Source organism: Paenibacillus ihumii, assembly GCF_001403875.1.
Lineage (GTDB): Bacteria > Bacillota > Bacilli > Paenibacillales > Paenibacillaceae > Fontibacillus > Fontibacillus ihumii.
This window is the reverse complement of the sequence record NZ_LN884296.1, coordinates 74,487-189,829: the sequence shown is the minus strand read 5'-3', so window position 1 is coordinate 189,829 and position 115,343 is coordinate 74,487. Positions and strand designations below refer to the sequence as shown.

99 protein-coding genes, 10 tRNA genes, 4 rRNA genes, 1 other RNA gene, 3 pseudogenes and 2 riboswitches (1 of these 119 only partly in view) are annotated in these 115,343 nt (G+C 51.1%); of the genes and pseudogenes, 27 read left to right on the top strand and 90 right to left on the bottom strand.

The window, feature by feature from the left end; all coding sequences use genetic code 11:
- Window positions 1-855: 855 nt before the first annotated feature.
- The 6 genes from eno to BN2762_RS02790 all read right to left on the bottom strand — a co-directional run bounded on the left by eno (window position 856) and on the right by BN2762_RS02790 (window position 8,138).
- Window positions 856-2,142, bottom strand: coding sequence for a phosphopyruvate hydratase (eno, locus tag BN2762_RS02815; RefSeq protein ID WP_055105508.1), 1,287 nt, complete (start codon window positions 2,140-2,142; stop codon window positions 856-858).
- Between the two features lie 75 nt (window positions 2,143-2,217).
- Complete coding sequence (gene gpmI / locus BN2762_RS02810) at window positions 2,218-3,765, bottom strand: 2,3-bisphosphoglycerate-independent phosphoglycerate mutase (protein WP_055105507.1); 1,548 nt, start codon at window positions 3,763-3,765, stop codon at window positions 2,218-2,220.
- The gene (gene tpiA, locus BN2762_RS02805) at window positions 3,766-4,518 is read right to left on the bottom strand and encodes a triose-phosphate isomerase (RefSeq protein ID WP_055105506.1); all 753 of its coding nucleotides are present in this window, start codon (window positions 4,516-4,518) and stop codon (window positions 3,766-3,768) included.
- Window positions 4,519-4,550: 32 nt separating this feature from the next.
- On the bottom strand, window positions 4,551-5,732 hold the full coding sequence (locus BN2762_RS02800) for a phosphoglycerate kinase (protein WP_055105505.1): 1,182 nt from the start codon (window positions 5,730-5,732) through the stop codon (window positions 4,551-4,553).
- A gap of 251 nt (window positions 5,733-5,983) precedes the next feature.
- Window positions 5,984-6,994: a type I glyceraldehyde-3-phosphate dehydrogenase gene (gap, locus tag BN2762_RS02795; RefSeq protein WP_055105504.1), complete on the bottom strand. Its 1,011-nt coding sequence runs from the start codon at window positions 6,992-6,994 to the stop codon at window positions 5,984-5,986.
- A gap of 82 nt (window positions 6,995-7,076) precedes the next feature.
- Window positions 7,077-8,138 (bottom strand): sugar-binding transcriptional regulator, encoded by a 1,062-nt coding sequence (locus tag BN2762_RS02790; protein WP_055105528.1) that lies wholly within the window; start codon window positions 8,136-8,138, stop codon window positions 7,077-7,079.
- Between the two features lie 986 nt (window positions 8,139-9,124).
- Between BN2762_RS02790 and BN2762_RS02785 the strand changes: the two genes are divergently transcribed.
- The 4 genes from BN2762_RS02785 (at window position 9,125) to BN2762_RS02770 (ending at window position 12,858) form a co-directional block, all read left to right on the top strand.
- Window positions 9,125-9,199 (top strand) — tRNA-Arg (locus tag BN2762_RS02785).
- Between the two features lie 369 nt (window positions 9,200-9,568).
- Complete coding sequence (gene clpP / locus BN2762_RS02780; RefSeq protein WP_055105503.1) at window positions 9,569-10,165, top strand: ATP-dependent Clp endopeptidase proteolytic subunit ClpP; 597 nt, start codon at window positions 9,569-9,571, stop codon at window positions 10,163-10,165.
- A gap of 89 nt (window positions 10,166-10,254) precedes the next feature.
- The gene (gene ade / locus BN2762_RS02775; protein ID WP_055105502.1) at window positions 10,255-12,054 is read left to right on the top strand and encodes an adenine deaminase; all 1,800 of its coding nucleotides are present in this window, start codon (window positions 10,255-10,257) and stop codon (window positions 12,052-12,054) included.
- A 69-nt stretch (window positions 12,055-12,123) separates the two neighbouring features.
- Window positions 12,124-12,858 carry a DsbA family oxidoreductase gene (locus BN2762_RS02770; protein WP_055105501.1) on the top strand — a complete coding sequence of 245 codons (735 nt, stop codon included), beginning with the start codon at window positions 12,124-12,126 and terminating at the stop codon, window positions 12,856-12,858.
- 252 nt (window positions 12,859-13,110) lie between these two features.
- Here BN2762_RS02770 and BN2762_RS02765 read toward each other — a convergent pair.
- The 17 genes and pseudogenes from BN2762_RS02765 to BN2762_RS02685 form a co-directional block, all read right to left on the bottom strand.
- Window positions 13,111-13,245 (bottom strand): annotated as a pseudogene (locus tag BN2762_RS02765) (carbohydrate ABC transporter permease); the annotation flags it as partial.
- Window positions 13,246-13,391: 146 nt separating this feature from the next.
- Window positions 13,392-14,744: an IS1182 family transposase gene (locus tag BN2762_RS02760; protein WP_055105499.1), complete on the bottom strand. Its 1,353-nt coding sequence runs from the start codon at window positions 14,742-14,744 to the stop codon at window positions 13,392-13,394.
- A gap of 226 nt (window positions 14,745-14,970) precedes the next feature.
- Entirely contained in the window at window positions 14,971-15,612 is a 642-nt protein-coding gene (locus BN2762_RS26430) for a substrate-binding domain-containing protein (protein ID WP_083484742.1), read from the bottom strand.
- 72 nt (window positions 15,613-15,684) lie between these two features.
- Complete coding sequence (locus BN2762_RS26425; RefSeq protein WP_055105497.1) at window positions 15,685-15,972, bottom strand: LacI family DNA-binding transcriptional regulator; 288 nt, start codon at window positions 15,970-15,972, stop codon at window positions 15,685-15,687.
- A 216-nt stretch (window positions 15,973-16,188) separates the two neighbouring features.
- Window positions 16,189-16,992, bottom strand: a complete 804-nt coding sequence (locus BN2762_RS02745; RefSeq protein WP_148499858.1) for a DUF3298 and DUF4163 domain-containing protein — start codon at window positions 16,990-16,992, stop codon at window positions 16,189-16,191.
- 153 nt (window positions 16,993-17,145) lie between these two features.
- Window positions 17,146-18,195, bottom strand: coding sequence for an ABC transporter substrate-binding protein (locus BN2762_RS02740; RefSeq protein ID WP_055105496.1), 1,050 nt, complete (start codon window positions 18,193-18,195; stop codon window positions 17,146-17,148).
- A 127-nt stretch (window positions 18,196-18,322) separates the two neighbouring features.
- Window positions 18,323-19,129: an ABC transporter permease gene (locus tag BN2762_RS02735; protein WP_055105495.1), complete on the bottom strand. Its 807-nt coding sequence runs from the start codon at window positions 19,127-19,129 to the stop codon at window positions 18,323-18,325.
- A complete protein-coding gene (locus BN2762_RS02730; RefSeq protein WP_055105494.1) occupies window positions 19,129-19,977 on the bottom strand; it encodes an ABC transporter permease in 849 nt (282 codons plus the stop codon). The genes BN2762_RS02735 and BN2762_RS02730 overlap by 1 nt, the downstream gene beginning before the upstream one ends.
- Entirely contained in the window at window positions 19,974-20,942 is a 969-nt protein-coding gene (locus BN2762_RS02725) for an ABC transporter ATP-binding protein (protein ID WP_055105493.1), read from the bottom strand. Before BN2762_RS02725 ends, BN2762_RS02730 begins: the two co-directional genes overlap by 4 nt.
- A 280-nt stretch (window positions 20,943-21,222) precedes the next feature.
- The gene (locus BN2762_RS02720) at window positions 21,223-21,975 is read right to left on the bottom strand and encodes an SIMPL domain-containing protein (RefSeq protein WP_055105492.1); all 753 of its coding nucleotides are present in this window, start codon (window positions 21,973-21,975) and stop codon (window positions 21,223-21,225) included.
- A 181-nt stretch (window positions 21,976-22,156) separates the two neighbouring features.
- Complete coding sequence (locus BN2762_RS02715; RefSeq protein ID WP_019640181.1) at window positions 22,157-22,426, bottom strand: HPr family phosphocarrier protein; 270 nt, start codon at window positions 22,424-22,426, stop codon at window positions 22,157-22,159.
- Between the two features lie 100 nt (window positions 22,427-22,526).
- Window positions 22,527-23,465: a DNA-binding protein WhiA gene (gene whiA / locus BN2762_RS02710; RefSeq protein WP_055105491.1), complete on the bottom strand. Its 939-nt coding sequence runs from the start codon at window positions 23,463-23,465 to the stop codon at window positions 22,527-22,529.
- 5 nt (window positions 23,466-23,470) lie between these two features.
- A complete protein-coding gene (locus tag BN2762_RS02705; RefSeq protein WP_055105490.1) occupies window positions 23,471-24,457 on the bottom strand; it encodes a gluconeogenesis factor YvcK family protein in 987 nt (328 codons plus the stop codon).
- Between the two features lie 17 nt (window positions 24,458-24,474).
- On the bottom strand, window positions 24,475-25,368 hold the full coding sequence (gene rapZ / locus BN2762_RS02700; protein ID WP_055105489.1) for an RNase adapter RapZ: 894 nt from the start codon (window positions 25,366-25,368) through the stop codon (window positions 24,475-24,477).
- Window positions 25,369-25,491: 123 nt separating this feature from the next.
- A complete protein-coding gene (locus BN2762_RS02695) occupies window positions 25,492-26,442 on the bottom strand; it encodes an ROK family glucokinase (RefSeq protein ID WP_055105488.1) in 951 nt (316 codons plus the stop codon).
- A gap of 274 nt (window positions 26,443-26,716) precedes the next feature.
- Entirely contained in the window at window positions 26,717-27,985 is a 1,269-nt protein-coding gene (locus BN2762_RS02690) for a DUF438 domain-containing protein (RefSeq protein WP_055105487.1), read from the bottom strand.
- 76 nt (window positions 27,986-28,061) lie between these two features.
- A complete protein-coding gene (locus BN2762_RS02685) occupies window positions 28,062-28,289 on the bottom strand; it encodes a DUF1858 domain-containing protein (RefSeq protein WP_055105486.1) in 228 nt (75 codons plus the stop codon).
- A 170-nt stretch (window positions 28,290-28,459) separates the two neighbouring features.
- On the opposite strand from BN2762_RS02685, the gene BN2762_RS02680 reads away from it, so the two are divergent.
- The 5 genes from BN2762_RS02680 to BN2762_RS02660 all read left to right on the top strand — a co-directional run bounded on the left by BN2762_RS02680 (window position 28,460) and on the right by BN2762_RS02660 (window position 32,961).
- Window positions 28,460-29,137 carry a response regulator transcription factor gene (locus BN2762_RS02680; protein WP_055105485.1) on the top strand — a complete coding sequence of 226 codons (678 nt, stop codon included), beginning with the start codon at window positions 28,460-28,462 and terminating at the stop codon, window positions 29,135-29,137.
- Window positions 29,134-30,528: a sensor histidine kinase gene (locus BN2762_RS02675; RefSeq protein ID WP_055105484.1), complete on the top strand. Its 1,395-nt coding sequence runs from the start codon at window positions 29,134-29,136 to the stop codon at window positions 30,526-30,528. Before BN2762_RS02680 ends, BN2762_RS02675 begins: the two co-directional genes overlap by 4 nt.
- Window positions 30,529-30,599: 71 nt before the next feature.
- The gene (locus BN2762_RS02670; RefSeq protein WP_055105483.1) at window positions 30,600-31,511 is read left to right on the top strand and encodes an ABC transporter ATP-binding protein; all 912 of its coding nucleotides are present in this window, start codon (window positions 30,600-30,602) and stop codon (window positions 31,509-31,511) included.
- A complete protein-coding gene (locus BN2762_RS02665; RefSeq protein ID WP_055105526.1) occupies window positions 31,511-32,224 on the top strand; it encodes an ABC transporter permease in 714 nt (237 codons plus the stop codon). Before BN2762_RS02670 ends, BN2762_RS02665 begins: the two co-directional genes overlap by 1 nt.
- Before the next feature lie 2 nt (window positions 32,225-32,226).
- Window positions 32,227-32,961, top strand: a complete 735-nt coding sequence (locus BN2762_RS02660) for an ABC transporter permease (RefSeq protein WP_055105482.1) — start codon at window positions 32,227-32,229, stop codon at window positions 32,959-32,961.
- A gap of 114 nt (window positions 32,962-33,075) precedes the next feature.
- On the opposite strand, the gene trxB is transcribed toward BN2762_RS02660, so the two are convergent.
- The 13 genes and pseudogenes from trxB to BN2762_RS02595 all read right to left on the bottom strand — a co-directional run bounded on the left by trxB (window position 33,076) and on the right by BN2762_RS02595 (window position 45,699).
- The gene (gene trxB, locus BN2762_RS02655) at window positions 33,076-34,032 is read right to left on the bottom strand and encodes a thioredoxin-disulfide reductase (protein ID WP_055105481.1); all 957 of its coding nucleotides are present in this window, start codon (window positions 34,030-34,032) and stop codon (window positions 33,076-33,078) included.
- 147 nt (window positions 34,033-34,179) lie between these two features.
- On the bottom strand, window positions 34,180-35,907 hold the full coding sequence (locus tag BN2762_RS02650; protein ID WP_392391554.1) for a tetratricopeptide repeat protein: 1,728 nt from the start codon (window positions 35,905-35,907) through the stop codon (window positions 34,180-34,182).
- Between the two features lie 385 nt (window positions 35,908-36,292).
- Complete coding sequence (locus BN2762_RS02645) at window positions 36,293-37,240, bottom strand: ribose-phosphate diphosphokinase (RefSeq protein WP_055105480.1); 948 nt, start codon at window positions 37,238-37,240, stop codon at window positions 36,293-36,295.
- Between the two features lie 55 nt (window positions 37,241-37,295).
- Window positions 37,296-38,141 carry a histidinol-phosphatase HisJ gene (hisJ, locus tag BN2762_RS02640; RefSeq protein ID WP_083484741.1) on the bottom strand — a complete coding sequence of 282 codons (846 nt, stop codon included), beginning with the start codon at window positions 38,139-38,141 and terminating at the stop codon, window positions 37,296-37,298.
- A gap of 214 nt (window positions 38,142-38,355) precedes the next feature.
- Window positions 38,356-39,060 carry a bifunctional phosphoribosyl-AMP cyclohydrolase/phosphoribosyl-ATP diphosphatase HisIE gene (hisIE, locus tag BN2762_RS02635; RefSeq protein WP_055105479.1) on the bottom strand — a complete coding sequence of 235 codons (705 nt, stop codon included), beginning with the start codon at window positions 39,058-39,060 and terminating at the stop codon, window positions 38,356-38,358.
- Window positions 39,057-39,815 (bottom strand): imidazole glycerol phosphate synthase subunit HisF, encoded by a 759-nt coding sequence (gene hisF / locus BN2762_RS02630; protein WP_055105478.1) that lies wholly within the window; start codon window positions 39,813-39,815, stop codon window positions 39,057-39,059. The genes hisIE and hisF overlap by 4 nt, the downstream gene beginning before the upstream one ends.
- Window positions 39,816-39,920: 105 nt before the next feature.
- On the bottom strand, window positions 39,921-40,655 hold the full coding sequence (hisA, locus tag BN2762_RS02625) for a 1-(5-phosphoribosyl)-5-[(5-phosphoribosylamino)methylideneamino]imidazole-4-carboxamide isomerase (RefSeq protein WP_055105477.1): 735 nt from the start codon (window positions 40,653-40,655) through the stop codon (window positions 39,921-39,923).
- Between the two features lie 123 nt (window positions 40,656-40,778).
- A pseudogene (gene hisH, locus BN2762_RS02620) lies at window positions 40,779-41,174 on the bottom strand (imidazole glycerol phosphate synthase subunit HisH); the annotation flags it as partial.
- 222 nt (window positions 41,175-41,396) lie between these two features.
- A pseudogene (gene hisH / locus BN2762_RS28285) lies at window positions 41,397-41,604 on the bottom strand (imidazole glycerol phosphate synthase subunit HisH); the annotation flags it as partial.
- 2 nt (window positions 41,605-41,606) lie between these two features.
- Complete coding sequence (gene hisB, locus BN2762_RS02610) at window positions 41,607-42,218, bottom strand: imidazoleglycerol-phosphate dehydratase HisB (RefSeq protein ID WP_055105476.1); 612 nt, start codon at window positions 42,216-42,218, stop codon at window positions 41,607-41,609.
- Window positions 42,202-43,515 carry a histidinol dehydrogenase gene (hisD, locus tag BN2762_RS02605; RefSeq protein ID WP_055105475.1) on the bottom strand — a complete coding sequence of 438 codons (1,314 nt, stop codon included), beginning with the start codon at window positions 43,513-43,515 and terminating at the stop codon, window positions 42,202-42,204. Before hisD ends, hisB begins: the two co-directional genes overlap by 17 nt.
- Window positions 43,516-43,821: 306 nt before the next feature.
- Window positions 43,822-44,463, bottom strand: a complete 642-nt coding sequence (hisG, locus tag BN2762_RS02600; RefSeq protein ID WP_055105474.1) for an ATP phosphoribosyltransferase — start codon at window positions 44,461-44,463, stop codon at window positions 43,822-43,824.
- Between the two features lie 33 nt (window positions 44,464-44,496).
- Entirely contained in the window at window positions 44,497-45,699 is a 1,203-nt protein-coding gene (locus tag BN2762_RS02595) for an ATP phosphoribosyltransferase regulatory subunit (RefSeq protein WP_055105473.1), read from the bottom strand.
- Between the two features lie 325 nt (window positions 45,700-46,024).
- On the opposite strand from BN2762_RS02595, the gene BN2762_RS02590 reads away from it, so the two are divergent.
- Both BN2762_RS02590 and BN2762_RS02585 read left to right on the top strand, forming a co-directional pair.
- Window positions 46,025-46,555 (top strand): sigma-70 family RNA polymerase sigma factor, encoded by a 531-nt coding sequence (locus BN2762_RS02590; protein WP_055105472.1) that lies wholly within the window; start codon window positions 46,025-46,027, stop codon window positions 46,553-46,555.
- Window positions 46,539-47,960 carry a DUF4179 domain-containing protein gene (locus tag BN2762_RS02585; protein WP_055105471.1) on the top strand — a complete coding sequence of 474 codons (1,422 nt, stop codon included), beginning with the start codon at window positions 46,539-46,541 and terminating at the stop codon, window positions 47,958-47,960. The genes BN2762_RS02590 and BN2762_RS02585 overlap by 17 nt, the downstream gene beginning before the upstream one ends.
- Window positions 47,961-48,021: 61 nt before the next feature.
- On the opposite strand, the gene BN2762_RS02580 is transcribed toward BN2762_RS02585, so the two are convergent.
- The 22 genes from BN2762_RS02580 to ffs form a co-directional block, all read right to left on the bottom strand.
- A complete protein-coding gene (locus tag BN2762_RS02580) occupies window positions 48,022-48,549 on the bottom strand; it encodes an acyltransferase (RefSeq protein WP_055105470.1) in 528 nt (175 codons plus the stop codon).
- The gene (ppaX, locus tag BN2762_RS02575; RefSeq protein ID WP_055105469.1) at window positions 48,546-49,199 is read right to left on the bottom strand and encodes a pyrophosphatase PpaX; all 654 of its coding nucleotides are present in this window, start codon (window positions 49,197-49,199) and stop codon (window positions 48,546-48,548) included. Before ppaX ends, BN2762_RS02580 begins: the two co-directional genes overlap by 4 nt.
- Before the next feature lie 6 nt (window positions 49,200-49,205).
- Entirely contained in the window at window positions 49,206-50,246 is a 1,041-nt protein-coding gene (lgt, locus tag BN2762_RS02570; protein WP_055105468.1) for a prolipoprotein diacylglyceryl transferase, read from the bottom strand.
- Window positions 50,247-50,257: 11 nt separating this feature from the next.
- Window positions 50,258-51,199, bottom strand: a complete 942-nt coding sequence (gene hprK / locus BN2762_RS02565) for an HPr(Ser) kinase/phosphatase (protein ID WP_055105523.1) — start codon at window positions 51,197-51,199, stop codon at window positions 50,258-50,260.
- Between the two features lie 199 nt (window positions 51,200-51,398).
- Entirely contained in the window at window positions 51,399-52,517 is a 1,119-nt protein-coding gene (locus BN2762_RS02560) for an ABC transporter ATP-binding protein (protein WP_055105467.1), read from the bottom strand.
- 124 nt (window positions 52,518-52,641) lie between these two features.
- Window positions 52,642-53,754, bottom strand: coding sequence for a PucR family transcriptional regulator (locus tag BN2762_RS02555; RefSeq protein WP_055105466.1), 1,113 nt, complete (start codon window positions 53,752-53,754; stop codon window positions 52,642-52,644).
- Window positions 53,755-53,900: 146 nt separating this feature from the next.
- Window positions 53,901-53,973: transfer RNA gene (locus BN2762_RS02550), tRNA-Lys, on the bottom strand.
- Between the two features lie 4 nt (window positions 53,974-53,977).
- Window positions 53,978-54,063 (bottom strand) — tRNA-Tyr (locus BN2762_RS02545).
- A 39-nt stretch (window positions 54,064-54,102) separates the two neighbouring features.
- Window positions 54,103-54,175: transfer RNA gene (locus tag BN2762_RS02540), tRNA-Phe, on the bottom strand.
- A 167-nt stretch (window positions 54,176-54,342) separates the two neighbouring features.
- Window positions 54,343-54,419 (bottom strand) — tRNA-Asp (locus BN2762_RS02535).
- Between the two features lie 24 nt (window positions 54,420-54,443).
- A tRNA-Thr gene (locus BN2762_RS02530) sits at window positions 54,444-54,519 on the bottom strand.
- Window positions 54,520-54,536: 17 nt separating this feature from the next.
- A tRNA-Val gene (locus BN2762_RS02525) sits at window positions 54,537-54,612 on the bottom strand.
- 9 nt (window positions 54,613-54,621) lie between these two features.
- Window positions 54,622-54,698: transfer RNA gene (locus BN2762_RS02520), tRNA-Met, on the bottom strand.
- Between the two features lie 21 nt (window positions 54,699-54,719).
- Window positions 54,720-54,811: transfer RNA gene (locus BN2762_RS02515), tRNA-Ser, on the bottom strand.
- An 83-nt stretch (window positions 54,812-54,894) separates the two neighbouring features.
- A 23S ribosomal RNA gene (locus BN2762_RS02510) occupies window positions 54,895-57,824 on the bottom strand.
- Window positions 57,825-58,552: 728 nt separating this feature from the next.
- Window positions 58,553-60,107, bottom strand: a 16S ribosomal RNA gene (locus tag BN2762_RS02505).
- The 16S and 23S rRNA genes sit together here with 8 tRNA genes alongside, the layout of an rRNA operon.
- A gap of 340 nt (window positions 60,108-60,447) precedes the next feature.
- Window positions 60,448-60,711: a pro-sigmaK processing inhibitor BofA family protein gene (locus BN2762_RS02500; protein ID WP_055105522.1), complete on the bottom strand. Its 264-nt coding sequence runs from the start codon at window positions 60,709-60,711 to the stop codon at window positions 60,448-60,450.
- 41 nt (window positions 60,712-60,752) lie between these two features.
- Window positions 60,753-61,049 (bottom strand): DUF2508 family protein, encoded by a 297-nt coding sequence (locus tag BN2762_RS02495; protein ID WP_083484740.1) that lies wholly within the window; start codon window positions 61,047-61,049, stop codon window positions 60,753-60,755.
- Between the two features lie 140 nt (window positions 61,050-61,189).
- Window positions 61,190-61,789: a recombination mediator RecR gene (recR, locus tag BN2762_RS02490; RefSeq protein ID WP_055105465.1), complete on the bottom strand. Its 600-nt coding sequence runs from the start codon at window positions 61,787-61,789 to the stop codon at window positions 61,190-61,192.
- A gap of 28 nt (window positions 61,790-61,817) precedes the next feature.
- On the bottom strand, window positions 61,818-62,129 hold the full coding sequence (locus tag BN2762_RS02485; RefSeq protein WP_055105464.1) for a YbaB/EbfC family nucleoid-associated protein: 312 nt from the start codon (window positions 62,127-62,129) through the stop codon (window positions 61,818-61,820).
- 67 nt (window positions 62,130-62,196) lie between these two features.
- A complete protein-coding gene (dnaX, locus tag BN2762_RS02480) occupies window positions 62,197-63,951 on the bottom strand; it encodes a DNA polymerase III subunit gamma/tau (RefSeq protein ID WP_055105463.1) in 1,755 nt (584 codons plus the stop codon).
- 252 nt (window positions 63,952-64,203) lie between these two features.
- Window positions 64,204-64,471, bottom strand: an RNA gene (gene ffs, locus BN2762_RS25715) — signal recognition particle sRNA large type.
- A gap of 143 nt (window positions 64,472-64,614) precedes the next feature.
- Between ffs and BN2762_RS02475 the strand changes: the two genes are divergently transcribed.
- Window positions 64,615-65,883 carry a stalk domain-containing protein gene (locus BN2762_RS02475; RefSeq protein ID WP_055105462.1) on the top strand — a complete coding sequence of 423 codons (1,269 nt, stop codon included), beginning with the start codon at window positions 64,615-64,617 and terminating at the stop codon, window positions 65,881-65,883.
- Between the two features lie 86 nt (window positions 65,884-65,969).
- Here BN2762_RS02475 and rpmE read toward each other — a convergent pair whose 3' ends face one another.
- From rpmE to rpoE, 8 genes are all read right to left on the bottom strand, one after another.
- A complete protein-coding gene (rpmE, locus tag BN2762_RS25710; protein ID WP_074048553.1) occupies window positions 65,970-66,167 on the bottom strand; it encodes a 50S ribosomal protein L31 in 198 nt (65 codons plus the stop codon).
- A gap of 109 nt (window positions 66,168-66,276) precedes the next feature.
- Window positions 66,277-67,545 carry a radical SAM family protein gene (locus BN2762_RS02465; RefSeq protein WP_055105460.1) on the bottom strand — a complete coding sequence of 423 codons (1,269 nt, stop codon included), beginning with the start codon at window positions 67,543-67,545 and terminating at the stop codon, window positions 66,277-66,279.
- 69 nt (window positions 67,546-67,614) lie between these two features.
- Window positions 67,615-68,958 (bottom strand): transcription termination factor Rho, encoded by a 1,344-nt coding sequence (gene rho, locus BN2762_RS02460; RefSeq protein WP_055105459.1) that lies wholly within the window; start codon window positions 68,956-68,958, stop codon window positions 67,615-67,617.
- A gap of 160 nt (window positions 68,959-69,118) precedes the next feature.
- On the bottom strand, window positions 69,119-70,372 hold the full coding sequence (locus tag BN2762_RS02455; RefSeq protein ID WP_055105458.1) for a UDP-N-acetylglucosamine 1-carboxyvinyltransferase: 1,254 nt from the start codon (window positions 70,370-70,372) through the stop codon (window positions 69,119-69,121).
- Window positions 70,373-70,570: 198 nt separating this feature from the next.
- Window positions 70,571-71,425: a class II fructose-1,6-bisphosphate aldolase gene (gene fba, locus BN2762_RS02450; RefSeq protein ID WP_055105457.1), complete on the bottom strand. Its 855-nt coding sequence runs from the start codon at window positions 71,423-71,425 to the stop codon at window positions 70,571-70,573.
- A 303-nt stretch (window positions 71,426-71,728) separates the two neighbouring features.
- The gene (locus BN2762_RS02445) at window positions 71,729-72,106 is read right to left on the bottom strand and encodes a response regulator (protein WP_055105456.1); all 378 of its coding nucleotides are present in this window, start codon (window positions 72,104-72,106) and stop codon (window positions 71,729-71,731) included.
- Between the two features lie 132 nt (window positions 72,107-72,238).
- Window positions 72,239-73,840 (bottom strand): CTP synthase, encoded by a 1,602-nt coding sequence (locus tag BN2762_RS02440; protein ID WP_055105455.1) that lies wholly within the window; start codon window positions 73,838-73,840, stop codon window positions 72,239-72,241.
- Between the two features lie 283 nt (window positions 73,841-74,123).
- Entirely contained in the window at window positions 74,124-74,678 is a 555-nt protein-coding gene (gene rpoE / locus BN2762_RS02435) for a DNA-directed RNA polymerase subunit delta (RefSeq protein WP_055105454.1), read from the bottom strand.
- 512 nt (window positions 74,679-75,190) lie between these two features.
- On the opposite strand from rpoE, the gene BN2762_RS02425 reads away from it, so the two are divergent.
- Entirely contained in the window at window positions 75,191-76,402 is a 1,212-nt protein-coding gene (locus tag BN2762_RS02425; protein ID WP_083484739.1) for a S8 family peptidase, read from the top strand.
- Between the two features lie 28 nt (window positions 76,403-76,430).
- Here the strand turns inward: BN2762_RS02425 and argS are convergent, their stop codons facing one another.
- The 6 genes from argS to speE form a co-directional block, all read right to left on the bottom strand.
- Window positions 76,431-78,110 carry an arginine--tRNA ligase gene (gene argS, locus BN2762_RS02420; RefSeq protein WP_055105452.1) on the bottom strand — a complete coding sequence of 560 codons (1,680 nt, stop codon included), beginning with the start codon at window positions 78,108-78,110 and terminating at the stop codon, window positions 76,431-76,433.
- A 1-nt stretch (window position 78,111) separates the two neighbouring features.
- Window positions 78,112-78,531: a YwiB family protein gene (locus tag BN2762_RS02415; protein ID WP_055105451.1), complete on the bottom strand. Its 420-nt coding sequence runs from the start codon at window positions 78,529-78,531 to the stop codon at window positions 78,112-78,114.
- Window positions 78,532-78,607: 76 nt separating this feature from the next.
- Complete coding sequence (locus BN2762_RS02410) at window positions 78,608-79,684, bottom strand: PQQ-dependent sugar dehydrogenase (RefSeq protein WP_055105450.1); 1,077 nt, start codon at window positions 79,682-79,684, stop codon at window positions 78,608-78,610.
- A 151-nt stretch (window positions 79,685-79,835) separates the two neighbouring features.
- The gene (locus BN2762_RS02405; protein WP_055105449.1) at window positions 79,836-80,852 is read right to left on the bottom strand and encodes a hypothetical protein; all 1,017 of its coding nucleotides are present in this window, start codon (window positions 80,850-80,852) and stop codon (window positions 79,836-79,838) included.
- Between the two features lie 282 nt (window positions 80,853-81,134).
- On the bottom strand, window positions 81,135-82,004 hold the full coding sequence (speB, locus tag BN2762_RS02400) for an agmatinase (protein WP_055105448.1): 870 nt from the start codon (window positions 82,002-82,004) through the stop codon (window positions 81,135-81,137).
- 16 nt (window positions 82,005-82,020) lie between these two features.
- Window positions 82,021-82,848 carry a polyamine aminopropyltransferase gene (speE, locus tag BN2762_RS02395; RefSeq protein ID WP_055105447.1) on the bottom strand — a complete coding sequence of 276 codons (828 nt, stop codon included), beginning with the start codon at window positions 82,846-82,848 and terminating at the stop codon, window positions 82,021-82,023.
- A gap of 279 nt (window positions 82,849-83,127) precedes the next feature.
- On the opposite strand from speE, the gene BN2762_RS02390 reads away from it, so the two are divergent.
- From BN2762_RS02390 to BN2762_RS02375, 4 genes are all read left to right on the top strand, one after another.
- Window positions 83,128-85,182 carry a transglycosylase domain-containing protein gene (locus BN2762_RS02390; protein WP_055105446.1) on the top strand — a complete coding sequence of 685 codons (2,055 nt, stop codon included), beginning with the start codon at window positions 83,128-83,130 and terminating at the stop codon, window positions 85,180-85,182.
- Between the two features lie 87 nt (window positions 85,183-85,269).
- On the top strand, window positions 85,270-85,938 hold the full coding sequence (locus BN2762_RS02385; RefSeq protein ID WP_055105445.1) for a DNA-3-methyladenine glycosylase: 669 nt from the start codon (window positions 85,270-85,272) through the stop codon (window positions 85,936-85,938).
- 358 nt (window positions 85,939-86,296) lie between these two features.
- Window positions 86,297-86,683, top strand: coding sequence for an ArsR/SmtB family transcription factor (locus BN2762_RS02380; protein WP_055105444.1), 387 nt, complete (start codon window positions 86,297-86,299; stop codon window positions 86,681-86,683).
- A gap of 33 nt (window positions 86,684-86,716) precedes the next feature.
- Window positions 86,717-86,959, top strand: coding sequence for a hypothetical protein (locus BN2762_RS02375; RefSeq protein WP_055105443.1), 243 nt, complete (start codon window positions 86,717-86,719; stop codon window positions 86,957-86,959).
- Between the two features lie 82 nt (window positions 86,960-87,041).
- On the opposite strand, the gene BN2762_RS02370 is transcribed toward BN2762_RS02375, so the two are convergent.
- Window positions 87,042-87,569: a YwhD family protein gene (locus tag BN2762_RS02370; protein ID WP_055105442.1), complete on the bottom strand. Its 528-nt coding sequence runs from the start codon at window positions 87,567-87,569 to the stop codon at window positions 87,042-87,044.
- A 198-nt stretch (window positions 87,570-87,767) separates the two neighbouring features.
- Between BN2762_RS02370 and BN2762_RS02365 the strand changes: the two genes are divergently transcribed.
- The 6 genes from BN2762_RS02365 (at window position 87,768) to BN2762_RS02340 (ending at window position 93,801) form a co-directional block, all read left to right on the top strand.
- Entirely contained in the window at window positions 87,768-89,759 is a 1,992-nt protein-coding gene (locus tag BN2762_RS02365; protein ID WP_055105441.1) for a M1 family metallopeptidase, read from the top strand.
- A 129-nt stretch (window positions 89,760-89,888) separates the two neighbouring features.
- The gene (locus BN2762_RS02360) at window positions 89,889-90,710 is read left to right on the top strand and encodes a hypothetical protein (RefSeq protein ID WP_055105440.1); all 822 of its coding nucleotides are present in this window, start codon (window positions 89,889-89,891) and stop codon (window positions 90,708-90,710) included.
- A 223-nt stretch (window positions 90,711-90,933) separates the two neighbouring features.
- Window positions 90,934-91,071, top strand: a riboswitch (cyclic di-AMP (ydaO/yuaA leader).
- Window positions 91,072-91,076: 5 nt separating this feature from the next.
- Window positions 91,077-91,568, top strand: coding sequence for a C40 family peptidase (locus tag BN2762_RS02355; protein WP_055105439.1), 492 nt, complete (start codon window positions 91,077-91,079; stop codon window positions 91,566-91,568).
- Window positions 91,569-91,761: 193 nt separating this feature from the next.
- A riboswitch (cyclic di-AMP (ydaO/yuaA leader) is annotated at window positions 91,762-91,901 on the top strand.
- A gap of 4 nt (window positions 91,902-91,905) precedes the next feature.
- Entirely contained in the window at window positions 91,906-92,382 is a 477-nt protein-coding gene (locus BN2762_RS02350) for a C40 family peptidase (protein WP_055105438.1), read from the top strand.
- Between the two features lie 319 nt (window positions 92,383-92,701).
- Entirely contained in the window at window positions 92,702-93,199 is a 498-nt protein-coding gene (locus tag BN2762_RS02345) for a GNAT family N-acetyltransferase (RefSeq protein WP_055105437.1), read from the top strand.
- Between the two features lie 242 nt (window positions 93,200-93,441).
- Window positions 93,442-93,801: a c-type cytochrome gene (locus BN2762_RS02340; RefSeq protein WP_055105436.1), complete on the top strand. Its 360-nt coding sequence runs from the start codon at window positions 93,442-93,444 to the stop codon at window positions 93,799-93,801.
- 90 nt (window positions 93,802-93,891) lie between these two features.
- Here the strand turns inward: BN2762_RS02340 and BN2762_RS02335 are convergent, their stop codons facing one another.
- Window positions 93,892-94,191, bottom strand: coding sequence for a 4a-hydroxytetrahydrobiopterin dehydratase (locus BN2762_RS02335; RefSeq protein ID WP_055105435.1), 300 nt, complete (start codon window positions 94,189-94,191; stop codon window positions 93,892-93,894).
- 218 nt (window positions 94,192-94,409) lie between these two features.
- Entirely contained in the window at window positions 94,410-94,703 is a 294-nt protein-coding gene (locus BN2762_RS02330; protein WP_055105434.1) for a hypothetical protein, read from the bottom strand.
- A gap of 193 nt (window positions 94,704-94,896) precedes the next feature.
- Between BN2762_RS02330 and motA the strand changes: the two genes are divergently transcribed.
- On the top strand, window positions 94,897-95,700 hold the full coding sequence (gene motA / locus BN2762_RS02325; protein WP_055105433.1) for a flagellar motor stator protein MotA: 804 nt from the start codon (window positions 94,897-94,899) through the stop codon (window positions 95,698-95,700).
- Window positions 95,684-96,493 carry a flagellar motor protein MotB gene (motB, locus tag BN2762_RS02320; RefSeq protein WP_055105432.1) on the top strand — a complete coding sequence of 270 codons (810 nt, stop codon included), beginning with the start codon at window positions 95,684-95,686 and terminating at the stop codon, window positions 96,491-96,493. The genes motA and motB overlap by 17 nt, the downstream gene beginning before the upstream one ends.
- Before the next feature lie 75 nt (window positions 96,494-96,568).
- Here the strand turns inward: motB and rluF are convergent, their stop codons facing one another.
- Window positions 96,569-97,273, bottom strand: coding sequence for a 23S rRNA pseudouridine(2604) synthase RluF (rluF, locus tag BN2762_RS02315; protein ID WP_055105520.1), 705 nt, complete (start codon window positions 97,271-97,273; stop codon window positions 96,569-96,571).
- A 63-nt stretch (window positions 97,274-97,336) separates the two neighbouring features.
- Window positions 97,337-99,217, bottom strand: a complete 1,881-nt coding sequence (locus BN2762_RS02310; protein ID WP_055105431.1) for an ATP-binding protein — start codon at window positions 99,215-99,217, stop codon at window positions 97,337-97,339.
- A gap of 338 nt (window positions 99,218-99,555) precedes the next feature.
- Between BN2762_RS02310 and tadA the strand changes: the two genes are divergently transcribed.
- Window positions 99,556-100,047, top strand: a complete 492-nt coding sequence (gene tadA, locus BN2762_RS02305) for a tRNA adenosine(34) deaminase TadA (protein ID WP_055105430.1) — start codon at window positions 99,556-99,558, stop codon at window positions 100,045-100,047.
- Window positions 100,048-100,126: 79 nt separating this feature from the next.
- Here tadA and BN2762_RS02300 read toward each other — a convergent pair whose 3' ends face one another.
- The 3 genes from BN2762_RS02300 to BN2762_RS25705 all read right to left on the bottom strand — a co-directional run bounded on the left by BN2762_RS02300 (window position 100,127) and on the right by BN2762_RS25705 (window position 103,008).
- Window positions 100,127-101,194, bottom strand: a complete 1,068-nt coding sequence (locus tag BN2762_RS02300) for a DUF6612 family protein (RefSeq protein WP_055105429.1) — start codon at window positions 101,192-101,194, stop codon at window positions 100,127-100,129.
- 110 nt (window positions 101,195-101,304) lie between these two features.
- Window positions 101,305-102,168: a YitT family protein gene (locus BN2762_RS02295; protein ID WP_055105519.1), complete on the bottom strand. Its 864-nt coding sequence runs from the start codon at window positions 102,166-102,168 to the stop codon at window positions 101,305-101,307.
- A gap of 687 nt (window positions 102,169-102,855) precedes the next feature.
- Complete coding sequence (locus tag BN2762_RS25705; protein ID WP_074048552.1) at window positions 102,856-103,008, bottom strand: small acid-soluble spore protein P; 153 nt, start codon at window positions 103,006-103,008, stop codon at window positions 102,856-102,858.
- Between the two features lie 354 nt (window positions 103,009-103,362).
- On the opposite strand from BN2762_RS25705, the gene BN2762_RS27440 reads away from it, so the two are divergent.
- Window positions 103,363-103,527 carry a hypothetical protein gene (locus tag BN2762_RS27440; protein ID WP_222861008.1) on the top strand — a complete coding sequence of 55 codons (165 nt, stop codon included), beginning with the start codon at window positions 103,363-103,365 and terminating at the stop codon, window positions 103,525-103,527.
- 626 nt (window positions 103,528-104,153) lie between these two features.
- On the opposite strand, the gene BN2762_RS02285 is transcribed toward BN2762_RS27440, so the two are convergent.
- From BN2762_RS02285 to BN2762_RS02240, 10 genes are all read right to left on the bottom strand, one after another.
- Window positions 104,154-104,242: transfer RNA gene (locus tag BN2762_RS02285), tRNA-Ser, on the bottom strand.
- Between the two features lie 62 nt (window positions 104,243-104,304).
- On the bottom strand, window positions 104,305-105,588 hold the full coding sequence (serS, locus tag BN2762_RS02280) for a serine--tRNA ligase (protein ID WP_055105427.1): 1,284 nt from the start codon (window positions 105,586-105,588) through the stop codon (window positions 104,305-104,307).
- A 159-nt stretch (window positions 105,589-105,747) separates the two neighbouring features.
- Window positions 105,748-106,332 carry a pyridoxal 5'-phosphate synthase glutaminase subunit PdxT gene (pdxT, locus tag BN2762_RS02275; protein ID WP_055105426.1) on the bottom strand — a complete coding sequence of 195 codons (585 nt, stop codon included), beginning with the start codon at window positions 106,330-106,332 and terminating at the stop codon, window positions 105,748-105,750.
- 48 nt (window positions 106,333-106,380) lie between these two features.
- Complete coding sequence (gene pdxS, locus BN2762_RS02270) at window positions 106,381-107,262, bottom strand: pyridoxal 5'-phosphate synthase lyase subunit PdxS (RefSeq protein ID WP_055105425.1); 882 nt, start codon at window positions 107,260-107,262, stop codon at window positions 106,381-106,383.
- A gap of 176 nt (window positions 107,263-107,438) precedes the next feature.
- The gene (locus tag BN2762_RS02265; RefSeq protein ID WP_392391553.1) at window positions 107,439-108,869 is read right to left on the bottom strand and encodes a D-alanyl-D-alanine carboxypeptidase family protein; all 1,431 of its coding nucleotides are present in this window, start codon (window positions 108,867-108,869) and stop codon (window positions 107,439-107,441) included.
- 110 nt (window positions 108,870-108,979) lie between these two features.
- Window positions 108,980-110,437, bottom strand: coding sequence for an IMP dehydrogenase (guaB, locus tag BN2762_RS02260; protein ID WP_055105424.1), 1,458 nt, complete (start codon window positions 110,435-110,437; stop codon window positions 108,980-108,982).
- Window positions 110,438-110,767: 330 nt separating this feature from the next.
- Window positions 110,768-111,355, bottom strand: a complete 588-nt coding sequence (gene clpP, locus BN2762_RS02255; protein WP_055105423.1) for an ATP-dependent Clp endopeptidase proteolytic subunit ClpP — start codon at window positions 111,353-111,355, stop codon at window positions 110,768-110,770.
- Window positions 111,356-111,673: 318 nt separating this feature from the next.
- Window positions 111,674-112,489 carry an RNA polymerase sigma factor gene (locus tag BN2762_RS02250; RefSeq protein ID WP_055105422.1) on the bottom strand — a complete coding sequence of 272 codons (816 nt, stop codon included), beginning with the start codon at window positions 112,487-112,489 and terminating at the stop codon, window positions 111,674-111,676.
- Window positions 112,490-113,491: 1,002 nt separating this feature from the next.
- Window positions 113,492-113,608, bottom strand: a 5S ribosomal RNA gene (gene rrf, locus BN2762_RS02245).
- A 77-nt stretch (window positions 113,609-113,685) separates the two neighbouring features.
- Window positions 113,686-115,343, bottom strand: a 23S ribosomal RNA gene (locus BN2762_RS02240); it runs 1,272 nt beyond the window's last position.

Below are 115,343 nucleotides of genomic sequence, written 5' to 3'. Positions count from 1 at the left end.
AAGAAGGGAATTAGTCCATCATGGGCGGGATTCTTGATTTTAGGTGCATCAAATCCAGCTAATCTATTGAACCACTCTTTTGGAGCAAAATTAGATACATGAATTCCAATTAGTGTTCGAGAGCGACGGCTTATGTTTAGTTCGATAACTAGTTTTCGAGGGCGGCAGCTTATGTTCTAGTTCGATAACTAGTGTTCGAGAGCGGCAGCTTATGTTCTAGTTCGATAGCCTGTGTTCGAGTTTACGTTGGAGCTTATGTTCGATAACCTGTGTTGAGTTCGATAGCTTGTATTCGAGCTTGATAGCTTATGTTGTTCGACAGCTTGCATTCGAGTTCAATCGCATATGTTCGAGATTATGTTCTAGTTAACTAGTTTGAGTTTGAGTTTGTGTTTGAGTTTGTGTTTGAGTTTGTGTTTGAGTTTGTGTTTGAGTTTGTGTTCGAACTTGTATTCGATGGCTTATGTTCGGTAACTAGTGTTCGAGTTCAAAGGTTCGATGGCTTATAGAAGATGAGCCAGAGATGGGATACAGGCAAGGGAGAAATGGATTCCAGCAAAAATGGATACCGTAAAATGGATTCCCCAGAAACGGATAGCTTTCTAAAAGAAAGGGGCGCCCCTCAGTCATCTATGATGACTTATGTAACAGCCCCATCGCTTTTACTAGGGTTATACAACTTCCTCAGATAAATTCTATTAGCGTTATACAACTTCCTCAGATAAATTCTATAGGGTTACACAATTACTCTCAGATCAATCGCATTTTTAACGTCACCCCAACAAAAAAACCCCCGCATTCTCTGGAATGCGGGAGTAACTGTCAATAGCTACTGAAGCAAATACTTGCTCCAAACTATTGTTTCAGGTTGTAGAAGGATTTCAAGCCGTTGTATTGAGCCAGTTCGCCCAATTGGTCTTCGATGCGAAGCAATTGGTTGTACTTGGCAACACGGTCTGTACGGGAAGGAGCACCCGTTTTGATTTGACCAGCGTTTGTCGCTACAGCGATGTCAGCGATCGTGCTGTCCTCGGACTCACCGGAACGGTGGGAAATAACTGCCGTATAGCCAGCGCGTTTCGCCATTTCGATTGCGTCGAAGGTTTCAGTCAGTGTACCGATTTGGTTCACTTTGATCAGGATGGAGTTACCGATGCCTTCTTTGATACCTTTTTCAAGGCGCTCAGTGTTCGTTACGAACAAGTCGTCACCAACAAGTTGGATTTTGTCGCCCAATTTCTCAGTGAGCAATTTCCAGCCTTCCCAGTCGTCCTCGGAGCAGCCGTCTTCGATCGTAACGATTGGGTATTTATCCACCCAAGAAGCCAGCAAATCAACGAACTCAGCTGGAGTATAGGATTTGCCTTCGCCTTCAAGATGGTATTTGCCGTCTTTGAAGAATTCAGTAGAAGCAACGTCCATACCCAGCATAACGTCTACGCCTGGTTTGTAGCCTGCTTTCTCGATTGCTTCAATGATGGAAGACAGCGCATCCTCATTGGAAGTGAAGTTAGGAGCAAAGCCGCCCTCGTCGCCTACAGCTGTGTTCAGCCCTTTTGCTTTAAGTACGGATTTCAGGTTATGGAAAATTTCAGCGCCTACGCGAAGTGCTTCTTTGAAAGTAGGTGCGCCTACAGGCAGAACCATGAACTCTTGTACGTCAACGTTGTTGTCCGCATGCGCGCCGCCATTCACGATATTCATCATTGGAACTGGAAGCTGCTTCGCGTTGAATCCGCCAAGGTATACGTACAGCGGAAGATCCAGAGCGTCAGCTGCTGCGCGGGCTACAGCCATGGACACAGCCAGGATCGCGTTCGCGCCTAGCTTGCCTTTGTTAGGCGTCCCATCCAAAGTAATCATCAGCTTGTCGATGCCAAGTTGATCCAAAGCGTCCATGCCGATCACTTCAGGAGCGATAATTTCGTTTACATTCTCAACAGCCTTCAATACCCCTTTACCCAGGTAACGGGATTTGTCCTCGTCACGCAGCTCAACAGCTTCGTGAGCGCCCGTGGAAGCGCCAGAAGGAACGATAGCGCGGCCGATTGCGCCGGATTCTAGGTATACTTCAACTTCGACTGTCGGATTACCGCGGGAGTCTAGGACTTCGCGAGCGTATACGTCAGAAATAATAGTCATTGTATAGTCTCCTTTGATATGTGTATTTTTGAAAATCTTCTATAACCCTTGCCCGAGCCTTGCGCCCCGGACGATTTATGCCTTGCGGCTGGCGATCATCGAGGTGCCCGTCATTTCCTCTGGCTTAGGCAGACCCATCAAGTCCAGAAGCGTTGGCGCCACATCCGCCAGGATGCCGCTATCTCGTAGTATAACATTCTCATCGGTCACGATGAAAGGAACCGGGTTCGTCGTGTGCGCAGTGAACGGACGGCCGTTCTCATCGAATACCATGTCGGCATTCCCGTGGTCGGCAATGATGACGACGACGCCACCCTTGGCCTTCACGGCATCCACCACTTTGCCTACGCATTCGTCGGTTACTTCCACCGCTTTCTTCGTTGGCTCCAGCATGCCGGAATGGCCGACCATGTCCGGGTTCGCGAAGTTCAGAATGATCGCGTCATGCTTATCGGACTCGATCTCCTTCACAGCAGCTTCGGCGACTTCGTAAGCGCTCATTTCGGGCTTGAGGTCGTATGTTGCGACCTTCGGCGAGTTAATGAGCACCCGGGTCTCGCCTGGCAGCTGAACATCGCGTCCGCCGCTGAAGAAGAATGTAACGTGCGGGTATTTCTCCGTTTCGGCGATGCGGAGCTGAGTTTTCCCATGCTGTACGAGAACCTCGCCGAACGTATTGTCCAGATCCTTCGGCTTATAGGCTACATATCCCTCTACCGTCTCTGCGAACAGCGTCAGGCAGACAAAGTGCAGACCTTGCGGGAACTTCGGCCCCCGGTCAAAGCCTTGAAAATCCTTGTTCGTAAATACGTTCGACAATTGAATCGCCCGGTCAGGACGGAAGTTCAGGAACACAACCGAATCGCCGGACTCGACAAGCGCGATCGGCTGGTCATGTCCGTCCACGATGACAGTCGGCATAACGAATTCGTCGTAGACCGATTTCTCGTAGGATTCCGTCACAGCCGTAATCGGATCGGTATATTTCGGCCCTTCGCCATATACCATGGCGCGGTAGGACTTCTCTACGCGATCCCAGCGTTTGTCGCGGTCCATCGCGTAGTAGCGTCCTTGCACTGTGGCGATTTTGCCTACTCCGACTTCCTCGATTTTGGCAATGAGACGCTCGATGAAGCCTTTCGCACTGTCCGGAGCCACGTCGCGGCCATCCAGGAATGCGTGGATATAGACCTCGTTCATCTCTTCCTTCTTCGCCAGGTCGAGCATCGCGAACATATGGTCAATGTGGCTGTGTACGCCGCCGTCAGAGAGAAGCCCGTACAGATGCAGCTTCTTCCCGTTAGCCTTGGCGCTGCGCACGGCATCTACCAAAGTCTCGTTCTCGAAAAATTCGCCTTCACGGATCGACTTGGAAATCCGGGTCAAGTCCTGGTACACGATGCGTCCTGCACCGATGTTCAAGTGACCTACCTCGGAGTTCCCCATTTGCCCTTCCGGCAGGCCTACCGCCTCGCCGCAAGCCGTCAGTGTCGTATTCGGATATTCCTTCAGGTAGCGGTCGTAGTTCGGCTTATAAGCCTGGGCAACCGCGTTGCCTTCCGTCGTATTCCGCAGGCCGAAGCCGTCCATGATGATAAGTGCTACAGGTCTTGGAGCTGCCATTTACTGCGCCCCCTCGACCAGTTGAATATAGGAAGCCGGCTGCAGACTTGCACCGCCGACTAGCGCGCCGTCGATGTCGCTTTCGCCCATATATTCCTTCACATTCTCAGGTTTTACGCTGCCGCCGTATTGAATACGGATTTTGCCGGCAACCTCTTCGTTGTACAGCTCTTTAACCAGACTGCGGATGTAGGAAATCACTTCATTCGCATCCTGAGCCGTAGAAGATTTGCCTGTTCCGATCGCCCAGATCGGCTCGTAAGCGATAACTACTTGTGCGGCCTGCTCTGCGGACAATCCTCCCAGCGCCGCTTCGGTTTGCACCTTAACAACTTCCTTCGTTTGGCCAGCCTCGCGCTCCTCCAGCTTCTCGCCGACGCAAGGAATCGGAGTCAAGCCATGCTTGAATGCAGCGTGAACTTTCTTATTCACGATTTCATCCGTCTCTCCGAAGTAAGCCCGGCGTTCGGAATGCCCGATAATGACATAATCGACGCCCAGATCCTTCAGCATTCCACCGCTGATTTCACCGGTAAATGCACCTTCATCCTCAAAATGCAGGTTTTGGGCACCAATCTTGATTTTCGTTCCTTTAGCCGCTTCGACCAAAGCTGGCAGATTCGTGAAAGGAGCGCAAATTACGCTCTCAACGCCTTCTACCTCCGCTTTGCCTTTCACCGCTTCGAAGAAAGCTTTTGCTTCAGGAACGGTTTTGAACATTTTCCAGTTCCCTGCAATGATCGGTGTTCTCATGCGGTTCACTCCTTATCTTTCACTAGATAGTGTTACTTGTCGTTCAGAGCCACAACGCCAGGAAGCGCCTTGCCTTCCATGAATTCCAGGGAAGCGCCGCCGCCCGTGGAGATGTGATCCATTTTATCCGCCAGATTGAATTTCTCGGTTGCTGCTGCGGAGTCACCGCCGCCGATAACCGTATAGCCTTCCGTCGAGGCGCAAGCTTCTGCTACCTCGCGAGTACCGTTCGCGAAAATATCGATTTCAAATACGCCCATCGGTCCGTTCCATACAACCAGCTTGGAGTTCTTGATAATTTCCGCATATTTTGCGCGCGTCTTCGGTCCGATGTCCACGCCTTCCCAATCTGCAGGAATGCTGTCGATATCGACCACTTTATGATTCGCATCAGGGCTGAAATCATCCGCAACAACGATGTCTACCGGAAGCTCGAAGTTTTTGCCCAGCTTTTTCGCTTTCTCGATGAATCCGAGGGAGACGTCCAGCTTGCTCTCATCCAGCAGGGATTTGCCGATCTCATAGCCTTGTGCTTTGAAGAAGGTATAAGTCAGGCCGCCGCCGATCAATACGTTGTCGGCAATGTTAAGCAGGTTGTCGATCACATCGATTTTGTCCTTAACCTTGGAACCGCCGATGATCGCTGTGAAAGGACGATCTGGATTGGACAAGGCTTTACCAAGAACAGCCAGCTCTTTCTCCATCAGCAAGCCGGATACGGCTGGCAGATGATGAGCGATGCCTTCCGTAGAAGCATGGGCCCGGTGAGCCGCGCCAAACGCGTCATTGACGAACAGATCAGCCAGTTCGGCGAATTGCTTCGCAAGCTCAGGATCGTTTTTCTCTTCGCCTGGATAGAAGCGCACATTCTCCAGTACAAGTACATCGCCGTCGTTCAGGGCAGCTACTTGTGCTTTAACTGCTTCGCCGACAGCTTCGTCAGCCTTCGCTACTTTTTTGCCGAGCAATTCGGACAGGCGTTCTGCAGCCAGGTTCAGGCGCAGCGATTCCACCACTTGGCCTTTCGGGCGTCCCATATGGCTGGCAAGGATTACTTTCGCGCCTTTCTCCACTAAATAGTTAATGGTAGGCAGCGTCTCCCGAATACGAGTATCATCGGAAATTTTACCATCCTGAACTGGGACGTTAAAATCGACGCGGACAAACACGCGTTTGCCGGTTACTTCCACATCACGTACACTTTTCTTGTTCATCTCCACGTTCCTCCTAAGGTATGCGGCTATGGCTTCTAGGCCACTATACGCCACGGGTTCTCTTGAATGATTTCTCTCCTAAGCGGTGCTTGTATCTCTATAATTTTTGTGTGTGAATGTCGATTCTATAACTTCATCAAAAGCGATTCTAACAACTCATACAGCGTGTATGGCCGATTTCAACCATGAACCAAAGAGGAGTCCTGCAATCAGGTCGCTCCTCTTTGATGTATAGGTGTTATATAAAGGAATTACTTAGCTTTTTTAGCGAAGTACTCCAGCGTACGAACCAGCTGTGCAGTGTAGGACATTTCATTGTCATACCAAGCTACAGTTTTAACCAGCTGCTTGTCGCCAACTGTAAGAACTTTAGTTTGCGTAGCATCGAACAGGGAACCGAAAGTGATTCCTTTGATGTCGGAAGACACGATCTCGTCTTCTGTGTAGCCGTAAGTTTCTGGATCAGCAGCAGCTTTCATTGCTTCGTTGATCTCAGCAGCCGTTACGTTCTTCTCAAGAACAGTTACAAGCTCAGTCAGGGAACCTGTAGCTACAGGCACGCGTTGTGCTGCGCCGTCAAGCTTGCCTTGCAGTTCAGGGATAACCAGACCGATAGCTTTAGCTGCACCAGTCGTGTTAGGAATGATGTTCTCAGCAGCTGCGCGAGCACGACGGAAGTCGCCTTTCGCATGAGGAGCGTCAAGCGTGTTTTGGTCGCCTGTGTAAGCGTGGATTGTCGTCATCAAGCCTTCAACGATACCGAATTTGTCATTCAGAACCTTAGCCATTGGAGCCAAGCAGTTCGTCGTACAGGAAGCGCCGGAAATAACCGTCTCGGAACCATCAAGAATTTCATGGTTAACGTTGTAAACGATTGTTTTCATGTCGCCTGTAGCTGGAGCGGAGATAACTACTTTCTTCGCGCCGCCTTTCAGGTGAAGCTCAGCTTTCTCCTTCGTTGTGAAGAAGCCTGTGCACTCTAGAACGATGTCCACGCCAAGCTCGCCCCAAGGAAGCTCTTCAGGGTTGCGGTTAGCCAGAACCTTAACTTCCTTGCCATTCACTTTGAAGAAGCCGTCGTGAACTTCTACATCGCCTTCGAATCTGCCTTGCGTCGTATCATATTTCAACAGATGAGCCAACATTTTAGCGTCGGTCAAGTCATTAATCGCTACTACTTCGATGCCTTCCACGTTTTGAATACGACGGAAAGCAAGACGTCCAATACGTCCAAAACCGTTAATACCTACTTTTACACTCATTGATAGATCCTCCCAGTGTGTTTGTTTTTTATTATTCAAGACTGGCCTGATAAGTCAGTCATGAGTAAATAAGGTTAAACGATCAAATTACGCTGTTCTGCTGTTTTTCTTTTTGCTCCAGTTCGCTCACGATCTCCATTGCCGCGGCTTCGTCCGTGACGAGAATGTCTTCATGTCCGAACTGCAGCACCGCGTGTATAGCTTTGGCCTTGCTCTTGCCGCCCGCGATTCCGATCACCGTGTCCGTCTTCCTGATGTCTTCCAGACGGAGTCCCAGGGTCAGCATTTTGTGAACAACTACGCCTTCTTTATCGAAATAGTATCCAAATGATTCTGCAACCGCGCCATCCTTCTGCAAGTCCTCGATCATCGCAGCATCGAGCTTGCGGCGGCGGGCCATCTCCGTAGCATCCCCGATTCCGTGCACCACAATCCGTGCCTGGCGAATCGTGCTTACGATATCCTGAATGTTCGGGTCGTGAACCAGTGACTGATACGCCTCCTTGCCGAGCAAATCGGGCACATGCAGGAGCCGGTAACCTGCTCCAACCCGCTTAGCCATGCCGGAAGCAATCGTATTCGCCTGGATTTCCAGGCTCTCGCCGAGCCCGCCTCGCGCCGGAACGAACCAGTTCTGCTTGAACGCTGCATTCGCCGGCGGATTCAATTGCTCCGCTACCTCGGCCATCGTTGTGCCGCCTGTGACTGCTACGACGTCTCCGCCACGCATAGCGCCGAGCAGCGCCTTGGCTCCTGCCAGACCGAGCTCCCGCTTCGTCAGCGGAGAGGTCTCCCAGTCTCCAGGAATGACCACAACCTTGCGCAATCCAAAGGCTTTGCGAATCTTCTCCTCCAAATTAGCGAGGCCGAATATTTCCTTTACGATCGGCTCCATATCTTCTAGCAGTTTCCTGCCCGAATCGCTAATCCTCATGCCTATATTCTCGATTTCAATCAGGCCTTGAGCCTTCAAGAGATCTGTTTCGGCACGCAGTACACGTTCCGTCATGTTTAGCGATAGCGCCAAGGTTCTGCGACCAATCACATCCGATAACATGATCTGGTGAAGTATGGTATGCCTTTTCTTGAGAATTTCCATGAGATCTGGAAGAAGCTGCTTTTGCATTTCTAAAATATTTCGCATGCTTTCCACTCCTGCAAGCTTCGTCTTTCTCTCCATCCTCCTTGGCCTTAAAATGTCCCGGGTTAACGTTTTAAGTCCCACTGATATTTTAACCAATTTTGGTCCCTGTTGCAAGTGTGATGTCCCTATATTTCTCTATCTTCGCGGGACTTATACAGCAATCTTCGAGGAACTTCGCCATGCCTCAAAAAACAGTACAGTTAAAGCTATTTTCAAGGTTAAGCTCATAATCTAGTTTCTTCATTTCCAAGTGGTAGAGACAGGAATATGTTGAATTCAGTGAATTATTATAAATATAGGGAGTGCAGTGTGTTGAGTGCGGGTTTTGCTAACATATCTTTTGCTAATATATATTCTTATCATTTGCATTGTTTTTATAACCGGAGGTACAGGCTAACTCAGAGGATAATGAGCTCATCTTAAACATACTTCTCTGAGCAGCAGTTGGAGAGATTATATCCATCTTGCTATCGATTGAATATCCCCGAACCGGGTTTAAGCCAGCTGCCTAAGGGCTCAGCAGCATAAACCCATTGCGATAAAGTCAGCCATCCGTCTGCAGCAGCTCTATAAGATGTTCGGCTTCGCTTTTCAGAAATCGTATCCCATATTGAAATCCAGGTCATCCAGGATGAACCCGGAACGGACGCTGGAGGCTTCGACACAGAGGCTGATGTAATCTATATAAACGGGATCGACCAATACAAAGCAGCAATAGAACAAGACAGCCGCTACTATGCGCTATGTCCTGCTTCTCATAGCGCATCGTTATATTTCAACAAGAGGTTTGATGAATAACATCGCTTATCCGTACGATGAAATGAGCTGGTGCACGCTCCCGGTTCGTTGTACCGAACGAAGCAGATCCAGAGCTAGTTACTTATAGGCTAGCGGAAACCGCTTATCCGCGTGTTGGCGGAATATAAAATTTGCCACTTGAAATTTGTTTCTCAATGCCATATAATCATTTTTGTTACGCTAAATTTGCGCCCGTGGTCCAATGGATATGACGTAGGCCTCCGGAGCCTGAGATCGAGGTTCGATTCCTCGCGGGCGCGCCATCTCATCTTCAACCTCTACACACACAGAGCCTTACATAAGGCTTTTTTTATTTCATATAAGAACGTACTTGAAAACGTACGTGAGCTGAGCCTGTTTCGCTTATTACGTATTTATGGAACTGCAGTGGAATATCGGACGCACCCTAAGGGGTGCTTTTCTTTTTTTATAGTTTGACCATCTTTGACTTTCTACTTAAAATTGTTTATGATGAGGTTAATCATTCTCGATTTCGTCAATCATGAGATTGATTGAATCGATACCAGAATCTATATTACAATGGAGGCTATACTGCTCACTTCGCGAATGGCCCGGCCTGTGTCGCAAGGGACGCAAGTAGTAGCTTGAACCAATCTAAGGAGGTTTTATCGGTGAGTTATATTCCAATGGTCGTTGAACAAAGCAACCGCGGAGAACGCGCATACGACATTTATTCCAGACTGCTGAAAGACCGTATTATCTTCCTTGGTAGCGGAGTGAACGACGTCGTTGCCAACTCCATCATTGCCCAAATGCTGTTCTTGGATGCGGAAGACCCTGGCAAGGATATTCATTTGTACATTAATAGCCCCGGCGGATCGATTACTGCAGGGATGGCGATTTACGATACGATGCAATTCATTAAATCAGACGTATCGACGATTTGCGTTGGACTGGCTGCTTCTATGGGTGCATTCCTGCTGAACGCAGGCACCAAAGGCAAGCGCTATGCTCTGCCCAACAGCGAGATCATGATTCATCAGCCGCTTGGCGGTGCGGAAGGACAAGCGACGGACATCGAGATCCGCGCCCGCCGCATCCTCAAAATGCGCGATAAACTGAACCACATTCTTGCGGAGCGTACCGGACAGCCGCTGGAGCGGATCGAGAAGGACACGGACCGCGACTACTTTATGAGCGCTGCCGAGGCGATGGAATACGGTCTCGTCGATAAAGTAATCGAGAGAGTAACTCCTGAAGGAGTATAATTATTATTGCTATAAGACTGTTCTCCAGGTTGGCTTGGAGGACAGTCTTTCTTGCAATTTTAGGCGCTGGAGGCAAAGGAGCGACAGGAATGAACCATAACCGAATCAACAAGCAATATGATGTCAGTCATAGTCTCGGCCAGGTTGCCGCGGGGAAAGAGCCGGCTGACCTAGTCGTAAAGAACGGGACGCTGGTCAATGTATATACCGGCGAACTGCTCAAGAATACGGATGTGGCCGTGAAGCATGGGCGCATTGCATATGTAGGGCACGCCTCACATTCGATAGGAGCTAATACGCGAGTAATTGACGCTGGGGGCCGGTATATATCGCCTGGCCTGCTGGACGGGCATATGCACGTCGAAAGCACGATGCTATCTGTGACTGAGTTTTCCAAAGCGGCGCTGGCTAAAGGAACAACCGCCATATTCATGGATCCTCATGAAATTGCCAATGTCTTCGGCACAGAAGGCGTCCGCCTTATGCATGAAGAGGGTCGCGGCTTGCCGCTTAAGGTTTACACCACATTCCCTTCTTGTGTTCCGTCCACAACGGACTTGGAGGATGCCGGCGCTGAGCTTCATGTCGCTGACATCGCCGAAGGGATGACCTGGGACGGCGTGGCTGGTCTCGGCGAGGTGATGAACTTCCCGGGAGTCGTTCAGGGTGAGCCGAAAATGAGCGGCGAGATCAGGGCCACCATGGAAGCTGGCAAGGTGGTTACCGGCCACTTCCCAAGCGATGACGCACAACAGCTGCAGGCCTATATCGCTGCAGGAGTAACCTCCTGCCATGAGACGGTTACGCGTGAGCAGGGATTAGCCAAGCTGAGGCTCGGCATGCATCTCATGATCCGTGAAGGCTCCGCATGGCATGATGTTAAAGAAGTGATTAAGGTCGTTACCGAGGATCATGTGCGAACGGACAACATCATGCTTGTAACGGACGATGTCTACCCGGAGACCCTGATCGAGAAGGGGCATCTCAACCATGTCGTCCGCCGCGCTATCGAAGAAGGGGTTGACCCCGTTACCGCTATTCAGATGGGAACGATCAATACAGCCCGTTACTTCAAGCTCGATGGAGATATCGGCGGAATCGCTCCAGGCAAATGCGCCGACCTGCTGCTCATCGATGATTTGCGGCAGATGGAGCCCTCGACCGTTATTACGAACGGAGAACTGGTCTATGATCACGGCAGGCTGTTAGCTCAGTTCCCCAGTTATGTCTACCCGGAGAAAATTCGGCAATCGGTCCATTTGGCCCGCCAGCTTACTGCAGATGACTTCCTGCTGACCAGCCAGAGCCAAGGGACAAGCACCAGAGTGCATGTGATCCAAGCCATTGAGAACAGCGCACGCACGGCGAAGACTGTAGCCACGCTGCCCGTCTCAGGCGGCATGATCCAGCCTGACCCTAAGCAGGATATCGTACAGCTGGCATGCATCGAGCGCCATCATGGCACGGGGCAAATCTCACTGGCCTTTGCCCAAGGCTTCCAGCTAAGAAGCGGAGCCGTCGCTTCCACGGTAGCCCATGACAGCCATAACCTGCTCGTCATGGGGACGAATGCGGAGGATATGGCTCTCGCAGCCAATGAGCTCGCCAGACTGGGCGGCGGAATGATCGCGGTCGAGAACGGCCGGGTGCTCGCCTCGGTACCTATGGTGATCGCCGGCCTCATGTCCGATCAGCCGCTGGAAACCGTGACAAGAGAAGTGAAGCAGCTCGCCGCCGCCTGGCAGCAGCTGGGCTGCCCATTGAACGCGCCGTTCATGACCTTCTCGCTGATCGCCCTGCCGGTCATTCCAGAGATCCGCATCTCGAACCGGGGCCTGGTCGATGTGACAGAGTTTAAGCTGATCCCCGTGGAAATCATCGGAGAATAAGGCGAAAACTCAGGCTCCATCCAGCCTTAATGAAACGTATGCAAGTCAAAGAATTCAAGGAGGCAACCCATGAAAATAGATGTATGGTCAGACTTTGCTTGCCCGTTCTGCTATATCGGCAAGCGCAAATTGGAAGCGGCTCTGGAGCAATTCTCCCACGGCAGCCAGGTTCAGGTGGGCTTCCGCAGCTTCGAGCTCGCGCCGGACGCCAAGAAGAACACCGGACAGGATATTCATACCGTACTCTCCGCAAAATACGGCATGCCTTATGACCGGGCCAAACAGATGAACCAGCAGGTGACAAACCAAGCCGCAGAGGTCGGACTGGAGTACCGCATGGACAGTGTTATTCCTACGAACACGCATGATGCCCACCAGTTGACTCACCTTGCCAAGCAGCACGGCAAAGGCAACGAAATGGCTGAACGTCTGTTCAGAGCTTATTTCACGGAGGGTCTCGATCTGGGAGACCACGCTACGCTCTCCCGCTTGGCCGCCGAGGTGGGGCTGGATGAACAGGAGGCGCTTCTCGCCCTTCAGGAAGGTGCTCTCGATTCCGATGTCGCAAGCGAGCTTCAGGCAGCTGAACGTCTTGGCGTCACTGCGGTGCCATTCTTCGTGTTCAACGACAAATACGCCGTATCCGGCGCACAGCCTACCGAGACCTTCCTGGAAGTACTGCAGCAGGTATGGCAGGAAGAGCAGCAGCAGCCGCTGCAGATCATCCAAACCCAGGCTCCCGGCGGCTCGGAGTCAGGCAGCGGCTCCGACCCATCCTGCTCGGACGGCTCCTGCTCCGTTTAAGCCCATCCATAACAAGGGCTTGGAATCTGTCCCAAGATAGAAATAGCTCCCTCATAGCTGGCAGGTTATATAGTGAAGCCTGCCGCTATAGGGAGCTGCTTTGCATTTAAGAATCCGTGCCGTGCCCGCAACGCCTCCTGTGTCCCGCTTCGTCCCTCACCCTTCAAGCGCCTGGTCGAATCTTTATCTCATCTTCCCGTCATTCAACACCGCATAAGCGTCTCAGGCATAAGCTCCGTTTCCTCTCCCGCCTCATCCGACAATGCCGCTTCGCTCCACACTCTCCACGAAATATCGCTGAACGAACAGATAGAGCACCAGCAGCAGAACGATCACCAGCAATATGCCGGTATCTACGATCATCGCAATATAATTGGGATCAATCTTCACATTCGGATCGTAGCCGCCAGGAAGCATCGATTGTATGATTTTATTTAATCTGAAAAATAACATTTATACATGAATCAATTTCATAATGCTTAGTTACAAAATCGTAGACTAACCGAATTAAAGCATTTCCATTTTAAAAAAAACTATGCGGCTCGTTCTTGTAACTGACGGCTTAAACGATCACACGCTAACTTCATGCAATTGTAAACTAAAGTAACCAAGTTTAAATGAACCTTAGCTTTTTGACCTGTTCGATGTCTCACATTGTTCAGTTGGAAAAATTCTTTCAAGTAAGCATTCACTCTTTCCACTGCAGATCGTCTCTTAGCAATTTCTTTCCACTGCTTTGAGCCTCTGGCCGGAGCGGTATATTTTCTAAGATCCGTTGTAATCTTCATTTTATAGACCTTCTGGCAAAGTGAATCATGCGCTAATGGACAGCTTGCACATTCTTTCGGTCGAACATATTTGAGTATTTCATAGGTTGGATCGTAGCTGTCATAGCGATAAGAATGTTCCCTGACACAAGTGGGTGCGAAGTATTCGTCAAATCCAACAAGTTCTGGTTCCCGCCGACGATTATAAGCAATAACAGCATGTGCATCTGCTTCTCGAATTTGCTTGTATATGGCTTCATAATCATATCCAGCATCCATGGTTACGTACTTGATATTGAAATTCGGATGCTGTAATGCCATCCCTTTTAGGAGCGGAATGGCAGCTTTACCATCATTCAAGCTCCCAGAAGATAGCATTGCTCCAAGGATATATTGACTCTGCGATCCTACGGCAAGGTGACCTTTATAGCCATACCAAAAGACATTTTTGCCATCGCTATTCTTCTTGACTCCCCATTGCGGATCAAGAGGCATTTGATCTCGTAAAATGTTGAACGGCTCATGTAATTGGGCAGCGATTTCTTTCTCGAAGATTGGTTTTTGCTCCTCTTCTTCTTGTTTTTGTTTCAACCAAGCTTCGCGTTCAGCTTTCGCTTTTCGCCCACGCTTTTTGGGTTCTGGCTTTTCCTTTTCTTGCTTTGCAGGCGCCTGATCTCGAGCTTCGATATGGGTAGCATCAATAGCAACCGTATCGTCTGTAATAAATCCTTCGGCCATGGCATGTTCTAGTAGCTGCTGTTGCATCTCTTCTAGCGCATGGCTTTCGCTTATCTTACGCATTAATCGGGAGTAAGAAGAAGCCGATGGGATCGATTCTGACAGCATAAAGCCACAATCCAAGCGAAATAAGATGTCATGTTGAAGTCTCTTTATTAAATCTTTGATCGTAGGAATACGTTCTACGATTCGGATGATCAAGGAATAGACCATTGCCCTATAATTCACTTCAATGGGCGCACCATAAAGAGATGTTTTTCTGACCAAACGTAGAATAGGTGCAATGTCAATCGTAGAAAAAACCTCACGAAAACGATCTTTTTGTTCCATTTCATAAAGTTCTTGCAGGGTAAATAAACTCTCGTGTCGAATATATGGCATAGGGAGTTCACCTCGTCTCATTAGTTTGGTTTGGTCACTATACTAATTCGAGATTTGGGGAGGTACTCCTTTTTCTATGCCTTAAAAACCAGTCGTGGCAAGGCTTTTGATTTATGAAATTGATTCACATAACAAAATATATTTATTTTATTATTTGTTATATGTCCCGTATGCGCAGTTTATTCAACAAAAAAAGAGGCATCTCGCCTCTTCTTCAGCCGATTCATTATATTGTTGAATGTCTGATCACTACATCGCCAAGCAGCAACGTTTTCTCGTAATAATCATCCCTGTTCTTAATCCGGTGCAAAAGACAGTCGACAGCCCTGGCCCCCATCGCTCCCTTGGGAACATAAACTGACGTCAATTGGGGGACTAATTCCTCGGCGTATTCCGTATTGTCGAATCCCGTTAAGCCACACTCCGCAGGCATTTTAATGCCCCGTTCATTCAAAGCATCGTACACACTGAGGGCCACGCAGTCATTGGCGCATACAAAGATTTGCGGAAGCTGATCCTGCGGAACGGACATCACGCCCTCGTACTCATTGAGATTATCGGAAGCCATTAGCTGGGGAAGCTGATTATGCGCAATCCCATACTCGGCCAGCGAGTCCTGAAATGCTCTCCATCGCTCTTCAAAGCTAAAGGCATAGGATATTTTGCCCACAAACTGAAATCGCCGATATCCCTTGCTGATTAACAGGGCCATTAACTTTCTCATCATAAAATAATTATCCATAAACACGCCATCACATTGAATAACCGAATCCATATGATCGACCATGACCAGCGGCAGCTGCATCCTCTGCACCTCTAGCAGAACCTGAGTAGACACTGTCCCTACGCAAATTACGCCCAGGATCATTTCTGGATTGAACAGCTTCGTAACGCTATCGCGAAAGGGCTATGTCAAAGTAATCATGTCCAGGCCGTTATCCTAAGCTTTTTTTTGAAAGATTCCGTCATAAATAAATCTCCAATATTTATTCTCCGCATTCTGATAACGGATGTTCGGGAACAATACAAGGACTGTTCCTGACATAGCGTCATCTCTCAGATGCTGCACATATCGGGGCACCGAATGACGCGCATTCTCGAAAAACCCCAGCTCACCGGCAACCTTGACGATATATTCTCTCGTTTGCTTGCTTACTCCCGTCTTTCTGGAGAGCGCCCGAGAAACGGCAAATTTTGACACCCCAGCCATGTCGGCAATTTGCTGCATGGTGACCTTTCTTCTGACAAATAACCCTCCCAATCCATCATAACAACCCTTCCTAACCTAAACGCTTATCTTAGCATAACGAAATAACAAGAGCAAAACAACCGCGGCGCCTGAACCTTTTTCCTCAAAAATAAAAGGCTTCCGCAAAGGAAAATTCCTTTGAGAAAGCCTCATGGCTGCAGCTGTCTTCGAGCCTCCATCTCCGTAGCACGTGACTTACCGCCCCGTGAAATCGAACGGATTCGCTCCTGCCGGCAAAAGCTGCGAGAAGGGAAAGTAAAACTCAGGGAATCCGTTCACATAGGGCAAGTACTCATAGAGCGGAAAAAATATGACGACTCCCTGGTTTTTAACATAATACGACGGATTCTGGCCCACGGTCTTGAAGGTGCCGAAATAGCCCGGCGTTTGCTGAAACTGTTGGGCAATGGCCGGATCGACAATCTGGCGGTAGTCCGGATTGGCCCGAAGCAGCTCATCTAGCGTAAGCAGCTTGCCGTCCTCCAGCCGGAAGGTCAGCCCCTCCCGGTAGCTGTTTCCATGCGCGCCTCCTGTATAAGCATAGGTTTGCTCGTAGAGGCTCAGAATGCCGTTTTGATTATACGTAACCTTGAAATTGCCAAGAAACTCATATTTGTTTCCGCTGGGGGAGGGCTGGCTTTGCTTCGCTTCCTTGACCGATCTCTCGACGAACGCTTCGGCCCGGGCCTTAAAGAATGCATTGAGCTTCCGCTGGACAGATCTGTGCTTCAAGCGGCTTACATGCGGATACTCCGCTTTGATCAAGGCTCCCGGCAGAGACTTGGTGATCGTCTTCGTCTCAACCTTAACCCCTTGCTCCGGGGCAGCGGCCGTTCCAGCGGCCATCCCCTCAGCAGCCCTGGCGGCATCTGCTAGCCCGGCTTCAATCCCCCTCCCGTAAGCAGCAGCCGCGGCGATGCTTCCAGACGGCAATCCCGCCATTACCAGTACGGCCGCCAGTATAAAGACCCCGATTCGGTTACCCTTCCAACTGTTCAACTTGGCCTCACCTCTTTCTTGGGATAGTCGAATTATGTCCCTCTTCCAGCAAAATCATGCCCGCTGCCCAACGAAAGCATAGGACAAATAAAAAACAGTGAAGCGCAAATGCGCCTCACTGTGCAAATCCAAACCTGCTTCAATCGATGTCTATTATTCGCGGCCGCTCTTCAGCTCCGTCCAGAAACGGTCATAAAGCTGCAGCTTATCCTGAACGTCGCTAAGCCACTCGGTACGGGACAGCTCATCCGCGGAAAGATTGATCATCGTATCTGCATTATATTCGTCGCTATGGAATTCCTTCGCTTTGATATTCGGATCGCTGTATCCGATCGACTCGTAGTTCTTCGCGCTAACCTCAGGCTCCAGCATATAGTTGATGAACTTCTCCGCCAACTCCTTGTTCTTCGCGTCCTTCGGAATCGCATAGTTGTCCGCAAAGATAGTCCCGCCTTCTTTAGGTACTACATACGCCACATCCGGATTATCCTTCGCGATCACAGAAGCATCGCCGGACCATACCGTACCGATCCAGCCTTCTTCCTGAATCATTTTATTCTTGATATTATCGGTATCGAACGCAAGCACGCTCGGCAGCAGCTGCTTCAAGTCCTCCACTGCAGCGGTAATCTCCGCTTCATCCATCGAGCTGTTCGATTTGCCGGCTTTTTTCAAGGCCATCCCGATCACTTCCCGGTTATCGTCGAGCAGCAGCACTTTGCCTTTGTACGCCGGGTTCCACAGGTCCTCCCAGCTATCGATCTCGTCCTTGATGTACTTCTTGTTGTAAGCAATTCCCGTCACACCGGTCATATAGACAATGGAATATTTGTTGCCCGGATCAAATACAGGATCCTTGAACGCTGGATCGATGTTCTCGAAATTCGGGATATTCTCCATATTCAGCGGTGCAAGCAAGCCCTCTTTAATCATGGTGTCTACCATATAATCAGAAGGCTGAATCAGGTCATAGCCGCTGCCGCCTGTCTTGATCTTCGCCAGCAGATCCTCGTTGTTGGCAAAGACGTCATACACGATTTTCACGTTATATTCCTTCTCAAAATCAGCCAGTACATCGGCGTCGAAATTATCCGCCCAGCTGTATATGTTCAGCGTCTGCTTCCCTGACGATCCGCACCCGGACAGCAAGGAAATAACTAACATGCTCGCCAGCAGCACGCCGGCCCATCTCATTTTTTTCAATGTTTTGGTCTCCTCTCTTTAATAACCTATATAAGCTGATGGATTGAATGGGATGTAGGTTTAATTAATCCTATATACTTTAATCGCAGATTAAAAGTCAACTTTTCAGCACCGAAGCCTCCCCTCCTTAGAAAGGGAGGATGGATTGTTTCTTTTGCCCCTTGCCCCGGTTCAAAATATACTGCGCCAGTAAAATCAACGTCACGCTAACGACGATCAATATCGTACACAAAGCGTTAATTTCCGGGGAAATACCGCGTTTCACTTGTCCGTAAATATAGATCGGCAGCGTTGTTGAGCTTGGTCCGCTTACGAAGAAGCTTACCATGAAATCATCCAGGGACAACGTAAAAGCAATGAGCGCCCCGGCCACAATACCCGGCATAATTTGCGGGAAAGTAACGTAACGGAACGTCTGCCAGGCGCTGGCCCCCAGGTCATTGGCAGCCTCCTCCAGCTGCTTGCCCATTCCGGCAAGCCGTGTGCTGACCACTACGTATACATAGGACATGCTAAATGTAATATGCGCAAAGATGATCGTAAGCTTGCCCATGGGAACTTGAAATTGGGTAAACAGGACAAGCAGCGATAATCCCATAATAATATCCGGTATAATAATCGGCAAGTAAAGCAACCCGCCCATTCCGGCCCGCAGCTTGCGGTTCAGCTTCTTCATCGACAGCGCGGCCATCGTTCCCAGAATCATAGACACCACCGTGGACACCGCCGCAACGATCAAGCTGTTGCTCAGCGCCTCAATGACCCGCCGATTTTTGAACAAGGAGGCGTACCAATCCAGCGTAAAGCCGCTCCAATCCGCAGCCAATCGCGAGCTGTTAAAGGAATAAGCGATAATGAAAGCGATCGGTACATAAATAAACACCATCATAAGGAGCGAATGGAATCCGAGCAGCGGATGCGTCTTCGTCTTCATCAGCGACCCTCCTTCACTTTTAAGTGTCTGGAAGTCATCGCTTTGTTAAACAAGGCGATCATGATCAAGGATGTAATTACGAAAATAATCGACAGAGCCGAGCCGAACGGCCAGTCCCGCGCTCCCGAGAATTGCGCCTGGATGACATTGCTGATCATCGCCGATTTCGCACCGCCCAAAATATCCGTTACCACGAACATTCCCGTCGTGGAGACATAGACCAGCACCGAGCCCGTCATGATGCCCGATCTGGTCTGCGGTACTGTGATATGCCAGAACGCCTTCCAAGGCGATGCCCCTAGGTCGCTGGCCGCCTCCAGCAGCTTCTTGTCCATCTGCTCCAGCGCCACATAAATCGGCAGCACCATAAAGGGGATGAACGTATAGACCATGCCGAGCAGAACAGCCCCCCGCGTATACAGCAGCTGCAGCGGCTCATGAATGAGGCCGATATCGATCAGCAGATTGTTGACGACGCCCTGCGTCCGAAGCAGCAGTACCCAGGCATAGGTACGAATGAGGAAATTGATCCAGAACGGAATCGTAACCAGGATCAGCCCCCAGGTCTGTCTCTTCGGGCCGGAATTGGCGATATAATAAGCCAGCGGATAGCTAAGCACAAGACAGATCACCGTCGTCAGGACCGACAGCACGATTGTATCCCAGTAAATCCCCAAATACAATGGATCGAAAAAACGGGCATAAGCTTCCAGGCTAAAGCCAGCTACGACGCCGCCTACCTGGTCACGGCCCATGAATGACATCCCGACGACGATCAGCATCGGAATGACGAGGAATACGCCCAGCCACAACATTACCGGCAATACGGACAGGCTCAATTTTCTCATGGCCCGATGTTCACCTCATCCTCGGCGTTCCAATCCACCCCAACCTTATCGCCGATGCTCCAAGGACGGTCATCAGTGAGATCGAAGACAATCGACACGGTCATCGGTTCATTATCAAGCTGAACGATCAGCTTATGAATGCTCCCCAAATACAAGACGTCCATGATCTCTCCGCTGCGTTTGGAGTCATCCACCTGCCTGCTTGCCCGCAATTTCTCCGGGCGCACAGCAAATAGCCGCCCTTCGCTGGAGAAAATGTTATTCTCACCTACAAAGGTGGCGGAGAACAGGGTAGACGGGGTTGCATAAATTTCGCGAGGTGTGCCGATTTGTTCCACTTGTCCGTTATTCATGATCACGATCCGGTCGGACAGCATCATCGCTTCTTCCTGATCGTGAGTGACATATACAAACGTAATGCCTAAGCTGCGCTGCAGCTGCTTCAGCTCGGATTGCAGATTTTTTCTAAGCTGCAAATCAAGGGCGCCTAGCGGCTCGTCCAGCAGAAGCACCTTCGGCTTGTTCGCAATCGCCCGGGCGATCGCTACGCGCTGCTGCTGTCCGCCGGACAGCTGGTGCGGATACCGCTTCACCAACGGAGTCAGCTGGGTCATCGCGACCGCTTCCTCTACCCGCTGGCGCTGCTCCTTGAGCGGGAATTTCTTCATTTTCAAGCCAAAGGCGATATTATCCTCCACAGTCATATGCGGAAATAACGCATAGTGCTGGAATACCAGGTTCAAATCCCGGCGATTGGGAGGCAAATGGGTCAAATCCTTTCCGTCCAGCATAATCTTGCCGCTTGTCGGTTGCTCGAACCCGGCGATCATGCGTAAAATCGTCGTCTTGCCGCAGCCGCTCGGGCCCAGCAGGGTTAGGAATTCCCCTTCTCGTATGGTGAGCGAAAGCGGATGCACAACGACTTGTCCCCCAAAGCTCTTCTCAACTTCGGCCAGTTCAATCATGTATGCACCAACTCCTTCAGGTCTACTAAGAAAAAAAAGCCATATCCATTGGTATGGCTTTTAACAGGTCAGTCGATTCATTTTTTGCATATTCACTATACCTTGTTTTGCGCTCAGATACAACACTTTTCTAGGCCATTTGGCAGAACTAAAGAAGGTTTTGTGAAGGTTATGCTGTTATTCGTCAAATAAAAGGACCGTGAGCCCTCTGTCCCTTGACAGATTCCAGCGTCACGGCCTTAGCATTCAGCCCCGGTCCGGATTGCTCCGTCCCTCCAGGTTATTTCATTTCATACATCACGGAAAGCGTCGTCTTTACGCTGATCTCTCCGGGCTCGATGGAGGTAGCCTGATCCATGGAGGCTTTCTCCGCTACGGCGAAGCTCATGTTCATATACGGAGCATAGTCGTTGCTTGACTGAGTCACACTTAACACCATGCCGACCTGGCGTTTCGCGGCCTTGGCAATCGCGGCGGCTTTCATGTCCGCATTAGCCATCGCCTTCTGGATCACTTGCTCCTGATATTGATCCGGGTTCTCGGTAGAGAAGCGGACATTATCAATGCGGTTAGCCCCTGCCTTCGTAATCTCGTCCAGCAGCTGGCCTACCTTCTCCAGATCGCGGTAAGTAATCGATAGGGTATGATAAGCGGAATAGCCCTTGACCTTCTGGCCTTCCTTCTCGGAATAACTGTAGTTCGGCTGCACCGAGAACTGGCCCGTCTTGATATCCTTCGCATCGAGCTTCCACGTCTCCTTCAGCAGCGCATTCACCTTGGCCATTTTGGCTGCATTTTGACTTTGCGCCTCCTTCGCCGTGTCCGCCTGCGTCTCAACGCCTACGGAAATGTAAGCGACGTCCGGCTTGACCATGATTTCTCCGCTGCCCGAAACATGAATTACATTACGCTGCGACTCACTGTCAGCATATACAGGCTGCACCATATCCAACCTCCCGCCAATGAATGAACCTCCTGCTAATAATGCGCTTGCAATCACGACTGCGCCTACTGGCTTGAACCATTTTTTCATTAGTAATGACCTCCAATATAGGATGAGTTTAACTACTAAACGGAAGCTTGCAGGCAAATGTTGCAGCAGAGCATTCATAACTTTGGAAAATTATTGTGAAATAATCCATCTCCATTTAAAAAGGGACAACTTCGCGGCCATTACCCCGAAATCGTCCCTTCTTGTACACTGGCAGCCCCCATTACTGGTTCTCCAGTTCCTCTTTGCTTACCAGATTAATTAAAGCGTTTGCGGCCTGCTCCGCATCTGCGCCATCTGCACTGATGTAGATTTCCGTTCCGGTGCTTATGGCAAGGCTCATAATACCCATGATACTTTTAGCATTTACTTTTTTATCGTCTTTCTCAACAAATATTTCAGATGAGTATTTATTCGCTTCCTGAACGAAAAGCGCTGCCGGCCGAGCGTGTAGACCCGTTTTCAATCGAACAGTTACCGGGTGTTTGATCATGAAACCTTACCCCCTATTACGAATTCAATAGCATGTTGTAAAATGATATAATCTTGGTAAATTTATATCATTATATCATATACAGACTATAACAGACTAGTTATACCCCTGCGCCTCCGCGAATTTTTTCCGCCAGCTCATCGATTTTTCGCAGTCTGTGGTTAACGCCTGACTTGCTCACCTTGCCTTTGAGCAGCTCCCCGACCTCCTTCAGGTTCATATCGGGATGGGCGAGACGCACTTCAGCGACTTCGCGCAGCTTCTCCGGAAGGTTCTCAAGTCCCACTTCTTTCTCTAAAAGCCTGATATTCTCGATTTGCCTGACGGCTGCACCAATGGTCTTATTCAAATTTGCCGTTTCGCAGTTCACGATCCGATTGACCGAATTGCGCATATCGCGCATAATGCGTACGTCCTCGAATTTGAACAACGCCTGATGGGCGCCGATAATGTTCAGCAGCTCGATAATTTTCTCGCCTTCCTTGATGTAGAAAATGAAGCCCTTCTTGCGCTCGATGCATCGCGCATTCAGGTGGAATTCATTGGCGAGCTCAACCAGGGCCTTGCAGTGCTCCTCATACATGGAGGCGATCTCCAGATGGTACGAGGAGCCCTCCGGATTGTTGACGGAGCCTCCCGCCATAAATGCCCCGCGCAGATAGGCCCGTTTACAACAGTTTTTCCGGGTCAACTCCGGATTAATCCCCTGGGTAAAAATAAAACCCTCAGACACGATGTTCAACGTCTTCAGTATCTCCTGAACCCTGGCCGGAATTCGTACGATATAGACGTTATTTTTCTTTAACCGCATTTTCTTCCGTACAAGCAGCTCCGTATGAACCTGAAAGTGCTTCTTCAGTAAAGAATAAATTCGCCTTGCTATCGCGGCGTTTTCGGTAGATATGTCCAGAACAACCTTTTTGTTCGAAACCTGCACCGAGCCGTTCATCCGGATTAACGCGGACAGCTCGGCCTGCTCGCAGCAGGGCTCAGCCTCGACCATCGTTAGTTCCTTTTTGGTTTGCGCCGCAAACGACAAGGGTCTCACCTCTTTCGTAAATTCCAGTTCTGCACCAATTGGTAAATATGCTGACTCAGTTTGTCGGCATCATGGCGCAAATAACGACGGAACAACACAAGCGTATCGGCTATAACTTTATAGCCTTGGCCGGTAACAGCGTCCCAATCGACCTCGACGGGCTTGGCGCCTTGCTCGGCATAGAAATCCTGAACCTGGGCCGGGATTTCGCCGTCATTAACGATGACATAATCGAATAAATGATGACCTACATGATCGTAAATCGCCTGCAAGTGATCGCTTACCGTATAGTTATCGGTTTCGCCAGGCTGAGTCATGACGTTGCATACGAATATCTTGATTGCATCCTTGTTGGCCAGAACCGATTCCGTCAGCTTCGGCACGAGCAAATTCGGGATGATGCTCGTATACAGACTGCCTGGGCCAATCAGAATGGCGTCCGCTTCGCGAATCGCTTCACAAGCCTCCGGCAGCGGCTCCACCTCCTCCGGCTCCAAGAAGATCCGCTTGATCTTGCCCCGAGCCTCGGGAATCTTAGATTCCCCCGTGACAATGCTGCCGTCCTCCATCTCTGCATGCAGCACCACCGCCTGGTCGGCGGCGGGGAGCACGCGTCCGCGTACCGCGAATACGCGGCTCAGCTCCCGGACAGCCGTTACGAAATCGCCGGATATGTCTGTAATAGCCGCTAATATTAAATTGCCCAAACTATGCCCCGCTAGTCCCGAGCCGTTGGAAAAACGGTAACTCAGCATATTCGATAGCAAAGGTTCTACGTCCGCCAGCGCGGTCAATACGTTACGAATGTCGCCGGGAGGAGGCATATGCAGCTCGCTCCGCAGAATTCCAGAGCTCCCCCCATCGTCGGCGACGGTAACAATGGCCGTGATATCGAGCGGTTTTTCCTTCAAGCCGCGAAGCATGACCGACAGGCCGGTTCCACCGCCCATCACTACAATTCGCGGCACTTTTGTCTCGTTAGCTCGACTCATCGTCTTGATTCACCCTCTTAATGTCGGTCTCGGCCCTCGTCCCTGTGGCTTACGCGAACCGTCTCCGTTTCACTAGTTCCGAGCATCCGGCCCAAATATTCGGCAATGGCGACCGAACGGTGTTTCCCTCCAGTACAGCCAATGGCGATAATGACCTGACTTTTCCCCTCTTTATGATATTGGGGCAGCAGGAAGTGCAGCATATCCAGCAGCTTGGTCAGGAAGGACTGCGTCTCCGGCCACTTCATAACATAATCATATACATCGCTGTCTTGTCCGGTGTGTGGACGAAGCTGCTCAATATAATGAGGGTTCGGCAGGAACCGGACATCGAACACCAGATCGGCGTCGATCGGTATTCCATATTTAAATCCGAAGGATGTAATGTTAACGGATAAATGATTGCTCTCCAAATGGGAAAAGCGGGAAATGATCTTCTCCTTGAGCTGGGCAGGCTTGATATTGCTCGTGTCGATGACCTGGGTGGCGGACAGCTTCAGCTCCTCCAGCATTTTCCGCTCCAGCCGGATCCCGTCGAGAGGCATACCGTCCGGCGCAAGCGGATGGCGGCGGCGGCTCTCCTTGTATCGCTGCACCAATACGGAATCAGTGGCATCCAGGAATAGAATTTCACAATTAATCGTAAAATGATCTTTTACATAACCGAGCGACTCGGATAACGCCGTAAAGAACTCCCGGCCCCGCAGGTCGATAACAAGCGCTACCTTGGCGATTTTGCCATTCGACTGCTCGATCAGCTCAGCGAATTTGGGGATGAGTACCGGAGGCAAATTGTCCACGCAGAAGAACCCTAGATCTTCCAGGCTCCTGACGGCGAGCGATTTCCCTGCACCCGACATGCCTGTAATGATAATCAAATTGGCAACTGAAGCTTTCTCCTTCTCTGACATGCATTTCCCTCCTCGTGTTCTCCTGTTCTACTCTTCTATCTATTATATAACTAAATATCGACAGCATATATCGACAGAATTGAATGACAGACCCCCGAATTTGAGCTTGCTAGCGTTCGAATCTTAAGAGCGGGTAAACAGGCCGGCTGCGCCAACCATTCCAGCGTTGTTGCCCAGCGTAGCAGGAACGATGCTTACCCCTCTTGCCACGACTTCAGGAGTCAGCTTCTGGAACACACTGCGTACTTCATTAAAGAGAATGTCCCCTGCCTTGGATACGCCGCCGCCAATAATAAATGCTTCCGGATTAAGAACTACAGCTGCGGCGGCCAGCGCCTTGCCTAGATAGAACGCGGCACGGTTGACGATCCGAATCGCCACCTCATCCCCCTCTTTAGCTGCATCAAAAACATCCTTCGCCATGATTTTCTCCACTTGCGACAGCGTCGTGCGTTCGCCTCTGGCCACAGCGTCATTCGCCATCCGAATAATGCCGGTCGCGGAGGATACCGTCTCGAGGCATCCCGTCTCGCCGCAGCCGCACTGAATCGCTTCCAGATCGGGAACCACGGACATATGGCCAAGCTCGCCTGCAAAGCCGGCGAACCCTTGGTAAATTTTGCCGTGAATAATAATGCCGGCACCAACGCCGGTGCCCAGCGTAACGCAGGCGCAATGATCGATGCCCTTGCCCGCGCCGCTCCATGCTTCGCCCAGTGCTGCAACGTTGGCATCATTGTCTATTTTGACGGGCTTGCCCAGACGTGCCTCCAGAATCTCTCGAATCGGAAGATCCTTCAAACCTACATTCGGTGCAAAGATGATGATCCCTTCGCGTACGTCCGTAAATCCGGCAACTCCAGCCCCGACGCCTGCTACCTGTTCCCAATCGAAAGGGGATTGCTCCACAATATGGCGGACATACTTCTCGATATTGTTCACAACGGTATCAGAACCTTTATCAGCTTCGGTTGGCCCTTCATAGGTATGAAGAAGCTGCCCCTCATCATTACAGATGCCGACTTTGATCGCAGTCCCGCCAAGGTCAACACCAATGTAGATTTTTTCAGACATTGTACAAGCCACCTTTTTCTTCAAATAAAATAGTTTATCCTACGTACCAACTATAAGCGAACCACACCGTTCGGTCAAGAGAAGCGAGCTGCAGAAAATCCAGTAAATACAAGGCTTTCAGCGCAAATGACGAAATTCACAAGGGGGGTTTACATCAGAAAAGCACCTGCTGCCGCCTGATTCAGAACAGGAGCCGCCCCTTCAATTTCCCAGCAAAAAACCCCGCCGCTGGCGGGGTTTCCATAATATAGCTGCACATCCTTAATATATCTTCTTAAGACAGGATCCGCTTCTGTCCCTCAAGGGCCTGGATGGGGGCGATATTTTGTGTAAATTCCAAGGTTCCCATATACCGCCCTTCGGGGCTGCGAACCGCGAAATAACGGATATAGACGAATTTATCCTTAAACGGAATCCAGAAGTCCTCGGAATCCTTGCGCCCGGCCTTGAAGTCCTCCAGCAGCTCATTGACGACATGCACGCTTTGCGGAGGATGGCAGTTCTGTACCGTACGTCCGATAACGGCCTTTGTCCGGGCGAATATTCGCTCCTTCCCATGGGAGAAGTATCGGACGACATCGTGCTCGTCGATAAACGTCAGATCGACAGGCAGATGATTCATGATCGCTTCGAGCTGCGCAGCCATCAGTATCCCCGTCTCAAAGCGGATCAGCCCCTCCGGCAGATGGCCATCCTCTGTCCCCTCTTTAGCCTCGTCGAACGGAAGCGGCACACGCTCCGGAATCCACTTCTCCTCCGGAGCCGTCAGACAATAGCCGATCTCATCGCTCTCCGCGGCAATCTTAACCCATTCATCCTCCGTGAGCTTCTCCAAAGCCATTGGCAGCAAAATATTCTCTTCCTTGAAAATCATCTCGTTGACCTCAGTGATCACACGCTCCAGGTCAATAATGAGCATATCCTTATCCGCTGCACAGTCGCCGTTGTAGCTCATCAGCTTCTCCTTCACTTCCTTGATCATCGCACGAATGGCATCATCCACGCCCCACATGACCTTGGTAGGGCCATAGATCCCGTATTTCTCCAAGTAAGGAAAGAGCAAATTTTCCTTACGGCTATAATGCTTATCAAGATCCAGAAGCAGATTCAAATCCTCGACCAGCTTATAGACTATTTCCGAATTGTCCTCCCGGCGGAATTTGTCCTTATGCAGCTCCAGCTTGAAATTGACATGCCGCTCAATCTCGCGGTTCTCCAGCTTAAAAGTATGGACGGGGTGCCCCGGCTGTTCCTCCGGCTTGGACGAGCGGTGAATTTCCTCAATAGAACCTTTAAAAATAGCTGTGTGCACAGAACACAGACGCTGCACCTCAGAGACCGGAATGCCTTCCTCCTCCATCAGGGCGTGCTCCATCGCGGATATTTCGGCCACCGTCACGTCCCCTACTGCTTCCTCGAACCGGGCCTTGACCTCCTCCACGCTCTTGCCTTCATGCAGCTCCTTGATGATTTCCTTCAGCAGCTGCTGCCGACGTCCTTGCTCCGGTACCGCATGCTCGCGGTTATTGATCATTTCGCTCATCACCGTATCCTCCTCTATTTTTAAGCCAATGATTTAAAAATATCCTGAACTCTGGACATCCAATGCGCCGCCTGAGCTACTCCGTAATTTCATAGCCCTTGGCGCGAAACGCGCCCTTGATCGCTTCCAGCTCTACCCTGCGCAGCCTGGCTCCCTGGGGGATCGTCATAAGCCGTCCCGCGCTCTGCAGCATTCCCGGCTTGGCCAGCTGCTCAAAGCCCAACCCTATCATGATCTCGATGATTTCAGGGTCGGCCGTGCATAACTCGTATACCGTTTTACGCAAATCGATCACTTTTCCCATGAACGCTCACCGCATTTCTTCAAATTTGAATGAAAACCATTCTCATATCAAAATTAGCACAGCCCGCCATGGGATCTTGTGATTACAATCACAAGGGTATCGGTGCTCTGACAGACTAGTTTATTTTTTGATGCAGATTTGTCACAATAGGAGCAGAAGGAGGCTTAACGATGAATCCCATTCATTTGCTATATATCGAAGACGATCCAGAAATCGGAACGTGGGTTAACGAGAATCTGCAGGATCGCGGCTACCGCGTGACATGGCTCAAGACCGGGGAACGCGCCCTGGATTATGCCGATACCTGCCGGCTCGCCATCCTTGATGTCATGCTCCCAGGCCTCGACGGCTTCACAGTCGGACAGCGGCTCAAGAAGCAGCACCCGAATCTGCCCGTATTGATGCTGTCGGCAAGAGCCTCGATCGACGACAAGCTGCAGGGCCTGGAGTTTGCGGACGATTACTTGACAAAGCCGTTCCATCCGGATGAGCTAGCCGCCCGAATCGAAGTGCTGCTTCGCCGCAGCGGCAATGCATCTCCCGGGCCGCTCAAGCTGCAGCATCTTCTCGTCCATGAGCGCGAGAACCTCATTATCAACCAGGACACCGGAGAAGAGATTTTGCTGACCGGGAAGCAGTTTCACATTTTCAACTACCTGCTGCGCCACCTTGGTCAAATCATGACAAAGGAGCAGATCTATGAAGCCGTATGGGGAGAGCCCTACCTGGAAGGCGATAAGACCTTGATGGTTCACATCCGGCATTTGCGTGAAAAAATTGAACGCGATCCCGCCTCGCCCGAAATTATCGAGACGATCCGCGGCATCGGCTACCGGGTGAGAGCATGAAATTCATGAAACAGAGCCCCTTGCAGCGCTTTCGGACCTCTCTTCTGTCCCGTTACGTACTCATTATCGCTACGGCCCTTGTATTTATCCCCGTGCTAATGCCCGCCAGCTTCTTGGCCTCCTGGGCAGTTAACCGGATGCTGATTCTCGGCGAGCAGGAAGAGTACCAGCTGCCCTATGGCTCGGCTCATGACCTGGAGAAGATGTGGCATGAGCAGGCCCATGCATTGGCCGGAGCCCTGCCCGAGGAGATCGATGCCAGGCTAACCGAGCTAAAGGCGAAGTACCCCGATGCCTCGCTATTCTGGGTTGATGGGGAAGGCTCCACTCAGCTGCAGCTGCCTGTACAGACTGAGCTTCCTGAGCAATGGTCGGCGGAAGATACAATCGCCTTCATGAAATCAGGATTCAATGCCGATCCCTACACGGTAGTCGCCTTAATCGGAGGAAGCCAGGAGGCGCAGCAAGGATTCATGGTCTTCGAGCTGCCGCGTTCCTATCTAACCCCGCAAGGACGGCCCAGCGACAGCCGATTCTATGGCTTGTTCATGGCACTGATCTTCGGCATCTTCATTCTGCTGTCCTATGTATTCTTCCGCGGCATCCGCAGACGCCTCCTCAGGCTGGAGGCGGCCATGACGCGGGTCGGAGAGAACGGGCTCCCGTCGCCTACGGATGAAGGGCGGCCCGATGAAATCGGCAGGCTGGAACAGGCCTTCAATCGCATGGTGCATCAACTGGAGGAGGGGCGCCAAAGGGAACGTAAGGAAGAGGAGTTGCGCAAGAATTTGATCGCCAACCTGTCCCACGACCTGCGGACACCGCTAACCGTACTCGGCAGCCACCTCTATTCTATGGGGAAAGAGCCGTTATCCCCGCAAGGACGGCAATCCTTATCCTTGATGGAGGCGAAGCTGACAGATCTCGACCACTTGATCGATCATCTGTTGTCCTACAATTTGCTGACGAGCGGGAAATACGCCCTGTCCATAGAGCTGCAGGATGTGCATCGCATCGTCAGAGAGAGTGCCGCCGCTTGGTACCCCGTCTGGGAGAAGACCGGCATGGCTGTCGACATCAGCCTGCCGGAAGAGCCGCTGAGATGGACAGTCGACACACAGGGCTTCCGGCGCGTGCTGGACAACCTCTTCCAGAACGTCGTCCGCCACGCCGGTTCAGGCGAGTATGTAGGCATCCATACGGCACGCTGGAAGGGACGCGCCGCGCTGATCATTGCGGATCACGGCCCCGGCTTGAATGCTGCCTCAACAGCCAAAGGAGCGGGCCTCGGCCTGGCCATCGTAGAGCTGCTGCTCCGGGAGATGGGGCTGCGCCTCGACGCGGAATCCTCAACCGAAGGCACTAGGTTCGTGATCTACCCCGCTTCTTAAACTAAACTTAAACTTCCTCCGCTGCTGCATTTAAACTTCGAAAGTTATGCTGGTTACCGAGGTGATATGCAGTGAGCGAATTGATTATTCAAACTAAAGGCTTGACGAAGAAATACCGCGGCCGCCCGGCCGTCGATCAATTGAATCTGGAAATTTCCAAGGGGGATATTTACGGCTTCCTTGGCCCCAACGGAGCCGGCAAAACAACGACGATCCGCATGCTGCTCGGACTGATTCAGCCAACAAGCGGCTCGATCTCCATTTTCGGGCGGGAGCTGAAGCGGGATAAGCTGAACATTCTGCGCCGTATCGGATCTCTGGTGGAGTATCCCTCCTATTACGGCCATTTGAGCGCCATCGACAACCTGGAGGCTATCCGGCGCATTCTTGACGTGCCGAAGCCGCGGATCGACGAGGTGCTGGAGATCGTCTCCCTGACGAAGGAAGCGAAGCGTCCGGTCAAAGGCTACTCTCTGGGCATGAAGCAGCGGCTTGGCATTGCCGCTTCATTGCTCGGCAACCCCGAGCTCCTGATCCTGGATGAACCGACCAACGGGCTCGACCCTTCGGGAATTCATGAAATGCGCGAGCTGATCAAAAGCATGCCGCAGCAATATGGCATCACCGTACTCGTCTCCAGCCACCTGTTGGGCGAGGTCGAGCAAATGGCCCATAAGGTCGGCATTATTCGCGAAGGACGGATGGTATTCCAGGATACGATCGATAATTTGCGCCTTCAGGCGCAGCATGATATCGAGCTTGTCGTATCCGAGCCCGATTCCGCGATCTGGATCGCCCGTGATCTGGGCCAGACGGGCACCCTCCAAGGGGGGATAATGACCTTCCCGGGCATGAAGGATCCCCAGGTCGCCCATTTGGTGAAGCGGCTCGTCGAGAACGGACATGCCATCTACCGGGTTGAGCAGAAGAAGAAATCCCTGGAGGATATCTTCATGCAGGTGATCGGGGAGGGATCGCTATGATGCTGCTGCGCTCCCTTCGCGCTGATTTCCTAAAAATACGCCGCAAGGGCATCTGGTTCCTGGTTTTCCTGGCGCCGATCGGCCTTGTCGCAATGCAGGGATTGAATTTCGGACTGCGTTTTGACTACTTATCCAAGAGATACGAGGACGATCTCTGGGGCGGGCTAATTTACAATATTGAGCAGTTCATTCCGATGGCGCTATTTCTCGGCTGCACCTTGATCAGCTCCCTCGTCGCCAACGTAGAGCATCAGATGAGCTCATGGAAGCAGCTGCTCGCTTTGCCGGTATCGCGGAGCGCCGTATTTCTGGCCAAGTTCACCCTATGCGTGCTGGTGCTTGCCGTCTCCTGCCTGCTGCTGCCCATCCTTACCGCAGGACTCGGCCTCCTGCTCGGCTTCGAGCCGGCGCTGCCCGTACAAGAGCTGCTCTCGATGGGCTTCATACCTTACTTGGCCGCCTGGCCGCTGCTGGCCCTTCAGCTCTGGCTGTCGCTAACGTTCCGCAACCAGGCGCTTCCGGTATCGATTGGCGTTGCGGCAGCGATTCTCTCGCCATTTACGCTGGATTTATCCGTATGGCTGCCGCTGAATTGGGCCACGCTGGCCATGATGGACACCAGCCCGGTCGCCTACCTGCTTGGCGGAGTTTCCCTCAGCCTCTTCCTGCTCATGATCAGCCTGCTGCACTTTAACCGAAAGGATGTGGATTAACTATGCGGACGTTCCTGCGAATTTTGTCGGCAGAGACGCTGAAAATGTCCAGATCCGGTATTTGGCTGATTATTCTGGCCAGCCCGATCCTCTCGCTATTGATTGGGGCATTGGTGTCGGTTCCCGCGGGCGCAGACCCCTGGCCAATCATGGTCGGCAGCATGGTAATGCTGCACGGCATGCTGTTCCTGCCTATTATGGCGGGGCTGTTCGCGGCCTTCGTCTGCCGCTACGAGCACACCGGCGGCGGCTGGAAGCAGCTGCTTGTCCTGCCCGTAACGCGTACAGGCGTATATCTCGCTAAATTCGCCGTCGTGGCTGGCATGCTTGCGCTAAGCCAGCTCTTCTTCCTTCTGGCCTTGATCGGCGCGGCGAAATATCATGGCTTTCCGGGAGCGATGCCTTGGGACATGTTCCTGAAGAGCATTCTGGGCGGCTGGATCGCCTGCCTGCCGCTCGTCGCGCTGCAGCTTGGGGCATCGCTCAACTGGTCGAGCTTCGCTGCCCCGCTGTCGCTGAACGTCTCATTGACGATTCCGAATATGCTGATCGTCAATTCGGCCACCTACGGCCCGTTCTATCCCTGGGCTCAGCCGGTATTGGCGATGATGCCAGGCGGCGAAGCCAATTACGGCGCCTTTAATCTGCCTTATCAAAGCCTGCTCATCACCGTGCTGGGGAGCTTCCTCCTATTCTTCCTGGCCGGTCTTACCTACTTCCGGCGGAAAGAAATTTAACCGCTGCGGCTCTGGCCCAGAACCCTTAAATTAAACTTACAATTTGCAATAATAAAGGCTGTTCCTAGCGTCATCCATCTGAGGATGACACTTAAGAACAGCCTTTTGGATTAATTATGAATTAAGCGTCTCGCTCCAGTCGCGAACCATCGAGCCCTCCAGCAGCTTCTCGCAATCCATCGCCGCCATGCAGCCGGAGCCTGCGGCGGTAATCGCCTGGCGATAGCGCGTGTCCTGCACGTCACCGCAGGCGAACACGCCTTCAACGTTCGTCATCGTCGTCCCGGGCTTCACAAGGATATACCCATGCTCATCCGTCTCAATCTGCCCGCCGAGGAACTTCGTATTCGGGGTATGGCCGATCGCGACAAAGATGCCGTCCACGGGAATCAGCTCCTCCTCATTCGTCGCGTTATTGCGAACCTTAAGGCCGATCACCTTGCCCTGCTCATCCGTCGATACCTCTAACGGAGTACGATTGAGCGCCCATTCAATCTTCTCATTATTCCTGGCTCGATCCTGCATGATCTTCGAGGCCCGGAGCTCATCGCGCCGATGCACGATGGTCACGCTGGTAGCAAAGCGCGTCAAGAAGCTCGCTTCCTCCATCGCCGAGTCTCCGCCGCCGATCACGGCAATTCTCTTGCCGCGGAAGAAGAACCCGTCGCAGGTGGCGCAGGTGCTTACCCCCCGGCCTACGTTCTCCTTCTCCCCCGGGATGTCCAAATATTTGGCGGAGGCTCCCGTCGAGATAATGACGGTCTCCGCCTCAAGGACTTCGCCGCCCTCGAGGGTCAGCTTGAACGGCCGTTGACGCAGCTCGGCCTCCTGTACCCAGCCGCTCCGGAATTGAGCTCCAAAGCGCTCTGCCTGCTTCCGCATCTGATCCATTAGCTCCGGTCCCAGGATGCCCTGCGGAAAACCCGGGAAATTCTCAACCTCCGTGGTGGTCGTCAGCTGCCCTCCCGGCTGTGTCCCCTCGATCACGAGCGGATTCAAATTCGCCCGGGCCAAGTATATCGCCGCCGTCAGTCCCGCCGGACCGGTTCCAATTACAATCGCCTTGTACATTAATTCCAACCTCCCTGGTACTCATGGTTCATCAAATCAATTCATAATTCGCTATGATTCATTATGTAATTGATCCTATACACAAGTTTTACCCAAGAGAGGCCTGCTTTACCCTTCCCCCGGCAATCTGCCGCCATCCGCATGCTTTTATTGCACAAAGAGGAAGGTATCGTCCCTGCCCTGGACGTTGCATACCTGGCTCATCCGCCGGGCGTAACGGCTTGCCGTCGACGGAGAAATCCCGTAACGCTTCGCCACCTCTTCATAGGTTAGCGATTTACGGTGCATCTTCGCCGTCAAGTAATCGAGCGCCGCTGCCCAGCCTTCAATATGGGCCATCGCCGGAATGTCCGGATATAGGCGGGTTAGAAAATCTACCCATAGCGTTTCAATATTATGCCTCAGCCGTAAATCTGTGGTCTTCCCTATGCGCTTGACGGCCAAATCGACGACCGCCTGCCATTCGCTTCGCCATACCGGTAAGCCGGAGCCGATCTTGCCGGGATCGACCATGATCGTCGCCCCGCCCTTTCGAACAGGCACAGGGCCTTTAACGCCAAGGGATCGCAGCACTAAGACAGCTATGTCCTTCAAGTACTCGTCCTCCTCCGGAACGAGCAGGAAGGCCAGCAGCGCCTCCTCGACCTCCTGATCGGCGATCAGACCAAGGGCTTGAATAACTTGCAGCTTCGTACGGGAATCTCCGTGGCGCAGCGCCCAGAAGAAGGAAGAGCGAATGAGAGGATTGTCCCGGATTTCCGGAGGAAAGCCATTCTTCCATTTCTCCGGATGCTTCAGCTGCTCTTCAAAAGGAAGGTTATAATGATAGTTAATCGAAGGATACTCGCCTTGCCGTCCAGCATCATCCATTCTGTTCAAATAAAAAGAGGCGATATCCGAGCCAGGATCCAGCTTGACCAGCTGCTGCCAGAGCGCTCGCGCCGCCGGATATCTCCCGGAATTATAGGCTGCCGCTGCAGCATAGTGATATAAGACAGGGTCTCGATTCACTTCATGATCCTGAAGCAGCCGCCTGAAGTGAACATAAGCTGTTGCGTGCTCCCCGAGAATCCCCATCGTCGTCGCCAGCTTGAACAAATGCTCCTGGTGAAAAGGCACAACGATCCGCAGCAAACCCCGCAGCTTGTCCAATGCGGCTGTATTTCCTTCCCTCTGCAGGAATATCGCCAGATTGCACAAGCCATGCAAATTGCCGGCATCCCGCTTCAGCACCTCCTCGATGGCCTCCATCGCCTGCGGGAACAGACCCAGGTAATAGTATCCTAAGGCCAAATTGTTGCGAGCTGCCAGGAAATCCGGGTCCTTCGCCACAATCTCCTCCAGCTGCTTCACAGCCTGGGCGAATTTCCCCTCCTCAAGCCACTCGCGGGCCAATTCATGCTCGATCATGCCTTCGCGCGCTTTGATGCTTTTTAATTGTGCCGGACGCCCCAGCTCATATTGCAGCAGCTCCATCATCTCTTCCGCCTCGGCCAGAAACTGCCCGCCCGCGTCCTCCTGCAAATACATAATTAATGCTTCTTCCGCTGCTTCAAACTGCTCCATATTCGCATAATTATTAGCCATATAGAAATAACATTCCGTCATGGACGGATCAATGTCCTGTAAAATGGCGGACAACACAGCATTGGATGCCTCATAGTCGCCCATTTCAGACAGAATGCCCGCCATATTGCAATGATTGACCGGGTTCCCCGGCTCATATTCCACCGCTTTACGAAAGTATTTCAATGCCTTGTCATAGCGATTGCGGTCCAGCGAATAGACAGCTCTCTCAAAGAAAAAGTTCGCATCCATAGACAGCCGCAGCACATTCGCCGGCATGTCCTCCATTCGGATTCTGTTCTTCTTCACTCAAGGCACCTCCTTCTATCCCTATCTCTCAACACAGTATACCATAGAGGAAGCGCTCCTCCCACGGAAAAACAGGAAGGTAAAATACGGATGAACTACTGAATTTAGAGGAAAAGAACTACTTGTTCCGAAGTATAATAAACAATAATAGAGATACAGAATTTTACAAAGGGAGTGGAATGGTGACCATTATATGGGAGAATATTATTCTGAGCTTATTGATTATTCTATTACCCCTAGCATTAATTGCCGGTTTAGTGGTCTGGCTCATTTTAGGCGGCAAGCCCCGCAAGCGTTAAAATCAAGAAAAAGCCGGAAGCCCTCTCGTTCATAGAAGACCTCCGGCTCTTTATGTATGGCAGTCACAGCCCATATCACCCGCGTTCTAAATCCCCCGATCCCGAAATAAAGCAGCAATCGAACCGCCCTCCATAATAAACTGGATAGCCCTGGACAGCATCGGCGCTACGGACAGCACCTTGAAATGGTCCGGCGGCGGCTCCGGCAGCTCGATCGAATCCGTCACGATAACCTCACGGATGTTCTTATGGCGGAGGCGCTCGACCGCCCGATCCGAGAACAGGCCATGCGTTGCGCAGACATAGGCGTCATTGGCGCCCCTCTCCTTCAGCCCTTCCACCACGTTGACGATGGTGGTTCCGGTATCGATTAAGTCCTCGATGATGATCGGTGTGAACCCCGCGACATCGCCGATGACATGCGTGATCACCGACTCGTTATGGGCCGGCCGCTTCTTGATCATAATCGCGAAGGGAGAATCCAGCCCGCTGGCCAGCTTCTCGGCCATCGAAGCCCGCCCGGCATCGGGAGACACGACGACCGGATTCGGAATGTTCTGCGCCTTCAAATATTCAGTCATCAAATCAAGCGCGGTCAGATGATCGACAGGAATGTTAAAGAATCCTTGAATGGCAGGCGCATGCAGGTCGATCGTCGCAACCCGGCTTGCCCCTGCCGTAGTTAGCACATCGGCCAGCAGCTTCGCGGAGATCGGTTCCCGCGGAGCCGATTTCCGTTCCTGCCGCGCATAGCCGTAATACGGCATGATGACGTTGACCGTTCGCGCGGAGGCTCGCTTGGCTGCGTCGATCATCACCAGCAGCTCGACGAACAGCTCATTGATCGGATGGGAGAGGGACTGCACCAGAAACACATCGGAATTGCGGATGCTCTCTTCGTAATGCACATAGATCTCTCCGCTTTTGAATCGGGACAGCTTGACCTTACCCGGCTCAACCCCGAGCCGCGCGCATATCTCCGCCGTCAATCTTGGATTCGATGAACCCGCAAATATTCTCAGCCTGGATTCCATAACTGCCTCCTGGATCATTATTGTAGTAGTCGATTATGTGGGAGCTTCCAGAATTCTAATCCTGCTCCAGTGGAATCATTCTGCGCTGCCGCTTCGTGAACGTCGCGAGCTCCCGGACACCTAGCCCGTACAGAGCAGCCCGGGCAGTATCCAAATGCTCGCTCAGCTTTAGCGGATTATGGGCATCGGAGCCTACGGTCAGCGGTATTCCCAGCTGAATGGCCGCTTCCAGAATGTGAGTCGCCGGGAACATCTCGGCGCACGGCTTGGACAGTCCCGAAGCATTCAGCTCCATCGCTATCCCCGATTCGGCAATAGCCGCCAGGGCTGCCTGCTCCAAAGCCCGTGTCTCCTCTCCCCGCTCCGGCCCCGGAGCGTGGCCAAAACGCTTAATGACATCGAAATGCCCGATGATGTCATAGAAGCCCGTCTTGGCGGCTTGGCCTATGGCTCTATAATAACGCTCATACACGGCAAAGATATCCTGGCCGTCCCAGTTATGTACCTGACGGTAATCAGAAATATCCCACTCCCCTAGAAAATGTACGGACCCGATGACATAATCCCAAGGATAGGCCTGAATGATCTTCTCGATCTCTGCTTCCCAGCCCTCAATATAGTCGCCTTCAAGGCCAACCTTCACGTCAATCCGGCCGCGGTACTTCTCCTTCAGGGCGAAGGCTTCCTCCACATAGCGCGGCAGCTCGTCCATCGCCATCGCCATCTCGGGGTAATAGGTTTCCGGATTCACATGCAAGAGCGGCATATGATCGGACACGCCGATTTCGGACAACCCGATCTCGATGCCGCGGACAACGTATTCCTCAAGGCTGCCTACGGCATGGCCGCAGCGGGCATGATGCGTATGATAATCGATCCAATAATTCCTCTTCATTGCCATTTATGATCCCTCGCTCCAATTTCTTGACACGCGACTCTTTATCAATAAATTATATCTACAGCTTGTCCCGCTTAATTGAATCCTTATCAATTGCTTGTCCGCATTAAATATATCAAATATTTATAGCTTATCCCGCATTACTCCGCATAAGCCATGGTACATCCACGTCAAGCGTTCAAGTCCTCTTCTTCCATCTATATGGATATGTCTTCGGTCAGTCCCGGCGCGGGCGCTCATGGCGCCGCTCCAGCTCCCGCATAATGTCGTCCAGCGGCAGATTCCGTTCGCGCAGCAGCACGAGCAAGTGATAAATTAAATCGCTGACCTCATAGCGGAGCTCGTCGTTGTCACCGTTTTTGGCAGCGATGATTGATTCCGCAGTTTCCTCGCCGACCTTTTTTAGGATCTTATCGATCCCTTTATCGAAAAGATAAGTCGTATACGCTCCTTCTGGGCGCTCCTTATGCCGCTCAGCAATCAACTGCTCCAGCTCGGCCAGAACGGCAAACCGGCCGCTTGCCGTACTACGCTCCGCAGCGCCTGCCCCTGCAGCCTGATCTTCAGCCGTGGCTGCTGTGCGGTAGAAGCAGCTGTCTTCTCCGGTATGGCAGGCCGGGCCCTGGCGATGAACCTCCACGAGCAAGGTGTCGCCGTCGCAGTCATAGCGAAGCGACAAGATGCGCTGCGTGTTGCCGGAGGTGGCACCCTTGTTCCACAGCTCGGAGCGCGAGCGGCTCCAGAACCAGGTCTGCCCGGTCTCCAGCGACTTCTTCAGAGATTCCCGGTTCATGTAGGCGAGCATCAGCACATCCTTCGAGGCTGCGTCCTGCACAATGGCCGGGACAAGGCCGCTATCGTCCCACTGAATAGTCTCTTCCAGCTGATCCAAGGGAAGCTGCTGCTTAAGTTGCTGACTCATCGTATTTTCACTCCTCTGGATATCAGATCCTTTTTCAAATCCGGAATCGCAATTTCTTTATAATGAAAAATCGTTGCTGCCAAGGCAGCATCCGCCTCTCCTTCGGTGAACACGTCATAAAAATGGGACACTTTGCCCGCACCGCCGGAAGCAATGACCGGAATACCCACGGTACGGCTAATCGCCTTCGTCAAAGAGATATCGAAGCCATCCTTGGTCCCGTCAGCGTCCATGCTCGTCAGCAGAATTTCCCCCGCGCCTCTAGACTCGGCCTCTTGGGCCCACTGGACCGCGTTCATTCCCGTCCCTTTTCGTCCGCCGTGGGTATACACTTCCCAATCCTTCAGCTCCTCGTTATATTTCGCGTCGATCGCAACAACGATGCACTGAGAGCCGAAGCGCTTCGCTCCATCGGAGATCAGGTCGGGATTCAGCACGGCTGCAGTGTTGATGCCGATCTTGTCCGCACCCGCCCGCAGAATCCGCTTCATATCCTCCACCTGGGAGATGCCACCGCCTACGGTGAACGGAATGGAAATCTCGCCGGCTGTCTGCTTCACGACCTCGACCATCGTCGCTCGCCCTTCGTTCGAAGCGGAGATGTCCAAGAAGACGAGCTCATCCGCGCCTTCCCGGTCATACAGAGCTGCGAGCTCAACCGGATCCCCCGCATCCCGCAGATTCACAAAATTTACGCCTTTCACGACCCGCCCGTCTTTGACATCAAGGCAGGGAATAATTCGTTTTGCGAGCATGATGGATCATTCCTTCCTAGAATAGTTTCCTGCGGCCTTAAGCTGCCGCACTTTGCTTCAAGCGCCCCTTTGAGGCCCCTTGATCTTGATCCTAACCGTCTAGCTCTAGCCTTGGATCGCCTTAATTGCCGCAGCCAGATCGATGCTGCCGGTGTACAGCGCCTTGCCGACGATCGCGCCGCCTACGCCCTCCCGGGCATGTGCCGCAAGCTGGAGCAGGTCATCCTGAACCGTTACGCCGCCCGAGGCGATAACCGTGCGTCCCGAAGCCTTGGCCAGTGCAACTATGGCATCCACATTTGGCCCCTGCATCATTCCGTCGCGGGAAATGTCCGTGAAAATAAAGGTCTCTGCCCCCTTGGCAGCCAGCTCCTTCGCCAGCACCTCCGCCTGAACCTCCGAGGTCTCCAGCCAGCCGCGCGTCGCTACGAAGCCGTTGCGCGCATCGATGCCGATAGCGACTTTATCGCCGTAGGTGCCAAGCACCGATTCTGTGAACTGGCGATCCTCGATCGCGGCCGTTCCGAGAATGACCCGGCTCACGCCCAGCGACAGCAGGCGCTTTACGTCATCCAGCGTACGCAGACCGCCGCCGACCTGCACCGGGACCTGTACGCTGCGGGCGATTTGCCCGATCAGCTCATCGTTTACAGGCTGGCCGGCCTTCGCTCCGTCCAGATCGACAAGGTGGATGAACGTGCCGCCCTGCGCTTCCCATGACTTGGCGACCTCCACCGGATTGTCATTATATACGGTTTCTCGTCCATAATCGCCCTGAACCAGGCGGACGCATTTGCCTCCCCGGATATCAATCGCCGGGTAGATAATGAATGAAGACATAGACTACGTTCCTCCGCTCTATACTTTTCCTTTGCATTAAAGGTGATTTCACGACATCACTTGCTATTAAGTCAATCTAGCCGGTTAGAATGGCAGCCCTGTACCCCTCAGCGCCGCGCATGCCTAAGCTTTCCCTTGGGCCTGCGCCAGGGCCAGGAAATTCCGCAGCAGCGCCATGCCCAGCTCCCCGCTCTTCTCAGGATGGAACTGCATGCCGTATACGTTGTCACGGCCCACGATCGCCGTCACCGGATGACCGTAGTCGGTCACGGCGATCAGATCGCTCTTCGCTTGCGGCTCGACGTGGTAGGAGTGGACGAAGTAGACATGTCCCTCCTCCAGCCCCGCAAGCAGCGGGCTCTCCGGCTGCAGGAACGACAGCCGGTTCCAGCCCATGTGCGGCACCTTGTACCCGCCGCCTGCAAAGCGCACCGCCCTGCCCGGCAGAATGCCGAGGCCCTCGTTACGGCCATGCTCTTCGCTCTCGCCGAAGAGCAGCTGCATGCCGAGGCAGATGCCTTTCTCTTCTCCACCTCTCTCTTTTTCTCCTCTCCCTTTCTCCTTTCCTTCCCCTCCTCTCCCTCTTCTTCCCTTTTTTCTTTTCCCCCCTTCTTTCCCCCTCCCTCTTTTCTTTTTTTCTCCTTTTCCTTCTCTCCCCCCTTCTTTCCCCCCTCTCTTCTTCCTTTTTTTTCCTCTCCCCCCCCTTTTTTTTTCCTTCCCTTTTCCCTCTTCCTTCTCTTTTCCTCTCCCTCTTTCTCCTTTCCTTTCCGGTGCCGCGCAGATGCGTCATGGCGTCGCCAAAGGCGCCCACGCCTGGCAGCAGCACGCCGTCGGCACCGAGAATGGCCGAGGCGTCGCTTGTGACGTGCCCCTCATAGCCGAGGCGCTCGACGGCCTTGCTGACGCTGTGCAAATTGCCCATTCCGTAATCAACGATGGCAATGGCCAAAGTTAGAGCACTCCCTTCGTTGACGGAACGCCGCTAATGCGCGGATCAATGCTTGTAGCTTCATCGATGGCACGCCCGAGTGCCTTGAACACGGCTTCGATCATATGGTGTGTGTTCTGCCCGTAATGAACGATGACATGCAGCGTAATTCGGGCCTCCAAAGCCAGCTTCCACAAAAATTCATGCACCAGCTCGACATCGAAGCTGCCCACCCGGTTGGATGGATATTCGGCGCGGTATTCGAAATGCGGCCGGTTGCTGCAATCGATCACCACTTGGGCAAGAGCCTCATCCATCGGTACGAAGACGCTCGCATAGCGCTTGATGCCCCTTTTATCTCCCAGCGCCTCCCGCAAGCACTGTCCCAAGCAAATGCCGATATCCTCGACGGTATGGTGATCATCGATTTCGATGTCCCCGTGAGCCTCCACTGTTAGATCAAAGTGGCCATGCTTCGTAAACAGGTCCAGCATATGATCCAGAAACGGCACATCGGTCTGCAGGTTAGATTGCCCGCTGCCGTCGACGGAGAAGCTCAATTTAATATCCGTCTCATTCGTCCTGCGGCTCACGCTTGCGCTCCGCACTCTTGTCTCTTCATGATTGGTTGTCATCTACATTCCCTGCCTTTCCTTCTTTACGCATCCTTATTTCGATCGCCCGCGCATGTCCCTCAAGACCCTCGCGGCGCGCCAGCTCCATAATCGTCTCGCCGTTCTTCAACAGCGCTTCCTTACTATAATAAATCAAGCTCGATTTCTTGATGAAATCATCCACATCAACCGGCGAGGAATAACGCGCTGTTCCATTGGTCGGAATAATATGGTTTGGCCCGGCAAAATAATCCCCCACCGGCTCCGAGCTGTAAGGACCGAGGAAAATAGCGCCCGCATTCTCAACCAAACCGAGATAAGCCATCGGTTCCTCCACCATCAGCTCGAAATGCTCCGGCGCCAGCTGATTGATCACGCCGATTCCTTCTTCAATCGAATCAACCAGAAGAATGACGCCGTATTTCTCGATCGAAGCCGCCGCAATGTCCCGGCGGGGCAGCTCCGCCAACTGGCGCTGTACCTCTGCCTGACATGCTTTGGCGAAGGACTCCGAGGTCGTAACGAGGACGGCTGACGCCATTTCATCATGCTCGGCCTGCGAGAGCAGATCGGCAGCCACGTAGGCCGGATCAGCGCTGTCATCAGCCAGCACAGCGATTTCGCTCGGGCCTGCGATGCTGTCGATATCGACCGCGCCATAAACCTCCCGCTTCGCTAAGGCCACGTAGATGTTGCCTGGCCCGCAGATTTTATCGACAGGCGCAATGCTCTCCGTGCCATAAGCTAGGGCAGCGATGGCCTGCGCTCCGCCGACCCGGTAGATTTCATTCACCCCGGCTTCCGCAGCAGCTACCAGAATATACGGGTCGATCCCGGCCTTACCGCTCGTTGCAGGCGGAGTCACCATGACGATCTCCGGCACGCCCGCCACTTGGGCGGGAATGACATTCATCAGCACCGAGGAGGGATAAGAAGCCTTACCGCCGGGTACATATACGCCAACCCGCTTAAGCGGGCGAATGACCTGTCCAAGCATACTGCCGTCAGGCTGCAAATCCATCCAGGAATTGCGCTTCTGCCTGGCGTGGTAAGCGCGAATATTCGCGGCTGCGGCCGATATCGCCGCTACGAAGGAGGACTCGACTTGATTGTAGGCAGCCCGCATTTCCTCCTTCGTTACCCGCAGCGTTTCCGGCAGCAGCTTCATGCCGTCGAGCTGCTCCGTATAGCGCAAAAGCGCAGCGTCCCCTTCATTTTTCACAGCGTTTACGATCGTCTTGACGATTGCATTCTGTTCCGGCGAACCGTAGTCCACCTCCCGCTTCAGCTGAAACTGTCCCGCCGATACGATTCTCATCCCTGTTTGCCCCCTATCACTGGCTATGTTCCATCTTCCTTGAATTCCATCCTTAATTTCCGTTATTTGGTGCTATTATTTGATGCTTTCTGGACTTACCCCATATATGCATACTTGCTTACTGTTTCCTTACTATTGCTAACTCTTAACTCTCTCTTGAGCCTCTATTGAGCCTCTAATGAGCCTCTAATGAGCCTCTTTTGACTCTCTCTTTGGTCTCTTCCTGACCTCTCTTGACCCTTTCTCGAGTCTTTCTGGAGTCCCAGTCCCTCTTGCTCTTACCGGCCCGGCTTCCACTTCCCGCTGTTAGCCCTTGACTCCCGTACCTGGAATGACCCGGTTCAGAGCGTCGCACACGGCCTGGATCTCGCTGTTCTTCATGCGATAGCTGACCCGGTTCGCTACCAGGCGGCTCGTGATTTCAAAGATGCTCTCCATCTCCACAAGGCCGTTTTCCTTTAACGTCCGGCCCGTTTCCACCATATCGACGATACGGTCTGCCAGGCCGATCAGCGGCGCCAGCTCAATGGAGCCGTTCAGCTTGATCACCTCAACCTGCTGGCCCTGCTCCCGAAAATATTGCGAAGCAACATTCGGGTACTTGGTCGCTACGCGCTGGTGAATGCCCGGCTTCCATTCCGGCAGTCCAATAACGGACATCCGGCAGCGGGCGATGCCCAAATCGAGCAGCTCGTACACATCCCGGTTCTCCTCCATCAGCACGTCCTTGCCAACGATGCCGATATCCGCTACCCCGTACTCCACATAAGTCGGCACGTCTACCGGCTTGGCCATAATGAACTCCATGCCGATTTCCGGCAGAGGAATGACCAGCTTGCGGGACTCATCCACATCGCCGGGAATAAATAATCCCGCTTCGCGGAACAATTCCGCCGCCTGTTTATATATACGCCCTTTGGGCATTGCAACCTTAATAATTTCTCCCAAAACTAAAGGCCCTCCCTTCTTAACTTATGTAAGTCAGAATCCGACGAAGCTGCGAACCTCGCCATAAGCCGGCCCTAACGGGCCGCTGCGCATATTCCTGGCCGCCTCCGCGGACATTACATCCTCCGGCCTGTCGATATGCTTCATCACTACGCTTCGCCCCTCTGTCCGAAGGCGGGCTGCCTCGGCGAAGGCCTGCTTGCGATTCGCTGCATCATACTGCAGCAATATCGGCAATTCCCGCGCAACCTGAATGCCATCCACGCCATCCAGAATCCGATTGGTCTTCAAGGAGAACCCCGTTGCCGGGGCCGGGCGGCCAAATTGCTGGAGTAAATTGTCGTAGCGCCCTCCGCTGCATACCGGGAAGCCCAGCTCAGCCGCATATCCTTCAAAGGTCATCCCCGTGTAATACGAGAAATCGCCGATCATCGTCAGGTCGATCATTACATGCTGAGCTACGCCATAATCCTCTAACGCATCCCACACTTGTCCCAGATGCTCTATCGAGGCCTGCGCCAGGGCATTGCTGCTGAGTTCTAGCGCCTGATGGCACACTTCCTTGCCTCCACGCAGCTTAAGAACGCCCTCCAGTTCATTTCTCTGCTCTTCGGTCAAGGACAGCTTCGCCAATGTCTCGCGGTAGCCTACGTAATCCCGGTGCATCAGCAGCTCCTTCAAGCTCTCCCTGGCTTCCTCCCGATCGGGAATGGCGTCTTCAAGCAAGCCGTTCAGAAAGCCAACATGACCTAGAGCGATCTTAAAGGTCGTTACGCCAGCCGCCTGCAGCGAGGCTACAGCCAAAGCCACCACCTCGGCATCGGCCTCCGGGGAGTCGTCCCCGACCAGCTCGACGCCGGTCTGGAAGAATTCCGCTTCCTTGCCCGCTTCCTCTTCGATCGCCCGGAATACATTCGCATGATAGGATAATCTCAGCGGCAGAGGCTCCTCCCTCAGCAATGAGGAGACGACCCGCGCGATCGGAGCAGGCATGTCTGAACGAAGCACCATTGTCGTCCCCCGGCTATTAAGCAGCTTGAACAGCTTCTGATCGGACGTTGAGCTTGCTACGCCGACCGTATCATAGTATTCCAACGTTGGCGTCATAATTTGACGATATCCCCAGCTGGACATGCAATCCAGCACACTGCGCTCAATAGCCCGCAGCTTCTCCGCTGCAAAAGGCAAATAATCGCGCACGCCAGCGGGCTTCTCGAATCCTTTCGGTTTAGACAAGACTTTCACCTCTCAGCAGATTAACTATATTTCAAATTACTTTACTATATTAAAGTGCTACCATACTACCAAATTAAAGGGTATGGCATATTTTATCATACTTGCTTCTGAATCGTCAACGGGCGAGAAATGGCTGCATTTGGAAGCCAAAGCCCCATCTTATACCACTTTAACATATCACCGGAGAATTGGCAGGAATTCATAAAACCGTTTAGCGCCCTATAGCGTCTTAACATATAAAGTGTAATTATTTATAGCTAATCTCAACATTTTTCTCATCATACATAGCAGCATTTGAGTAACCGACGCAGAAAGGAGCCAGAAAGTGCAGGAAAGAGAATGGGCGGCAGCCGCATGCCGAGGAGATGAGGATGCCTTCTACAAGCTGGTATCGTCCCAGAAAAGAAAGTTATTCGGCATTGCCCACAGCTACTTAAAAAATGAGGCCGATGCCTTGGAGGCAGTTCAAGAAGCAGTCTGCCGCGCCTGGATCAAATGCCGGAAACTGCGGGATCCTGATGCCTTTGTGCCTTGGCTCATCCGCATTCTGATTAACTGCTGCCATGACGAGCTAAAGTACCGCAAAAAAACTTTGCCTCATTATAGCGAGACCTCACAGCCGAAAATTGAAATGATCAGTATTCACAAATTAGATCTGGAACGAGCATTGGATCTCTTAAAGCCTAAATATCGCGACGTATTGATGCTTAAGTATTATCAGGATATGACCTTGACCGAAATCTCACGGATCCTCCAGCGGCCGGAAGGCACGGTGAAGACTTGGCTGCATCAAGGATTAAAGCAAATACGGGAACATATCAGAAAGGGAGGCGAAGGATATGCCGGGGAAGCTTGATTTTCATCGAGAGGAAGAACTGCTAACGGAATATTATAAATCCCACGATGCTGCCGCCAAACAAATCCAGGAAGAGAAATTAGAGCATGCGCTGCTTGCCGGAATAACGTCGGGCCATTCCCGCTATAAACGCCTCGCTCATCATTTCCCTTGGAAGCTTGCTGGCGCGCTGCTCGCCTGCTGCCTCTTGCTGTTCGGCGGCTGGCAGATGTGGACATCGGACAACTTAGGTCATACTGCTTTTTATGCGTCCCGCTCGGATATCCCAAGTTTCGTGTACAATAGCATGACGCCCAAGCTTAAGGATGCAGCCAACCATGGTCTATACCAGCCTATAAATGAAACCATCACGCGGGGCGGTTACCAGGTTACGATTAACGGGGTTATTGCTGATCGTACCGAGGTGATTGTATTCTTTACATCGGTTAACTTGCCGGGCAATGTCCCCATTTCTCCTCGGGACGCCAAGTTTCTGGACGTCCAAGGGAATGGCCTAGGCGCTATGGTCGATTATCCATCTTCTGAAGCTAAGCCAGGCACTCCATCTAACGTGCAGCATGATAAATTCACGCTTTCTTTTCCAAAAAATAATGTGCCTGCTCATTTCAATTTCTCCGCAAAATGGGGCCATTCGCAGCTGTCGGATGAAGCTCATGAGCTCATGGAGTTCCCTATCCGGCTGGATCCCAGCAAATATGCCGGGTTGGAGCGCAGAATCGAGGTTAACCGTTCGGCAACGGTTGGACCATACACATTTACTGTAACAGACGCTATCTTGAATCCATTGACTACAAGGGTCTATGTCCAAATTGAATCCCACAAGGAGAATTTATATCAAAACCTGATTGATCCTGTGTTATGGATAACCCAAAAAGGCTCAAGAAGCTCCCTTCCCATGCAAATGTCGATGATGAGTGCCGGAATCGGGCCGAATAAACTTCTTATCCAATTTGACAGCCTGTATTATGCCAAGTGGCAGGGCCTATCCTTTGGTGTATCAGGAATGGAGGAGGCGCTAGGGGAGAATTTAGAACTTGTACTGGATACGGAGAAACAGCAAATCATCTCTGCTCCGGATGATTCCCTTCGGCTTAGCCGCGTGGTTCCAAGTGAAGAATTTATAGACATCTACTTTGAGATGGATCACGCTTCCAACCGTAGAGCTCTATACTTCGACTTAGCTGAGGAATTCACAGATGGAGACGGGAAGAAGCATACCCTAATGACGGGACGGTCCAGTTACCGAACCGACGAAGATCCAATCCAAACGGTTCATTATAAAATAAAGCCAGGTGAATATACCCAGCCCCTAACCTTTAAGCTTCTGTCCTATCCCGGAACAGACATCAACCAGCCTTTTGAAATTCCGCTTCTCTCGGGAAGCAATCCTATCAAGCAGCCTTAAGCCCTTTTTAAAAAATTGCTGCGCCGCTAACAAATAAGGATCGCCTTTCGGCGATCCTCCTTTAGGGTTCATTTACTTTTTCAGCCTCAGGGTCTGTTTGTTCCGGCGATTTACGCTCAATGACACGAAGCGGATTGCCGCCCACGAATGCCCCGGGAGCCACGTCTTTATGCACAACCGATCCGGCAGCGACGACCGCCCCGTCTCCAATTGTAACTCCGGGAAGGATCGTCGTGTTTGCGCCAATCATGACCTCATCCCCGATGCGAACCTCGCCCAGACGGTATTCCTTAATCAAGTATTCATGAGCTAGAATCGTTGTATTGTAGCCAATCACGGAATTTCGACCTATTGTAATCAGCTCGGGAAAGAAGACGTCAACCATCACCATAAGGCCAAAGGCGGTATGCTCACCAACCTTCATGCCGAGAATGCGGCGATAAATCCAGTTTTTTAGCGGCAGCACCGGACAATACCTGGCCAATTGAATGAAAATGAAATTTTTAACACCCTTCCACGGACTTACCGTCCGGTACAGCTGCCACAGGGCATTCGTTCCTTCAACGGGATAACGCCGCACCTTTCTCACCGTTCAGGCAGCTCCCATCCTAGTATTCCGTACAAATCAAGCATGTCCTCCAAAATATAATCCGGATTGTATTTCTTCAGCTCCGCCGCCCCTTTAAGGGACCAGGCCACTGCTGCGGAGAGCGCCCCGGCAGCCTGGGCCGACTTAATGTCCGCTGGACTGTCTCCTACCATCAAGGTACGCTTCGGATCGGCATTTAGCTGCCTCATTGCCGTCAGCACCGGCTCTGGATGCGGCTTAGGATGCGTAACATCCTGAACCGTAACGATCGTGTCCATGTATTTCAGCAGCCCAAAGAGCTCCAATACACGCATTGTCGAAGGCTTGATTTTGGTCGTAACGATTCCCAGTTTGATCCCCCTGTCCTTCAAAGTGGAGATCACCTCGTCCACATGCGGAAATCCTTTAACCATCGTATCATGGTGCATCGTATTAAAAGAGCGGTAATCGGTAACGAGTTCCGCAACATTCTCCCAGCCCGAGAAAGCCTGAAACTGCTGCTCTAGCGTCATCCCCATATAAGGGATGATCTGTTCCCGGGTACGCGGCTGCTTATGCTTGTCCAATACGTGCTGGAATGATGCAATAATCAATTCATTGGTATCGACAATCGTTCCGTCCAAATCGAATAACACTGTGTCAATATTCAAGTCAAGCTACTCCTTTTTCTGTTCCTCATCTTCTGCCGCAGGAGCATCGCTGCCGTTCGCCTCATTAGCGTCCAGAACCTTCTTGCTTAGTGGCGCGCTGCTTGCGTTGGAGACATTGTCCAAGCCCTGCTGTTTGGTAGAAACGATCGGATCGCTGTACCTCGGCAAATCAGGTATCGTTCTGCGCCGAACGAAGATAAAAATGATAGCAACAACGATAATAAGCAATGCCAATAGCTGAGATATACGAACATTCCCGTAATTCGGATCCAAATGTCCGTGCTCAAATCCAAGCCAGATCATCGGGGACCACAGCCCGTCTACAAAAGATACCAGCCACTCAGGCCCCTTAAACGCCAAGCTGTCCGTGCGCAGCGCTTCGATAAAGAAGCGGCCGATGGAATACCAGATGAAGTAAGAGAAGAACAGTTCTCCTGCCCGCAGGAATTTCTGTCTTCGAATCACGAACAACAGCAGCAGGCCGACTAGATTCCATAGCGATTCGTAGAGAAACGTCGGATGATGGAACACGCCCTCCACATTCATCTGATTAACGATGAAAGACGGCAAATGCAGATAATCTCTCAAAAAGGCTTCCGTCGTTGGTCCGCCGTAGGCTTCCTGGTTCACGAAGTTCCCCCATCGGCCGATCATTTGGCCGGCGATCAGAGAAGGCGCACAAATATCCGCAATGCGCCAGAAGCTGTAGCCGCGTCTGCGCACCATAATCACGGCACATATAATGGCGCCGATCAAAGCTCCGTATATAGCTATGCCGCCTTCCCAGATCTTAAATACATCCCAGAAGTTATCCTTGTACTGTTCCCATGTAAAAGCGACAAAGTAAATTCTGGCGCCGATAATGGCGGATGGAACCCCCAGCAGCAGCAGATCCATGAAAAATTCTTGAGGAATCCCGAAGCGCTTCCCCTCTCGAATAGCCAGAAGCAGGCCGACCAATGCGCCGGTTCCCAGAATTAACCCGTACCAGCGTACGGCGATACTCCCGATAGAAAAAGCAATCGGATCCAATAACAAAGTGCTCATCATTCACGCTCCTAGTCCAAATCGTCCATATCTTCGGCAATCGTCTCGGTGAGCTTTGTTGTAAACTGCAATGCCGCGTTATATCCCATCCGCTTCAGGCGGAAATTCATGGCTGCCACTTCGATAATAACGGCCAGGTTCCGTCCAGGCCGGACCGGAATCGTAGCCAGCGGTACATCCGTATCAATAATCCGCGTAGTTTCCTCATCGAGCCCGAGCCTGTCATACTGCTTCTCCTGCTGCCAGGCTTCGAGTCTGACCACAAGGGAGATCCGCTTATTGTTGCGGATGGCTCCCGCTCCGAACAGTGTCATGACATTAATGATGCCGACGCCCCGAATTTCAAGCAAGTGCCGGATCAGCTCAGGCGCGGTTCCATGAAGCTGAAAATCGGAGGTCTGACGGATTTCCACGGCATCGTCAGCAATCAGGCGGTGGCCGCGCTTAACCAATTCCAGCGCAGTCTCGCTTTTGCCTATGCCGCTGGAGCCCGTAATAAGCATGCCCACTCCATAGACATCGACTAGAACGCCGTGAATCGTTGCTGTCGGGGCAAGCTTCTTCTCCAGGAAGCTCGTAATCCGGCTGGATAGAATCGTTGTAGCCATGCTGCTTCGCAGGACTGGGATATTCTTAATCGCGCTAATCTCTGTCAGCTCCTGCGGCACCTCCCAGGATCTCGTCACGATGATGCAAGGCGTCTCATCGCTCGCGCAGAGGCGTTCCATGCGAACACGCCGGTCTTCCGCGGGCAGCATCTCGAAGAAAGCCAGCTCCGTCTTCCCTAGAATCTGTACCCGCTCTGGCGGATGGTACTCGAAATAACCGGCCATCTCCAGGCCGGGACGATATAAATCATCGACCGTGATTACCCGTTTCAACCCTTGTTCTCCCGAGATAACCTCAAGTCCGAACTGGTTGACCAATTCTGATACTTTCACTTTTTTAGCCATGATGTTCTCCTTCTCCAGGCCGCTAGCCAAAACCAGATATAAAACGGATAGCGCCCTGCGAATATGTAAATTAAATTCAGCGGCAACTACATTCATTTCATTGTATTCATCGTAAAGGAAAATACGACGTAAATCAATTGTCGGCGCTCTATAAAGCAAAAAACCGCCCCGTAGGGCGGTTTAATGATCGGATTAGAAATTAGCTGAAGAATACGTTCTTCTCAGTTTCTTTATCGAAAATATGAATTTTGTTCATATCGATAGCAAGCTTCACGTTATCACCTTCACGCGTATTGGAACGTCCGTCAACGCGAGCGATCAGCGGGGAGTTGCTGCTCAAGTACAAGAGCATTTCGTGACCAAGGTTCTCTGTGACTTCTACGCTAGCCGTGAAGACAGTATTCGGGGATCCTTCTAGGAAGATAGGCTCCTCATGAATATCTTCAGGACGTACGCCCATGATAACTTCCTTGCCGCCTACGTAGCCTTTTTCCTTCAGAGTAACAGCTTTACCTTGAGGTACTTCAACTTTAAGCGCATCGGATTGGAAGTATACGGATCCGTTTTGCTCTACAATTTTACCGTTAATGAAGTTCATTGTAGGAGAACCGATAAATCCGGCAACAAAGATATTCGTAGGTTGGTTGTACAGCTCTTCTGGAGAAGCAGCTTGTTGAATGATACCATCCTGCATAACGACGATACGGTCACCCATCGTCATAGCCTCGGTTTGGTCATGCGTTACATAGATACATGTAGTTTCAAGGCGTTTAACGAGCTTGGTAATTTCCGCACGCATTTGACCGCGAAGTTTAGCATCCAAGTTGGAAAGCGGTTCGTCCATGAGGAAGACTTGTGGATCGCGGACAATCGCGCGTCCCAAGGCAACCCGTTGACGCTGACCACCGGAAAGCGCCTTCGGCTTGCGATCAAGCAAATGCTCGATGTCGAGAATTCTTGCTGCCTCGCGTACGCGTTGGTCGATTTCTTCTTTTTTCACTTTACGCAGCTTCAGACCGAATGCCATGTTCTGGTACACGTTCATATGCGGATACAAAGCGTAGGATTGGAAAACCATCGCAATGTCGCGATCTTTAGGAGCTACGTCGTTAACGACGCGGTCGCCAATGTACAGTTTACCTTCAGTAATCTCTTCAAGACCAGCAATCATACGAAGTGTTGTGGATTTACCGCAACCGGATGGTCCAACCAATACGAGGAATTCTTTATCTGCAATGTCTAGGTTAACGTCGACAACGGTTGCTTTGTCAGCACCTGGATATTTTTTATAAATGTGTTCTAAGCGTACGCCTGCCATGAGTTCTGCCTCCTAGAATTAAAATAATATGAAAGATTTCATCCAAATGTAATCGGATTCATTTCGTATCTTCATATTAACCTACCAGGGCAATATAACGCTATCCACAAAGTGCACAAAAAACCTATTCCCGATTTGTCACTTTATACAATAGCATCCCCAGCTTGACTACAACGGCATCATGGAAGCTGCGGACATCCAGCCCAGTCTCCTGCTTGAACTTGTCCAGCCGGTACAGCAGCGTATTCCGATGAATATAGAGACGCTTTGCCGTCTCGCTCACATTACAGTCCAATTGAAAAAAAGTATCCAGCGTCGTCAGCGTCTCTTCGTCCTGAAGCAGGCGAACCTGATTGCCGATATCTTCGATGAATCTTTGCCGCTGGGCATCAGGTATGCTGTATAGGAGGCGTTCAAGGCGCAGCTCCCAAGACAAATGAATTTGCTCCGCGACATGGAATATCCGTCCCAGGATAAGCGTCTCGCGCAGCAGCAGGGCCGTCGACACCAAGGCCTGCTCCGGAGCGATCGGATCGCCCACCGCCAGATGAAATCCTCCACCGACCCATTCGTTCGTCACCAGCTCATACATGCCCTGACTCAGAGCGCCCAGCATATCTCTCTCCGTGTCCAGACTTTCATCGTTCTCATCCTGGAGATCAGCCAGCAATTTCTCACCGACAAGCACATACCATTCTTCCTTTAGCGGCAGCAGTACAACGTCTCCGCCAAAATAACTGCGGAGCAGCTTGCTTAGCTTGGCATACGATATATCCATAGCCGGATGATTCTCCCAGCTCAGCAGAAACGGGAGCATTACCCCGTTCATCTTCGTCTTTAGCATTACCGATTCCGGGATGGCTGCCTTATATTCTTCCTGCTCCAGCTGTTCCTGAATCCAGGCGCCCAATAGGCGGCTGAGATGCTCGTCATCCTTCTTAGCCGCTGCCGCCGGCAGCCGGACTTCTCCATGCACAGCTGCCATCAAAAGCTCAATCAGCTCCACTTCCGACTCCGCCAGACTGGACGTATCCGCTTGAAGCACTTGCACCATATGCTCCTGGATTCCGCATAACCAGAGTGAACGATCCTTCAGTACTACCGAGCGTGCCGCAAATGCATCACTGTGTTGTTTATATCTCGCCAAAGTCTCCCATTCCTGCAATTCCATGCTCATCAATTGGACGGGAGCCTTAATAATGAGTTCCAGCTGCTTCTTAAGTAAGTTGATTTCCATAATTTATTGCCTTTCCGGAAAACCCGTTTTTTATTGACTATAGTCAACATTGTAACATGTCCTCTGGAATAAAATAAAATTTGCTCCGCTCAAAATCCAGCCCAACAACAAAAAGGCCGTCAATCCAAGATTGACGACCTTTGAGATGAGCCATGAAGGACTCGAACCTTCGACACCCTGATTAAAAGTCAGGTGCTCTACCAACTGAGCTAATGGCTCTTACTGGTGGAGGCTGATGGATTCGAACCACCGAACTCGTACGAGAACAGATTTACAGTCTGCTGCGTTTGGCCACTTCGCTAAGCCTCCAAGTTTATGACGTTCAGGACTGGCCTGAAAGCATCAAAGTGGCTCGGGACGGAATCGAACCGCCGACACGAGGATTTTCAGTCCTCTGCTCTACCGACTGAGCTACCGAGCCATATGAAATTTGGTCAAAAAAATAAAGCGGTTAAGTTTATAACTTTCCCACTTTTGTGGAAACACTATGACAGAAGTGCGAGCCCTGACGGACTTCATCCTTCTATGCTAATAAGCTAATGCTTCGACGAACCCTTGACGGGTTCTCACCCTAATTCAAAGAAGTGATGGCGGAGCCGACGGGATTCGAACCCGCGGTCTCCTGCGTGACAGGCAGGCATGTTAGGCCTCTACACCACGGCTCCGCAATAACAGCTCCAAGAAAAACATGGTGCCGGCGAGAGGACTTGAACCCCCAACCTACTGATTACAAGTCAGTTGCTCTACCAATTGAGCTACACCGGCGCAGGCAAAATAAAACATGGTGGAGGCTAACGGGATCGAACCGCTGACCCTCTGCTTGTAAGGCAGATGCTCTCCCAGCTGAGCTAAGCCTCCGAATAATTATGGTAGCGGCGGAGGGGATCGAACCCCCGACCTCACGGGTATGAACCGTACGCTCTAGCCAGCTGAGCTACGCCGCCAAACATATATGCTTGTACAAATGGCGGAGAGGGAGGGATTCGAACCCTCGCACCGCTTACGCAGTCTAACCCCTTAGCAGAGGGTCCCCTTATAGCCACTTGGGTACCTCTCCAAGCCATAAATCCAAGGAAATTCATCCCTGAAAACTGGATACGAAACTTCATTTGCGTGTTAGCCCCCACTATTGGGGTATTTTTGGATAAGCCCTCGACCGATTAGTACCTGTCAGCTCCATACATTGCTGCACTTCCACCTCAGGCCTATCAACCTCGTCGTCTTCAAGGGGTCTTACTAATTGGGAAATCTCATCTTGAGGAGGGCTTCACGCTTAGATGCTTTCAGCGTTTATCCCATCCGCACGTAGCTACCCAGCTATGCTCCTGGCGGAACAACTGGTACACCAGCGGTGCGTCCATCCCGGTCCTCTCGTACTAAGGACAGCTCCTCTCAAATTTCCTACGCCCACGACAGATAGGGACCGAACTGTCTCACGACGTTCTGAACCCAGCTCGCGTACCGCTTTAATGGGCGAACAGCCCAACCCTTGGGACCTACTTCAGCCCCAGGATGCGATGAGCCGACATCGAGGTGCCAAACCTCCCCGTCGATGTGGACTCTTGGGGGAGATAAGCCTGTTATCCCCAGGGTAGCTTTTATCCGTTGAGCGATGGCCCTTCCATGCGGTACCACCGGATCACTAAGCCCGACTTTCGTCCCTGCTCGACTTGTCAGTCTCGCAGTCAAGCTCCCTTTTGCCTTTGCACTCTGCGAATGATTTCCAACCATTCTGAGGGAACCTTGGGGCGCCTCCGTTACTCTTTAGGAGGCGACCGCCCCAGTCAAACTACCCGCCTGACACTGTCCCCGAACCGGATCACGGTCCCAGGTTAGAACTTCGATACGATCAGGGTGGTATCCCAACGGCGCCTCCACCGAAGCTGGCGCTCCGGATTCCTAGGCTCCCACCTATCCTGTACAAATCGCATCAAAGTTCAATATCAAGCTGTAGTAAAGCTCCATGGGGTCTTTCCGTCTTGTCGCGGGTAACCTGCATCTTCACAGGTATTAAAATTTCACCGGATCTCTCGTTGAGACAGCGCCCAAGTCGTTACGCCATTCGTGCGGGTCAGAATTTACCTGACAAGGAATTTCGCTACCTTAGGACCGTTATAGTTACGGCCGCCGTTTACTGGGGCTTCGGTTCACAGCTTCGGGTTACCCCTAACCGCTCCCCTTAACCTTCCAGCACCGGGCAGGCGTCAGCCCGTATACTTCGCCTTACGGCTTCGCACAGACCTGTGTTTTTGCTAAACAGTCGCTTGGGCCTTTTCACTGCGGCCCCCTCGTGCTATTCACACTACCGGGGCACCCCTTCTCCCAAAGTTACGGGGTCATTTTGCCGAGTTCCTTAACGAGAGTTCTTCCGCGCGCCTTAGAATTCTCTTCTCGCCTACCTGTGTCGGTTTGCGGTACGGGCACCTTCTCCTGGCTAGAGGCTTTTCTTGGCAGTGTGAGATCATGACCTTCGGTACTGTAAATTTTCCCTCCCCATCACAGCCCAGCCTTAACGATGTGCGGATTTGCCTACACATCAGCCTCACTGCTTGGACGAGCATCCATCAGCTCGCGTCACTACCCTACTGCGTCACCCCATCGCTCATAGCGGATTACGGTGGTACAGGAATTTCAACCTGTTGTCCTTCGACTACGCCTTTCGGCCTCGCCTTAGGTCCCGACTTACCCTGAGCGGACGAACCTTCCTCAGGAAACCTTGGGCTTTCGGCGGATCAGATTCTCACTGATCTTTTCGTTACTCATACCGGCATTCTCACTTGTATACCTGTCTCTTCTNCTTTCGGCAAAAATGTTCCGCGTTAGTCACCGCCTCAAAGAAGCAGTGAAGATGATTCAAGCCATAGCTTCGGTGGTGTGTTTAGCCCCGTTACATTTTCGGCGCAGAGTCACTCGACCAGTGAGCTATTACGCACTCTTTAAATGGTGGCTGCTTCTAAGCCAACATCCTGGTTGTCTGTGCAACTCCACATCCTTTCCCACTTAACACACACTTGGGGACCTTAGCTGATGGTCTGGGCTGTTTCCCTCTTGACAATGGATCTTAGCACTCACTGTCTGACTCCCGCTTATAAGTCCATGGCATTCGGAGTTTGACTGAGCTTGGTAACCCTTGGCGGGCCCCGCACCCAATCAGTGCTCTACCTCCACGACTCTATTCACCGAGGCTAGCCCTAAAGCTATTTCGGGGAGAACCAGCTATCTCCGAGTTCGATTGGAATTTCTCCGCTACCCCCACCTCATCCCCGCATTTTTCAACATACGTGGGTTCGGGCCTCCAGTGCGTGTTACCGCACCTTCACCCTGGACAGGGGTAGATCACCCGGTTTCGGGTCTACGTCCACGTACTAAGTCGCCCTATTCAGACTCGCTTTCGCTGCGGCTTCGGCTCTTCACCTTAACCTTGCACGGGAACGTAACTCGCCGGTTCATTCTACAAAAGGCACGCCATCACCCATAAATAGGGCTCTGACTTCTTGTAAGCACACGGTTTCAGGTTCTTTTTCACTCCCCTCCCGGGGTGCTTTTCACCTTTCCCTCACGGTACTGCTTCACTATCGGTCGCTAGGGAGTATTTAGCCTTACCAGATGGTCCTGGCAGATTCATACGGGGTTTCACGTGCCCCGCACTACTCGGGATCCGTCTCGGAGGGAACAGACTTTCGATTACAGGGCTTTTACCTTCTATGGCCGGCCTTTCCAGACCTGTTCGTCTAACCTCTTCCTTTGTAACTCCATGTGAGACGTCCCACAACCCCAGAGAGCAAGCTCTCTGGTTTAGGCTAATCCGCGTTCGCTCGCCGCTACTGACGGAATCACTTTTGTTTTCTCTTCCTCAGGGTACTTAGATGTTTCAGTTCCCCTGGTATGCCTCTTCACACCCTATGTATTCAGATGTGAGTGACTGGCTATTACACCAGCCGGGTTTCCCCATTCGGACACCCCCGGATCAAAGCTTGCTTACAGCTCCCCGAGGCAGTTTCGTTGTTCGCCACGTCCTTCGTCGGCTCCTAGCGCCTAGGCATCCTCCGTGTGCTCTTAGTAGCTTAACCATACTGCTTCNTGTGAGACGTCCCACAACCCCAGAGAGCAAGCTCTCTGGTTTAGGCTAATCCGCGTTCGCTCGCCGCTACTGACGGAATCACTTTTGTTTTCTCTTCCTCAGGGTACTTAGATGTTTCAGTTCCCCTGGTATGCCTCTGCATGACCTATGTATTCAGTCATGAGTGACTGGCTATTACACCAGCCGGGTTTCCCCATTCGGACACCCCCGGATCAAAGCTTGCTTACAGCTCCCCGAGGCAGTTTCGTTGTTCGCCACGTCCTTCGTCGGCTCCTAGCGCCTAGGCATCCTCCGTGTGCTCTTAGTAGCTTAACCATATTGCTTCGGTTTTGCGCCTGGCGCTCTGTTGTTCGCCGATTTCTTGATCAAGTAAATTCATACAAGGTAGAAATCGCCTCACAAAGGATCTCCAGTCCCAAAACCTACGCTAGTATCACTACCTTTAGTTTAAAACTTGTTAGACACAAGTTTCAGCTAAAAGGAATTTTCTAAAACGCAAATTTCGTTTCGTTATCCAGTTTTCAAGGATCAAGTTTCTTTCGCCTTTTGAATGGCGGAAGAATATCTTATCATCTTTCAGCATCCCGTTTCAACGGTAAGTGTTGGAAGATAAGTTTGAGAGTTGAACTCTCAAAACTGACCAACGAGTGAGCATCCGGCGACTTTCGTCGTCCGTAATATTTGAATGTTCCCGTTGCAGAGAACGATTCTCCATAGAAAGGAGGTGATCCAGCCGCACCTTCCGATACGGCTACCTTGTTACGACTTCACCCCAATCATCTACCCCACCTTCGGCGGCTGGCCCCTTGCGGTTACCTCACCGACTTCGGGTGTTGTAAACTCTCGTGGTGTGACGGGCGGTGTGTACAAGACCCGGGAACGTATTCACCGCGGCATGCTGATCCGCGATTACTAGCAATTCCGACTTCATGCAGGCGAGTTGCAGCCTGCAATCCGAACTGAGACCAGCTTTGATAGGATTCGCTCCACCTCGCGGTTTCGCTTCCCGTTGTACTGGCCATTGTAGTACGTGTGTAGCCCAGGTCATAAGGGGCATGATGATTTGACGTCATCCCCACCTTCCTCCGGTTTGTCACCGGCAGTCACCTTAGAGTGCCCATCCGAAATGCTGGCAACTAAGATCAAGGGTTGCGCTCGTTGCGGGACTTAACCCAACATCTCACGACACGAGCTGACGACAACCATGCACCACCTGTCTCCTCTGTCCCGAAGGAAACCTCTATCTCTAGAGGGGTCAGAGGGATGTCAAGACCTGGTAAGGTTCTTCGCGTTGCTTCGAATTAAACCACATACTCCACTGCTTGTGCGGGTCCCCGTCAATTCCTTTGAGTTTCAGTCTTGCGACCGTACTCCCCAGGCGGAATGCTTAATGTGTTTACTTCGGCACCAAGGGTATCGAAACCCCTAACACCTAGCATTCATCGTTTACGGCGTGGACTACCAGGGTATCTAATCCTGTTTGCTACCCACGCTTTCGCGCCTCAGCGTCAGTTACAGCCCAGAGAGTCGCCTTCGCCACTGGTGTTCCTCCACATCTCTACGCATTTCACCGCTACACGTGGAATTCCACTCTCCTCTTCTGCACTCAAGCCACCCAGTTTCCAGTGCGACCCGGAGTTGAGCCCCGGGATTAAACACCAGACTTAAATGGCCGCCTGCGCGCGCTTTACGCCCAATAATTCCGGACAACGCTTGCCCCCTACGTATTACCGCGGCTGCTGGCACGTAGTTAGCCGGGGCTTTCTTCTCAGGTACCGTCACTCTTAGAGCAGTTACTCTCCAAGACGTTCTTCCCTGGCAACAGAGCTTTACGATCCGAAAACCTTCATCACTCACGCGGCGTTGCTCCGTCAGACTTGCGTCCATTGCGGAAGATTCCCTACTGCTGCCTCCCGTAGGAGTCTGGGCCGTGTCTCAGTCCCAGTGTGGCCGTTCACCCTCTCAGGTCGGCTACGCATCGTCGCCTTGGTAGGCCATTACCCTACCAACTAGCTAATGCGCCGTAGGCCCATCCCTTAGTGACAGATTGCTCCGTCTTTCATTGCTCCTTCATGCGATGAAGCAAATTATCCGGTATTAGCTAACGTTTCCGCTAGTTATCCCAGGCTGAGGGGCAGGTTGCCTACGTATTACTCACCCGTCCGCCGCTAGGTTGCTTCGGAAGCAAGCTTCCAAAACAACCCCGCTCGACTTGCATGTATTAGGCACGCCGCCAGCGTTCGTCCTGAGCCAGGATCAAACTCTCCAATAAAGTTGGACGTCCCTCACCCGAAGGCGATGACGATCCAGTTGGAATAAGCTGATTAAGCTCATTTTGAATCTGACGAGATCAGATTTGCATCTGACTCTATTATTTAGATTTCACTTCCGTGAAACCCGCTCACTCGTTGTTCAGTTTTCAAAGATCAAACCTTGTTTCGCGCGCCGCCGTTGTTTCAGCAGCGACCTTTATAATATATCATGCTTGCCCTTCTTAAGTCAATACTTTTTTTAAAATAAAATTACTGACTGGCCTTTACTTGCTTGGCCTATCGAAGAAGCGAATTATAATGTAACACAGAACTTAAATTAACGTCAACCACGAAATGCGATCAAAGCATTGTTAATTTAAGCCCGAGCAGTAAACCTACGCCAGGCAGCCCAAGTATCAGTACCGTGCTGATCGTTACCGGATTCATCGGAATGTATGCCTCTGTCAGCAGGCCCGAGAAATTGACGACATAGATCCCAAGTGCAGCGAGCACGATATGAAGCCCCAGGCGAGTAAGCCAGGCCATGCCCAGGCGTCGAGAGAACACGATATAACCTAATAATACCAGCGATCCGATAAGCACCAAGGTAAGTACCATTTTCATATCCATTACCTCTCCCCATTAGCATGCATCACGCATACGTATTAATCTCTAAGGTTCGAATCAGGACAAGAATACGAACCAAACTGGAACGGCACCCACGTGACATTCGCCTGCTTTGCCGCCTTTAATTGAACCTGATATCTTCTTTCCGCCGCTTCAAGCGTGTATATGGCAATATCCACCTCATCCTGTCCAACCGCCGCCTGCATCGCGCAATAGGCCCGCTCCCACTCACGCTGGGCTTTTTTCACCTCTAGATACAGCCTCTCCTTTTGCTCCAGTTCTGGATCGATTTGACCTATCTTCTTCATCCTTAGCAGCCATTGCTTCCAAATCATGATCAACCCCGCCCCCTTAATCCGGTATATTTCATGTGTATCGGAAGAGGGACAAACTTAGAACTGACCTGTAGAAATGAAAACCCAAAAAAGGAAGCCCTGGTTACGAACCAGAGCTTCCGACATGATCTATATATAGCTTATCTTAGTTCACGCCGCCCTTCGAGCGCCTTGGACAAAGTCACTTCATCCGCATATTCCAAATCGCCGCCAACCGGCAGCCCATGGGCTATGCGGGTAACTCGAATGTCGAACGGCTTGACCAGCCGGGAGATATACATGGCTGTGGCCTCTCCCTCGATGTTAGGATTAGTCGCCAGAATCAGCTCTTTTACCCGCTCATCGCTAAGACGATTTAGAAGCTCCTTAAGCCGAATGTCATCCGGGCCAAGTCCTTCCATGGGTGAAATAGCGCCCTGCAGTACATGATAATAACCATCAAACTCCTTGGTTCGCTCCATGGCCACCAAATCCTTGGAGTCCTGGACAACACAAATGACGGAGGAATCCCGCGTCTTGTCCTGACAAATCCGGCACGGATCCGTATCCGTAATGTTGCAGCACACCGAGCAGTAATGAAGGTTGCGTTTGACGCTGACTAAAGCCTTGGCAAAATCAATGACATCGTCTTCCTTCATGTTCAGCACGTGGAATGCCAGCCTCGCGGCCGTCTTCGGCCCGATACCCGGCAGATGAGTAAAAGCGTCGATCAGCTTGGCGATCGGTTCGGGATAATACAATGGGCGTGTTCTCCTTCAGTCGTATTGTTTAGAACAGGCCTGGAATTTTCATTCCGCCCGTGAATTTACCCATGTCGTTATTAGCCAGCTCATCCGCTTTGCCCAGCGCATCGTTAACCGCTGTCAGCACCAGATCCTGCAGCATCTCTACATCCTCCGGATCTACAGCCTCCGGCTTAATGTTGATGGACAATACTTTCTTATGTCCGTTGACCTCGACAGTAACGACACCGCCGCCTGCGCTTCCTTCAACTGTTTTGTTGCCGAGCTCCTCCTGAGCTTTCAGCATTTGCTCCTGCATTTTCTTCACTTGCTTCATCATTTGGTTCATATTGTTCATCTTGTTTACATCTCCTTCATCTTCATCATTTATATGTTATAGAGATTTATACAAAAAGCTAGCCCGGCTACTCCTTCACAATTACGAGGTCCTCCCCGAAAATGTTCAGAGCCTCGTCTACCCACGGCTCCTTATCGCCGCCGTCCTCCGAGCCCGGCTCTAACTGAAAGGGCTCCTCCTTAGAAGGCTCCGCCGAGGCGCCCTCGATGCTGTCGTTCCAGTCTTTGAGCATCATCGTCACCAGCCGGTACGGCGAGCCTAATACACGCTCCATCACCATTTCAATAAGCTGTTTATTAGCCGGCTTCTCCGTCGTTTCACGATGGATATCATTCTTGAACGCAACCAGGACGGCATCCTCCAGCACGGAAACGGGCTCTCCGTTGACGAACCAGGCGTGGATGGTAATCTTCTCGTCCTTAACGCCTTGAAGCACCTGATTCCATTTACTCTGAACAGCCATGAATTCGGGGCTGCTTCGCTGCGCTACATAACGGTCAAGTCCCGACGGGAGCTTGGCCTTCGAGGCGACGCGAGGCGCAGCCGTCCGCGAGGCCGGCCGGCTCCCTCTATTGCCGGCGTCCTGACCACTGCCCGCCAAGCCGCCTTGCATTGCGCGCTCCAGCTTCTTCTCCAGCTCTGCCAGCTGACGGCGCAGCTGCCCAATCTCCGATGAATCCGCAGGAGAGCTTGCGGACGCGGCGGATGCCGCAGGCGCATTCCCCGCGTCTTCAGTCTGCGGAATGCTGCACAGCTTCAGAAGTGCTACCTCGAACAGCGTCTGCGGCTGCAGCGCGTACTTCATCTCGGTCTGATAATGGTTCAGCGTATCGATAATCCGGAACAGCTGCGGGCGGGTAAACGCCTCCGCCATCTCCTTGAACTCCTGGAGATCCAGCACGCGCTCCGTCATTTTATCGGCATTCGGAACCATCTTGATCATTAATAAATCCCGGAAATAGTAGAGCAGGTTCTCCATGCATTTATCCGCGCTCTTGCCCTCCTGCATCAGCCCTTCAATCAACTGCAGCATGCCGCCGACATCCCCTTCGATCAGCGTCTTCGCGATTTCCGCGAACTGCTTCGATGGGATCCCGCCGGTCATGTCCAGCGCCTGCTTGTAGGATACATGCCCGTCTGAGAAGGAAGCGATTTGATCCAATATGCTCAGTGCATCGCGCATACCGCCGTCCGAGAGCCTAGCTATATACTGAATAGCTTCATCCTCAGCGGTAATGCCCTCCTGCTCGCAAATCAGTTTTAGCCGTTCGCTCTGCTCCTCCAAAGATACGCGGCGGAAGTCAAAGCGTTGACAGCGGGATATCACCGTGGCCGGCAGCCGGTGCGGCTCCGTCGTCGCAAGGATAAACATCACGTGCGGCGGCGGCTCTTCCAGCGTCTTAAGGAGCGCATTGAACGCTTCCGTTGTCAGCATATGAACTTCATCGATAATATAAACCTTCTGCCGCACTTCGGTAGGGGCATATTTCACTTTTTCGCGCAAATCACGAATTTCCTCGACTCCCCTGTTGGAAGCGGCGTCAATCTCAAGCACGTCCATCACAGCCCCCGCCGTGATCCGGCGGCAAGCGTCACATTCGTTGCACGGCTCCGGAGCCGGGCCCTTCTCGCAGTTTACGGCCTTGGCCAAAATCTTAGCCGCGCTCGTCTTCCCGGTTCCCCGAGGTCCGCTAAACAAATAAGCATGCGACAACCGCTGCTCCCGGATCGCGTTCTGCAGCGTGCGAATAATGTGCTGTTGTCCTACCATGTCCTGAAACGACTGCGGCCGCCAAGCACGGTACAGCGCAATATGCTCCATATGCGGCACCTTCTTTCTTCATGAAACGATAATCGTCACTTTCCCATTATACTATACTCTAAGGACGAGAAAAACTTCTAACTGGCAAGTCATTTTCATGCAAAAACATCTCTTCAGCTGCACGGAACAAGTATGCCCTAACCAAAGAATGACCATTAAAATGGACCGGACACCGCCCGGAACGCATAAATTCGGCAATAAAAAAACATCTCTGCCCGAAAGACAAAGATGTCGCTTTATAAAACTATGTAGCCGTGCACCTGTTATCGATCATTGCGATCCAAGCGGCACCTTTACGGCGCAACTCGAGACAGGCTTCCCCCCGGCACAAAAGTATGACTGCTTATGGCTGCTTCCTTCCGGACCTGACCAGGTTCACAGGTACTCATTGCGGAGGACCCGTCTGTCAACGTCTGCCGTAAAGACCGGACCTCACATCGGCAAGACCTCTAACAGGAATTCAACCTCGCTATAGCGGATTGCGAGTTACAGGGCACCGCTACCTCCCCATCTAGCACGGTGAAAATAAGTATATCTCATACATGTCCAAAATGCAACCGGCGGTAAAAGTTGTCTTTTTACAGATACAAAAACATGCCTTCTCTCTTAAAGTTTGGTATATTTATAGAATAATATGGGACTTCATAGAGAGGATGTACCTTAATGAGAAGAATAGGCAAGCTCGCGCTCGCGGCCACGATATGGATCGGTACCCTTGGCGGGGTAATGGCGCAGCCGCAGCACGCTAACGCTAGCACCCCGATCCGTATCATGCTAGACGGATACCCTCTTTCGTTTCCAGCGGAACCTATCATTAAAGAGGGAACCACTCTTGTGCCGTTTCGCGCCATATCCGAAGCGCTTGGCATCCAAGTGACTTGGGACGCCAAGACGAAGAGCATCTCTGCCGCTAGAGGAACCGGACCCAGCTCGGTTCGCGTGCAGCTTACCCTGAACAGCAAGACATCGACCGTCAACGGGTCAAGCGTTGATCTGGCGGTAGCGCCGCAGGCGATTGGCGGACATACATTAATCCCGCTCAGCTTCTTCAGCCAGCAATTTGGAGCCCAGGTCGACTGGGATCAGAAGACGCGCACCGTCTCTATTTCGTCACCTAAGCAGCGAATGTACACCATGGGCTTCTATGCAATCTCGTCCTTCTCCGACGCCGCGGCCATACCGAGTCTGGATTCCGTCGCCTTCGGCTGGAGCCGGATTGACGAGAACGGCAAGTTTACGCTGAGCGGCAAAGATTTCAAATGGCCGCAGGCCGCAGGCAATACAACACCGGAAAGCCTGGTCAGCGAGGCAGCGAATTCCCGTACACTTCCTTACTTGATGGTATATTCGGGTGATGTTAACGGAGAACTAACCAAAATCATCGAAAATGCAGATGCCCGCAAAGAGGCAATATCGGAAATGGTCGCTACGGCAAAAAGCAAGCAATTTCAAGGCCTCCTGCTGGATTTCGAGGGCTTGGGCCTGACTACAGACAAAGCTAAAACGCGCTCTGCCTTTACCGCCTTTGTCAAAGAGCTATCCTTGCAGACCAAATCCGAGAATTTGAAGCTGGCCCTCGCGCTTCATCCGCTCAACTCCTCATATCAAGGCTATGACTACAAAGCGCTAGGCCAAATCGCCGATGAGCTCATTATCATGGCCTATGACTACCGCAGCGGCGGAAGCGGAGAGCCAGAGCCGGCTGACAAAGTTGATGAAGCTATCCGCCTGGCCCTGAAGGAGACGAAGAAGGACAAGCTCGTACTGGGCCTGAATTTGCACAGCGAGAACGCCAAGTCGGTCAACACGCTTATTGGCCTGGCTAAACGTTATGATCTCAAGGGCATTGCGATCTGGAGGCTCGGCCTAGTCAGCAGCGAAGAATGGACACAAATGCAAAACAGCGTTGAATTCAAAAAAACAGGCAGTTAACGACAACAAATCCCCTGCTGGCCAGCAGGGGATTTCGCATGTATTTCGAGATGCCGCAGATGCAGCATTTCTCCATCAAATATAAATTAGATGCCGTATTTCTTCTTAAATCTGTCAACACGTCCACCAGCATCCACAAATTTCTGTTTACCTGTAAAGAATGGATGGCAGTTGGAGCAAATCTCGACGCGCAGGTCTTGTTTAACAGAACCTGTTTCAAAGGTATTGCCGCAAGCGCAAGTTACCGTTGTCACGTGATATTTAGGTTGAATTGCCTCTTTCATGACTTTCACCTTCTTTCCGCCCTGAGCCTCAAGCGTGCACAGAGTTATAATGACACATAAAGTGATTATATCACGCGATGTTTTGTCACGCAATTGGAATATATGAGGTTTATCCCCGCAATTTTACCCGTGCTAATTCGGCCGGCGGTACGTGAGTATAAGAGCCGATGACCACATCCGGCAGCTCTTGCTGAAAAATCTCAATCGCCTGCTTCATGCCGAATACATCTCCTTTAGCCGGAGGTATTAGCTCCAGATAGCTCTCCGGATCAATGTTCAGATTGCGAAGCTGAATAAGGCGAAGCTTCGTGCGCCGGGCGAATTCAATCATCGCTTCAATCTCTTCCTCCCGGTCAGTTACGCCGGGGAAAATCAGATAATTAATCGACGTGTAGACGCCTTGATCCGAGGCATAGCGCAGCGACTTCTCGACATTCGCCAAGGTATATCCGCGCGGTTTGTAATAAGCATTATAGTGATCATCCAGCGCGCTGATCGTGCTTACGCGCATCAAATCAAGCCCAGCATCCACGATGCCGCGGATATGATCACTAAGACCCGCATTCGTATTGATGTTGATATATCCCAGATCCGTCTGCCGCCGAACCTCGCGAATCGCTTCGATAATCAGCTTGGCCTGCGTTGAAGGCTCTCCTTCACAGCCCTGCCCGAAGCTGATGATCGATTCCGGCGTTTTCAAGTGCTCCAGCATGATCTCCACGATCTCTTCCACACGGGGGCGGAAATTCATACGCGTCTGAGGAGCAACGAACCCGCTGTCATCCGGCTGCTCCGAAATACAGCCGAAGCAGCCCGCATTACAGGAATAAGACACGGGAACCGCGCCTTCCCAGCGGTTCAGAAACGTATTCGAAGCGGTCAAGCATTCATACCCCAGGGCGCAGTTCGATAAATGCTCGTATAGGCGGTTCTCGGGATATTTTGTCCGAAGCGCTTTAACTTGATGCTTCAGCTCCAGGGGATCGCAGTTCAGCGGATTCCATTTCTCGGGATCATCGGATAACCGCGCCGTAACGTAAAATTGACCGTCCTTCCACACTACTGCGGAATACCCGAACAGCGGGAGCTTGTACTCCTTATCCGTCTTCACATAACCCGGAAGACAAAGCCGGGTGTAGCCCTGCGGAAGCAAAGCTCCGACGGCTTGGACATCTCCAGAAACCGGTGTCATTTCGCCCGTATCAGGGTCCATGCCGATCGGTCTCGTCGAGGGAAGCCCTACCAGGGTCGCTCCTTCCGGCAGCGGAATGAGCTCATCCTCCAATATTTCCACGATCATATCCGAGCTGCGGGCAAGGCCATACAGCGATGGATGATCATATACTTGTCCCTTGTTGTCTGCGTATACTAAATACATGTCGTTCTCCTCTTTGCCTTTCGATATGGCCTTGAACGCTTCATTCGTTCCATGCCGCCAGGCATATTGTTAAGATCCTGAGCCCGATCCGGAGGTCGAAGCCGTCCGCGTCGGACGGCGCGCGCCGTTTCCGCTGCCGGAGGCCGATGAATTTCCTGCAGATCCATTGCCAGCCGTATCAAAGGAAGCAAGGAATTCCGCATTCGTCTTGCTGTCGCGCAGCTTCTTCAAGAAGCCCTCCACAAAGTCATAGGAATCATTCATATTCTTACGGATCGACCAAATCGTATCCAGCTCCTCCTTCGACAAGAGCACTTCCTCGCGTCTCGTCCCGGAACGGCGAATATCGATCGCCGGGAAAATACGACGCTCAGCCAGCTTCCGATCCAAGTGAAGCTCCATATTTCCTGTCCCTTTGAACTCTTCATAAATAATATCGTCCATGCGCGAGCCCGTATCTACCAAGGCTGTTGCTAGAATAGTCAGACTTCCGCCCTCCTCTACATTGCGCGCCGAGCCAAAAAACCGCTTCGGGCGATGGAACGCAGCAGGATCGATCCCGCCACTGAGCGTGCGGCCTGAAGGCGGAACAACGAGATTGTAGGCTCTGGCCAGCCGGGTAATGCTGTCTAGCAAGATAACGACATCCTTCTTATGCTCTACTAGACGCAGCGCCCGCTGCAGAACAAGCTCAGCCACCTTAATATGATTCTCAGGCAGCTCATCAAATGTGGAAGCAATGACTTCCCCCTTTACCGAACGCTGCATATCCGTAACTTCCTCCGGGCGTTCATCGATAAGTAACACAAATAGCTCAATCTCGGGATGATTAGTAGAAATACTGTTGGCGATTTCCTTCAGCAGCAGCGTCTTTCCTGCCTTGGGCGGTGCCACGATCAGGCCGCGCTGTCCAAGTCCAACAGGGGCTAGAACATCCATAATACGAGTGGATAAATGGTTAGGGGTTGTTTCAAGCACGAGCTTGCTTTGCGGATAAAGAGGTGTTAGTGCCGGAAAATGCAGACGCTCCGCTGCAATGGCCGGATTCTCGCCATTCACGGCATTCACTTGCAATAGTCCAAAGTATCGTTCGTTCTCTTTCGGCGTTCTGCATTTGCCGGATACAAGATCACCCGTTCTCAGATCAAATTTGCGTATTTGCGAAGCAGAGATATAAATGTCTTCCGTACTCGGCAAGTAGTTGATCGGACGAAGAAAGCCATAGCCTTCGGGTAGAATTTCCAGGACGCCTTCCATGAACATGAGGCCGCTCTGCTCCGCTTGGGCTCTTAGGATCGCAAAGATCAGTTCCTTCTTCTTAAGCTGTCCGTAATAAGGAATCTGATACTGCTTCGCGAGCTTGTAGAGCTCAGTCAGTTTCATTTCTTCCAAATCGGCAATTTGTAAATCCATATAGTATACCACCTATTCAATTTTTTCATTTTCACAACAATCTTCTCTTCAATGATCTATTACACTATGAAACCAGTATAAGTCTATAAATCGGAAAATTGATAGACGCATTTTACTAGTATTACCCGGTTGCAGCAAAAATATGCGGCGGGCGGAGTTTTTACTCCGCCTGACGCCACACATCCGCCCCAAGCGCACGCAGGTTGGTCACTAGGTTATCGTAGCCGCGGTCGATCAATTCGACGCCGGATACTTCCGTAATCCCTTCCTTCACCGTGAGGCCGGCAATGACGAGCGCTGCTCCGGCGCGAAGGTCGGTCGCTTTGACCTTGGCGGCATTCAGCTCTCCGCCTTCAATAATGGCCGAGCGGCCCTCTACGCGAATCTTGGCTCCCATGCGCACCAGCTCTGGAACATGCTTGAACCGGCTGCTGTACACGAAATCGCTTAATACACTAACTCCCTCAGCCTGGGTAAGCAAGCTGGTCATCGGAGACTGCATGTCCGTAGGAAAACCAGGGTAGATCAGAGCTTTCACATCCACATGCTCATACTGCGGCGCGCCAATCACGCGGATCGACTCGTCCATTTCCTCGACCGTAACGCCCATCTCAATCAATTTCGCGGTGAGCGCCTCAAGGTGCTTCGGAATAACCCCATCGATAATCATGTCGCCGCGGGTAGCCGCCGCAGCGATCATATAGGTGCCCGCCTGAATCCGGTCGGGGATAATCGAATGGCGGCAGCCGCTCATTTCCTTAACCCCTTCAATCCGGATCGTCTCCGTTCCCGCTCCCTTGATGCTGGCCCCCATTGCGTTCAGCAGTGTGGCAACATCAATAATTTCAGGCTCCTTTGCCGCATTCTCAATAATCGTGGAGCCTTTGGCTCTTGCAGCCGCCAGCATAATATTAATCGTGGCGCCAACGCTGCAGACATCAAGATAGATCTTAGCGCCTCTCAGCTCTTTGGCCTTAAGATGGATGGAGCCATGCTCATTCGTGACCGTAGCTCCCAGCGCCTCGAATCCTTTAATATGCTGGTCAATCGGACGGGGTTCGAAGTTACAGCCCCCCGGAAGCCCGATCGTCGCTTCCCCGAATCTCCCCAGCATGGCGCCCATCATGTAATAAGAGGCTCGCAGCTTCTTCACCGGGCCGTTAGGCATCGGAATAGACCGGATCTGGCTCGGATCAATCTTGATCTGGCCGTTAGTCCAGCTAACCTTCGCCCCAAGCTCCTCTAATATTTCCGTATATACTGCCACATCACTAAGATGCGGCAAATTATCCAGAGCTACTTCCGATTCTGCCAGAATGGCAGCAGGAAGAAGCGCAATCGCGCTGTTCTTGGCGCCGCTGATTTGAACGGTTCCCTTGAGCGGGCGTCCGCCCTGAATCATTAACTTTTCCATAAGAAGAAAATCCCCCTGAAGCCGAAAATAGTCCCTCAATTCATCAAATCATGACGTAAGTCATAACTATGCTCACTTAGGCAGCTGAGCGATTCTTATACATAATACCACTTATGCAATGAAATAGGAAAGACACCGCTGGTTAGCGGTGTCTTTCCCGTAAATTATGAATCGCAAACTGTACCTGGAGTTAAAGGCTTAGGCTTGGTTGCTGGAGCCGAACTCGCGCATTTTACCAATAACTGTTTGTTTGATTGCTTCGCGGCCAGGCTTGAGGAACACGCGAGGATCGTAAGCTTCAGGCTTCTCAGCCAGAACTTCGCGAACCACTTTCGTGAAGGAGATTTGGTTCTCCGTGTTCACGTTGATTTTGGAGGTACCCAGGGAGATGGCCTTTTTAATGTCATGCGTAGGAATTCCCGTACCGCCGTGAAGAACCAGCGGAAGGCTAACCGCATTGCAGATTTCTTCCATTTCCTTAAAGCCAAGGTTAGGCTCGCCTTTGTATGGTCCGTGTACGGAGCCAAGAGCTGGCGCAAGCGTATCGATGCCTGTCTCTTTCACGATGCGGACACAGTCGTCCAGCTTCGCGTACATCACTTCGCCGATTACGTCGTCTTCTTGTCCGCCGACCATACCTACTTCGGCTTCCACGGATACGCCTTTAGCATGCGCATATTCAACGACAGCTTTCGTCGTTTCGATATTTTTCTCGATGGGGCTGTGGGAATCGTCGATCATGACGGAAGTAAATCCGGCATCGATCGCTTCTTTACATTTCTCGATGCTTGAACCGTGGTCAAGATGAATCGCTACAGGCACGGTAATTTTCAAATCTTCCATAAGACCTTGTACCATTTTTACAACGGTGTTGAATCCGCCCATGTAACGAGCTGCACCTTCGGATACACCAAGAATAACCGGGGATTTCTCTTCCTCGGCAGCTTCAAGAATAGCGTGGGTCCACTCTAGGTTGTTGATGTTGTACTGACCCACTGCATACTTTCCTTTAAGAGCTTTGTTCAACATATCTGTCATACTAACTAATGGCATGGCTCCAATCCTCCTAGGACGTTTGTTTGTATTCATTTTGCCGACATTCACACGTAATTATTATAACACAACCCGACAAAAATACTATTCAAGCTTTTCATCTGGCCGCTGATTTTATAGGTGAAATAGCAGCAATGCAATGCGCTTAAAGACACCCAGGATTGCGAGAACTACGCTGCTGGAATCCTCTCTGTTCCCTACATAACCATAAGCACGTAAAAAGAAACCTCCTTAGAATAAGCATTAGGGAAGCGAATTCCGCTAACGCTCAAGGAGGTTGCACGACATTTGAAATTAATTCGGTTAAAGGACGGCCCCGCCCTTCAGCTCCATGTTTACCGCCATTCTCATCTCGTCAATGTCGAAAGGCTTCGTAAAATGCCTTAATGCGCCAAGCTCCGTTGCTTCCTTGATCATATCCAGCTCGCCATAAGCCGTCATCATGATAACCTTGATGGCCGGATTGACTTCCTTGATATGCTTCAATATCTCGAGCCCATCCATACCGGGGATCTTCATGTCGAGAAGCACCAGATCCGGCGAATCACTGCGGACGATTTCCAAAGCCATTTTGCCGTTGGCAGCCTGGAACGTCTTGTAACCTTCGCTGCTGAACACTTCCATCAATAAAATGCGGATTCCGTTCTGATCATCGACAATTAACACTTTCTTCTCTTCCACTGAGACACCCTCCTACAAGTCTAACCCTTGTAATTCTCTTAAGGTATATTCGCCTCAATTTAGGAAATCCCTTCTAATTTGGTAAAAAGATACTTAAAATCATTCGCGATTTCCTACAGGAAGAGATAAAAGTTAGGAATTATTCGCTATCGAAGCTCTAACAAACTCGCGGAACAACGGCTGCGGCCGGTTCGGACGCGATGAGAACTCCGGATGGAATTGAACGGCCAGGAACCATGGGTGGTCAGGAAGTTCGACGATCTCGACCAGCCGTCCATCCGGGGACGTTCCTGAAATGCGCAGGCCCGCTGCCTCCAGCTGTTCACGGTAGTTGTTATTGAACTCATAGCGATGGCGGTGTCTCTCCTCTACCTGGTCAACCCGGTAGCTCTGCGCGGCCAGCGACCCTGGTACCAGCTTGCACGGATAAAGCCCCAGGCGCATGGTTCCGCCCAAATCCTCAATATCCTTCTGCTCCGGCAGAAGATCGATAACCGGATGCGGCGTAGCCGGGTTGATCTCCGAGCTGTTCGCGCCTTCGAGGCCCGCAAGCGAACGCGCGGCTTCAATGACGGCTACCTGCATGCCCAGGCAAATTCCGAAGAACGGGATCTTCTGTTCACGAGCATAACGAATCGTCGTAATCTTGCCCTCGATTCCCCGATCGCCGAAGCCGCCAGGCACAAGGATACCGCCGACACCCTTCAATTGCTCCGCTACGTTGTCAGCGGTAATGTCCTCCGCATTCACCCAGCGGATTTTCACTTCCGCATTGTTATCGAAGCCAGCATGCGACAGCGACTCAACAACACTCAGGTAAGCATCATGGAGGGCTACATATTTGCCAACGATTGCAATTTCAACCGTTTTCTCCAGCTTATTAATCCGATCAACAAGCTTCACCCATTCGCTCATGTCTGGAGCCGGGGCATTCAGCTTCAAATGATTGACGACGATCTCGTCCAGACCTTCCTCCTGAAGGTTCAGAGGAATCTCATATAAAGTATCCGCATCGCGGCATTCTACAACCGCATTGGCATCGATATCACAGAAGAGGGCAATCTTCGCCTTCATGTCTTCCGACAGCTCATACTCTGTACGGCATACAATCACGTTCGGCTGGATGCCGATGCTGCGGAGTTCCTTGACGCTGTGCTGGGTCGGCTTCGTTTTCACTTCGCCGGCAGCCTTGATATATGGAATAAGCGTGACATGGATATACATGACATTGTCGCGGCCAACGTCGCTCTTGATTTGGCGGATCGCCTCCAGGAATGGCAAGCTCTCGATATCGCCTACCGTTCCGCCGATCTCTGTAATGACCACGTCCGAACCAGCCTCCCGGCCAGCCAGGAACACACGCTCCTTAATCTCATTTGTAATATGCGGGATAACTTGAACCGTTCCGCCAAGATATTCCCCGCGGCGTTCTTTACCGATGACGGAGGAATAGACTTTACCTGTCGTGATGTTGCTGTTCTTGGACAAGTTGATGTCGATAAAGCGTTCATAGTGACCGAGGTCGAGGTCTGTCTCGGCCCCATCGTCCGTGACGAACACTTCTCCATGCTGGTAAGGACTCATCGTTCCCGGATCCACGTTAATGTAAGGATCGAATTTCTGGATCGTTACCTTTAAACCTCTATTTTTAAGCAGCCTGCCGAGTGAAGCGGCCGTAATCCCTTTGCCAAGGGAGGATACAACCCCGCCTGTTACGAAAATATATTTTGCCACAGTCTAAAAACCTCCTACATAATAGTCCAGAAATTCAGGCGACTCAGATCATAGCGTAACCCATTAATCCATGAATCATAGCTAAAATGGGCATAAAAAAACAAAAAAGTGACACCCGAATAGGTCGGGGCACTTTTTAAAATTAGAACATATTTATAGGTTTGAATCATAAGCCCATGCAATAGTTTAACCGTTAGCCTCTCCCCTGTCAAGTAAAGAAGAGGGCAATTCAAGAGGTTACAAATGTGGCAATTTCGTGCAAAGATCATGGATGATAAACAAGCTATTTATCTTCGTAATCATCCTCGTACTCTTCATCTTCGGAATCCGATTCCTCGTCCTCATCCTCGAGCTCTTCATCGTCAATCAGAGGCTCGTCGACCTCGTCATCGACGCTGTCTTCATCATCATCGGAGAACAATTCGTCTTGGTCATCCTCATCGATCACGTCAAAATCATCTTCCTCATCGGTGAAGCTGTCATCCTCATCGGTGAACTCTTCGTCCTCCAAATCGTCATCATCATCGTTAATGATGCGCGGACGCTTCGCATTCGCCACAGGATCCTCCGATTTCTCAATCGGATACCAGCGCTTCAAGCCCCAAAGGTTGGTGCCAACGCAGGCAAAACGGCCGTCGATGTTAATCTCCGTATACAATTGAGCGATCGCCTCATTGATCTCTTCCTCCGACATATTGCGGATCTTGGCTACCTCGCTCATCAAATCGCGGTAATAATACGGTGTATTCGCCGCTTTCAAAATCAAAAAGGCCAAGTCAACCATCGGAATTTCATGAACCTTCTCCGGGTCGATTTTCAAATTAAGTGGGGTACTCACCAGGCGGACACTTCCTCTCACGCAAAGTTCACTATACATGGTGCCGAAATCAAATCGCAGATTGATTCCTTCACTAACATATCCATATCACACCTAAGTAAAACCTATTTGGTATTAAAATGTCAAGTTTAATAGTGTGTTCAAAACGTGTCCATATCGGACGGCGCCAATTCGCCGCAAAAACGTTAAAAAGACGGGAACGATTCGTTCACCGTCTCTTGACTGTATCCGCCCCGGACGATTGCCGGGTTTTATGAAGGCCGAAGGGCCTTCTCTTCATCGTATGTCTGTATTTTTCCTTTGACACGCGTCTAGAGAGCCCATCTTCAATATTTCTAAATATTTAATAAAATCATAGCTCAACAACGTGGTTCCATACTGTGCTTCGCCCGGCAAACCGCCTTGAAAGAGGCCTGTTTGCCCATTTCCGCAGAACAGGGCCACTTCCCCACTCCCGGCCAGCGGCGCCGTCATAATATACTCCAACACGCTAACTCGGGAGGATATCATGTATGGATTACGCCAAATTACTGCGTTTTTTGAATGACTCCATCGACCCCTCCGGAAAAGGCGGGCGGCACATCATCCGGTTTCTGCAGCCAGGGCATTATACGGAGTGCGTTCGGCTATTGTTCAAATATCGGCGCAAATATCCCGCCCTTCGGCAGATTCGCTCCTCGCCGCTGCTGCAAGCCCTATTCTGCCCCTTAAGGATCCAGGACACAAGAATTTGCTCCGCACTCGGATTATTTGTCGAAAGCGACTCCACCATCAGCGTTAATTCGCCATCTTCTCCCTCCAAGGAACGAGCCACGGACATTCCTTGGGGCGTTAAACGCATCGGAGCGCCCGAGGTATGGTCCATCTCCACGGGACACCGCATCCGCATAGGCGTCATCGATACGGGAGCCGACTACAGCCATCCCGATTTGCGCTATTCTCTCGCCCGTGGCATCCATCTGCTGAACCGGACCAGCCTGCCCCATGACGACAACGGTCATGGCACCCATATCGCGGGAACGATTGCTGCAGCAGGCGGCACCCACGGAATGATAGGCGTTGCCCCCCGTTCGTTAATCTATCCCGTCAAAGCCTTCGACCATAACGGGTCGGCATATGTATCCGACATCATTCTGGGGATTGACTGGTGCGTTAGAAGCCGCATGAATATTATCAACATGAGCTTCGGTATGAAATCGACAAGCGTATCACTTAAAAATATCGTCAATAAAGCCCACGAGGCCGGAGTCGTCATCGTCGCCTCTTCAGGAAACGACAAAAAGCAGCGTACCGCCGATTATCCGGCAAAATACGCCCAGACCATTTCCGTCGGAGCGACGAACCGTGACGGAAAAGTCGCCGCCTTCAGCAATTCCGGGCCCTATATCGACATTTATGCGCCCGGCGAGAAAATTACATCTTCCTGGCTCGGCGGAGGGCACCGCGAAATGAGCGGTACCTCGATGGCGACGTCCCATGTTAGCGGGGCTATCGCCCTGCTGCTGGCGGTGCGCCCGAATCTGACGCCGAGTGAGATCAAGCGCCGACTCCGCCGCACTGCGCGGCCGCTGGCACACACGCCGGCCCGGGCCCGGTCCGGTCAGCGCAGCGCGCCTGCTGCGCGGCAAGGGCCTGCGGCGCGAGCAGGGCTAGCCCGGGCGGGAGCGGCCGCGGCCAGGGTGCCTGCAAGCCGCTGCACAAAGAAGCCGCCCCCTTCACATTGATGAAGGGGGCGGCTTAGACGGCGCCGTACTACATCCGCTCCGGGGCAGATACGCCGATCAGCTTCAGCACATTAGCCAGCACCGTGCGCACAGCGCCCAGCAGTGCCAGCCGCGCAGCCGTCTGCTCCGCATCCTCGGTGATGACGCGCTCCGCTTTATAGTAGCTGTGGAACAACGCCGCCAGCTCATACAAATAACGCACCAGGCGATGCGGCGCAAAATTCTCGGCCGCTACGCCGACTTCCTCCGGCAGCTCGCCCATCTTGCGCAGCAAATCGAATTCATGCTCGGCAGTCAACTTGCCAAGCTTCACATCTTGGATCGATGGAGTTGCGATTCCCTGCTCCTCAGCCTGACGGAAAATGCTGCAGATCCGCGCATGCGCATACTGGACGTAATAAACCGGATTCTCATTGGATGTAGAAATAGCGAGATCCATGTCAAAATCCAAATGCGAATCCATGCTTCGCATCGTAAAGAAATAGCGAATAGCGTCGACGCCGACCTCATCCATCAAATCGACCATCGTGACGGCTTTGCCTGTCCGTTTGGACATCTTCACCTTCTCACCGTCCTGGAACAGGCTGACCATCTGAGCGATCAATACTGTCAGCTTGTCTGGGTCGTTCCCTAGAGCCTGCATGGCCGCTTTCACCCGCGGAATATATCCGTGGTGGTCGGCTCCCCAAATATTGATTATCCGGTCGAAGCCGCGGTCGTACTTATTGCGGTGATACGCGATATCCGGCGTCAAATAAGTGTAGGTTCCATCGTTCTTCACGAGTACCCGGTCCTTATCGTCCCCGTAATCCGTGGATCTAAGCCATGTTGCTCCATCCTGCTCATAAATCTGCCCCTTAGAGCGCAGCTCCTCCAGCGATTTCTCCACCTGTCCGTCAGCATACAAGGAGGACTCGCTAAACCACACATCGAACCCCACACGGAAGCGGCTCAGGTCACGCTTGATCTTGTCGAGCTCCTTCTCCAATCCGTATTGGCGAAGGAAGTCCTCCCTTTCCTCTGGAGGAAGGGACAACAGAGCATCCCCCTTCTCGGCAACCAGCTCCTTGGCGAAGCCCTTGATATCCTCGCCGTGGTATCCGTCCTCCGGCATTTCCACGTCCTGGCCAAGCTCCTGCAAATATCTCGCCTCGATCGATTTCACAAGGTTAGCGACCTGATTGCCGGCATCGTTAATATAGTATTCCCGCGTAACCTCATACCCGGCATAATCGAGCACGTTGCATAGAGCGTCCCCGACCGCTGCGCCGCGTGCATGCCCTAAATGCAAGCTTCCCGTCGGATTGGCGCTGACGAACTCGACCTGCGCCTTCTTCCCTTCCCCAAGCTTGATCCGGCCATAGTTCTCGCCCTGCGCATAAATCTGCTCCAATACAGGATATAGATAGCTTTTGCTGAGAAAAAAGTTAATGAAGCCCGGCCCGGCAATCTCAGCCCGCTCGACACCGGCCTGCTCATAATTAATATGCTTTACGATTTCCTCCGCAATCTGGCGTGGATTTCTCTTGGCAATTCGCGTCAGCTGCATAGCCGCGTTCGTTGCAAGATCCCCGTGAGCCTTATCCTTTGGTACCTCTAATACGATAGCAGGCACGTCTTCGCGAGCGGCAAGACCTGCGGCCACAACCGCGTTGAGTATCGCATCCTTTACGGACTGGTTGATTTGTTCTAACGGATTCACTGTCATCTTAAACTTCCTCCTGTATATGTAAGCTGATTACAAAATGCCCGGTCATTTCCTCATAAACCAACAGGTCGTATTCCCAGGTCACGATTCGGCGGGACCCTTCCAGGCGGTACTCCAGCCTGCTCGTATCCGTGGATAAATTGAACCTCGTATAAGGGGATTTGTAGAATCCCGGCAGCCGTCTGCCCTGCTGGAACGTCTGCTCGGATTCCACCTCCCCGTGGCGGATAATTTTAAGCTCATTCTGCGCGATCTTGACCGTTGCCCGCGTCGTACCGCCCGTTGGGCCTGATTCTGGCTCGACATATCTAACGTATACCGTACTGCCTCTAGTCATAGATTCGCCATAAATTCGCTGCTCTGACACCTCATCGCCTTGCCGGCTATTGATGACGATGATGGCTGGCTTCCAGTTCGGCACCCTATCCTCTCCATCCATTCAGCCTGTTTCTCAACATTTTCTTATTGTACTACTATATCCAGTTCAGCGGTGCAATTCAATATTTTAGCTTCAGCAAGCGGTCATCCTCATCCCGGAGAGTCCCTCGCCCATCCGTATTATTCGTAATCACATACAAATTTCCATCTGCAAAGCGTACATCCCGAATCCGGCCTTCCCCCTCCAGCAGGACCCCCGACTCCTTGCCCTCAGGCGTGAAACGGACCAGCCTCTCTCCCGCCAATCCCGTCACGATTATGAAGCCGTCCTCATCGATCGCCATTCCCGAAGGGGCCAGCGTATCGTTCCCGGTATGATATATAGGAGGCCTCATCCCCTCTTGCTTCGCATCGCCAATCACTGCCGGCCAGCCATAGTTTGCGCCAGGCTCTATAAGATTAAGCTCATCATGCCCGCCCGGGTCACCCGAGGGGCCATGCTCGACGCTGAACAGGCGGCCTGCCGGATCCCAGTCCAGCCCCTGCGGATTACGATGTCCATAGGAATAGACATAGGAGTCTGGAAAAGGGTTGTCCGTCGGGATGGCTCCATCCGGAGTCATGCGCAGAATTTTTCCCGCCAGGCTGTTCAAGTCCTGCGCCAGCTCCCCCTGACCGGCATCCCCCGTCGCAGCGTACAGCATGCCGTCAGGACCAAAGGCGAGCCGTCCGCCGTCGTGCACGATATTTCCAGGAATGCCGTCTAACAGTGCCTTTAATTCATGCCACTCCCCCTCCCGTTCCTCTATCAGCACGATGCGATTCTGCATCATGCCAGCCTCCTGATAGCTATGATAAGCATAAGCCCTCCCGGTTTCCTGAAAATCCCCAGACAGGACAAAGCCTAGAAAGCCGCTTTCCGATAATTGCTCCACCGGCCGGTTTAAATGAACCTTTTGCCTCTCTGCATCGGTGCCGTTTATTTTTACAATATAACCGTCCCGTTCGCTCACATATATGCTGTCCCCTGAGAAAGCGATGGACCATGGACTGTTCAGGCTAGTGGCCACAACCTCGTAGCTGCCCACTTTCTCTGTTCCGGCATTGCGCTGCTCCTGATCGGCCATCGGCGCACTTCCACCGCAGGATGACAACAGCAGGGATAGCAGCAGCCCAAGCAGCATTGCTCTTAACAACGTAATCCCTCCTCGCTTGTTCCTATGTGAATAAATTGAGCTGAAGCTGAATGCATACTCTACTTCTCCTTATATCATAAATATTCTAAACAAAAACACCACTCTCGCGAGCGGTGTCACTAATCGTATATAATCAATTACCGATTAATCATCAGAGCGGCTGGCTTAATACCATGTATTTCACCTCGGAGCCCTCGAAATAAAGATGGAACCGGAAATAATCGCCTGACTTGTAGCTCCATTTGCTAGGCAGCTTTCTCGCATCGGCATCGAGCTTCTTGCTAACTTCCGCTGCCGTAAGTCCTACCTTGACCCCGCCAGACGTCTCATGGGAAATGCCGCTAAAGACGATTTTGTTGTTAAGCTCAAGAATCCCTTCCTTGAATTTACGAATCTCCCTGACTTCGCCTATGGCGTAATCGTAATAAGGCATCTTCCAGTCGGCGGTCTCTGCCGCAAGCCGCTTCTCCCAGTCGATATAAATCTGTCCGTCTACCGCAATCTGCTCCCGTTCGATTCCCGCGGGCTCGCTGGAGTCGGCCTGGCCCTCTGCTTCTAACCGCGCGCGCTCCTCTAGAGCATCGAATTGGCCGAGCTCCGATTCCGGCTTCAACAGGCCATGCATGAGAAGCAGCACCTGATCATCGGCATAATATGCCTTGCCGGCGGCTTCGAATGCGTTATTCTCTAAATTGTAAGGTATATCCATGAGCTGCTCATCGTCCAGGATAAACTGTATAACGACACGACCCGCCGGTTCAGCCGGCTCGGTTACGGCTGCCTGCATATCCGTAAAGCGCAAAGACTGCATTACGACATACAGGCGTTCATAGGGTATTTCTCTCTTCTCTCCGCCCCGGATAACAAAGACAGATTTCACATCCTCTTCCTGGAACGGCAGATGGTCGAGCAAATAAGGGGATTCCGACTCTCCTTCCTGAGGCTGATTCTGTCCCTTCTCCAAAGAAATTTCGTCCTGCTCCGAGACCTGTCCCGGGGCCTCTCCCAATCCCGGTTTACCGACAAGACTCCCGCTTGCCTCCATATCCGAGTTATTCAGTACCTGCCCCTGTTGCTGCAACTTCACAGTACTGATAATGAAGACAACCGCAAGCACGATCAGGATGCCCGCTAACATATAACCTTTATAACTTCTTTGTTTGTTCATTTTCCCTCCTTAAATGCCATGCGCCATATTTCAAATTCCATGTGATTAGACGCATAAAATGAATATAGGTTTCCGAAATTTCCCACCTTTCGTGCAAATTAGTCCCAAGGGCATACTCACTCCCTCTGATACAGGGGGGATTAAACCCAACTCTATTTCATCAGCGGCAGTATCCGCAAGCATCCGCTGCTGACACAAAAATACCCTGCAGCGTAAAAATACGCTGCAGGGTACCTCATCCATTACACCAATTTAGAAGTCTTGTTCCATTTCGCCACAATGTTATTTCACAAAGCCGAGCAGCATTTCGCGAATGAGCTTGGCAGCTACGATTTGAGTCTGCTCGGTCGGATCATAGATCGGAGCGACCTCTACAAGATCGCAGCCCACGACGTTCACGTCGGATCTAGCGATCAAATGAACCGCTTCAAGCAGCTCCTTCGAGGTAATCCCCCCCGCTTCGGCCGTTCCTGTACCCGGGGCGCAGGACGGATCGAGCACGTCGATGTCGATCGTTACATACACCGGGCGCGAGCCCATTTTCGGAAGCTCGGTCTTCAGCGGCGCGGCGACCTCGAATGGATGGAAGTTAATATTCTGGCGTCCATAAAGGAATTCTTCCTTCGATCCGGAACGGATTCCGAATTGATAAATGTTCTTTCCGCCCATCAATTCAGCCGCTTTGCGAATCGGCGTAGAATGGGACAGCGGCTCGCCCTCATATTGATCACGAAGATCGGCGTGAGCATCAATATGAATGACAGCCAAATCAGGATACTTCTCATACATCGCCTGAATGACCGGCCAGCTGACGAGATGCTCTCCGCCCAGTCCGATAGGGAACTTGCCGTCCTTCAACAGACCGCGAACATAGTCGCCAATCACGTCAAGACTGCGAGCCGCATTGCCGAAAGGCAGCAGCAGATCCCCCGCATCGAAATAAGCAGCGTCTAGAATGCTCTTATCCAAATACGGGCTGTACTCCTCCAGACCAACCGATGCCTGGCGAATGCGCGCAGGACCAAACCGCGAGCCCGGACGATAGCTGACGGTATAATCCATCGGCATCCCATAAATAACCGCTTTGGAGTCCTCGTATGATTCAGAGCTGCAAATAAACACGTTACCTGAATAAGCCTGATCCAATTTCATTGGCCCGAATGCCCCCTTACTTTACGAGATCTTCTACGAACTTAGGCAGCACGAATGCAGCTTTGTGCAGACGCGGCGAATAGTACTTCGTATCGATCTCTGGAATTTGGGTCTCATCCACTTGAAGCGGATCATGGGTTTTGCTGCCGATCGTAAAGGTCCACAGGCCGCTCGGATACGTAGGAATGTTAGCGCCATATACCCGAACTATCGGGAAAATTTCCTTAACGTCCTTATTCACCTTTTGAATCAAATCGGCCTTGAACCAAGGATTGTCGGTCTGGGCCACGAAGATGCCGTCATCCTTCAGCGCCTCATAAATCCCTTGATAGAAGCCGCGCTCGAACAACGGAGCCGCCGGGCCTACAGGCTCCGTTGAATCCACCATGATGACGTCGTACTTATTCTTGCTCTCAATAATATGCATATAGCCGTCGTTCACTTGAACCTCAACCCGCGGGTTATCCAGCTCACACGCGATTTCCGGCAAATATTTCTTCGAGTATTCAATGACTTTTCCATCAATATCTACAAGAACAGCCTTCTCGACCTTGGGGTGCTTCATTATTTCGCGAATAACGCCGCCGTCACCGCCACCGACAACAAGCACATGCTTCGGATCCGGGTGCGTAAACAACGCCGGATGAGCTACCATCTCGTGGTATACAAATTCATCCTTCACCGTCGTCATGACCATATCGTCAAGCACCAGCATTCGTCCAAACTCTTCGGTATCCATGATCGCCAAATCCTGAAAATCCGTCTGCTCTCTCACCAATGTTTCCCGAATTTTTGCCGTAATGCCAAAGACGGGCGTCTGTTTCTCCGTAAACCACAATTCCATCGTATAACCCTTCTTTCCCGTTAGAATAGTGTTTAGCCGTCATATTAACCCTTACCGGAGGCCGGGGGCTGTCCAGATTCACTTCTCGCAAAGTTTCTCTTCCTATTGTACCAAACAAATTTGATTATATTAAAACAAGGTGAAAATGCAACTGTTTCTGGAAATCCGTAAAATCGATCTTCCCCATGTCTCCGCCATGAATATCTCCCCCAAACTTTCCCATACTTAACAATAGCATATGAATTGCGAGAATATGGAGATTGGAGGCGATTATAAGCTATGCAAAGACTTATCCGAAGCAGCAGAAGGGGCTCCCGCCGCGGAAAGCTCCTCATCGTCAAATGGGGCCTCGCCGGCATCATCGCTGGGCTGATCGCCTCCGCTGTGTTTTTATTCTATTTATACCAGACCGACCTGCCGCTCGCGTACTCCGACCGAAATTCGCAGCTTCTCAGCCGCCAGGGCGAAGCGATTGCTGTCTTCTCCAGCACAGATCGCAGCCGCTCGCGCATCGCGCTAGATCATATTTCGCCCTACCTGATCCAAGCGACATTGGCCGTAGAGGACCGGCATTTCTACAAGCATTTCGGCTTCGATCTTAAAGGCATGGCCCGGGCTGTTCTCGTTAACCTCAAGGAAATGAACAAAGTGCAGGGGGCCAGCACATTAACACAGCAGCTTGCCCGCAACCTGTATTTATCGCATGAGCGCACCTGGTCGCGAAAAATAAAGGAAGCGATGTATACCGCACAGTTGGAGATGAAGCTGGACAAAGATCAAATCCTGCAAATGTATCTCAACGAAATTTATTACGGACACGGCGCATACGGCATTCAAGCCGCCGCCCAAATGTATTTCGGCAAATCGGCGGAGCAGCTCAGCCTGGCTGAAAGCGCCATGCTAGCCGGTGTACCGAAGGGACCTACTTACTATTCCCCCTTCAATCAGATGAAGAATGCGAAGGATCGCCAGCGCTTGGTGCTGAATGCTATGGTGGAAACGGGCAGCATTACCCGGCAGCAGGCGGAGGAAGCTTATGAAGAAATCCTTCAATTCAAATCCCTGAAGCTGAGAACGGCTGGGGATAAGGCTCCATATTTTCGCGACTATGTCCGGAACGTCGTCATCAACGAGCTGGGCTTCGACGAGAGCCTGCTTGAGCATGGCGGGCTAAAAATATATACCACCTTGGATCTGGAGGCACAGGAAGCCGCCGAGCTGGCCGTGGCCAGCGAGCTCAAAGGCTCGCCCGAGCTTGAAGCTGCCCTGATCTCGATCGACCCGCGCAACGGCCATATCAAGGCTCTTGTGGGCGGCGTGAACTATGTACGGAGCCAATATAACCATGTTTTCGCCACAACCCGCCAACCGGGTTCCACCTTTAAACCGATTATGTACTTGTCCGCCTTGTCTTCCCGCAAAATGACGAGCGCCAGCAAGTTCTCCAGCCAGCCGACCTTGTTTCATTATGATAACAACCGAAAAACATACAGCCCCAAAAATTTTGGCGACAAATATCTGGGAGAAATTGATATGCGCCAGGCCATTGCCGCCTCGGACAATATTTATGCTGTCAATACAATCCTGACAATCGGATCCGACCAGGTGATTGAGCTTGGACGGAAAATGGGCATTACCAGCCCGCTCAATGCGGTGCCTTCCCTGGCCCTGGGGACATCGCCCGTCAGCCCGTTCGAGATGGCCTCAGCCTTCGGCGTAATCAGCAATCAGGGCAGGCAGATCAAGCCGGTGGCGGTGCTGAAAATTACCGATGACGAGGGTCGCATATTATATGAAGCCCCTTCCCCGGCGGCTGAGCAGGTCGTCGACCCCGCCGCCGCCTATGTGCTCACTCATTTGCTGGAGAGCGTATTTGAGGCCGGGGGGACCGGAAGCCGGGTATCTGCGGAAATCAAACGCCCGGTTGCAGGCAAGACGGGGACGACAAGCACGGATGCCTGGATGGTGGGATTCACGCCCGAGCTGTCCACAGCCGTCTGGGTCGGGTATGACAAAGGAAAGACGCTGGGCACGGCGGAGTCGCGCAAGGCAGCGCCTATTTTCGCTAAGTACACGGAAAAGGCTTTGGAGAAGGTGCCGCCAAAAATTTTCCCTATCCCCGATGGCGTCGTCAGCGTATATCTTGATCCCGCGACAGGCAAGCTGGCCACCGAGGACTGCCCCAGCAAGAAGCTGGAGGTATTTATTGAAGGCACCGAGCCGACGGAGGCTTGCGATGCTCACGGAGCCAAGGAGCCTGAGCCGCTCCCCGTGGAGGAGAAAGCAAAGAGCCGTTCCTGGTGGAGCGACCTGAAGCGATGGTGGATGGACTAGGCATACGGCTTGCTGTATCATGTGGGATAAATTCAATCGACACTCACAAGACGTCTGGTTGGCGTCAAGACAAGGAGATCCCAGATCATGAGCTTACCATTTACCTCCTATGAAGAAGGAACGCCGCTTCCCCCCGCATTCTATGACATGACAGCCTTAGAGGCAGCTCCCCGGTTGATCGGCCATACGCTCGTTCGCCGCACCGAGGACGGAGATATCCGCTGCCGTATCGTCGAGACCGAAAGCTATGGCGGTGTAGAGGATAAAGGAAGCCACGCCTACGGCGGAAGAAGAACCGCTAGAACGGAAATTATGTTCGGCCGGGGAGGGGCTGCATACATTTATCTCATTTATGGAATGTATCATTGCCTGAACGTAGTCACCGGCGCCATGAACGACCCGCAGGCGGTATTGATTCGAGCAGTCGAGCCCTTGACCTCCGCTGATGAGGTTCTGATGCGCAAATATAGAAACGCTGCGGCCAAGAGGCCCGTCGATTTATCCGGCGGTCCGGGCAAGCTGTGCCGCGGGCTTCGCATCGACAAATCGCTGAACGGGCAATCTCTCCTCGAGCAGGGCGGACCGCTCTGGATCGAAGCCGGCAGACCGCTGCAGAATGCGGCTATTATGCAGTCACCGCGAATCAATATTGCATATGCAGAGGAGTATGCCGCCAAACCGTGGCGTTTTTTTCTCCGGAACAATCCATATGTTCCGCTTCTTGATAAGAACATGGACGTATTCAAGGAGTTTTGAGCAAAGGTTTGCCCGTAACCCGTAACTGCGCCCGTATTGTTATGACTGCCTCTTAGAGCCTCAAATTGTTGCTCGGAACCCTTAAATTTACTGTTACGGGTTAGAAACATCGGGTTCCTCCCATCGCGGTGTTTCGCTGCATGACGGCGGCCGGACCGACCATGCTCAACATAAAGCGCCGGCAAGCCGACGTTATAATCCCTTCCATTATGCGCCATACAGGCGCATTTTTTTATTCAGCCTTCTACACATTCAAGCAATCATTTGAATATGATAGCCTGCAATAGTATTATGTACACATAACAATCAAACAAATGCTTGAATATTGCTTCAAAGGAATATAGGAGGTTTCGTACATATGACCCAACCCCTCTCTCTAGCCCAAGCCGAAGGATGCGAGCACTCCGATTTGTATGACGACATTGCCGTCGGGCTGCGAAACAGCCTCAACGAGCAAGACATCATCGGCATGGCCCAGATGTTCAAAGCGCTGTCTGATCCGAATCGGATGAAGATCGCATATTTATTGCAGCAGAAGGAAGAACTGTGCGTATGCGACGTCGCCTCGATCCTCGGCAGCTCCGTTGCTACGGCATCCCATCATTTGCGCTTATTGAAGCAAATAAACATTACGAAATCACGCAAGGAAGGCAAGAATGTATTCTACTCGCTGAAGGATCACCACATCCAGACGCTGATTACGATGACGCTGGAGCATCAGAAGGAGAAGAACAGCCCTGAGTAAATCCACTGCCGCTTCAGGCAAGGAGCAGGCGCCTTGAAGCTCATCGCCCTTCTGCTCGCAATTCCCGGCTGGCTGACCCTCTGGGTCGCCGGCATGTCCGATAGGGGCGGCGCCATCGTGGTAACGCTGCTCGGGCTAACCGCCCTGCTCTTGCCCGCAGGGGTGCACCGTCCCTCCGTTCAGCAAGGTCATCCTAAGCCGCTCGTTCATGGAGGACGCTCTTTTTTGAAAAATTGCAATCTGCAGTACTCTGAAAAGGGATATTTAATTAAATAAGCACACGCCTTCAAAGGGTGATCCCTTCAACACAGGCGTGTGCTTATTTATAATTCTGTCCAGGCCAAAGACAGTTAAGCTGCTATTCCGTTTCCAGAGCTGCCTTCAGCTCATCCGAAGACTTCTCCCACCATTCCTCATTGGTTTCCAGGAGAAGCTTCTTCAGGGCTGCCTTCTGCTCTGGCCCCAGCCCATCCAGAATCACTTTGCGCTTCAAGGCATAATCCATCTTGTTGACGTGATCGGCGAGTATCTTCCAGCCGCGGCGGGCTTCCGTGTCGATCCACATTTCGCACGCGGTCATTCCGCCGTAGAACTGCCCCAGCTCCGGCGTGCGGTCAACGGCTACCCATACGATCCATACCTGACGGCCATTGGGGACATCTTCCTTATTGACCGAGAACTTGATGCCCTTCTCGACCTTGCTCTTGGCATGCATGGCGCCGATGTCGATGTAGGCTTCATCGCCATCGATAATGACCGGCGACATGCTGTTCAAATCGATGGAGCCTGCCCCAAATCCCTTATGCTTGCTCTTGTCATCATTACTAATAATATTTAAGGCGAATATTTTCTTACCCGTCTTCTGCGAAGTATCTTTATTATCCATAATTCCCTCCACCTGGCTTGATGCGAGCGCTGATCTTGTCTGAGCAACGGGACGCCCAAGGCAGTTTCTGCGTGTTTTCTTCCCTATTAAAGAATGCTTGTTCAGCCGACATACACATTAATTTTATTTTAGCTAATAATCTCCCAAATGCAAACATATACATGCTGTAGATGCTTGTCAACAGGAGGTATCCATGGAATGACCCGTCGAACTTTTATGGTTAGTATTTCTATCCTTACCCTGTGTCTTCTAGGCGGCTCTATAATGTACATGCTCTACGCCGGCCATCCAATCTCCCCCTCATTTGCTCCTCAGCAGCAGGGCAAAGCCGCCACAGTAAAGGCACCCTCTCCCCAACAGGCGGAGAGCATACAGCAGCCGACGGCAGAAATACTCAGCAACCGGGTTACAGAATACCACATTGACGTCAAGCTGAATGAGCAGGAGAGAACGCTGACCGGCACGCAGACGCTGACCTGGACCCATCCCGGGAAAAAAACGCTGAATGAGCTCTATTTTCATCTCTATCCCAATGCCTTCGCTTCCCCGGAGAGTACTTTTATGAAGGAATCCGGCGGCCGTCTGCGAAGCGACACTATGCCAAAGGACGGCTGGGGCTCTATCGAGCTCACCGACATCCGGACAATGGACGGCATTTCACTGCTGCATCGCATTCAGTATGTCCAGCCTGACGATGGCAATGTTAACGACAGAACGCTTGCCAAAGTGCGCCTCCCCATGTCCGTACAGGGCGGCGAGACCATTACGTTAAAAATGGATTTCACCGTGAAACTGCCTAAAGTTTTTGCGCGCATGGGCACTGCCGGCGACTTTGTGATGGCTGGCCAATGGTTTCCCAAACTAAGCGTTTATGAGCCGGTCTTCCGGAGGGGAAGAAGTACGGAAGGATGGAATTTGCATCAGTATCACGGTAATTCGGAGTTTTATTCCGATTTCGGCATTTACAGCGTCAATATCGACGTTCCGAGCAGCTATACCGTTGCGGCAACTGGATTTCCGACTAAGCCCGCTATGCTGAAAGGAGAACGAAAAATCGTACAGTATTACGCTGACGACGTGCATGACTTCGCTTGGGCCGCTTCGCCGGACTTCGTCTATGCCGAAGAGCCGTTCTCTTCAGCAGAGGTTCCCGGAGTCCGCATTAAGCTCTATCTGGACCCGATCCACAAGGACCTGAAGGACCGGTATTTCTACGCGGCCAAGGTGGCATTGTCCAATTTCAGCAAATGGTACGGTAGCTATCCGTATTCCACATTATCCATTGTTGTACCGCCAGCGGAAGGTAACGGCGCAGGCGGAATGGAGTACCCGACACTGATTACGGCGTTTGGGGCAACCAGCGACTCTCCAGGCTACGACGAGTTGGAGCGAACTGTAATCCATGAAATCGGACACCAGTTCTTTTACGGGATGGTGGCCAGCAATGAATTTGAAGAAGCCTGGCTGGACGAAGCCTTCACCTCCTATGCAGAAGACCGCCTAATGGAGCAGGAATTCGGAATTACGACCAGTCTGCCGATCCAAGCTGGATTGATCTTCAATCCGAAGCCCTTGACCCAGCCCTCATGGGATTTCGGAACGGCCGACACCTACGCCAAAAACGTCTATCACCGCGGCAAGCTCATTCTCCTTGATATCGAGCGGCAAATCGGCACCAAGGCCATGAACCGTACCCTGTCACTCTATGCGCATAAATACCGGTTTAAGCATCCGACTACGGTGGATTTTCAGCGGGTGCTTGAGCAAACGACGGGGCGTTCCTGGAAGAATTACTTCAATCAATATGTATATGACGGAAAAATGGCGGACTATGCCATAGAGAACATTGGCGTCTATGAAGTCCGGCAGGGCAATGAAGCGCTGTATGAGGCCGTTGTCAGTATTAAGCGTAGGGGCGGAACTCACCCGAAGGTGCCGATTCTCTTTACGTTTCAAGACGGACATACGGTCCGGAAGGCATTTGACGGGACAGAGGAGCAGGCCGAGTTGAAATTAAGCTATAAAGAGCCCCTTGCCTGGGCAATGATCGATCCGGACTATACACTAGTTCTGGAGAACAAACACATCAACAACTACTTCAAGGCCAACATCGATGAGAAGATCAGCACGCGCTCTAATGTCAGCGTAACGAAGCTGCTGGAAATTCTGATCGGCTCATTCCTGTGGTAGGAGGCAAGTTTTGTTCGATGTTATTCGAAGTAGTCCTGCTCACAAAACTAAGCCTATGCTTCCGATGCAAGTTTTGTTCGATGTTTATTCGCGGTAGTGTTGCTCACAAAACTTTTAGGAGGGAATACCATGCCCTATATTCGCAATGGGTGGAGCAGCGTCAAAAGACAGTTCCCCTCCGTCATCATTCTGTTCCTTTATCAACTGCTGTGGGGAGTCTTTCTCTATCGTCTGGTCAATACGGCTGTGGTGCAGGTGCTGCACCGGTACCCGGATCCTCCTCCCCATGATTTAAGCCGGATTCTGTTTATAATTGAAGGGCAAAGCCGTTTCTGGCAAACTCCCGAAGTTCATCATTACATATGGATTCTAGCCGGTATGGTTATACTGCGCCTGCTGCTTACTCCTCTGATTCATGCCGGGATCCTGTACGGACTGCTTCCCACAGAGGAAAGGGCATCCGGCCTCCCGTTATTCAGAGGCATGCAGAAGTTCTGGAAGCCCGCAGCTTTATTCTACTTCCTGGAGCTAGCTCTGATTCTAATCCCTACTGTGTGGCTCCTTCCTGAGTTGTATGCATCTTTGCTTCCTCTTCTGCAGGGAGGCAGCCGCATCTCCGCCGTCCTCTCTACTGCCGCTTATGTGATCGGCTGGCTCGGTTACACCTGGTTCATACGCCAAACTGTACTCTTCCTGCAATTCGGTTATTTATTCAAAGGCAATGTCTGGCCGTCCCTGCTCCTCTGCTGGAGACATCTTCTGCCCGGCCTTGGCATATCCATAATTCTGGCAGCCTCTTGCTCCGTTCTTTTTATTCTATTCGGAACAATATCCTGGATTTGGACCGGCCTGCTGGCTCTGATCCTGCAGCAAGCATATCCATTCTTCCGCAGCGTTTTCAGAATATGGAAAATATCCTCGCAATATTGTCTTTGGCAACAAAAAAGTTAAAATTTCTTTAACTCCCAGGCTCCTTAGAGCCACAAGGCCTCCGCGCTTCTGCGGAGGCCTTATTCTATGCTTGCTATATAATTCTCGCAATTTAACCATTGCCAAATGATGCCTGCCTTGTTACAATAACAACAGTACTTTTTAAGTAACAGATTTGTAATCATTTCTGTCATAATTCCTAAGATGCATGACAGCAATTGTCGAAATAGCATTATACAGGTGTTATAAAATACAGCCGAATTCCCGTCACCGGGGAAACGGGGGAACCACTTTGGGTGAATTGATCTCGCTTCAGAGGGATCATAGGGAACCTTCAAACCGAATCCTTAAGCTAACCTCGTAGGCATTGGAAGGAGAACAATTTCTTTGAAGAAAAAGTTAGCCGTAATTGCAGTGAGCTTTTCCATTCTTTTCTCCGCAGGTGCTGGCAGCGCTTTCGCCGAATCCAAGCTGGATTCCGCCGTTCAGTCGGCCTTGGGCACGAAATATGTATCTGGCGGTACGACAACGGATGGCTTTGATTGTTCCGGATTTACCTCTTATGTATTCAAGAGTCTAGATATCAAGCTTCCTCGTACATCGGGGTCCCAATATAACATGGGAACGGCCGTTAAGAAGGATGAGCTCCAGGCTGGAGATCTCGTATTCTTCAATACCTCCGGTAAAGGAGTATCCCATGTAGGCGTTATGGTCGACAGCGAGAGCTTTGCCCACGCTTCTACCAAGAAAGGCGTAATCATCAGCAAACTAAGCGAGGACTATTACGTTAAGCGCTATGTCGGTGCCAAACGCATCCTGAGCACAGACAAATATGAAGATGTAGCCGTAGATAACGAAGATCATGATGATGTAGAATAATATACGTCCAAAAGACCTGTAGTGATTCCCGCCGGAATTCTCCTGCAGGTTTTTTTATTGCCCACGCGCAACGCCTGCCATATTTTTCCGCAGAACTAAAACTTGAAAAAGATGGCCTCTTTTGTTAGAATAACCAAGGTAATAGGTAACAAACTTGTAATCATTGTTGTAAGAAGTTTCGTTTCGGGTGCATACCATCTATAAGCCGAATTCCCGGCACCCGGGAAACGGGGGAACCATTTATGGGTGAATTGATCTCGTTTTCAGAAGAGATGATAGGGAACCTTCAACCGAATCCTTAAGCTAACCTCGCAGGCCATGGAAGGAGTAGTACATCTTGAGAAAGACACTGACAGCAGCGGCGACGAGCTTGGCTATTCTTTTCACGATAGGAACAGCAAGCGCATACGCGGACTCAAGCACAACATTGAACAAAACGGTCAACGCAGTCTACGGCACACCTTACAAGCTTGGAGGAACGACCACGAATGGTTTTGATTGCTCCGGATTTACAAGCTACGTCTTCAAGAAGATGGGCGTCAAGCTGCCTCGCGTCTCGTCAGCCCAGTACAAGCAGGGAACGCCAGTTGCGAAGAATCAGCTCCAGGAAGGAGACCTCGTATTCTTTAATACGACCGGCAAGGGTGTATCCCATGTTGGCATCTATATTGGCGATGGAAAATTCGCCCACGCTTCCTCTTCGAAAGGAATTCGCACCGACAAATTAAGCAACAGCTACTATAAGAAGCGCTATGTCGGAGCGAAACGAATTTTGAGCAAGTACGGTTACGCTACACATGCCGCACAATCCTAATCATTAATCCATATTTATGTCTACCCTTTTGCTTTAGCCGCGATGATTCCTGCCAGAATTGTTGCGGCTTTTCTTCTGCGCATCAGCCGGTCTATCTTAATAACGAAATACCAAGGAAAAAGGTTGCATGCTGCACGCCCTTAGCCCTATTTTTTTACCGCAAAGCTAAACACTTCTCCCTACAAATGACTGAACCTTTCTCTCAAATCCTTCAAGAGAGCCTTTACAATGGAATAAAATCCCGCTACAGTGGTGGTAAAAAGATCGCGCCGGAGAAGTTCCATGGCACGGCATTCCCATTTGTACAAGGAGGCGCAAGATGGATAAACAAGAAATTCAATTTCAAATCGTTCCTATGGAGGAGCACCATGGGGAAGCAATCAGTACATGGCGCTACGATTCTCCCTACGATATCTATAGCTGGCTGCCTTGGGAACAAATGAAGGCCCTTGATGTAGAATTTGGCAATCCTGTACTGCGGGCCGAACAATATGTATCCGTTCTTGACAATGAAGGAGAGCTGGCCGGTTTTGCCCAGTATTTCCCGATGGAGAACGTGACGAGACTCGGAATCGGAATGAGGCCCGATTTATGCGGTCATGGGCTGGGTAAGTCCTTTGTATTGACCATCGTTAAAGAGGCGCAGCGCCGCGCACCGTCCAACGTCATTGATTTGGAGGTGCTCACCTGGAATACGCGGGCCATCCGGGCCTATCAGAAAGCGGGCTTCGTTATCACCGATCTGTACGAGAAAATGACTCCCGGAGCAATATCCAAGCCGTATTACTGCATGGTGTATCGCGGTGAACGTTTATAACCTGATCTGTACAACGCCTGAGGCGCCTGATTGGCGTCCCTTGGGCTTTTATGTGCCTGGAATACTCCTGCTCTGAAGAGCGCTGTACGGCCCGATTCCGGCGCGCTATGAGATTGCTCATATATATTGTGAATTTTGAGCAATTATACGTGGAATTCGTTGCTTTTTTTGACACAAATGCTATGATCAAATAGCATGTTCCGTTATAATATAAGGTAGCTTACATAGGAGGGACGATTGGAATGCAAAAATGGGTTATGAGCGGGCTATTCTTTGTCGCGTGTGCCCTAGCCCTGGTGCTTATCTTTACTTTGCCTGGCAAGGATCAGGTCGCGCAAGAGAACAAGACGCAAATGCCTGAAGTTACGTTAAATGCAGAGCAAGCGGAAGCCGTCGTCAAAGCCAACTGCATCAGCTGTCACGGAGAACAATTGGAAGGCTTGGCCGGGCCGAACCTGCAAAACATTGGCGCCACCATGTCAACCGAGCAGCTGTACAAAGTAATCGCGAGAGGCAAAGGCTCCATGATGCCTGGCTTCAAGGATAAGCTGCAGGACGAAGAAATTGCGAACGTTGCGCTTTGGCTTGCCGAGAAGAAATAATAAGCATATTAAAAACACGCCCACCAAGAACGCAACAGCGTTCCAGGTGGGCGTGTCCCGTATTCGGCCAGTAGGATCATGATTCAATGCTTATTCCGGCGAGTTCATCTTATCGAACGCCTCGTTATATTGTTCAGCTTCCTTTATATCTATGGCCGTAATTCCACCTGCTTCCCATGATGTCAAACGAAGCGTGACCGTCTTGTAATCGATTGTAATAAAAGGATGATGATTAAATGCCTCTGAAATAGCCGCTACCTCATCGACAAAGGCTATACCCTTCATAAACTCGGAAAACGTATATTTGCGGACGATCCAGCGTCCCTCTTCCAATTCCCATCCTTCCAGCTTTTCCAAATGCGCCTCAACTTCTTGTGGTGTAAACGGCATATCTTTTCCTCCCTGTTCTTTTTCAAGAACTCCCAAGACTTATGTAGTAAGTCTCTCCAATACCTTCAAATACCCGGAGTTGATCGGTAGATTGATTGTACTTTTTGATAATTGTTATTCTTCTTTATGGCTATTCATGCATATCGCAAGCGATAATATCTAACTATCTAATCAAATATTTTACCACGCTCTAGGGCTCCTGCAAAATCTTTAATTTGCTAAATCAGCTTCACCGACGTCAGCTCCTCTTCCCCGATCAATACGTTGATGCGATGAGCATCAGGATCATAAATGACGACCGCGCTTCCGACAGCGATCACCGGCTCGGTGCCCAGCCCGAAGAATAGATCCTCGGCCAGCGCCTCCAGGACCTCATGCTTCTCCTCCTTGGACAGCCCTTCCCATTCGGCAGGCTCCATCTCAAAGAAAACGTAACAATCCGGAATACGTCCGACTGCCTCTGTAAAATCAGCCAAAATATATTCATATTCCCTTCCATGCTTTACTCCCACGGGCGATTCGCTCCCTTCACGATCTCCTAAAATAGACCATTGTCTTATTATAAACGAAAATACCACTTAAAAAAAAAAGGATTTCTGTCGATAAAAAGTATAACCATTTATTTATTGAATGGTACCTGTCTTTTCGCAAGGATGCTTAAAGGCAAAGGCACGGATTCAATTTATCTCAAGGACGAGGTGTATAATGGAAATTTCATCACTCATCGGTATTATTCTCGGTTTAGTCGCCATTGTTCTCGGGATGTTCCTCAAGGGAGCGCCGATTATCAACCTAGTGAATAACCCGGCGGCGTACGTCATTATTTTGGTAGGAACAGCAGCGAGCCTCTTTGTAGGCTTCCCTTCTTCCGAATTGAAGAAGATTCCTAAGTTATTCAAGAAATTGTTCGTGAAGCAAAAAATGATTAGCAAGGCAGAGCTCATCTCGCTCTTTATGGAGTGGGCTACGGTTACTCGCCGCGAAGGACTCCTTGCCCTCGAATCAAGAGTCGAGGAAATTGATGACGATTTTCTCCGTAACGGCATGCGCATGATCATTGACGGCAATGATCAGGAATTTGTCAGTGATGTTCTTGCTGAAGACATCGCAGCTACCGAGGAACGGCATCGTGCAGGCGCGCTTATTTTCTCCCAGGCCGGAATGTATGCTCCGACCCTAGGGGTTCTTGGAGCCGTTATCGGGCTGATCGCTGCCCTTGCAGACATGTCCGATATGGATTCCTTGGCTCATGCGATTGCAGCAGCATTCGTAGCAACGCTACTCGGTATATTTACGGGTTATGTCCTATGGCACCCTATTGCAAATAAGCTGAAACGTCTTTCCAAGCAGGAGATCGAAATCCGCCTGATGATGGTGGAGGGGCTGTTGTCCATCCAATCTGGTGTCTCAACCATTGCCATCCAACAAAAACTGGCTGTATTCCTGACTCCATCGGAGCGCGCCGGTCTATTAGACAAGGTAGGTGAATCCGGTGAGCAAAAAGACTAGGCATGAGCCTCATGAGGAGCATGCTGACGAATCCTGGCTCATTCCCTATGCCGACCTTATGACGCTTCTTCTAGCTCTGTTTATCGTCCTTTACGGCATGAGCTCGACCGACGCCAAGAAGTTCGAAGAGATGAGCCAAGCGTTCAGCAGCGTTCTCACCGGCGGCATTGGCGTGCTGGATCAGAACTCCTTCGACAGCAATACTAAGAGCTTTAACAACGATAATCCTATAAATAAAAATTCATCCGAAGGCTTGATGAAAAGGAACGAGCTCATGCGCAGAGAGCAGGAGAACCTGGAGGCTCTCAAGAAGCGTCTGGACAATTACATTAAAGATAATGGACTCACGACGCAGCTCAATACCCAGCTCAACCATTCCCGTCTAGCGATTACGATTAGCGACAATGCCTTATTCGCCTCCGGCGATGCGGAAGTGAAGCCGGAAGCCCGGAAGCTGGCCAAAGCCATCTCTACGATGCTGGAGCAGTTCCCGGACTACGAGGTCGTCGTCTCCGGACATACAGATAACGTCCCGATCTCTACCAGCGAGTTCCCTTCGAACTGGGAGTTGAGCTCCGGACGCGCCTTGAATTTCATGAAAATTCTGCTGCTTAACGATAAACTGGATCCGAAGATGTTCAGCTCGACTGGACAAGGGGAATACCATCCCGTTGCCTCGAACAGTACCAGCGAAGGGCGTGCCAAGAACCGCCGAGTTGAAGTGTCGATTATCCGGAAATATCAGGAGGAATCGAAAACCGGCATCCCGGCAATTAACAGTACTTCGCCATAAGACGTTAGCCAAGCTTATAGAACACCCAGGCCTCATAAGAGGCCTGGGTGTTCTATATTGGAATACTGTGCCACTTTATTGCAGCTCATAATTCAGAGAGGCACCCAGCTCCTGCTTCTCTTGCGGCGTCAGATCGCGCCATGTCCCAATAGGTTGATTTCCCAAGTGAATATTCATGATCCGAATGCGCTGCAGCTTGCGCACCTCGTAACCGAGCGCGCTGCACATCCGGCGAATTTGCCGGTTCTTCCCTTCGGTCAGAATAATCCGGAATACCCGTTCTGTGATCCGGGTTACCTCGCACGGCCTGGTCTTTGTACCCAGAATGCGCACCCCCTCGCTCATGGTTTTGAGGAAGGATGGCGTGATCGCCTTATCCACAGTAACGATGTACTCTTTCTCATGCCGCCCTTCGGATCGCAATATTTTATTTACAATATCCCCGTCACTGGTCAGCAATATTAACCCCTCGGAATCCTTATCCAGTCGTCCGATGGGAAAGATCCGCTCCTCGTGTCCCACGAAATCAACGATATTCCCGCGGATATGCTGCTCCGTTGTACTTGTAATCCCGACAGGCTTGTTAAGGGCAATATAGACATGCTTCGATGTTTTTTGCATCAGCGGTTTTCCGTTAATGCGCACGTCATCCCCTTTCTCCGCCTGGCTGCCGAGAAGGGCCGGCTTCCCGTTAATCGTCACTTGGCCAGACTCCACCAGCTTGTCCGCCTCCCGGCGGGAGCAGTATCCTGTCTCACTAATGAATTTATTGATTCTCACCTTCGATGTCACCCCGTATGCTATCTCTTTGCTAGAACTACATTACTGGCTATCCCGTAAAAATTAATGGTCTTGCAGAGGCTCCTCCATCTCCATCAAGCGCGGCAGTGTAATCGTCACGGCTGTCCCTTTGCCGACCTCGCTTTCAATCTGCAAACAGCCCTTGTGAGACTCTATGATCCTCTGACTGATCATCAGGCCAAGCCCCGTCCCTTTCTCCTTGTTGGTATAGAACGGCTCCCCTAGCTTCTGCATGCGCTCCTTGGAAATACCCTCGCCTTCATCTATAACGCGAATAACGGCAAGATTTGGCTCATCGGAAGACAGCATAAGCGTAATTTGCCCCCCGGATGGCATGGCCTCCATGGCATTTTTCAGAATATTGATAAATACCTGCTTTAATTGGTTCTCTTCACAGTGTACCAGAATAGCCTCCGGCGAGAAATGAACTATAAATTCAATATTATGTAAGTGAGCCTCACTGTCCAGTAAGGAGACGACATCCCCAAGTGTAAAGCGGACGTCCTTGGTTTGGAAATGCACGGCCTGCGGCTTGGCCAAAATCAAAAATTCACTCACAATCAGGTTGATTCTATCCAGCTCGGACAGCATAATGTCTGTATGCAGCGGATTAATTGCCTTGGAATGCTGCTGCATTTGCAGGAAGCCGCGCAGCGTCGTAAGCGGGTTGCGGATTTCATGGGCTACGCCAGCAGCTAATTGGCCCACCGTCGTCAGCTTCTCTGACCTTCGCAGCAGCTCTTCCATCCGGTTATGCTCCGTCATGTCCCTGGAGATGCAGATATAAGCCGATATCCGCCCGAATTTATCGAAGATCGGGGATTCACTGATGCTTACCTCAACCAGGGTACCGTCCTTCCGCTTGCGGACGGTTTCAGACAGAATTACGGATCTGCCCTGCTCCAGCTCCCGCTTCCACTCTTTACGATCCTCCTCCAGGTCTGCCGGAATATAATCCAACTGACAGCCTACAATCTCTTCGCTCTTCCAGCCGTACAAACCTTCGAATGCAGGGTTCACCCTCAGGATTTTACCTTCCAGATCGGTCAAATGAATCGCATCTGCCGTCTGGCTAATAATAGACTCCAAATATTCATTCATCGAGCGATTCTCTTCATTCTTCTGCTCAAGCTCAGTGGTATAATGACCAAGACTAACAGCCATAGCATTGATTTTCTGACCTAGCAATCCAAGCTCATCCCGCCGGTTAACACGCATTCTGGTCTCGAACCTGCCTGAGGAAAGCTGGTTTACTTTAATCAGAATATCCTGAATCGGCCTAATAATTTCACCAGCCAGAATATAGCTGGCAAATATGACGATTTGCAGCAGAACCAGGGAGATAGTTACCTGGCTGAACATCTGTTTGGAAACCACCGATGAAATCGGCTCGTAGCTCGATACAATGCGGATAACATACGGTCCCTTATTCACAGGAGAGATAGGAATTAAACTCTCCAGTACTTTTTCCCCATTGATCGTGGTGTCATACAGAAGGGTTTCCCCTTTGCGGATAACCTCATTGATCGCCGCTTTATCGACTTTATCATTTACATAGTTGTAAGTCCCAAATAAAAGCTTGGCGCTTCCCTGGAAGGTCTCAGGGTCTATGCCCGTAATCTCAAGCAAATGCTCGTTAGAGCGCAGCGTCTCTCGGGTAATCCGCTCGGGGCTGGTCATTTGGAGCATGCCCTCCGCCATGACTCGACTAATATTCCCATGATTCTGCCTCTTTATATACTCATTGACAGAACGGCTCTGTTCGACAGCCAGCGCGATCTGTCGAGCTGTCACCATCATGTTGGCCTCGCTCAAGTTTCTTAAGTTGTCTCGGGTTGAGAAGTAACTTAAGGCGATATTCAAGGAAAGCAGGACCAAGGCGAAAAACGACATAATCAGAGACAACTTTGTTTTAATAGACAAACTTCCCCCCACCCTTTTAAGACAGATCTTTGGTGATTTTTGGAATTAATCTGTCTCTACCATCATAACTGCAACGACATGTTTTGCAAAGACGTTGATATTCCCACTCTCTTTTCCTACAATAAGTAAAAATACCTATAAAGCCGCAGCTTGATCCACACTCTCCAAAAAGTTATGCACAAATTATGAACATATCAACAGATACAAAGTCCTTGTTGTGTATAATAGTGGGGATAAACCGGTGGTTATGCACAGACTTACCCACAACATGTTAACAACGAATATTTGTTCGTTGGACAGAGCTTTTGTTCTCATTCTGAAGGAGTTGACCCTAGTCCATGAATCCGTATTATCCCGCTGCCCCCCCTGCCTCGACGTATCCCGATGAACACTGGATGCAGGAAGCGATCAAAGAGGCCCGCAAGGCTGAAGCAATCGGTGAAGTGCCCATCGGTGCTGTAGTCGTGCTAGGCGATGAAATTGTGGGAAGGGGCCATAATCTGCGTGAAAGCATCCGGGATGGCACGGCACACGCCGAAATGATCGCCATTCGCGAAGCCAGCCGGACCTTGGACGCTTGGCGGCTGCTGCATTGCCGGCTTTACGTGACGCTGGAGCCCTGTCCCATGTGCTCCGGTGCGATCGTGCAGTGTCGTATCCCTCGCGTGATTTATGGAGCCGCTGATCCCAAGGCCGGCTGCGCGGGGACGCTTATGAATTTGCTGCAGGAGCCTCGTTTTAACCATCGGGCCGATGTGGTTTCCGGTGTATTGCGAGAAGAATGCGCTGCATTGCTTACTGAGTTTTTCCGCCGGTTGCGCAAAAAATAATCAAAAAAAAGCGCCTCAGGGTCTGTACAGACCTCTGAGACGCCCTTTTTATGCCATGCTTGTTGGAACGTACTGTTTCTTAGTAGCCGAATGAGTTCATTTCTTGCTCAAAATCGTCCATTGTGATGGTGTCTTTCGGAATACCAATGTTGAACTTCGGCTTTTCGTTGATGCTTGTAAATCTGCTCTTCATTTGCAAGCCCAATTTAACTTTATCTGCCGTATCCGGATCGCTGAATTCCAAATCCATGTTCATCTCTTGGTAAGAAGGATAATTGTCTTTGTCGATCGCGGTATTAACGTTAAATGTATTTATTTTCAAATACTTCTGCATCTCGTCCAGATCCTTCTGGAACTCGTCTTGATTGATTTCTCCGAATTCCTTCTTCGCCTCTTCGATGTCCTCCGGCGTCAACTGAAGCATTTGACGGTACTCATCCTTAGCGACGATATCCAGAACTTTCGGTAAAGCCTCATTCAGCAGAATGGTGATCGCTTCCTTAGCTGTATCATTCGTTACGTAGAATTGAATGACTTGCTTGGCTTTAAAGCCTTCCGGCAATTCGATGTCTTTCGGGTTAACGTCCTTCATGAATTTCTTCGAGTCATACTCCGAAAGAATCGCATTAGCTATTTCTGCTACCATCTTTTGCGTTTTATCTGTATCCAGCAGATCCGGGTTAAACTCCTCACCGCTGCTTTCCGCCAATTCCTTCAAATCAAACTCCAGGAATTTACCAACGGCTGTCTCCGGCAGAGGCAGGAATGGAATGCTAGGTATTTTAACGTATACCTTATCCTTGGTCATTACAAATTGCAGCGTGATCGTCGTTGAGAAATCGCCAGTCAGCTTGACTTCCAACGAAGCTTCCGTCTGCATCGGATCCTTCTGATACACCTGAGTCAGATTCAGCTCAGCGTCTTTCAGCATGGAATAGACTGCTCCCATTTCAGGGGACGACGATACATCAAGTTTCAGATCGGTAATTTTAATTTGGCTTTCAGAGACATAAGAGTCCATTTTAAGCGCAGTTGCCGCTGCACTTTGCAGTGCTTCTTTGGGTTCTTTCTTGGCGCCGCAGCCGGTTAGAACCAAAGTTACCGACATAAGCAAAATAAGTGCAGACAATAAAAACCTTCTTGACATTACTAGCTCCTCTCCATCTTTCGTAGATGACAATACATAATTTTTTGATGAACCACTTACTATATTAACCACAATGCGAAGAGAAATGAAACCCTTTTTTATCAAAATATTTAATGAATCGCCTTTTTTCTAAAGCGTCCGCCCTTCACATCATGGATATTTCCCACGGCTAGAAATGCATTCTCATCAAAATGATTTACAATATCTTTCAGTTTGGCCTCCTCCAAGCGGGTGATGACGCAAAATATCACTTTTTTGGGGTCGCCCGAGAAGCCGCCTTCCCCAGACAAGTACGTAACGCCCCGCCCTAAGCGATTCAGAATCGCTTCGCCGATTTCATCAATCTGGTCGCTAATAATCCAGACCGACTTCGATTCATTTAATCCATCCACAACGATGTCTATGGTCTTGTAAGCAATATAATAAGCCAGAAGCGAGAATAACGCCCTCTCCCAGGTAAATACAAAGCCTGCGCTAAGCAGGATGAAGAAATTCATGAACATAATGATTTCCCCGACCGAAAAGGGAGTCTTGCGAGAGACCAGAATGGCCACGATTTCCGTCCCATCGAGTGATCCTCCGAACCGGATGACCAAGCCGGTACCCAGCCCCAATAAAATGCCTCCAAAAACAAATGCCAGCAAGGTATCCTTTACAAACGGGTCTACCGGATGCAGTACCGCCGTGCCAATCGACATTACCGCAATACCCAGCAGTGTAGAAAGAGCAAATGTCTTGCCGATTTGCTTGTATCCTACAATCAGAAACGGGAGGTTAAACAGAAACAGGAATATTCCGAGCGGCAGACCTATTAAATAAGAAGTCATGATGGAAACACCCGTGATGCCGCCATCCGTAATTTTATTCGGTACCAGGAATAATTCCAGAGCCACCGAAACGATCAATGCACCTATTACAATAAAAAAGGCTCTAAGAAAAATACTGCCTACGGGGCGCTGTTTATGTTTACGCAGTGATTGCGGCGATTGCGGTGGTATCGATGGTTGCGATGGTATAGAAACGGGGGAAATAGGGCCTGCATTATCAAATTCCAATACGCATCACTATCCTTTCATGTGAATTCAAAATAACATCCTCTTCTTATTATGACACTATTTGAAGCGCATGTCCTGCATTATCATAAATTACAAATAAAACCTCAGCCGGGGCCGAGGTTTTATTCAGAATCAGATTTGCAGATTTCAAATATGCTCTAATGCAATTTAGTGACTTAAATCCTAATTTTGCTGATTAATATTTAGCATGCCTGTCTTTGTGGCTAGTGTTACATTACATTTTGCTCCGCTGTTCCTATATTGTTTTGATTCATACTGTTGCTTTTATGCTATTGTTGCTTACTAATCTTGATAGTTGCTACTGTTTGCAATTGTTATTAGTTTGATCATATGCTTTTTGCTATCGTTGTTCTTGCTGGCTTTGTTTTGGCCTTCAATTGTTGTTTTGGTCTCTCTTGTCGTTCTAGCCGCTCTACCCGGGTTGCCTGGCTCCATTCGAGTTATAGTGCCGAACACTGCATAGAGTCAATTACATAGCGGTAAGTCACATGTATTAAATACATTGGCCTTACTTGTTCTTACGTACCCCTGAAGGTACCCCTAAAGTTGGCGTTAACTGCGGTTTTCCCCTAAATGCAATTCGTCTTAACTGCCCTGGGGATTGTTATGACTGACGTGATTCTGATTCTTGACCTTCTTGGAGCCCGATAGCGGCTCAGGCCCGCCGTTTCCGCGCTCTCTGTACTGATTGGTATCTGGTTGGGTTCCCGGTGTGGTGTAGGACTTTGGTTTACTCATGCAGGCTACATCTCCCTTTTGATTCTCTGGTTTCACTTACTTTGTGGGTAACCCGGTTATTTTATGCATGGTGATCCTTGGGGTAAAAGTTACATCATTCCCAACAAGATAATTTAGGTATATTGAACTATCCCTCGTAAATCTAACAATTTAATCGCCATTCAAGGCATTCACTTGCAATAGTCCAAAATTTCGTTCGCTTCTTTCGGCGTTCTGCACTTCTTAGAATTTTATTCCTCTTTAGGTGAATAGGTTAAGGGAAATGTTCTATGTGAAGGTGCTCTATGTCAGGGGCTCTATGTGAAGGGGAACTATGTGGAGGGAGCTATGTCGAGGGAGCTATGTCGAGGGGCTATGTCGAGGGGCTATGTCGAGGGGCTATATGTCAATATGCTTTATGTAGAGGGGCTACATGTGGTGGGGGTGCTCTATAGTCACTCTTTGGGCGGTGCTCTGAGGGAGAAGCTCTATGTGATGGTGGTGCTCTATACGGAGGCACTATATGTCGAGGTACTCTAGATAAGGTACTCTGAGGGGGAGGTGCTCTTGGGGAGGGGCACTACGGTGGTGCTCCAGCTTAACGGACACCAGGTACGTTATTACACCTGTTTGGTGGGATTTGGAAAGGCTACCGGACCTAGAATCCGCTATTCCCCCTTTATAAGCATGTTTCCAAGCATTTTTAGCACAATAGCGGAACCACGGTCCGTTAATTTAAATTTTAGCAGCTATTTTGCTGAATAGCGGAACCAGGGTCCGTAAACGTCTGGGCAATTTAAAATCTCATGTACGCAGATGTCAGATGACGGCCTCTTTTCAGAAACTGCCCGCAGCTCGTCGCCCAATTTATCTAGCCAATTATAGAGTTGATTGATCAGATTAATCGATGGATCTACTCATTAGTGCCCGCCACAACTCGCCCCTCCCCTGCAAAGTAACATCAAAAAACCGCCCCCTAATCAGGAAGCGGTCCAATTAATTGATAATATAAGGTAATCCCTAGCGAAGCCGATGCCCCAACGAACCATTTCGGGTTCAAAATAAGTAAGCGGAGAGGGTATGGGATACTCTCCCTACGGTCGATACTGCGATAGTAATCCTAACGTAACCAACCTTCACGAACCATCGCTGGTTCTAAATAAGTATGGCGGAGAGGGTGGGATTCGAACCCACGTGGGCTTGCACCCTAACGGTTTTCAAGACCGCCCCGTTATGACCGCTTCGGTACCTCTCCAAAAAGTGAATCTGATTAGCGTAACAAATCAGATTCTACCATAGAGTGAACTCGTTCGCAAGTTATTTTCCACTGGAAATATATTCAATATTCCCCATGTATGGACGAAGAACCTCCGGTATTTCTACACGGCCGTCTTCCATTTGATAGTTCTCAAGAATTGCAGCAACCGTACGCCCTACAGCAAGCCCCGAACCATTTAAAGTATGCACGAACTCAGGCTTCGCCTTAGCATCTGGGCGGAAGCGTATATTCGCGCGGCGGGCCTGGAATTCCTCTACGTTAGAGCAAGAGGAAATTTCACGATAAGCACCCGCTTCCGGGAGCCATACCTCCAAGTCGTATGTCTTAGCCGCGGTAAACCCAAGATCGCCCGTACAGAGCTCCAGCACGCGGTATGGGAGCTTTAGCAGCTGCAGGACGCGCTCAGCATTCGCTGTCATTTTCTCCAACTCTTCATAGGATTGCTCCGGGTGAACGATCTTGATCATCTCAACCTTGTTGAACTGGTGCTGGCGGATCAAACCGCGTGTATCACGCCCAGCTGCCCCCGCTTCAGAACGGAAGCAAGAGCTGTAAGCCACATAATTCCGAGGCAGATCCTCTACACTCAGAATCTCATCCCGATGAAAATTCGTTACCGGCACCTCTGCCGTTGGGATTAAATAGTAGCCATTCTCCGTCAGCTTGAATAGATCCTCTTCGAACTTCGGCAGCTGGCCGGTTCCATAAAGGCTGTCCTGATTGACGATATAAGGCGGCAGCATCTCCTCATACCCATGCTCGTTGCTGTGCAAATCCATCATGAAGTTGATCAATGCACGTTCAAGACGCGCCCCAAGTCCCTTATAAAAAGTAAATCTTGAGCCCGCTACCTTGGCACCAGCCTCAAAATCTAGGATACCCAGGTCTGCTGCGATGTCCCAATGAGCTTTAGGCGTAAAACCGAACTCCCGAGGCTCGCTCCAGCGGCGAATCTCCACGTTCTCCTCTTCGGAAGCGCCTACCGGCACATCTGCATGGGGAATGTTAGGAATCGCAAGCATCAGCTCATCGATCTGCGCCTCTAGGGCCCGGACTTCGTCATCCAGTTCTTTAATCCGGTCGCCAACCTCGCGCATTTCAATAATCAGTTCATCAGCATTTTCCTTATTCTTCTTGAGCTTGGCCACTTCAACCGATACCATGTTGCGACGGTTCTTCAGCGACTCGCTCTCCTGCAGCAATTCGCGGCGTTTGCCGTCCAGCGGGGCGAAGCCTGATATCAGCTCCAGCGACTTACCTCTGTCCTTCAGCGCCTTCTCAACGCGCTCGAAATCATTTCGCATTATTTTTACATCTAACATGGGTTGTCCCTCCTAGAATCATCCCCGGCGCCTTACGCGATTTACTGCTCAGCTGCATAAGGCAGGCCACTATGGGATCACCAGAGAACTGTGGCGTCCTCCGTTTAAACCAAACAAACCTTAACCCTTGGGAAAGAGTCAAGGTGTCTGATCAGCCCTTTACTTATCAGCCGATTTGCTTGCCTGAATCATTTCAGTGAAATATCTATGAAGCGAGACATCGTCCGTCAATTCCGGATGAAACGACGACACGAGCAAATGCCCCTGGCGTGCAGTCACGATCTCATCGTTATAGGTGGACAATACCTCGACGCCATCGCCGACCGCCGTAATAAGCGGCGCACGGATAAATACCGCGCGAAGCGGCTCCTCCAAGCCCTTTACTTCCAGGTCGGTCTCAAAGCTCTCCCGCTGGCGTCCAAACGCGTTACGCGATACGCTGATGTCCATAACGCCCAGATGAGGCTCTTCTCCGCTCTCGATCTTCTTCGCCATCACAATCAGACCAGCACAGGTACCAAAGAGAGGCTTCCCTTCGCCGGAAAATTGTTGAATCGCTTCTATAAATCCGTACTTTCTCATGAGCTTGCCGATGGTTGTGCTCTCCCCTCCTGGGATGATCAATCCATCGATATCCAGGAGCTGTTCAGGCTGCTTTACAACAACGCCCTCAGCTCCCGCGCTCTCAATGCTTCGAATATGTTCCGCAACTGCGCCTTGCAGCGCTAGTACTCCCACCTTCATGGAGAAACCTTCCTTCTATCTGACTCAAAAAGAATAGCCTTATGCCAATTACCAGCCGCGATCCGACATACGTTCAGCTGCAGACAATTTGGAAATCTCGATGCCCTTCATAGGTGTACCCAGATTCTTCGATACCTCGGCAATCAGCTTGTAATCCGTGTAATGCGTTGTAGCTTCAACGATTGCGCGAGCGAACTTCTCCGGATTCTCGGACTTAAAAATACCGGAGCCCACGAAGACACCATCAGCGCCAAGATGCATCATTAGAGCAGCATCAGCTGGAGTAGCTACGCCGCCCGCTGCAAAGTTCACTACAGGCAGTTTGCCGTTCTCATGAACCTCAAGCAGCAGCTCATAGGATACCCCCAGGTTCTTAGCTTCAGCATACAGCTCATCCTTCGACATATTCTGTACGGAACGGATTTGGCTGTTGATCAGGCGCATATGGCGCACAGCTTCAACAATGTTGCCTGTTCCCGGCTCGCCTTTCGTACGAATCATAGAAGCGCCTTCGCTGATGCGGCGCAGCGCTTCACCAAGATCCTTCGCTCCGCAGACAAATGGAACGGTGAACTCACGCTTGTCAATGTGGAACACCTCGTCCGCCGGCGTCAATACTTCACTCTCATCCAAATAGTCTACCCCGAGAGACTCTAAAACTTTCGCTTCCACGTAATGTCCGATCCGCGCTTTGGCCATGACCGGAATGGAAACCACTTTCATCACTTCTTCAATAATCGTAGGATCAGCCATCCGGGCTACCCCGCCAGCCGCACGAATATCAGAAGGAACGCGCTCCAAAGCCATGACGGCCGTTGCTCCAGCCGCTTCGGCGATCTTTGCCTGCTCCGCATTCATGACGTCCATAATGACGCCGCCTTTTTGCATTTCGGCCATACCTCTTTTTACACGTGATGTTCCTGTTTCCATGTCCACGCCTCCCGAATTAATCTAAATATATCCCCATGTTACGAGGCCTTAGCACAAGATCTTGTCCCCGTAAACATTACTTCCGTCTCCATATTACAAGCGATAATCTAACTTGATATTTTACAATATTTACGCTAAATATACAACCCATTTACTCGGGATTTATACTTCACGGATTAGAAAAGGTTCTTGATCCCATTAAACAGATCCTTGAAAAAGTCCCCGATCGCACGCAGGAGCAGCTTGAACCAATTTGCCTTCTCCGCATCCTGTGCGGTAATCAGCTTCACGGTCTTCTCTACAGGTTCGTCAGAGCCCGGAACTTTATAAGAGTACGTAACTGTACCAACCTCCGTTCCCTGCTTCAGAGGGGCAACTAGAGCGGTATCCTCGTTCATGGACACCGTTGCTTGCAAACTGCTCATATCTGCACCCTTCGGAATCACAAAGCTAACGCCTTGATCCGTAACGACTGGCACGTCTACATTCTTCGCCTTCTTCACGGTGACCGTCTCCGCGCCTTCTACCGTCGTCTTAGGAGCGACGACTTGCTTGATCTCAAAGTTGTTAAACCCGTAGTCCAGCACTTTGCGTGTCTCGACGAACCGGACGTCCTCGGCCTTCATGGTCTTTGTCGCTTGAGTGCCCATCACCACGCTGATCAAACGCATCCCGTCCCGTTCGGCCGTACCGGTAAAGCAGCTGCCTGCTCTCGAGGTGTGTCCCGTCTTCAACCCGTCCAGTCCCTCATAGGCAAATTGCTTGAAGTTGGTTACATTCTTATTCGCTTCGAGCATGTAGTTCCAGTTCACCATTGGAGCCTTATCCCGCTCCCGGAACTTGTACTGCTGGATCGTTGTAAATTCTGTAAAGTCTGGGTGATCCGTTACGATGTACTTGGCCAGAATCGCCGCATCCATTGCAGACATAACGGTTTCCTTGTCATTGTCCGGCTGAAATTCCTTCGGCATATCTTTAATATCCAGACCCGTAGAGTTGGCAAAATAAGTATTCTTCATTCCCATGCGCTGAGCCTCGTCATTCATCATTTTGACAAAGGCCTGCTCAGAGCCTGCGACATGCTCCGCCAGCGCTACGGTTGCATCGTTAGCGGAACCAACTGCCATAGCAATGTAAAGCTCCCGAATCGTGTGCTGGTCTCCCTGCGCCAGGAAAATCCGTGAACCGATCGTCTTGGATGCATTCTCCCGCACGGTAACTACATCATCCCAGCTAAACTTCCCTTGCTTTACTAAATCCGCAACGATGTATTCCGTCATCATCTTGGTCATGCTTGCTGGAGGAAGCGGAGTGTCCCCATTTACATTTAATAGAATTTGGCCGGATACCGGCTCCATTAATATCGCGGATTTAACTTGAAGCTCAAGCGATTCTACAGATGGAATGCTAGAGTTGCTTTGCTCAACTACAGGCTTGGTAGACGTAGCTTCGGTTTGCTGTCCTTCAGCAAGCGCGGCCGCCGGTACCATAGATAGGTATAACATATTCAGTAACAGAACAGAGGCGACGCTTTTACGAAGGATTTGACGTTTGGATGGTCTTGGTTTCTTTTCTTTCAGTTTCAATGCTCTTAAAGCTCCCCTCATATACTCGTTCGATTGCTTTATCTATTCTATCACAGCAGAATACGCAAAAAAAGACAGGCCGGGCAGAATTCGCCCAGCCTGTGATGGAAATTAGTGGTGTGGTCAATATACTACAAGGAATAGTTCGGCGCTTCCTTCGTAATTTGCACATCATGCGGGTGGCTCTCGCGAAGGCCTGCCCCGGTAATACGGATAAACTTCGTATCGTTGCGAAGCTCGTCCAGAGTTGCCGTACCGCAATACCCCATACCTGAACGCAGACCGCCCAGCAGCTGATGAACTGTATCGGACAAAGGCCCTTTGTAAGCGACGCGCCCTTCAATACCTTCTGGTACCAGCTTCTTGTCGTCATCTTGGAAGTAACGGTCCTTACTGCCTTGCTTCATCGCGCCAAGGGAACCCATCCCTCTATACACTTTAAAACGGCGCCCTTGATAAATCTCCGATTCGCCTGGGCTTTCTTCCGTACCGGCAAGCAGGCTTCCCAGCATAACCGCATGCGCTCCGGCTGCTATAGCCTTCGTAATCTCCCCGGAGTATTTGATGCCTCCGTCCGCAATGATCGGAATGCCATATTCCCGTGCTACGGTCGCACAGTCGTATACCGCGGTAATCTGCGGTACACCGATTCCAGCAATGACGCGGGTCGTACAAATCGAACCCGGACCGATACCGACTTTGACAACTGAAGCCCCCGCCTCGATCAAATCGCGGGTTGCCTCTCCGGTCGCTACGTTGCCGGCGATGATAGTGAGTTCCGGGTACCGCTTGCGAAGCTCGCGAACCGTATCCAGGATGTTGATGTGATGCCCGTGTGCGGAATCGACCGTAATGACATCCACGCCTGCTTTTACAAGGGCCTCGGCCCGAACAAAGGTATCTGAGGATACGCCGATAGCAGCTCCGACGAGCAATCTGCCCTGCTCATCCTTCGCCGCGTTCGGGAACTGAATGGCCTTCTCGATATCTTTGATCGTAATCAGGCCTTTAAGCGTATTGGAGTCATCTACCAGCGGCAGCTTCTCGATCTTATGCTGCTGCAGAATGCCTTCCGCTTCCTGAAGCGTCGTTCCTACAGGAGCCGTTACCAGATTCTCATGCGTCATGACCTCGCGGATCTTAATGTTGTAGTCATGAACAAAGCGCAGGTCACGGTTCGTAAGGATACCGACTAGTTTTTGCTCCTCATTCACGATAGGAACACCCGAAATCCGGTACTTGCCCATCAAATCCTCTGCATCCGATACCAGATGATCCGGCGTAAGAGAGAACGGATTCGTGATAACACCGCTCTCCGAGCGTTTTACCCGGTCCACTTCTTCCGCTTGCTGCTCTACCGGCATATTCTTATGAATGATACCGATGCCGCCTTCGCGCGCCATGGCTATTGCCATAGCCGCTTCCGTTACCGTATCCATCCCGGCGCTGATCAGCGGCATATTCAGCTTAACTTTGTCGCTTAATTTCGTAACCAGGCTAACCTCTTTCGGAAGCACCTCCGATTTGCGAGGGACGAGCAGAACGTCATCAAATGTTAAGCCTTCTTTATCAAATTTACTTTCCCACACCTTAGTTTTTCCTCCTTATTTTCTATTCCTCGTCGACCGATTTCCCTTATATATCAAGGCCGGAAAGACACTTACGAAAATATATTATTGCCATCTTAGCAAAGGGCCTATAGCCTGTCAAGAATAAGCGTTAGGAAATACCGCCAGACTTTCTCAGGCATACGAATGTCCTCAGGAGGACTACAAACCTTCTGCCAGCAGCTTTCGTCGCTGATCTATTGATGCCCTTTTAACACAAAAATCATTCCACCCCCTCCATAATCTAACGCATCGTATACACAAAGAAGGCATTGCCCTTATTGGACAACGCCCTAATCTCACGATTTAATGTTAACCGACTCTTGAAATCACCTGGTCAATGACACCGTATTCAACGGCCTCTTCCGCCGACATAAAATAATCCCTATCCATATCTTTGGCTATACGCTCCAATGACTGTCCGGTATGCTCAGCGGCAATAGCATTTAATCTTTCCCGAGTGCGGAGGATCCGTTTGGCGCTGATCTCAATATCGCTGGCCTGCCCTTGAACACCCCCATGGGGTTGATGAATCATCACTTCGCTGTTCGGCAGAGCAAACCGTTTACCCTTAGTCCCGGATAGCAGCAATATAGCTGCAAAGGAAGCCGCCATCCCCGAGCAGATCGTCTGGACATCGGGCTTAATGTACTGCATCGTATCGTAAATTGCGAATCCTGCTGAAGTCGAACCGCCCGGGCTGTTAATGTAGAAATGTATGTCCTTCTCAGGATCCTCTGCAGCAAGCAAAAGCATTTGCGCAGTTATGCTGTTAGCCACCTGATCATCGATTGCGGAACCGAGAAATACGATACGATCCTTCAGCAGCCTGGAATAAATATCATACGAACGTTCTCCGCGGTTCGTCTGTTCAATCACGTACGGAATGAATGTACTCATAGGCGATACCTCCTAGATATTGATAACGCGCTGCCGGTGCCGTCACACGGCGAACCCGGCACGCTGGGAGCTGTTGCGCGGTACACAAATCTGCAGCTTTGGCAACAAGCAGTTGGGCTGCGGTTAGGTTTAAACGGCTTTTGAGCGGTTTTAGTACAGCTTCAAGCGTGGTTCTAGAGTAGCCTCAGGGCAGGTCTAGAACAGGTTTAGGGTAGATTTAGGGTAGGAGCAGTTTTACAGCGCAAGATTACTTTGATTTAGAGCGTTTTAGGACACTTTAGAGCACTTTAGAGCACTTTAGAGAAAACTCTGGGTGATTTATGCTGCTGCCCATGTCATCGAGTGGAAAGAGTCTCTGATATGGGAACCTTTCTCGTGACGAGTGAACTCCCCACGCTTTAAAACTACTGGCGGCGGCATCTGATCCAACGCGATTGACTCATTCATAAGCATCAGCAGGGCGCCTGTGTTTTGTTCGCGAAAGGCCTTAAGGTAGGCATAAACGACCTGTTCATTGAGCAGTGCTCCTTGAGAAGATTCTTCTCTTTTTCCTTCCCGGGAAGTATGATCGTCCTCCGATTCTTCTTGCTGGCGTCTAAGCTTCGTACGAGCCCGGTGAAGCAAAGCCTTTACTGCTCCTTCTGTCGTAGAGAGCATCTCCGCCGTTTCTGCAGCCGTATAACGAAAAACGTCTATTAGCAGCAACGTAATTCGCTGATTGACAGGAAGGCGGTTTACAATCGTCTCCATAGCCATCCACAGGGATTCCGTATCTACCGTATTTTCCTGCATCTCAACGGGCACTGAGGGGCCCGCTGAATATGAATCGGCGACAGCTTTATTTTTACGATGCCGATCAATCCATAAATGATTAGCTATCCTATACAGATACGATTTATTAACACTAAAGCTCGAACCCTTTTCCAGAGAGATTCTCCACACCTTCATCCATGTTTCTTGAGCAAGATCATCGGCCTCCCAGGATGCGCCGGCCAGGGAGCGGCAATATTGCCACAGCGCCATTTGATACGCATCAAACCATTTAAGGAAATTAACTCGTTTCTTCTCAAAATAAAACTCTCCGGCGGAAGAATAGTCCTCTGCTCGCTGAATTCTTGCGGGTCTGCTGCCCATTCTGCGTCACACCTCCATTGCGCAATCGCCTTTTCTTTATTTACCTATATAAACGATAAAATTGCCAATATCGATACGGTAACCCCTAAATTTTTTTGGTTCTTGTTTAAGGAGTTGTAGAGATTCAATGTACAATTGTACGTCGCTGCTAAGAGTTTGGCTGTTTAGGTAACACTTTATCGGCGATGAAATTAATAACACATTCCTAGGACAACGACTGGCCAAGTTCGCAACTAGCCATTTCCCTTTGTCTATTGGCTGCAGAACTTAGCACTCTGACAAGTGTGTGGCTGGTGTGTGGCTGGTGTGTGGTTGGTGTGCTGGGTAGTTCTGAAATAGCGCCTGCTATTTGGAACATCAATGGCTGATGCGGCAGCATTTGGTAGCGCCTGGCGCTTAGTCATGGTTGGCGATACAGTAACGTTCGGCGAAATGGCGATTAGACATGTTGGCCGGTCGGTAACGTTTGGTAACTAGTGCTTGGTGCATAGCTGATCGATACTGCAGCGTTTGGTGACCCGATGCTTGATCTTGGATAGTCGATATAGTAACATTTGGTCCTGCCTTCGGCATATCACTCGATACGATAGCGTTTGGTCCATGGATTTTGAAACTTTGACGTTAGAACTGTTATCTTTGGTGCTCACTTATGTATTCGATGTTTCGTACACGAATGCGGTATATCAAAATTCCGGAGGTTCTTTGTAAGTGGTGACACCACTCAGGTCTTACGGACCCGGGTTCCGCTATTTTACGAAAAAACGCCTTTTTCAAAAATTAACGGACACAGGAGACCCTATTCGAGCAAAAACGAGGCCCATCCAGGCCATTTAGGGTAAATAACGTCCTCTCAGTCCGTTAACTCGCGATTTTCGCGAAAAACCAGCCAATTGCGGATCTCTTATCCGTTAAATTTCACCAGCTAATTGAACGCTTGAAAACCCCACGATACATAAAGAAGCACTGCCGATATTCAACATATCAACAGTGCTTCTTCAGTTTGCTTGGCGACGTCCTACTCTCCCAGGACCCTGCGGTCCAAGTACCATCGGCGCTGGAGGGCTTAACGGTCGTGTTCGAGATGGGTACGCGTGGAACCCCTCCGCCATTGCCACCAAACATATTCAGATGTTTGATCACCTGAAAACTGGATACGAAACTTCATTTGCGTGTTAGCCCCCACTATTGGGGTATTTTTGGATAAGCCCTCGACCGATTAGTACCTGTCAGCTCCATACATTGCTGCACTTCCACCTCAGGCCTATCAACCTCGTCGTCTTCAAGGGGTCTTACTAATTGGGAAATCTCATCTTGAGGAGGGCTTCACGCTTAGATGCTTTCAGCGTTTATCCCATCCGCACGTAGCTACCCAGCTATGCTCCTGGCGGAACAACTGGTACACCAGCGGTGCGTCCATCCCGGTCCTCTCGTACTAAGGACAGCTCCTCTCAAATTTCCTACGCCCACGACAGATAGGGACCGAACTGTCTCACGACGTTCTGAACCCAGCTCGCGTACCGCTTTAATGGGCGAACAGCCCAACCCTTGGGACCTACTTCAGCCCCAGGATGCGATGAGCCGACATCGAGGTGCCAAACCTCCCCGTCGATGTGGACTCTTGGGGGAGATAAGCCTGTTATCCCCAGGGTAGCTTTTATCCGTTGAGCGATGGCCCTTCCATGCGGTACCACCGGATCACTAAGCCCGACTTTCGTCCCTGCTCGACTTGTCAGTCTCGCAGTCAAGCTCCCTTTTGCCTTTGCACTCTGCGAATGATTTCCAACCATTCTGAGGGAACCTTGGGGCGCCTCCGTTACTCTTTAGGAGGCGACCGCCCCAGTCAAACTACCCGCCTGACACTGTCCCCGAACCGGATCACGGTCCCAGGTTAGAACTTCGATACGATCAGGGTGGTATCCCAACGGCGCCTCCACCGAAGCTGGCGCTCCGGATTCCTAGGCTCCCACCTATCCTGTACAAATCGCATCAAAGTTCAATATCAAGCTGTAGTAAAGCTCCATGGGGTCTTTCCGTCTTGTCGCGGGTAACCTGCATCTTCACAGGTATTAAAATTTCACCGGATCTCTCGTTGAGACAGCGCCCAAGTCGTTACGCCATTCGTGCGGGTCAGAATTTACCTGACAAGGAATTTCGCTACCTTAGGACCGTTATAGTTACGGCCGCCGTTTACTGGGGCTTCGGTTCACAGCTTCGGGTTACCCCTAACCGCTCCCCTTAACCTTCCAGCACCGGGCAGGCGTCAGCCCGTATACTTCGCCTTACGGCTTCGCACAGACCTGTGTTTTTGCTAAACAGTCGCTTGGGCCTTTTCACTGCGGCCCCCTCGTGCTATTCACACTACCGGGGCACCCCTTCTCCCAAAGTTACGGGGTCATTTTGCCGAGTTCCTTAACGAGAGTTCTTCCGCGCGCCTTAGAATTCTCTTCTCGCCTACCTGTGTCGGTTTGCGGTACGGGCACCTTCTCCTGGCTAGAGGCTTTTCTTGGCAGTGTGAGATCATGACCTTCGGTACTGTAAATTTTCCCTCCCCATCACAGCCCAGCCTTAACGATGTGCGGATTTGCCTACACATCAGCCTCACTGCTTGGACGAGCATCCATCAGCTCGCGTCACTACCCTACTGCGTCACCCCATCGCTCATAGCGGATTACGGTGGTACAGGAATTTCAACCTGTTGTCCTTCGACTACGCCTTTCGGCCTCGCCTTAGGTCCCGACTTACCCTGAGCGGACGAACCTTCCTCAGGAAACCTTGGGCTTTCGGCGGATCAGATTCTCACTGATCTTTTCGTTACTCATACCGGCATTCTCACTTGTATGCAGTTCCAGTCCTT

Bases quoted from the DNA above. Each gene is read 5' to 3' on its own strand.
- hprK (WP_055105523.1), bottom strand. From the start codon at position 51,199: ATGGCTAAAAAAGTGAAAGTATCAGAATTGGTCAACCAGTTCGGACTT.
- BN2762_RS02365 (WP_055105441.1), top strand. From the start codon at position 87,768: ATGACCCGTCGAACTTTTATGGTTAGTATTTCTATCCTTACCCTGTGT.
- BN2762_RS02425 (WP_083484739.1), top strand. From the start codon at position 75,191: ATGGATTACGCCAAATTACTGCGTTTTTTGAATGACTCCATCGACCCC.
- BN2762_RS02370 (WP_055105442.1), bottom strand. From the start codon at position 87,569: ATGGATAATAAAGATACTTCGCAGAAGACGGGTAAGAAAATATTCGCC.
- BN2762_RS02250 (WP_055105422.1), bottom strand. From the start codon at position 112,489: ATGGGCAGCAGACCCGCAAGAATTCAGCGAGCAGAGGACTATTCTTCC.
- tpiA (WP_055105506.1), bottom strand. From the start codon at position 4,518: ATGAGAACACCGATCATTGCAGGGAACTGGAAAATGTTCAAAACCGTT.
- BN2762_RS02685 (WP_055105486.1), bottom strand. From the start codon at position 28,289: ATGGGAAAAGTGATCGATTTGCGTAAAACGGTATACGAGTTATGCACG.
- clpP (WP_055105423.1), bottom strand. From the start codon at position 111,355: ATGAGTACATTCATTCCGTACGTGATTGAACAGACGAACCGCGGAGAA.
- BN2762_RS02300 (WP_055105429.1), bottom strand. From the start codon at position 101,194: ATGTCAAGAAGGTTTTTATTGTCTGCACTTATTTTGCTTATGTCGGTA.
- rpmE (WP_074048553.1), bottom strand. From the start codon at position 66,167: ATGAAAGAGGCAATTCAACCTAAATATCACGTGACAACGGTAACTTGC.
- hisJ (WP_083484741.1), bottom strand. From the start codon at position 38,141: ATGGCAATGAAGAGGAATTATTGGATCGATTATCATACGCATCATGCC.
- BN2762_RS02465 (WP_055105460.1), bottom strand. From the start codon at position 67,545: ATGTATTTAGTATACGCAGACAACAAGGGACAAGTATATGATCATCCA.
- BN2762_RS02645 (WP_055105480.1), bottom strand. From the start codon at position 37,240: ATGGAATCCAGGCTGAGAATATTTGCGGGTTCATCGAATCCAAGATTG.
- BN2762_RS02345 (WP_055105437.1), top strand. From the start codon at position 92,702: ATGGATAAACAAGAAATTCAATTTCAAATCGTTCCTATGGAGGAGCAC.
- BN2762_RS02665 (WP_055105526.1), top strand. From the start codon at position 31,511: ATGCTGCTGCGCTCCCTTCGCGCTGATTTCCTAAAAATACGCCGCAAG.
- BN2762_RS02660 (WP_055105482.1), top strand. From the start codon at position 32,227: ATGCGGACGTTCCTGCGAATTTTGTCGGCAGAGACGCTGAAAATGTCC.
- BN2762_RS02475 (WP_055105462.1), top strand. From the start codon at position 64,615: ATGAGAAGAATAGGCAAGCTCGCGCTCGCGGCCACGATATGGATCGGT.
- fba (WP_055105457.1), bottom strand. From the start codon at position 71,425: ATGCCATTAGTTAGTATGACAGATATGTTGAACAAAGCTCTTAAAGGA.
- BN2762_RS02405 (WP_055105449.1), bottom strand. From the start codon at position 80,852: ATGAACAAACAAAGAAGTTATAAAGGTTATATGTTAGCGGGCATCCTG.
- BN2762_RS02695 (WP_055105488.1), bottom strand. From the start codon at position 26,442: ATGTCTGAAAAAATCTACATTGGTGTTGACCTTGGCGGGACTGCGATC.
- BN2762_RS02730 (WP_055105494.1), bottom strand. From the start codon at position 19,977: ATGAGAAAATTGAGCCTGTCCGTATTGCCGGTAATGTTGTGGCTGGGC.
- BN2762_RS02360 (WP_055105440.1), top strand. From the start codon at position 89,889: ATGCCCTATATTCGCAATGGGTGGAGCAGCGTCAAAAGACAGTTCCCC.
- hisA (WP_055105477.1), bottom strand. From the start codon at position 40,655: ATGTCTTCATTCATTATCTACCCGGCGATTGATATCCGGGGAGGCAAA.
- argS (WP_055105452.1), bottom strand. From the start codon at position 78,110: ATGACAGTGAATCCGTTAGAACAAATCAACCAGTCCGTAAAGGATGCG.
- dnaX (WP_055105463.1), bottom strand. From the start codon at position 63,951: ATGGAGCATATTGCGCTGTACCGTGCTTGGCGGCCGCAGTCGTTTCAG.
- hisD (WP_055105475.1), bottom strand. From the start codon at position 43,515: ATGAGAATCGTATCGGCGGGACAGTTTCAGCTGAAGCGGGAGGTGGAC.
- BN2762_RS02265 (WP_392391553.1), bottom strand. From the start codon at position 108,869: ATGAGGGGAGCTTTAAGAGCATTGAAACTGAAAGAAAAGAAACCAAGA.
- pdxT (WP_055105426.1), bottom strand. From the start codon at position 106,332: ATGAAGGTGGGAGTACTAGCGCTGCAAGGCGCAGTTGCGGAACATATT.
- BN2762_RS02380 (WP_055105444.1), top strand. From the start codon at position 86,297: ATGACCCAACCCCTCTCTCTAGCCCAAGCCGAAGGATGCGAGCACTCC.
- ade (WP_055105502.1), top strand. From the start codon at position 10,255: ATGAACCATAACCGAATCAACAAGCAATATGATGTCAGTCATAGTCTC.
- hisB (WP_055105476.1), bottom strand. From the start codon at position 42,218: ATGACAACCAATCATGAAGAGACAAGAGTGCGGAGCGCAAGCGTGAGC.
- BN2762_RS02560 (WP_055105467.1), bottom strand. From the start codon at position 52,517: ATGGCAGGCGTACGCTTAGAACACATTTATAAAAAATATCCAGGTGCT.
- rapZ (WP_055105489.1), bottom strand. From the start codon at position 25,368: ATGTCAGAGAAGGAGAAAGCTTCAGTTGCCAATTTGATTATCATTACA.
- BN2762_RS02500 (WP_055105522.1), bottom strand. From the start codon at position 60,711: ATGAAAATGGTACTTACCTTGGTGCTTATCGGATCGCTGGTATTATTA.
- BN2762_RS02760 (WP_055105499.1), bottom strand. From the start codon at position 14,744: ATGCCATATATTCGACACGAGAGTTTATTTACCCTGCAAGAACTTTAT.
- BN2762_RS02585 (WP_055105471.1), top strand. From the start codon at position 46,539: ATGCCGGGGAAGCTTGATTTTCATCGAGAGGAAGAACTGCTAACGGAA.
- BN2762_RS02735 (WP_055105495.1), bottom strand. From the start codon at position 19,129: ATGAAGACGAAGACGCATCCGCTGCTCGGATTCCATTCGCTCCTTATG.
- BN2762_RS26430 (WP_083484742.1), bottom strand. From the start codon at position 15,612: ATGATCCTGGGCGTAATTTGCGTAGGGACAGTGTCTACTCAGGTTCTG.
- BN2762_RS02720 (WP_055105492.1), bottom strand. From the start codon at position 21,975: ATGAAAAAATGGTTCAAGCCAGTAGGCGCAGTCGTGATTGCAAGCGCA.
- rho (WP_055105459.1), bottom strand. From the start codon at position 68,958: ATGGATTTACAAATTGCCGATTTGGAAGAAATGAAACTGACTGAGCTC.
- BN2762_RS27440 (WP_222861008.1), top strand. From the start codon at position 103,363: ATGTCGAGGGGCTATGTCGAGGGGCTATATGTCAATATGCTTTATGTA.
- BN2762_RS02495 (WP_083484740.1), bottom strand. From the start codon at position 61,049: ATGATTTGGAAGCAATGGCTGCTAAGGATGAAGAAGATAGGTCAAATC.
- BN2762_RS26425 (WP_055105497.1), bottom strand. From the start codon at position 15,972: ATGCAGCAAATTGCCGACATGGCTGGGGTGTCAAAATTTGCCGTTTCT.
- BN2762_RS02800 (WP_055105505.1), bottom strand. From the start codon at position 5,732: ATGAACAAGAAAAGTGTACGTGATGTGGAAGTAACCGGCAAACGCGTG.
- speB (WP_055105448.1), bottom strand. From the start codon at position 82,004: ATGAAATTGGATCAGGCTTATTCAGGTAACGTGTTTATTTGCAGCTCT.
- BN2762_RS02335 (WP_055105435.1), bottom strand. From the start codon at position 94,191: ATGCCGTTTACACCACAAGAAGTTGAGGCGCATTTGGAAAAGCTGGAA.
- lgt (WP_055105468.1), bottom strand. From the start codon at position 50,246: ATGAGCACTTTGTTATTGGATCCGATTGCTTTTTCTATCGGGAGTATC.
- tadA (WP_055105430.1), top strand. From the start codon at position 99,556: ATGAATCCGTATTATCCCGCTGCCCCCCCTGCCTCGACGTATCCCGAT.
- BN2762_RS02340 (WP_055105436.1), top strand. From the start codon at position 93,442: ATGCAAAAATGGGTTATGAGCGGGCTATTCTTTGTCGCGTGTGCCCTA.
- BN2762_RS02770 (WP_055105501.1), top strand. From the start codon at position 12,124: ATGAAAATAGATGTATGGTCAGACTTTGCTTGCCCGTTCTGCTATATC.
- motA (WP_055105433.1), top strand. From the start codon at position 94,897: ATGGAAATTTCATCACTCATCGGTATTATTCTCGGTTTAGTCGCCATT.
- eno (WP_055105508.1), bottom strand. From the start codon at position 2,142: ATGACTATTATTTCTGACGTATACGCTCGCGAAGTCCTAGACTCCCGC.
- pdxS (WP_055105425.1), bottom strand. From the start codon at position 107,262: ATGGAAACAGGAACATCACGTGTAAAAAGAGGTATGGCCGAAATGCAA.
- BN2762_RS02715 (WP_019640181.1), bottom strand. From the start codon at position 22,426: ATGATCAAACACCCGGTAACTGTTCGATTGAAAACGGGTCTACACGCT.
- BN2762_RS02455 (WP_055105458.1), bottom strand. From the start codon at position 70,372: ATGGAAAAGTTAATGATTCAGGGCGGACGCCCGCTCAAGGGAACCGTT.
- BN2762_RS02680 (WP_055105485.1), top strand. From the start codon at position 28,460: ATGAATCCCATTCATTTGCTATATATCGAAGACGATCCAGAAATCGGA.
- gpmI (WP_055105507.1), bottom strand. From the start codon at position 3,765: ATGGCAGCTCCAAGACCTGTAGCACTTATCATCATGGACGGCTTCGGC.
- speE (WP_055105447.1), bottom strand. From the start codon at position 82,848: ATGGAATTGTGGTTTACGGAGAAACAGACGCCCGTCTTTGGCATTACG.
- BN2762_RS02485 (WP_055105464.1), bottom strand. From the start codon at position 62,129: ATGAACAATATGAACCAAATGATGAAGCAAGTGAAGAAAATGCAGGAG.
- hisIE (WP_055105479.1), bottom strand. From the start codon at position 39,060: ATGAGTCAGCAACTTAAGCAGCAGCTTCCCTTGGATCAGCTGGAAGAG.
- BN2762_RS02385 (WP_055105445.1), top strand. From the start codon at position 85,270: ATGAGCTTACCATTTACCTCCTATGAAGAAGGAACGCCGCTTCCCCCC.
- BN2762_RS02390 (WP_055105446.1), top strand. From the start codon at position 83,128: ATGCAAAGACTTATCCGAAGCAGCAGAAGGGGCTCCCGCCGCGGAAAG.
- BN2762_RS02790 (WP_055105528.1), bottom strand. From the start codon at position 8,138: ATGCGAAATATTTTAGAAATGCAAAAGCAGCTTCTTCCAGATCTCATG.
- trxB (WP_055105481.1), bottom strand. From the start codon at position 34,032: ATGTACAAGGCGATTGTAATTGGAACCGGTCCGGCGGGACTGACGGCG.
- hisF (WP_055105478.1), bottom strand. From the start codon at position 39,815: ATGCTCGCAAAACGAATTATTCCCTGCCTTGATGTCAAAGACGGGCGG.
- BN2762_RS02675 (WP_055105484.1), top strand. From the start codon at position 29,134: ATGAAATTCATGAAACAGAGCCCCTTGCAGCGCTTTCGGACCTCTCTT.
- BN2762_RS02690 (WP_055105487.1), bottom strand. From the start codon at position 27,985: ATGAGCGAAATGATCAATAACCGCGAGCATGCGGTACCGGAGCAAGGA.
- BN2762_RS02705 (WP_055105490.1), bottom strand. From the start codon at position 24,457: ATGAGTCGAGCTAACGAGACAAAAGTGCCGCGAATTGTAGTGATGGGC.
- BN2762_RS02555 (WP_055105466.1), bottom strand. From the start codon at position 53,754: ATGGAAATCAACTTACTTAAGAAGCAGCTGGAACTCATTATTAAGGCT.
- BN2762_RS02725 (WP_055105493.1), bottom strand. From the start codon at position 20,942: ATGATTGAACTGGCCGAAGTTGAGAAGAGCTTTGGGGGACAAGTCGTT.
- BN2762_RS25705 (WP_074048552.1), bottom strand. From the start codon at position 103,008: ATGAGTAAACCAAAGTCCTACACCACACCGGGAACCCAACCAGATACC.
- gap (WP_055105504.1), bottom strand. From the start codon at position 6,994: ATGAGTGTAAAAGTAGGTATTAACGGTTTTGGACGTATTGGACGTCTT.
- serS (WP_055105427.1), bottom strand. From the start codon at position 105,588: ATGTTAGATGTAAAAATAATGCGAAATGATTTCGAGCGCGTTGAGAAG.